At 43.4% G+C, this 115,343-nt stretch carries 118 protein-coding genes, 1 tRNA gene, 2 pseudogenes and 1 riboswitch (1 of these 122 running past the window's edge); of the genes and pseudogenes, 101 read left to right on the top strand and 20 right to left on the bottom strand.

Going from position 1 to position 115,343, the window contains the following annotated elements:
- The 3 genes from DSOL_RS06415 to DSOL_RS06405 form a co-directional block, all read right to left on the bottom strand.
- On the bottom strand, positions 1-898 hold the 5' portion of the coding sequence (locus DSOL_RS06415; RefSeq protein ID WP_075364047.1) for an aminotransferase class I/II-fold pyridoxal phosphate-dependent enzyme. It extends 266 nt beyond the left edge of the window; the window shows 898 of its 1,164 coding nt (coding positions 1-898); its start codon is at positions 896-898; its stop codon lies beyond the left edge, outside the window.
- Positions 895-1,392, bottom strand: coding sequence for an Lrp/AsnC family transcriptional regulator (locus DSOL_RS06410; RefSeq protein WP_075364046.1), 498 nt, complete (start codon positions 1,390-1,392; stop codon positions 895-897). The genes DSOL_RS06415 and DSOL_RS06410 overlap by 4 nt, the downstream gene beginning before the upstream one ends.
- A 79-nt stretch (positions 1,393-1,471) precedes the next feature.
- Positions 1,472-3,391 (bottom strand): aconitate hydratase, encoded by a 1,920-nt coding sequence (locus DSOL_RS06405; protein ID WP_075364045.1) that lies wholly within the window; start codon positions 3,389-3,391, stop codon positions 1,472-1,474.
- Positions 3,392-3,580: 189 nt separating this feature from the next.
- Here DSOL_RS06405 and DSOL_RS06400 point away from each other — a divergent pair, with 189 nt between their 5' ends.
- From DSOL_RS06400 to DSOL_RS06325, 14 genes are all read left to right on the top strand, one after another.
- Entirely contained in the window at positions 3,581-3,829 is a 249-nt protein-coding gene (locus DSOL_RS06400) for an FmdB family zinc ribbon protein (protein WP_345788368.1), read from the top strand.
- A gap of 40 nt (positions 3,830-3,869) precedes the next feature.
- Positions 3,870-4,316, top strand: a complete 447-nt coding sequence (locus DSOL_RS06395; RefSeq protein ID WP_075364083.1) for a tRNA (cytidine(34)-2'-O)-methyltransferase — start codon at positions 3,870-3,872, stop codon at positions 4,314-4,316.
- 27 nt (positions 4,317-4,343) lie between these two features.
- On the top strand, positions 4,344-5,390 hold the full coding sequence (locus tag DSOL_RS06390; RefSeq protein ID WP_075364043.1) for an MraY family glycosyltransferase: 1,047 nt from the start codon (positions 4,344-4,346) through the stop codon (positions 5,388-5,390).
- A 96-nt stretch (positions 5,391-5,486) separates the two neighbouring features.
- Positions 5,487-6,437: a glycosyl hydrolase family 18 protein gene (locus tag DSOL_RS06385; RefSeq protein WP_075364042.1), complete on the top strand. Its 951-nt coding sequence runs from the start codon at positions 5,487-5,489 to the stop codon at positions 6,435-6,437.
- A 30-nt stretch (positions 6,438-6,467) separates the two neighbouring features.
- Positions 6,468-7,166, top strand: coding sequence for a metal-dependent hydrolase (locus tag DSOL_RS06380; protein ID WP_075364041.1), 699 nt, complete (start codon positions 6,468-6,470; stop codon positions 7,164-7,166).
- A 235-nt stretch (positions 7,167-7,401) separates the two neighbouring features.
- Entirely contained in the window at positions 7,402-7,581 is a 180-nt protein-coding gene (locus tag DSOL_RS06370) for an alpha/beta-type small acid-soluble spore protein (RefSeq protein WP_170871453.1), read from the top strand.
- An 83-nt stretch (positions 7,582-7,664) separates the two neighbouring features.
- Positions 7,665-8,987: a DRTGG domain-containing protein gene (locus DSOL_RS06365; protein WP_075364039.1), complete on the top strand. Its 1,323-nt coding sequence runs from the start codon at positions 7,665-7,667 to the stop codon at positions 8,985-8,987.
- 248 nt (positions 8,988-9,235) lie between these two features.
- Positions 9,236-12,754, top strand: coding sequence for a DNA polymerase III subunit alpha (locus DSOL_RS06360; protein ID WP_075364038.1), 3,519 nt, complete (start codon positions 9,236-9,238; stop codon positions 12,752-12,754).
- Positions 12,755-12,832: 78 nt separating this feature from the next.
- Positions 12,833-13,339 carry a pantetheine-phosphate adenylyltransferase gene (gene coaD / locus DSOL_RS06355; protein WP_075364037.1) on the top strand — a complete coding sequence of 169 codons (507 nt, stop codon included), beginning with the start codon at positions 12,833-12,835 and terminating at the stop codon, positions 13,337-13,339.
- Between the two features lie 77 nt (positions 13,340-13,416).
- Complete coding sequence (locus tag DSOL_RS06350) at positions 13,417-13,617, top strand: putative signal transducing protein (protein WP_075364036.1); 201 nt, start codon at positions 13,417-13,419, stop codon at positions 13,615-13,617.
- Positions 13,618-13,619: 2 nt separating this feature from the next.
- Positions 13,620-14,537, top strand: coding sequence for an acetyl-CoA carboxylase, carboxyltransferase subunit beta (gene accD, locus DSOL_RS06345; protein ID WP_075364035.1), 918 nt, complete (start codon positions 13,620-13,622; stop codon positions 14,535-14,537).
- A complete protein-coding gene (locus DSOL_RS06340) occupies positions 14,521-15,510 on the top strand; it encodes an acetyl-CoA carboxylase carboxyltransferase subunit alpha (protein ID WP_075364034.1) in 990 nt (329 codons plus the stop codon). The genes accD and DSOL_RS06340 overlap by 17 nt, the downstream gene beginning before the upstream one ends.
- 64 nt (positions 15,511-15,574) lie before the next feature.
- Positions 15,575-15,660, top strand: a tRNA-Leu gene (locus DSOL_RS06335).
- A 1,292-nt stretch (positions 15,661-16,952) separates the two neighbouring features.
- Positions 16,953-17,735, top strand: coding sequence for a hypothetical protein (locus tag DSOL_RS06325; protein ID WP_075364032.1), 783 nt, complete (start codon positions 16,953-16,955; stop codon positions 17,733-17,735).
- Positions 17,736-17,831: 96 nt separating this feature from the next.
- Here DSOL_RS06325 and DSOL_RS06320 read toward each other — a convergent pair whose 3' ends face one another.
- Entirely contained in the window at positions 17,832-18,443 is a 612-nt protein-coding gene (locus DSOL_RS06320; protein ID WP_075364031.1) for a hypothetical protein, read from the bottom strand.
- A 785-nt stretch (positions 18,444-19,228) separates the two neighbouring features.
- On the opposite strand from DSOL_RS06320, the gene DSOL_RS06315 reads away from it, so the two are divergent.
- The 9 genes from DSOL_RS06315 (at position 19,229) to DSOL_RS06275 (ending at position 29,311) form a co-directional block, all read left to right on the top strand.
- Positions 19,229-19,912: a response regulator transcription factor gene (locus tag DSOL_RS06315; protein ID WP_075364030.1), complete on the top strand. Its 684-nt coding sequence runs from the start codon at positions 19,229-19,231 to the stop codon at positions 19,910-19,912.
- The gene (locus tag DSOL_RS06310) at positions 19,909-21,390 is read left to right on the top strand and encodes a sensor histidine kinase (protein WP_075364029.1); all 1,482 of its coding nucleotides are present in this window, start codon (positions 19,909-19,911) and stop codon (positions 21,388-21,390) included. The genes DSOL_RS06315 and DSOL_RS06310 overlap by 4 nt, the downstream gene beginning before the upstream one ends.
- A 301-nt stretch (positions 21,391-21,691) precedes the next feature.
- Positions 21,692-23,884, top strand: coding sequence for an ArnT family glycosyltransferase (locus DSOL_RS06305; RefSeq protein WP_075364028.1), 2,193 nt, complete (start codon positions 21,692-21,694; stop codon positions 23,882-23,884).
- Between the two features lie 21 nt (positions 23,885-23,905).
- Complete coding sequence (locus tag DSOL_RS06300) at positions 23,906-24,910, top strand: glycosyltransferase family 2 protein (RefSeq protein WP_075364027.1); 1,005 nt, start codon at positions 23,906-23,908, stop codon at positions 24,908-24,910.
- Positions 24,911-25,285: a GtrA family protein gene (locus DSOL_RS29955; RefSeq protein ID WP_075364026.1), complete on the top strand. Its 375-nt coding sequence runs from the start codon at positions 24,911-24,913 to the stop codon at positions 25,283-25,285.
- Between the two features lie 113 nt (positions 25,286-25,398).
- Positions 25,399-26,301, top strand: a complete 903-nt coding sequence (gene galU, locus DSOL_RS06290; protein ID WP_075364025.1) for a UTP--glucose-1-phosphate uridylyltransferase GalU — start codon at positions 25,399-25,401, stop codon at positions 26,299-26,301.
- Positions 26,302-26,329: 28 nt separating this feature from the next.
- Complete coding sequence (locus DSOL_RS06285) at positions 26,330-27,940, top strand: glycosyltransferase family 39 protein (RefSeq protein WP_139314397.1); 1,611 nt, start codon at positions 26,330-26,332, stop codon at positions 27,938-27,940.
- A 53-nt stretch (positions 27,941-27,993) separates the two neighbouring features.
- Positions 27,994-28,494, top strand: coding sequence for a hypothetical protein (locus tag DSOL_RS06280; protein ID WP_075364023.1), 501 nt, complete (start codon positions 27,994-27,996; stop codon positions 28,492-28,494).
- Between the two features lie 169 nt (positions 28,495-28,663).
- Entirely contained in the window at positions 28,664-29,311 is a 648-nt protein-coding gene (locus DSOL_RS06275; protein ID WP_075364022.1) for a hypothetical protein, read from the top strand.
- Positions 29,312-29,460: 149 nt separating this feature from the next.
- On the opposite strand, the gene DSOL_RS06270 is transcribed toward DSOL_RS06275, so the two are convergent.
- On the bottom strand, positions 29,461-30,120 hold the full coding sequence (locus tag DSOL_RS06270; RefSeq protein WP_075364021.1) for a response regulator transcription factor: 660 nt from the start codon (positions 30,118-30,120) through the stop codon (positions 29,461-29,463).
- A gap of 210 nt (positions 30,121-30,330) precedes the next feature.
- On the opposite strand from DSOL_RS06270, the gene polA reads away from it, so the two are divergent.
- The 8 genes and pseudogenes from polA (at position 30,331) to DSOL_RS06225 (ending at position 38,400) form a co-directional block, all read left to right on the top strand.
- Positions 30,331-32,955, top strand: a complete 2,625-nt coding sequence (gene polA, locus DSOL_RS06265; protein ID WP_075364020.1) for a DNA polymerase I — start codon at positions 30,331-30,333, stop codon at positions 32,953-32,955.
- A 96-nt stretch (positions 32,956-33,051) separates the two neighbouring features.
- Positions 33,052-33,873: a bifunctional DNA-formamidopyrimidine glycosylase/DNA-(apurinic or apyrimidinic site) lyase gene (gene mutM / locus DSOL_RS06260; protein ID WP_075364019.1), complete on the top strand. Its 822-nt coding sequence runs from the start codon at positions 33,052-33,054 to the stop codon at positions 33,871-33,873.
- Between the two features lie 788 nt (positions 33,874-34,661).
- Positions 34,662-34,919: pseudogene (locus tag DSOL_RS06250) on the top strand (PH domain-containing protein); the annotation flags it as partial.
- Positions 34,920-35,123: 204 nt separating this feature from the next.
- Positions 35,124-36,056: a homocysteine S-methyltransferase family protein gene (locus DSOL_RS06245; protein WP_075364018.1), complete on the top strand. Its 933-nt coding sequence runs from the start codon at positions 35,124-35,126 to the stop codon at positions 36,054-36,056.
- A gap of 55 nt (positions 36,057-36,111) precedes the next feature.
- Complete coding sequence (locus tag DSOL_RS06240; protein ID WP_075364017.1) at positions 36,112-36,660, top strand: hydrolase; 549 nt, start codon at positions 36,112-36,114, stop codon at positions 36,658-36,660.
- Positions 36,661-36,703: 43 nt separating this feature from the next.
- Complete coding sequence (locus DSOL_RS06235; RefSeq protein ID WP_075364016.1) at positions 36,704-37,405, top strand: aspartate/glutamate racemase family protein; 702 nt, start codon at positions 36,704-36,706, stop codon at positions 37,403-37,405.
- 88 nt (positions 37,406-37,493) lie between these two features.
- Complete coding sequence (locus DSOL_RS06230) at positions 37,494-37,838, top strand: YkvA family protein (RefSeq protein WP_235838715.1); 345 nt, start codon at positions 37,494-37,496, stop codon at positions 37,836-37,838.
- Between the two features lie 25 nt (positions 37,839-37,863).
- Entirely contained in the window at positions 37,864-38,400 is a 537-nt protein-coding gene (locus tag DSOL_RS06225; protein WP_075364014.1) for a GNAT family N-acetyltransferase, read from the top strand.
- 105 nt (positions 38,401-38,505) lie between these two features.
- Here the strand turns inward: DSOL_RS06225 and DSOL_RS06220 are convergent, their stop codons facing one another.
- Positions 38,506-39,015, bottom strand: a complete 510-nt coding sequence (locus tag DSOL_RS06220) for a flavin reductase (RefSeq protein WP_075364013.1) — start codon at positions 39,013-39,015, stop codon at positions 38,506-38,508.
- A 177-nt stretch (positions 39,016-39,192) separates the two neighbouring features.
- Between DSOL_RS06220 and DSOL_RS06215 the strand changes: the two genes are divergently transcribed.
- The 16 genes from DSOL_RS06215 to DSOL_RS06140 all read left to right on the top strand — a co-directional run bounded on the left by DSOL_RS06215 (position 39,193) and on the right by DSOL_RS06140 (position 51,182).
- Complete coding sequence (locus tag DSOL_RS06215) at positions 39,193-39,645, top strand: DinB family protein (protein ID WP_075364012.1); 453 nt, start codon at positions 39,193-39,195, stop codon at positions 39,643-39,645.
- A gap of 13 nt (positions 39,646-39,658) precedes the next feature.
- Positions 39,659-40,210, top strand: coding sequence for an RNA 2',3'-cyclic phosphodiesterase (thpR, locus tag DSOL_RS06210; RefSeq protein WP_075364011.1), 552 nt, complete (start codon positions 39,659-39,661; stop codon positions 40,208-40,210).
- A 164-nt stretch (positions 40,211-40,374) separates the two neighbouring features.
- Positions 40,375-40,575: a helix-turn-helix transcriptional regulator gene (locus tag DSOL_RS06205; protein WP_075364010.1), complete on the top strand. Its 201-nt coding sequence runs from the start codon at positions 40,375-40,377 to the stop codon at positions 40,573-40,575.
- On the top strand, positions 40,575-40,982 hold the full coding sequence (locus DSOL_RS06200) for a hypothetical protein (RefSeq protein WP_075364009.1): 408 nt from the start codon (positions 40,575-40,577) through the stop codon (positions 40,980-40,982). The genes DSOL_RS06205 and DSOL_RS06200 overlap by 1 nt, the downstream gene beginning before the upstream one ends.
- 230 nt (positions 40,983-41,212) lie before the next feature.
- A complete protein-coding gene (locus tag DSOL_RS06195) occupies positions 41,213-43,057 on the top strand; it encodes an ABC-F family ATP-binding cassette domain-containing protein (RefSeq protein ID WP_075364008.1) in 1,845 nt (614 codons plus the stop codon).
- A 63-nt stretch (positions 43,058-43,120) separates the two neighbouring features.
- On the top strand, positions 43,121-43,780 hold the full coding sequence (gene ytaF / locus DSOL_RS06190) for a sporulation membrane protein YtaF (protein WP_075364007.1): 660 nt from the start codon (positions 43,121-43,123) through the stop codon (positions 43,778-43,780).
- A 10-nt stretch (positions 43,781-43,790) separates the two neighbouring features.
- Complete coding sequence (gene coaE, locus DSOL_RS06185) at positions 43,791-44,420, top strand: dephospho-CoA kinase (RefSeq protein WP_075364006.1); 630 nt, start codon at positions 43,791-43,793, stop codon at positions 44,418-44,420.
- 32 nt (positions 44,421-44,452) lie between these two features.
- On the top strand, positions 44,453-45,034 hold the full coding sequence (locus tag DSOL_RS06180; RefSeq protein ID WP_075364005.1) for a lytic transglycosylase domain-containing protein: 582 nt from the start codon (positions 44,453-44,455) through the stop codon (positions 45,032-45,034).
- Positions 45,035-45,136: 102 nt separating this feature from the next.
- Positions 45,137-45,415 (top strand): metal-sensitive transcriptional regulator, encoded by a 279-nt coding sequence (locus tag DSOL_RS06175; protein WP_075364004.1) that lies wholly within the window; start codon positions 45,137-45,139, stop codon positions 45,413-45,415.
- A gap of 130 nt (positions 45,416-45,545) precedes the next feature.
- A complete protein-coding gene (locus DSOL_RS06170; protein ID WP_075364003.1) occupies positions 45,546-46,238 on the top strand; it encodes a response regulator transcription factor in 693 nt (230 codons plus the stop codon).
- Positions 46,231-48,114, top strand: coding sequence for a sensor histidine kinase (locus tag DSOL_RS06165; RefSeq protein ID WP_075364002.1), 1,884 nt, complete (start codon positions 46,231-46,233; stop codon positions 48,112-48,114). The genes DSOL_RS06170 and DSOL_RS06165 overlap by 8 nt, the downstream gene beginning before the upstream one ends.
- A gap of 58 nt (positions 48,115-48,172) precedes the next feature.
- Entirely contained in the window at positions 48,173-48,655 is a 483-nt protein-coding gene (locus tag DSOL_RS06160; protein ID WP_075364001.1) for a DUF134 domain-containing protein, read from the top strand.
- Positions 48,656-48,683: 28 nt separating this feature from the next.
- Positions 48,684-49,058 (top strand): NifB/NifX family molybdenum-iron cluster-binding protein, encoded by a 375-nt coding sequence (locus tag DSOL_RS06155; protein WP_075364000.1) that lies wholly within the window; start codon positions 48,684-48,686, stop codon positions 49,056-49,058.
- Between the two features lie 120 nt (positions 49,059-49,178).
- The gene (locus DSOL_RS06150; protein WP_075363999.1) at positions 49,179-50,033 is read left to right on the top strand and encodes an Mrp/NBP35 family ATP-binding protein; all 855 of its coding nucleotides are present in this window, start codon (positions 49,179-49,181) and stop codon (positions 50,031-50,033) included.
- Between the two features lie 242 nt (positions 50,034-50,275).
- The gene (locus DSOL_RS06145; protein ID WP_075363998.1) at positions 50,276-50,710 is read left to right on the top strand and encodes an iron-sulfur cluster assembly scaffold protein; all 435 of its coding nucleotides are present in this window, start codon (positions 50,276-50,278) and stop codon (positions 50,708-50,710) included.
- 55 nt (positions 50,711-50,765) lie between these two features.
- A complete protein-coding gene (locus DSOL_RS06140) occupies positions 50,766-51,182 on the top strand; it encodes a MerR family transcriptional regulator (protein ID WP_075363997.1) in 417 nt (138 codons plus the stop codon).
- A gap of 95 nt (positions 51,183-51,277) precedes the next feature.
- On the opposite strand, the gene DSOL_RS06135 is transcribed toward DSOL_RS06140, so the two are convergent.
- Positions 51,278-51,493, bottom strand: a complete 216-nt coding sequence (locus tag DSOL_RS06135; protein ID WP_075363996.1) for a hypothetical protein — start codon at positions 51,491-51,493, stop codon at positions 51,278-51,280.
- A 177-nt stretch (positions 51,494-51,670) separates the two neighbouring features.
- Here DSOL_RS06135 and DSOL_RS06130 point away from each other — a divergent pair, with 177 nt between their 5' ends.
- The 28 genes and pseudogenes from DSOL_RS06130 (at position 51,671) to DSOL_RS06000 (ending at position 73,755) form a co-directional block, all read left to right on the top strand.
- Entirely contained in the window at positions 51,671-51,952 is a 282-nt protein-coding gene (locus tag DSOL_RS06130; protein ID WP_075364081.1) for a metal-sensing transcriptional repressor, read from the top strand.
- A 491-nt stretch (positions 51,953-52,443) separates the two neighbouring features.
- The gene (locus DSOL_RS06120) at positions 52,444-52,677 is read left to right on the top strand and encodes a hypothetical protein (protein WP_075363994.1); all 234 of its coding nucleotides are present in this window, start codon (positions 52,444-52,446) and stop codon (positions 52,675-52,677) included.
- Positions 52,678-52,703: 26 nt separating this feature from the next.
- Complete coding sequence (locus tag DSOL_RS06115) at positions 52,704-53,411, top strand: 4Fe-4S dicluster domain-containing protein (RefSeq protein WP_075363993.1); 708 nt, start codon at positions 52,704-52,706, stop codon at positions 53,409-53,411.
- Positions 53,404-54,333, top strand: coding sequence for a CoB--CoM heterodisulfide reductase iron-sulfur subunit B family protein (locus tag DSOL_RS06110; protein WP_170871452.1), 930 nt, complete (start codon positions 53,404-53,406; stop codon positions 54,331-54,333). Before DSOL_RS06115 ends, DSOL_RS06110 begins: the two co-directional genes overlap by 8 nt.
- Positions 54,334-54,349: 16 nt before the next feature.
- Positions 54,350-55,363, top strand: coding sequence for a CoB--CoM heterodisulfide reductase iron-sulfur subunit A family protein (locus DSOL_RS06105; protein WP_075363991.1), 1,014 nt, complete (start codon positions 54,350-54,352; stop codon positions 55,361-55,363).
- A gap of 29 nt (positions 55,364-55,392) precedes the next feature.
- On the top strand, positions 55,393-55,782 hold the full coding sequence (locus DSOL_RS06100) for a 4Fe-4S dicluster domain-containing protein (protein WP_075363990.1): 390 nt from the start codon (positions 55,393-55,395) through the stop codon (positions 55,780-55,782).
- The gene (locus tag DSOL_RS06095) at positions 55,779-56,360 is read left to right on the top strand and encodes a 4Fe-4S dicluster domain-containing protein (protein ID WP_075363989.1); all 582 of its coding nucleotides are present in this window, start codon (positions 55,779-55,781) and stop codon (positions 56,358-56,360) included. The genes DSOL_RS06100 and DSOL_RS06095 overlap by 4 nt, the downstream gene beginning before the upstream one ends.
- Positions 56,360-57,226, top strand: coding sequence for a CoB--CoM heterodisulfide reductase iron-sulfur subunit B family protein (locus DSOL_RS06090; RefSeq protein WP_075363988.1), 867 nt, complete (start codon positions 56,360-56,362; stop codon positions 57,224-57,226). The genes DSOL_RS06095 and DSOL_RS06090 overlap by 1 nt, the downstream gene beginning before the upstream one ends.
- A gap of 527 nt (positions 57,227-57,753) precedes the next feature.
- Positions 57,754-58,620: a hypothetical protein gene (locus DSOL_RS06085; RefSeq protein WP_139314396.1), complete on the top strand. Its 867-nt coding sequence runs from the start codon at positions 57,754-57,756 to the stop codon at positions 58,618-58,620.
- Positions 58,621-58,622: 2 nt separating this feature from the next.
- Positions 58,623-59,153, top strand: a complete 531-nt coding sequence (locus tag DSOL_RS06080) for a YeeE/YedE thiosulfate transporter family protein (RefSeq protein ID WP_075363987.1) — start codon at positions 58,623-58,625, stop codon at positions 59,151-59,153.
- Position 59,154: 1 nt separating this feature from the next.
- The gene (locus tag DSOL_RS06075) at positions 59,155-59,733 is read left to right on the top strand and encodes a YeeE/YedE thiosulfate transporter family protein (RefSeq protein ID WP_170871451.1); all 579 of its coding nucleotides are present in this window, start codon (positions 59,155-59,157) and stop codon (positions 59,731-59,733) included.
- Between the two features lie 33 nt (positions 59,734-59,766).
- The gene (locus DSOL_RS06070; RefSeq protein WP_075363986.1) at positions 59,767-61,977 is read left to right on the top strand and encodes a molybdopterin-containing oxidoreductase family protein; all 2,211 of its coding nucleotides are present in this window, start codon (positions 59,767-59,769) and stop codon (positions 61,975-61,977) included.
- Positions 61,978-61,988: 11 nt separating this feature from the next.
- Entirely contained in the window at positions 61,989-62,564 is a 576-nt protein-coding gene (locus DSOL_RS06065; RefSeq protein WP_075363985.1) for a 4Fe-4S dicluster domain-containing protein, read from the top strand.
- A gap of 23 nt (positions 62,565-62,587) precedes the next feature.
- Entirely contained in the window at positions 62,588-63,484 is an 897-nt protein-coding gene (gene nrfD / locus DSOL_RS06060) for an NrfD/PsrC family molybdoenzyme membrane anchor subunit (RefSeq protein ID WP_075363984.1), read from the top strand.
- 36 nt (positions 63,485-63,520) lie between these two features.
- Positions 63,521-63,973 (top strand): QcrA and Rieske domain-containing protein, encoded by a 453-nt coding sequence (locus tag DSOL_RS06055; protein WP_075363983.1) that lies wholly within the window; start codon positions 63,521-63,523, stop codon positions 63,971-63,973.
- Complete coding sequence (locus DSOL_RS06050) at positions 63,970-64,587, top strand: cytochrome b N-terminal domain-containing protein (protein WP_075363982.1); 618 nt, start codon at positions 63,970-63,972, stop codon at positions 64,585-64,587. Before DSOL_RS06055 ends, DSOL_RS06050 begins: the two co-directional genes overlap by 4 nt.
- Before the next feature lie 13 nt (positions 64,588-64,600).
- Positions 64,601-64,966 carry a hypothetical protein gene (locus tag DSOL_RS06045; protein ID WP_075363981.1) on the top strand — a complete coding sequence of 122 codons (366 nt, stop codon included), beginning with the start codon at positions 64,601-64,603 and terminating at the stop codon, positions 64,964-64,966.
- A gap of 1 nt (position 64,967) precedes the next feature.
- Positions 64,968-66,464: a cytochrome c3 family protein gene (locus tag DSOL_RS06040; protein WP_075363980.1), complete on the top strand. Its 1,497-nt coding sequence runs from the start codon at positions 64,968-64,970 to the stop codon at positions 66,462-66,464.
- Positions 66,465-66,695: 231 nt separating this feature from the next.
- A pseudogene (locus tag DSOL_RS28720) lies at positions 66,696-66,989 on the top strand (thioredoxin family protein); the annotation flags it as partial.
- A 51-nt stretch (positions 66,990-67,040) separates the two neighbouring features.
- Positions 67,041-67,982 (top strand): thioredoxin-disulfide reductase, encoded by a 942-nt coding sequence (trxB, locus tag DSOL_RS06035; RefSeq protein ID WP_235838717.1) that lies wholly within the window; start codon positions 67,041-67,043, stop codon positions 67,980-67,982.
- A 67-nt stretch (positions 67,983-68,049) separates the two neighbouring features.
- A complete protein-coding gene (locus DSOL_RS27865) occupies positions 68,050-68,202 on the top strand; it encodes a hypothetical protein (RefSeq protein ID WP_170871450.1) in 153 nt (50 codons plus the stop codon).
- A 40-nt stretch (positions 68,203-68,242) separates the two neighbouring features.
- Complete coding sequence (locus DSOL_RS06030) at positions 68,243-68,875, top strand: methyltransferase domain-containing protein (protein WP_207649608.1); 633 nt, start codon at positions 68,243-68,245, stop codon at positions 68,873-68,875.
- A 303-nt stretch (positions 68,876-69,178) separates the two neighbouring features.
- Complete coding sequence (locus DSOL_RS06025; RefSeq protein ID WP_075363978.1) at positions 69,179-70,534, top strand: radical SAM/SPASM domain-containing protein; 1,356 nt, start codon at positions 69,179-69,181, stop codon at positions 70,532-70,534.
- Between the two features lie 11 nt (positions 70,535-70,545).
- Entirely contained in the window at positions 70,546-70,749 is a 204-nt protein-coding gene (locus tag DSOL_RS06020) for an FmdB family zinc ribbon protein (RefSeq protein ID WP_075363977.1), read from the top strand.
- A gap of 52 nt (positions 70,750-70,801) precedes the next feature.
- Complete coding sequence (locus DSOL_RS28715) at positions 70,802-71,002, top strand: DUF362 domain-containing protein (RefSeq protein ID WP_075363976.1); 201 nt, start codon at positions 70,802-70,804, stop codon at positions 71,000-71,002.
- Positions 70,995-71,192: a hypothetical protein gene (locus tag DSOL_RS28710; RefSeq protein ID WP_075363975.1), complete on the top strand. Its 198-nt coding sequence runs from the start codon at positions 70,995-70,997 to the stop codon at positions 71,190-71,192. The genes DSOL_RS28715 and DSOL_RS28710 overlap by 8 nt, the downstream gene beginning before the upstream one ends.
- Positions 71,193-71,295: 103 nt before the next feature.
- Positions 71,296-71,682, top strand: coding sequence for a DUF302 domain-containing protein (locus DSOL_RS06005; RefSeq protein ID WP_075363974.1), 387 nt, complete (start codon positions 71,296-71,298; stop codon positions 71,680-71,682).
- Between the two features lie 294 nt (positions 71,683-71,976).
- On the top strand, positions 71,977-73,755 hold the full coding sequence (locus DSOL_RS06000) for a CoA-disulfide reductase (protein WP_075363973.1): 1,779 nt from the start codon (positions 71,977-71,979) through the stop codon (positions 73,753-73,755).
- A gap of 139 nt (positions 73,756-73,894) precedes the next feature.
- On the opposite strand, the gene DSOL_RS05995 is transcribed toward DSOL_RS06000, so the two are convergent.
- Positions 73,895-75,466 carry an N-acyl-D-amino-acid deacylase family protein gene (locus DSOL_RS05995; RefSeq protein ID WP_075363972.1) on the bottom strand — a complete coding sequence of 524 codons (1,572 nt, stop codon included), beginning with the start codon at positions 75,464-75,466 and terminating at the stop codon, positions 73,895-73,897.
- Positions 75,467-75,692: 226 nt separating this feature from the next.
- A riboswitch (cyclic di-GMP riboswitch) is annotated at positions 75,693-75,776 on the top strand.
- A gap of 97 nt (positions 75,777-75,873) precedes the next feature.
- On the opposite strand from DSOL_RS05995, the gene DSOL_RS05990 reads away from it, so the two are divergent.
- Positions 75,874-77,643, top strand: coding sequence for a methyl-accepting chemotaxis protein (locus DSOL_RS05990; protein ID WP_075363971.1), 1,770 nt, complete (start codon positions 75,874-75,876; stop codon positions 77,641-77,643).
- A gap of 142 nt (positions 77,644-77,785) precedes the next feature.
- On the opposite strand, the gene chrA is transcribed toward DSOL_RS05990, so the two are convergent.
- From chrA to DSOL_RS05975, 3 genes are all read right to left on the bottom strand, one after another.
- Positions 77,786-79,048, bottom strand: coding sequence for a chromate efflux transporter (gene chrA, locus DSOL_RS05985; RefSeq protein ID WP_075363970.1), 1,263 nt, complete (start codon positions 79,046-79,048; stop codon positions 77,786-77,788).
- Positions 79,049-79,145: 97 nt separating this feature from the next.
- Entirely contained in the window at positions 79,146-79,970 is an 825-nt protein-coding gene (locus DSOL_RS05980; RefSeq protein ID WP_075363969.1) for an extracellular solute-binding protein, read from the bottom strand.
- Positions 79,967-80,368: a PadR family transcriptional regulator gene (locus tag DSOL_RS05975; RefSeq protein WP_075363968.1), complete on the bottom strand. Its 402-nt coding sequence runs from the start codon at positions 80,366-80,368 to the stop codon at positions 79,967-79,969. Before DSOL_RS05975 ends, DSOL_RS05980 begins: the two co-directional genes overlap by 4 nt.
- A gap of 252 nt (positions 80,369-80,620) precedes the next feature.
- Here DSOL_RS05975 and DSOL_RS05970 point away from each other — a divergent pair, with 252 nt between their 5' ends.
- Both DSOL_RS05970 and DSOL_RS05965 read left to right on the top strand, forming a co-directional pair.
- Positions 80,621-81,526, top strand: coding sequence for an NAD(P)/FAD-dependent oxidoreductase (locus tag DSOL_RS05970; protein WP_075363967.1), 906 nt, complete (start codon positions 80,621-80,623; stop codon positions 81,524-81,526).
- A gap of 413 nt (positions 81,527-81,939) precedes the next feature.
- Positions 81,940-83,361, top strand: a complete 1,422-nt coding sequence (locus DSOL_RS05965; RefSeq protein WP_075363966.1) for an MFS transporter — start codon at positions 81,940-81,942, stop codon at positions 83,359-83,361.
- Positions 83,362-83,601: 240 nt separating this feature from the next.
- Here the strand turns inward: DSOL_RS05965 and DSOL_RS28385 are convergent, their stop codons facing one another.
- Positions 83,602-83,994, bottom strand: coding sequence for a hypothetical protein (locus tag DSOL_RS28385; RefSeq protein WP_207649607.1), 393 nt, complete (start codon positions 83,992-83,994; stop codon positions 83,602-83,604).
- Between the two features lie 150 nt (positions 83,995-84,144).
- Between DSOL_RS28385 and DSOL_RS05955 the strand changes: the two genes are divergently transcribed.
- The 6 genes from DSOL_RS05955 (at position 84,145) to DSOL_RS05935 (ending at position 90,231) form a co-directional block, all read left to right on the top strand.
- Positions 84,145-85,230 carry a CotH kinase family protein gene (locus tag DSOL_RS05955; RefSeq protein WP_075363965.1) on the top strand — a complete coding sequence of 362 codons (1,086 nt, stop codon included), beginning with the start codon at positions 84,145-84,147 and terminating at the stop codon, positions 85,228-85,230.
- A 13-nt stretch (positions 85,231-85,243) separates the two neighbouring features.
- Positions 85,244-85,615 (top strand): SET domain-containing protein, encoded by a 372-nt coding sequence (locus DSOL_RS05950; RefSeq protein ID WP_083642344.1) that lies wholly within the window; start codon positions 85,244-85,246, stop codon positions 85,613-85,615.
- Positions 85,616-86,308: 693 nt separating this feature from the next.
- Complete coding sequence (locus tag DSOL_RS27860; RefSeq protein ID WP_170871449.1) at positions 86,309-86,479, top strand: hypothetical protein; 171 nt, start codon at positions 86,309-86,311, stop codon at positions 86,477-86,479.
- Between the two features lie 14 nt (positions 86,480-86,493).
- Positions 86,494-87,963: an ArsB/NhaD family transporter gene (locus DSOL_RS05945; protein WP_075363964.1), complete on the top strand. Its 1,470-nt coding sequence runs from the start codon at positions 86,494-86,496 to the stop codon at positions 87,961-87,963.
- Positions 87,964-88,648: 685 nt separating this feature from the next.
- Entirely contained in the window at positions 88,649-88,819 is a 171-nt protein-coding gene (locus tag DSOL_RS27855) for a hypothetical protein (protein WP_170871448.1), read from the top strand.
- On the top strand, positions 88,789-90,231 hold the full coding sequence (locus DSOL_RS05935) for an ArsB/NhaD family transporter (RefSeq protein WP_075363962.1): 1,443 nt from the start codon (positions 88,789-88,791) through the stop codon (positions 90,229-90,231). The genes DSOL_RS27855 and DSOL_RS05935 overlap by 31 nt, the downstream gene beginning before the upstream one ends.
- Before the next feature lie 237 nt (positions 90,232-90,468).
- On the opposite strand, the gene DSOL_RS05930 is transcribed toward DSOL_RS05935, so the two are convergent.
- The 5 genes from DSOL_RS05930 to DSOL_RS05910 all read right to left on the bottom strand — a co-directional run bounded on the left by DSOL_RS05930 (position 90,469) and on the right by DSOL_RS05910 (position 94,223).
- A complete protein-coding gene (locus DSOL_RS05930) occupies positions 90,469-90,657 on the bottom strand; it encodes a hypothetical protein (RefSeq protein WP_075363961.1) in 189 nt (62 codons plus the stop codon).
- A gap of 124 nt (positions 90,658-90,781) precedes the next feature.
- On the bottom strand, positions 90,782-91,111 hold the full coding sequence (locus DSOL_RS28705) for a hypothetical protein (protein ID WP_235838714.1): 330 nt from the start codon (positions 91,109-91,111) through the stop codon (positions 90,782-90,784).
- 244 nt (positions 91,112-91,355) lie between these two features.
- Positions 91,356-91,775, bottom strand: coding sequence for a hypothetical protein (locus tag DSOL_RS29715; protein WP_345788367.1), 420 nt, complete (start codon positions 91,773-91,775; stop codon positions 91,356-91,358).
- A 262-nt stretch (positions 91,776-92,037) separates the two neighbouring features.
- Positions 92,038-92,931: a homoserine kinase gene (thrB, locus tag DSOL_RS05915; RefSeq protein WP_075363960.1), complete on the bottom strand. Its 894-nt coding sequence runs from the start codon at positions 92,929-92,931 to the stop codon at positions 92,038-92,040.
- On the bottom strand, positions 92,928-94,223 hold the full coding sequence (locus tag DSOL_RS05910; protein ID WP_075363959.1) for a homoserine dehydrogenase: 1,296 nt from the start codon (positions 94,221-94,223) through the stop codon (positions 92,928-92,930). The genes thrB and DSOL_RS05910 overlap by 4 nt, the downstream gene beginning before the upstream one ends.
- A 365-nt stretch (positions 94,224-94,588) precedes the next feature.
- Here DSOL_RS05910 and ilvE point away from each other — a divergent pair, with 365 nt between their 5' ends.
- The 13 genes from ilvE (at position 94,589) to DSOL_RS05845 (ending at position 107,701) form a co-directional block, all read left to right on the top strand.
- A complete protein-coding gene (ilvE, locus tag DSOL_RS05905; RefSeq protein WP_075364076.1) occupies positions 94,589-95,488 on the top strand; it encodes a branched-chain-amino-acid transaminase in 900 nt (299 codons plus the stop codon).
- 18 nt (positions 95,489-95,506) lie between these two features.
- Entirely contained in the window at positions 95,507-97,195 is a 1,689-nt protein-coding gene (ilvB, locus tag DSOL_RS05900) for a biosynthetic-type acetolactate synthase large subunit (RefSeq protein WP_075363958.1), read from the top strand.
- 4 nt (positions 97,196-97,199) lie between these two features.
- Entirely contained in the window at positions 97,200-97,679 is a 480-nt protein-coding gene (gene ilvN / locus DSOL_RS05895; RefSeq protein WP_075363957.1) for an acetolactate synthase small subunit, read from the top strand.
- A 72-nt stretch (positions 97,680-97,751) separates the two neighbouring features.
- Positions 97,752-98,750 (top strand): ketol-acid reductoisomerase, encoded by a 999-nt coding sequence (gene ilvC / locus DSOL_RS05890; protein ID WP_075363956.1) that lies wholly within the window; start codon positions 97,752-97,754, stop codon positions 98,748-98,750.
- Between the two features lie 72 nt (positions 98,751-98,822).
- On the top strand, positions 98,823-100,088 hold the full coding sequence (leuC, locus tag DSOL_RS05885) for a 3-isopropylmalate dehydratase large subunit (protein ID WP_075363955.1): 1,266 nt from the start codon (positions 98,823-98,825) through the stop codon (positions 100,086-100,088).
- Position 100,089: 1 nt separating this feature from the next.
- Complete coding sequence (locus tag DSOL_RS05880; protein ID WP_075363954.1) at positions 100,090-100,578, top strand: 3-isopropylmalate dehydratase small subunit; 489 nt, start codon at positions 100,090-100,092, stop codon at positions 100,576-100,578.
- Entirely contained in the window at positions 100,571-101,632 is a 1,062-nt protein-coding gene (gene leuB, locus DSOL_RS05875) for a 3-isopropylmalate dehydrogenase (protein WP_075363953.1), read from the top strand. The genes DSOL_RS05880 and leuB overlap by 8 nt, the downstream gene beginning before the upstream one ends.
- A 415-nt stretch (positions 101,633-102,047) precedes the next feature.
- Positions 102,048-102,857, top strand: coding sequence for a pyrroline-5-carboxylate reductase (gene proC, locus DSOL_RS05870; RefSeq protein WP_075363952.1), 810 nt, complete (start codon positions 102,048-102,050; stop codon positions 102,855-102,857).
- Positions 102,854-103,975 (top strand): glutamate 5-kinase, encoded by a 1,122-nt coding sequence (proB, locus tag DSOL_RS05865; protein WP_075363951.1) that lies wholly within the window; start codon positions 102,854-102,856, stop codon positions 103,973-103,975. The genes proC and proB overlap by 4 nt, the downstream gene beginning before the upstream one ends.
- On the top strand, positions 103,972-104,514 hold the full coding sequence (locus DSOL_RS05860) for a GNAT family N-acetyltransferase (RefSeq protein ID WP_083642343.1): 543 nt from the start codon (positions 103,972-103,974) through the stop codon (positions 104,512-104,514). The genes proB and DSOL_RS05860 overlap by 4 nt, the downstream gene beginning before the upstream one ends.
- Positions 104,515-104,566: 52 nt before the next feature.
- Positions 104,567-105,814 carry a glutamate-5-semialdehyde dehydrogenase gene (locus DSOL_RS05855; RefSeq protein WP_075363949.1) on the top strand — a complete coding sequence of 416 codons (1,248 nt, stop codon included), beginning with the start codon at positions 104,567-104,569 and terminating at the stop codon, positions 105,812-105,814.
- Positions 105,815-106,031: 217 nt separating this feature from the next.
- Positions 106,032-107,429, top strand: a complete 1,398-nt coding sequence (locus tag DSOL_RS05850; RefSeq protein ID WP_075363948.1) for a citrate/2-methylcitrate synthase — start codon at positions 106,032-106,034, stop codon at positions 107,427-107,429.
- A gap of 80 nt (positions 107,430-107,509) precedes the next feature.
- The gene (locus DSOL_RS05845) at positions 107,510-107,701 is read left to right on the top strand and encodes a ketopantoate reductase family protein (protein WP_282433528.1); all 192 of its coding nucleotides are present in this window, start codon (positions 107,510-107,512) and stop codon (positions 107,699-107,701) included.
- Positions 107,702-107,811: 110 nt separating this feature from the next.
- Here the strand turns inward: DSOL_RS05845 and DSOL_RS05840 are convergent, their stop codons facing one another.
- The 3 genes from DSOL_RS05840 to DSOL_RS05830 form a co-directional block, all read right to left on the bottom strand.
- Positions 107,812-108,009, bottom strand: coding sequence for a DUF1858 domain-containing protein (locus tag DSOL_RS05840; RefSeq protein ID WP_075363947.1), 198 nt, complete (start codon positions 108,007-108,009; stop codon positions 107,812-107,814).
- Positions 108,010-108,036: 27 nt separating this feature from the next.
- Complete coding sequence (locus DSOL_RS05835; protein WP_075363946.1) at positions 108,037-108,849, bottom strand: pirin family protein; 813 nt, start codon at positions 108,847-108,849, stop codon at positions 108,037-108,039.
- 224 nt (positions 108,850-109,073) lie between these two features.
- Positions 109,074-109,790 (bottom strand): lysophospholipid acyltransferase family protein, encoded by a 717-nt coding sequence (locus DSOL_RS05830; protein ID WP_075363945.1) that lies wholly within the window; start codon positions 109,788-109,790, stop codon positions 109,074-109,076.
- A gap of 435 nt (positions 109,791-110,225) precedes the next feature.
- Between DSOL_RS05830 and DSOL_RS05825 the strand changes: the two genes are divergently transcribed.
- From DSOL_RS05825 to DSOL_RS05815, 4 genes are all read left to right on the top strand, one after another.
- Entirely contained in the window at positions 110,226-113,081 is a 2,856-nt protein-coding gene (locus tag DSOL_RS05825) for an FAD-binding and (Fe-S)-binding domain-containing protein (RefSeq protein ID WP_075363944.1), read from the top strand.
- A 73-nt stretch (positions 113,082-113,154) separates the two neighbouring features.
- Positions 113,155-113,640, top strand: a complete 486-nt coding sequence (locus DSOL_RS05820) for a ferritin-like domain-containing protein (RefSeq protein ID WP_075363943.1) — start codon at positions 113,155-113,157, stop codon at positions 113,638-113,640.
- A gap of 2 nt (positions 113,641-113,642) precedes the next feature.
- The gene (locus tag DSOL_RS27850) at positions 113,643-113,810 is read left to right on the top strand and encodes a hypothetical protein (protein WP_170871447.1); all 168 of its coding nucleotides are present in this window, start codon (positions 113,643-113,645) and stop codon (positions 113,808-113,810) included.
- 285 nt (positions 113,811-114,095) lie between these two features.
- Positions 114,096-115,058 carry a rhodanese-like domain-containing protein gene (locus tag DSOL_RS05815; RefSeq protein ID WP_075363942.1) on the top strand — a complete coding sequence of 321 codons (963 nt, stop codon included), beginning with the start codon at positions 114,096-114,098 and terminating at the stop codon, positions 115,056-115,058.
- The last annotated feature ends 285 nt before the right edge of the window (positions 115,059-115,343 follow it).

Genomic DNA, 115,343 nt, shown 5'->3' with positions numbered 1-115,343 from the left:
TGAGGCGGCGTCGGCGATCATAGGCTGTGACCATATCTGTTTTGGCTTCTGAGGCAGAACGTAGCGCTTCTAAGGCTGCGAATTGTCCTGTGATGGGGGCGCAAAGCATGGTGTATTGATGAATTTTAGTCATACCTCCGATGAGGTCTTTATGTCCGGCAACGTACCCAATTCTCCAGCCGGTCATGGCGTAGGATTTCGAGAAGCCACTGACAAAGAGAGTGCGGTCGTGCATGCCTGGCAAACTTGCGAAAGAGGTATGTGCTCCAGCATAGGTGAGATCGGAATAAATATCATCGGCAAGAACGAGTAGATCGTGCTTGGCCACAAAATCTGCAATGGGGAGAAGGTCCTCGCGTTGCATGATCGCACCGGTCGGATTATTGGGGTAGGACAGAACTAAGAGCTTGGCCTTGGGCGAATAAGCTTGGGTTAAGTCTTCTACACGTAAACGAAAGGCTTCTTTGGCATGGGTCGGAACATAGCGAACACTTGCCCCAGCCAACGTGGCGCAAGGGGCATAGGATACATAGGAGGGATCAGGGACTAAGACAACATCTCCGGGTGCAAGCACAGCGCGCATCACGAGGTCGACGGCTTCGCTTGCTCCCGAGGTGATCAGAATCTCGTCAAGCGGATTGTAGGAAAGTCCTAAAGAGGTCGCTAAATGGTGGGAAAGTTCTTCACGCAGTTCAAAGAGGCCAGCGTTACTAGTATACATGGTCTGTCCTTGTTCTAAAGAAAAAATGCCACTTTCACGTACAGTCCAAGGAGTTACAAAATCAGGTTCTCCGACCCCTAATGAAATGACATCTTTCATGGTTGCGACAAGATCAAAGAACTTGCGGATCCCTGAGGGAGGGAGGTTGGCGACATGGGAGGCGAGATAACGATTCATGGGGAAACCACGAGACGTTGAATGGTCTCTTCCTCTCCCATAAGCTCGACCCCGTCTTGCTTATAGCGGCGAAGTACAAAATGAGTGGCTGTACTCTGAACATGTTCAAGAGGAGCCAGTTTTTCGGCGACAAAAAGTGCGACTTCTTGCATAGTTTTTCCTTCGATGAGCAAGGCTAGGTCATACCCTCCAGACATGAGCAACAACGACTTTATCTCTGGAAATTTTTGCAGTCGTTTGGCAATCTTGTCAAACCCGAAACCCCGTTGAGGTAAGACTCTTACTTCAATGAGGGCAGAAACCTTTTCGTCTCCAGTTCGGGCCCAGTTGATCAGTGGGCGATAATCCACTATAACCCTTTCTTCTTCCCACTCTTTGATCCTCTTGGTGATGTATTCAGGCGTCAATCCGGTTTGAATAGAAAGTTCTTCAGGGGTTAAGCGGCAATTTTCCTCGATAAGTTTGAGTAGTTTGTGATCCTCTGTAGTAAGCATAATATACACCTCTTTTAAAGCTATAAATATCATAACATGCTTTGCTTCTATATAACAGAATAAGCTATGGAAATAAACATTAATATGCCGCTTTTGTTGAATTAAGAAGTCCACCGGCGAGAAGGATTTTGGCTTGGCGTTCGGTGAGATCATGTCTGACCAAAATTGGGTTCGCGTCGTTGTCAGTGGTAAGGGCAAAGGGACCAGGAGTTTGAATGGCCTGATGTAGGCCTGAGAGGTGTAGAATCATCCCTGACTCAAAACGGGTAAGGTCTTCTTCGTTGACAAAGGTGAGTGGAAGAATGCCAAAGTTAATCAGGTTAGCACGGTGGATACGGGCAAAACTCTGAGCTAGAACTACGCGTAGCCCCAAGTACATAGGGGCAAGGGCAGCGTGTTCACGACTTGAGCCCTGACCATAATTATGCCCTGCAACAATAACGCTTTGTTTTAAGTCTTTTGCTTTGGCAGCAAACTGAGGGTCGATCTTGTGAAAGGTATACTCAGAAATAGCCGGGATATTCGAACGAAGAGGAAGAATCTTAGACCCTGCAGGCATGATATCGTCTGTCGTCACATTATCCCCAAGCTTTAAGATAATGGGCAAGTCAAGGGTGTTGTCTAGCGCAGGGGCCAGAGGAAGTGGCTGAATGTTCGGACCGCGCTGAATTGGGGTATCAGGATCACCGGGTGGTAAAATCATGCTATCGTCGATGCGGAATTGCTGTGGATAATCCACGTTGGATGAGGTTCCCAAGGTTCTGGGGTCTGTTATATAGCCTGTCAAAGCACAAGCTGACGCAACTTCAGGGCTGGCAAGAAATACAGATGCATCTTGCGTCCCGCTACGGCCCTTAAAATTTCGGTTAAAAGTTCGAACAGAGACAGCTTTAGAAACGGGCGATTGTCCCATTCCAATACATGGGCCACATGTGGATTCAAGCAGTCGTGCGCCGCTGTCTAGAAGATTTGTCAAGGCTCCATTGTCGGCAAGCATGGTTAAAACTTGGCGGGATCCAGGTGAAATGACTAAGCTGACGCTGGGATGAACGTGTTTACCTTTAAGAATCTGACTCACTCGCATTAGGTCTTGGTACGAGGAGTTCGTACAACTTCCAATAGCAACCTGTTGCACGGGCGTGGTCGCAAGATCACTCACGGGGACTACGTTGTCTGGACTATGGGGTTGGGCGACCAGTGGGACAAGCTGGGAAAGATCGATTCTAAGTTCTTCATCATAGGAGGCATCTTTGTCGGCAGAGAGAGGAACCCAGTCCTCTGCTCTTCCTTGTGCTTCTAGAAAACGGAGGGTCTGTTCGTCGCTGGGAAATATAGAAGAAGATGCCCCTAATTCTGCTCCCATATTGGTAATGGTGGAGCGCTCTGGGACAGTAAGGGTTTTCACGCCTGGCCCGGCGTATTCGATGATTTTACCGACGCCCCCTTTGACAGTGAGAGTACGAAGAATTTCCAAAATGATATCTTTGGCTGAAACCCATTCAGAAAGCTGTCCGTTCAGCCAGACACGAAGGACTTTGGGGTTGGGAAGATAAAAAGGTCCTCCACCCATTGCCACGGCAACATCAAGCCCCCCGGCACCCATAGCAAGCATTCCCATTCCACCAGCAGTGGGGGTATGACTGTCGGATCCAAGTAACGTTTTTCCGGGCTTAGCGAAGCGTTCAAGATGGACCTGGTGACAAATTCCGTTTCCCGGTCGTGAAAAATACGCCCCAAACCGGGCGGCTGCGCTTTGCAGAAAGGCGTGGTCATCTGCATTTTCAAATCCAGTCTGTAGGGTGTTATGATCTATATAACTTACCGAACACTCGGTTTGAACTCTAGAAAGATTCATGGCTTCAAATTGTAAATAAGCCATAGTTCCTGTGGCGTCCTGGGTTAACGTTTGATCGATCCGAAGTGCGATTTCGTTTCCTTGTTCCAAGTCACCAGAGACTAGGTGTGATGCAAGTATTTTCTGAGTCAGGCTTTGCCCCATGGTACATTCCTCCTTTGAAGTTGGTATTAACTTTACCAAAAACGAGAGGGAACATCTAGTGGTTTTGGTGAAAGTATACAGAATATCTGTTAGAACAGGATAAGCACTCTGCGAGATGTGGAAAACTGACTTGCTTCGATATTATAGTTTGGGTTTAGCCCAATTTCAGGTTATAATAGTGCAATAGAAATGAAACTTCATGTCCTAGGAGGTATCATCAAATTGCCTATGTACGAATTCGGGTGTCCAAGTTGTGGCGTTCAAACAACGGAATTGTGTCAGATGGGGGAAAATGGTGATTTCCTGAAGTGTCTTGAGTGTGGGCACGAGGGCCTCATGAAGCAGATCTCTGGGTTTTCAAGTCTCGGAGTGTCAGGAGGGACCGGGGGTGGAAATTGTTCGTCGGGGTGTCGTGGAAACTGTGCGGCGTGTCATTGAAAGGGGAATTTAAGTCTTGAACAAGCACCTGAATATTGTTATGGTTGAGCCGGAAATCCCACCAAATACAGGGAATGTGGCTCGGCTTTGTGCTGTAACTGGAGCATCACTTCATTTGGTAAAGCCATTAGGGTTTAGTATTGATGACAAGCAACTTAAACGAGCGGGCTTGGACTACTGGAACCTTCTTGATATTTCTATCTATGAAAACTTCGCTGAATTTGAGGAAAAGAACCCAGTGGGTCCGCGTTATTTAGCGACCACAAAAGGTGGACGAACTCATACTGACATCAACTATGAGCAGGGAGGATATCTGCTTTTCGGTAAGGAAACAAAAGGATTAGCACCAGAAATTTTGGCACGATATCCAGACACAACTCTTCGTTTGCCAATGCGCACTGAAGCTCGTTCCTTAAATTTATCGAATTCTGTAGCAGTTGTAGTTTACGAAGCATTACGACAATGGGGTTTCCCGGGGCTTGTCTAGAAAGGTGTGGAGAGTGGTGAAACAATCATGACCTTTGCGTTAACGTTTGTCATGGCCTTGGTGATTGCAGTGCTAGCTACGCCGATTTCCATGAAACTGGCAGGCCAATGGGGGGCGATTGCCTATCCGGGTGGGCGGCATGTCCATAATCGCCCGATCCCTCGACTGGGCGGCTTGGCGATCTATGCTGCCTTCTGGATAGCAGCCTTAGTCATGCAAGAGTGGGATAAATCCATTTGGGGGCTATTTATTGGAAGCACTGTTATTTTGGCGGTGGGCATATGGGATGATATTTGTGAAATCCGCCCTTTAGTTAAGCTTTTTTGTCAAATTGCGGCGGCATCACTACTTTTCTTTTTTGATTTTTCTATGGATTTTATTTCCCTGCCATTCGTCGATCATCCCGTTATTTTTGGGGATCTCGGGTTAAGTGCCGTCGGTATTATTTTAATGATTTTTTGGGTCGTTGGATTGGTTAACACCGTTAATGTTTCCGATGGGTTGGATGGTCTTGCAGCTGGGATTTGTTTTATAGTGGCACTATTATTATTTTGGTCTGCAAACCGAATTGATCAAGTTCCAGCTGCCCACCTCACTTTAGCTTTGGCAGGTTCGCTCCTTGGATTCCTCTTTTTCAATTTCCCCCCGGCACGTGTCTTTATGGGGGATTCGGGGAGTATGTTCCTTGGGTACATTATTGGGGGAATCTCCATCATGGGGCTACTCAAAACAGCAACGATTCTGGGATTGGTTTTTCCTCTTCTTGTTTTGGGTATGCCGGTTACGGACCTAACCTTTGCCATTATTCGGCGTAAGTTACGCGGGCAGTCTATCGCCACGGCTGACCGAGGACATTTGCACCATCGTTTACTAGATGCAGGCTTGACCCAACGACAGGCTGTACTTTCAATGTACGGAATTAGTGCTTGCTTTGGCGTGGCCGCCGTGCTCGGAGCCATGGGGCAATGGATTTGGGCCTTTGCAGTACTCTTGGTCGTTTTTTCTTTGCTTATCATCATTCTTATGCGCCAAACGGCTAAGCTGGCCGTTTTTGGTCGACGTCATTCGAAATAACTTCTTTTTCTAAGAAGTTTCCTTTCAAAGGCCCGCTTTTATGCTTACACTTCTTATTCTCTCCATGCATATGATGGACGGAAAGGGGGTATAAGTATGCCATTAAAGGTGTTTGCCTTTTATAATGGTTTAAATCAAGAGGCTAAGGGCTATCCTTATCTCAAACGCTATGGAACTATCATTAGTCAATTGGCGCTTTTTCAGATTTCTATTCAGAACAATGGAGCTCTCTATGGGCGTCCGAGTCGATCGCTTATTAATGAAGCTCATGCCCTGGGTGCCAAAGTATTTTTGACAGTTAGTAATCTAACGTTGCGAGGACAGTTTTCTACTCTATTAATAGGACGTTTGGTTCGAGATCGTAATTTTTCGAACCTCGTTTGGCAAAACATAAGGAATCTCTTGGTTGAGTACCAATGTGATGGAGTCAATTTTGATTTAGAGAAAGCCGCTCCATTGGATAGACCCCTTTTTAGTCAGCTTATTCAAACGTGGTCTGCTCTATTTCAACAGGCGAAGTTTCTGGTTACAATTGATGTTCCGGCAAAGGATCGCAACGATCCGTTGGATCCGTGGAAGGGTGCCTTTGATTACAAGCTGATTGGGCAGGCTGTCGATGGGGTGATTCTTATGACGTATGAGGAACATTGGCCAGGAAGTGCCCCGGGTTCTGTTGCCTCCATACCTTGGGTTAACGATATTTTAAATTACGGTTTGGCTACTATTCCCCCTCATAAGATCTATATGGGAATCCCGCTTTACGGGTATGATTGGACAGAGCGAGGGGGAGCCAAAGTCATTGGCTATACAAGGGCCATTGAGTTGGCACGACGTCACGGTGCCCCGTTACGATGGGATGCGACTCAACATAGTATGTTTTTCCGTTATGAGGAGATGGGAGTTCGCCACACTGTGTATTTTGAAGATCCCCGTAGCTTGAGAGACAAGCTGGATCTCGCCTCTCAGAAGGATATACAGGGTGTTGCTTTATGGGAAATGAATCTTAGTTATCCTCGATTCTGGGAAATGCTTCAAACATATGTTTAAACACTTAAAAATTAAGTAGGAGGGTTAAGAATGCACATCCATTTCCACGGACATGCTTGCTTTGAAATTGAAGGGAAAGCAGGAAGAATCCTTATTGATCCTTTTTTGACAGATAACCCGAGTACAACGACTAAACCCGACGATTTCACTCAACTTGATGCGATTTTGGTGACTCATGGTCATAACGACCATTTGGGGGATGCTATTTATTTGTCAAGACGTACTGGAGCTCCTATTATTGCTGTGGCCGAGTTGGCCGCTTATTGTCGAAGTCAAGGGGCAGAGACGCACGCCATGCATATCGGAGGAAAGCACCAATTTCCTTTTGGGTGGGTTAAACTGACTCTTGCTTTGCATGGATCGGGGATCGCGAGCCCCGATGGAGGGAACATGATCTATGGCGGTCCGCCCTGTGGATTTTTGCTTCAAATTGAAGGGAAATGGCTTTATCATGCAGGGGATACAGGACTGTTCGGCGATATGGAACTTATCGGTCTTCGGCATCCCATAGAAGTTGCCATGCTTCCGATCGGTGACAATTATGTCATGGGGATTGATGAAGCTGTCCATGCTTCTCAATTACTACGGCCTAAAGTGGTCATTCCGATGCACTATAATACGTTTCCACTCATTGCTCAGGATGTAGGAGAGTTCCTGCACCTCCTCCAACGCAGGGCTCCGGAAAGTCAAGGCAAGGTTCTGAATCCCGGTGAAACGCTAGTAATTTAAAAACAAATTAGAGATTGAATATCCCGCTTGATTTCAAGCGGGATATTTTTATGTAAAAACGGTAAAACTTGTCGTAGAAAGGAGATGAGGTTGTTGACCAGAAAATTATGTTCTATCCGTTGTCTTTATGCGGTTGAAGGGCACTGTCGTTTGGAACATCTGATAGGAGACCGGGGACCGAACTGTCCACATTATGAAGAAGATTTTAATATCATGAGTAGGGGGAGGATCTAAAGTGAAACAGTCAAAACCAAAAGTAAAGAGAATAGATCCGTTAGAACCGTTAAAAATGGAGATTGCGGCCGAATTGGGTTTGCTTGAACAGATCCATAGTGACGGGTGGCATTCCTTGAGTGCCAAAGATGCCGGCAGAATCGGAGGACTTATGACCCAGAGGAGACGAAAAGATGGTTAAAAGACCTGCCTTAGGCATAGTTTGATCAAGAATTTTGTGATATAATTATTGATCGTATAGTATTATGTGGGGAGAGTTTTTAGTTGACAAAGCACCAACAAATTTTAACATTTATTGAAGATCTGGCCATTGGCAGTAAGGTTTCCGTGCGGTTTATTGCCAAAGAGTTGGATGTCAGTGAAGGGACTGCTTATCGGGCTATTAAAGAGGCAGAGGGCAAAGGATTTGTACGTTCGATTCCTAAGGTCGGAACCATTCGAATTGAAGGGGTCAAAGAGCGACAAATTGAGGATTTGACGTTGCGTGAAGTTTCTCAGATTGCCGAAGGGGTTGTTATCTGTGGTTTCGAGTATCTCGATCGCTCGCCAAACAAATTTATTATCGCGGCGATGGAAGTAGATGCCATGGAACGCTACTTGGAAGATGGAGCGTTGTGTATTGTTGGAAACCGTCGTGACGTCCAGATTGTTGCTTTGCAGCAGAATGCGTCATTGTTGATCACAGGAGGACTGGAACCAGATGAAGAGGTCGTGGACTTAGCTAGAAAAGAACAACTGGTAATTATACAATCTCCCTATGATACTTTTGCGGTCACGACGATGATTAACCGGGCTTTATATGATCGCTTAATTGAAAAGGAACTAATTTTAGTTGAAGATATTATGGTTAAAGATGTAAACTATTTAACTACGGATGCCACGGTTGGAGACTGGCGCGAGCTTTCGCATAATACGGGTCACAGCCGTTTCCCTGTCGTTGAGCCTGACATGACGCTTGTGGGAATCGTCACTGCTGTAGATGTCTCCGGAGAAGAAGCTACAACGCGGATTAAAGACGTGATGAATACAAAACCATTTTTGGTGGGACGAGATGATCCAGTGACCCATATTTCTCGAATCATGGTTTGGGAAGGATGGGAAATCGCGGTCGTGGCTGACCAGGGCAAACTGATTGGTATTGTTAGCCTGCAAGATGTCATAGAAGCTTACCAACAGGTCCAAAAGCAACCTCAATTTGGTGAAACTGTGGACAATCTGGTCTTAAGCGGATTCCGATATGTCGATGATGCTGAGCATCTGACCATCGAAGGAGAAATTACCAATTCCATGGTTAATGATTATGGTTCCGCAAGTTGTGGGGTTCTCGTAACCGTGATGAACATGGCGGGTTACATCGGGTTGCGCAAGAAGTATCGGCTCGATGCAATCACGGAAAATTTCACCTTGTATCAACTGCAACCGATTGCAGTGGGAACAGAAATCAAAGTCACGGCTAAGCTGTTATTAGTTGCTAAAAAACATTGCAATATTGAAGTAGAAGTCACGGTTAATGATGCCATAGTTGCAAAAGGCCTGATGACGGCTAGGATTGGGGATAAGAAATTAGTCAGTGAAACGACTAGTTAATCATTCAATGTGTAAATGTTTTGAAGCAGGAATAGGAAGAATGGAAGCCCTGACCGTGCAAACCGGTTTAGGGCTCTTTTTGTTTTTAGGCCCCCCGACACTCGCATTAGGCCAATAGGGTTAGACAATCCGTCAATTTAACGTTACAATTATTATATTGAGACCAAACGCCTATTCCGAACAATTTATGAAAGTCTCATGATATCTAGTTTTCTTATGGACCATGGGGAGGAAGGTGAAGCCTTATAATGATTGAAGAAACTAATAATAACCCTTATGGCTTTGTTCACCTCCATAATCACACAGAATTTAGCTTACTCGATGGAGCAGCACGGATCAAAAACTTAGTCAAGCGAGCGGTAGAGTTGAAGATGTCGTCTTTGGCCATTACTGACCATGGGGTGATGTATGGGGTCATCGACTTCTATAAGGCTTGCCGTAAAGAGGGGATTAAACCGATCATCGGGTGCGAAGTCTATGTAGCCCCTCGCAAACGGACAGACCGAACGCCGGGGAAGGATGATACCAATCATCATTTGGTGCTATTAGCCGAAAATGAGGAAGGGTATCGTAACTTGATCAGGCTGGTTTCCATGGCTCATATAGAAGGCTTTTACTATAAGCCTCGCGTAGATAAAGAAATTCTTCGCAATCACGCTAAAGGGATCATTGCGCTAAGCGCTTGTTTGGCCGGAGAGGTTGCAGACTATCTTTTACACGATCAATTAGAGATGGCAGTACAAAGTGCCCTCGACTATGTTGAGATTTTCGGCAAGGGAAATTTCTTTCTCGAAATCCAAGATCACGGTTTAGACGAACAGCGCAAAGTTATGGCAGGAATGTGGCAGGTGCATGAGCGTACAGGGATACCCATGGTGGCAACTAATGATGTGCATTATGTCAACCGAGAAGATGCTTTCGTGCAGGATGCTCTACTCTGTATCCAAACAGGTAAAACCTTAGCGGATACTGCCCGGATGCGTTTCTCTAGTCAGGAATTCTTTCTCAAGTCCGTACAGGATATGTCTCTGTTGTTCGGTGAACACCCTGAGGTCCTGAAAAACACAGGTCTCATTGCCGAACGGTGTCAATTTGATTTTCATTTTGGAGAAAATCTATTACCTGTGTTTGAGATACCCGCAGGGTACACCTTAGATGCCTATCTCGAGAAAGAATGTCGGGAGACTTTTCCGCGTTTCTACCCTCAAATGACGGAGGTAGAACGTGAACGGTTGGAGTATGAACTTGGGGTCATCTTTCAAACCGGTTTCTCAGGGTATTTTTTGATTGTGGCGGATTTTTGCCGTTTTGCTCGAGAAAACGGGGTTGCCGTAGGGCCAGGACGTGGCTCGGCAGCGGCGAGTATGGTGGCGTATTTACTGGGAATTACGTCAGTTGAACCGCTGCGTTTTGATCTTCTTTTCGAACGGTTTTTAAATCCGGAACGAATCTCCATGCCGGATATTGACATAGATTTTGACCCAGATGGCCGGGAACGTGTCATCCGCTATGTTACCGAAAAATATGGTGCGGATAAAGTCTGCCAGATTATAACCTTCGGAACCATGGGGGCTAAAGCAGCGATCCGAGATGGGGGGCGGGTTTTAGCTATGCCTTTAGCGCGAGTCGATAAAGTAGCGAAAGCCATTCCTTCAGATTTAGGGATGACTCTGGAGAAAGCTTTAAGTGTATCCCCTGATTTGGCCCGGATGGTTGAAGGGGATGAAGAGATTAAACGCCTCTACACTTTAGCGCGATCTCTTGAAGGAATGACGAGACATGCCTCTACTCATGCTGCAGGGGTCGTGATCTCTAAAGAAGCTCTCGTCAATTACCTGCCTCTCCAGAGGACGTCTGAGGACTTCGTCATGACCCAATTCCCAATGAAAGCAGTCGAAGAAATTGGGTTGCTAAAAATGGATTTTTTGGGGTTGCGAAACTTAACGATCTTGCAAGAGGCTGTGCGCCAAATTGAAGAGACGAAGGGTTCTAAACTGGATTTACAAACCTTGCCCTTAGACGATCTGCAAACGTACACTTTGTTGGCTTCGGGAAATAGCACAGGAATTTTTCAGCTGGAAAGCGGCGGAATGCGAGCGATTCTTAAGGATCTTAAGCCGACTTGTTTCGAAGATATTATTGCGGTTTTGGCTTTGTACCGACCTGGTCCGATGGAACAAATCCCAGAGTTTATTCGTCGAAAACATGGGAGCAAAATTACGTATTTGCATCCGAAATTGGAGCCGATTCTCAAATCCACCTATGGGATTATCGTTTATCAAGAGCAAGTCATGCAAATTGCTCGTGACCTTGGCGGTTATTCTCTGGGGCGCGCGGATCTGCTCCGTCGGGCAATGGGAAAAAAGAAAAAAGAGATTATGGAAGAAGAACGGAAGAACTTTATTGAAGGGTTACAAGATGAAGATGGGAAATGGATTATCCCAGGGGCACTTCGGATCGGTTTGACGCGCCGAGATGCCGAGGAAATTTTTGATTTAATGGCTAAGTTTGCGGAATATGGCTTTAATAAAGGGCATGCAACAGCCTATGCTGTGATTTCGTATCAAACGGCTTATTTGAAAGCAAACTACCCAATAGAGTTCATGGCAGCCTTGTTGAGCACGGTGATGGGCTCGTCAGATAAAATCTCGTTTTATATTCAAGATGCTAAGCAAAGTGGAATACATGTGCTCCCTCCGGATGTGCAGTATAGCCAAGTTGGGTTTTCCATTGAAGAGCGAGTGATTCGTTTCGGCTTAGGAGCTATTCGCAATGTGGGAGTCAATGTCGTCGAGAAGATTTTGGATGCACGGAAAGAGGGCCCCTTTAAATCACTCTATGATTTTTGCATGCGTGTTGACCAAAAGGTCTTAAATCGGCGTGTTCTGGAAAGCTTGGTCCGCTCCGGTGCCTTCGGTTCGTTTTGTTCACGTGCTCAGGCCATGGCTGTGTTGGATCAGGTTTTAGACACGGCGCAACGTCGGCAAAAAGATCGACTTTCAGGCCAATTCTCTCTTTTCGATTTGGATGAAGAGTTGGACGAAGGGATTATTTTACCTCAACTTCCGGATTTCCAAGAACGGGAGATCCTAGAGATGGAAAAGGAATACTTGGGACTCTACTTAAGTGGGCACCCTCTTTCCTCTGTTCTTCCTCAACTTCAACCTTTTCTTTCCTCAGATATTCTCACTTGCTTGGAAAGTGAGGAAGAAAGGAAGGTGGCTCTCGGCGGATTAGTAACTGGCTTTCGGCAGAATGTGACTAAAAAGGGCGAGATGATGGCCAGTTTTGTTTTGGAAGATTTAACAGGTGAGATTGAGGTTTTGATTTTTCCGCGGATCTATGCGCAAACACGCAATTTAGGAAATGACCAAGTCCTTGTTGTCGTGGGGAACTACATTGTCCGAGATGAGGAAAGAAAAATCTTCGCTGAGAAAATCACCAAACTTGTGGACCTAAAGCCTTCTGGACAGAACAATAAGATTGCTGGCACTACTACACCTAAAAGTGTCTCATCAATAGTAACAGGAAGGCGCCTTTTTTTGAGATTTTCTAATGAGAAAAGTGACCTTATGCCAACGGTATTAAGTATTTTAGAGCGTTTTCCGGGAAGTCAGCCGGTTTATTTCTATTTTGAGGATAATCAGAAAGTTATTGAAGGAAAACGGGAACTATGGGTCAATGACGAAGAAGAATTGAAGAAGGAACTTCAAGAAGCAATGGACCAACGTAATGTAGTCTGGAAATCTGCTAAAAATTTTGCTTAAAATGATTTTCCTTAGCAGGATTATTGATTTTTAAGGCGAAATCCATGGAAATATCCTAAATAAAAAAGGAGATACACTGTGCGTACAGCGATTTATCCTGGAACCTTCGACCCGGTGACGAATGGACATCTTGATATTTTAATCCGGGCGAAAGAGCTTTTTGATGAGGTGACCATTGCCATTGCTGCCGATAGTAACAAGACCCCCTTGTTTACACTCGGAGAGAGAATGGAACTTCTCTTGGAATCAACCAAGGAAATGCCGAATGTCCATGTTCGCGTTTTTGAAGGCTTGACGGTTGAATTTGCACGACAATGTGGAGCAGTAGCCATTCTTCGTGGGCTTCGCGCTTTATCCGATTTTGAATATGAATTCCAACTAGCCTTAATGAACAAGAAGATTGCACCAGATATTGAAACGATTTTCCTCATGACCCAGAGTGAATTCTCATTTATCAGTTCAAGTGCGATTAAATTGACGGCCAGTTTGCATGCCGTGATCTCGGATTTTGTACCACCGCATGTCGAAAAGGCATTAATCGCTAAATACTCCAATTTGCGCACTGAATTAAATGCTGAGGATTAGTAGCTAGCTCGCATAAGTTGCACAATCTGAAGGGCTGTGGTATCATAATACGGATTTAATAAGGGGGCTTTTGCAGAATGTGGACCGTCATTTATATTGCACCCAATAAGTTAATAGCAGAGAAATATAAAGCAATCCTCACAGAAGAAGGGATGCTCGTTCAACTTCGTCCGATTGGTTCAGCACATCTGGCTGAACACGCTTCAGTCGAAATCCTCGTACCAGAATCTGAAGCAGAAGAAGCGCATGAGATCATTACTGGCGCCATAGGGAGCTAAACATGTTTAAAGATATATTTCGAAAAACAAAGTATGTCACCATTCCATCTACGCCGACGCAGAAACGTAGTCCCTCGGATGTTCCTCCCCAAGAGCCGACGTATATTGGCAAGAAAGAACTTCCTGACGGTCTTTGGGTCAAGTGTCCGAAGTGCGGGGAAGTTCTCTTTAACAAAAACCTTGAGGAAAACTCACGAGTGTGCACAACGTGCGAGCATCATTTCCGAATTCCAGCTCGAGAACGACTGGAGTTATTGGTGGATGAAAACAGTTTTGAAGAATGGGACACAGAGGTATTCACCCTTGATCCTTTAGAGTTCCCCGGTTACGAAGGGAAGCTTCAGGAGGCACAGGAGAAATCTGGGATCCCGGAAGGTGTACTTACGGGTTTAGCAAAGATTGAAGGTAACTCTGTCGTGCTTGCTATTAATGAAGGAAATTTTATGATGGGCAGCATGGGCTCCGTTGTGGGGGAAAAGATTACTCGGGCCATTGAACGGGCGATTGATTTACATTTGCCTGTGATCATAATATCGACTTCAGGGGGGGCACGGATGCAGGAAGGAATTCTCTCGCTTTACCAGATGGCTAAAACTAGTGCTGCTTTGGGAAAACTGGCAGAAAACCATTTACTTTATATTTCGGTACTTACAGATCCCACGTTCGGGGGAGTGACAGCTAGCTATGCTTCACTCGGGGACATTTTAATTGCCGAACCCAATGCCTTAATAGGCTTTACAGGGCCGCGTGTGATCAAGCAAACGATGAGGCAAGAACTTCCTGCAGGCGCACAAACGGCTGAGTTCAACCTAGAACATGGCTTAATTGATCTTATTGTAGGACGTGCTCAGATGCGATCTGTCTTAGCCCGCTTGTTGCGGTACCATCAGGAAGGGGCTCAGTATGGTGCAACTGTTTGATTTTGAAAAGCCGATAGTAGAACTCGTTCAAAAAATTGCAGAACTCCAAAAATTCTCGGCGGAAAAGGAAATTGATCTTTTCCAGGAAATTGCTACCCTGGAAAAGAAAGTGCTCCTTTTGAAGCAAGAGATTTATGGAAACCTTGAACCCTGGCAGAAAGTTCAGATTGCTAGGCATCCGGAACGGCCTAATTTTTACGACTATGCATCCTTGTTGTTTGAGGATTTCATAGAACTCAAAGGGGATCGGCTCTTTGCGGATGATCGCTCAATTGTGGGTGGGATTGCACTTTTTCACGGGACAGCCGTGACAGTTGTCGCCCAAGTAAAGGGGAAGGATACGAAGGAGAATATCAAGCGTAACTTTGGCATGCCCCATCCGGAAGGCTATCATAAGGCGTTGCGTTTGATGGATCAGGCCGAAAAATTTGGTCGTCCGATCCTGACATTTATAGACACTCCTGGGGCAGCCTGTGACTTAGCCGCTGAGGAACGAGGGCAGGGTGAGGCTATTGCGCGATGCCTCCAAGCGATGTCCGGCTACCACGTTCCGGTGATCAGTACGGTCATCGGAGAGGGTGGCAGTGGGGGCGCACTCGCTCTAGGGGTAGGTAATGTGGTCTTGATGCTAGAGAATTCCTTTTACTCGGTTATTGCTCCGGAAAGCTGTGCCTCTATTCTTTGGAAAGACCCGGCCAAGGCGAAAGAAGCGGCGGCTGCTTTGCAATTTACAGCTCCAGACTTACAAAGACTTGGGGTAGTGGATGAGATGGTTCACGAACCTCTTGGCGGAGCACATAAAGACTTAAATCAGACCGCAGAGAAATTATCTCAGGTCATTTCCAAACATCTTGTGAGTCTGAGGTCGGAGAATCCAGAAGCGCTGCGGGAAAATCGCTATCAAAAGTTGAGGGCCATTGGAGTGTACCAAGAAATTTCCCAAAAGTCCTTGGGAATTTTAGAAAAGGCTTGACTAATCCGTTGAACTAGTGTTATTATATCTAAGTCGTCATTAATCAATGCGACGACAGCATATTGGGCGAGTGGCGGAATGGCAGACGCGTCGGTCTCAAAATCCGATATATGTGAGTATGTGGGGGTTCAAGTCCCCCCTCGCCCACCAGATTATTGAAACACAGTTATATCAAGGGTTTACGGAGTTGGTAAGAAATTACCAGCTCTTTTTGCTTTTTAGACCGATACATTCAAAGGTAGGTGTGACCGATACATTATAACAGGGCAACGGTTCTCGTTCCCTGAATAACAAGGAGGTACACTGAAATGACAGCAAAGGCCACTGCGACAAGGGGTAGAGGCACAAGGAAGAAAATAACTATGGATGGTGATTATACTGTGGTTGCATTTTGAAAGTCGCTTATGGCAAGGGTTTCAGAGTTTGCAAGTAAATTAGTGTATGAATATTGAAATATTCATATAGGACTACCCTTGAGACTGTAATTGAGGTTGTAATGTAATTCTTAGTAACTATGGTGGTGAACTGTGGATTCGGTGGATATAGTATGGATACCATACGGCTAGCCGTTTTGCCACAGGCCTTTTTGGGGTCGTTGGGGTTAAGTACCTAACTGAACTCAATATTTCATAATCAATACAATGTGTTAGAGCGTCGATTCCCCTGCATCTGTATTCCCTCTTGACTTCTTAATAAATGTAAAAATAAATTTGTAAAAAATTCAACTCGTCTATTACAAATTATGTATTGGTGGAATCTGGATAGGAAGTATATAATAGAAAGCAGTAAACGGATTATCCCCTACTGTAATACAAATTTGTAGCAAACAGAAAGGAGGCACATAGTTTGAAAGAGTTCAGAAATGAGACTGTGAAAAAAGAAAGGTGCACCAAAATAAGCCCACCATAAGCGGACTTTAAAATGAATATTAAATTTAAGTATTAAGTCGTATTACGCATATCGGGTATTTGGTAGCCTAATGTTTGCAGGTAGCGTATAGCCATTTCCTCAGTGATCTGAGATACATAAGTTTGTTTTGGTTTGGAGTTGATTTTGTATAATTCATAATCAAACGTCTCATTCTTATCCAGCATGTGGTAAAATGCAAGTTAGCAGCGTATGCCCAATAGCTATAGTGGCCTTGCCATATCACTACCGATCTCACCGATGATAGCAATGGCAGTAAAAACATCCTTGATGCTTGGCAATGATAAAATGATCTCTATTTGTGGCAAATATGGCTGAGCTAAGCCTAAAGCAACACGTTCAATGTCTGATATGTGTTTCTCAATGTTCTTTGTACTTGAAAATAGCGAACGGCACATCTTATTATGATAATTGCCTCCGGCTTTAACCTTATATGATATTATCCTTTTGGGGTTATTTGCACTTACAAGAAACCAGTAAACTATTCTATTAGTGAAAAGAGGTTTTCCTATATCATGGGTAAATTGAGGAAATGGAAATTATTTATCCCCATAATCTTTTTTGTAGCTTTGCTAGTAATTAGTGCTTCTGGCTGTGCAAGTAATTCGACGATAAATAGCTCTGATCAGGCAATAAAAGTCTCACCACAGTCAACTCCTATAGCTATACCATTTGATAAGATTGCTGGAAGGCTGCTTGAAACAAGTGATTTTCCCGTTTTTTTACCCGCTTATCTTCCTGCCCCATATACGGGAGAGGAGTGGTTTCTTAATCTTGAATCAAGCAATAATAAGTTTACGATAGAAATCGACCTGCGGTCTCGGGGAAATAAAACCGGAATGTATGTTGGAACACTTTCCGGTAATGTCGGGAACCCTCCAGTATCGCCGCTGGAAAAGCAGTTTATCAGTGAAAACAGAGAACTGAAAACCATCAAACTTACTAATGAAATTGAGTGCAAGGAATACATTATTGATCCTGCTGCCGGTAAGGCAATCTCATGGGAATCTGGTCAATGGGGTTACTTTGTAGCGGCTCAACCAGACAGCAAAGAAGGAAGCACCATAAGTTATGCTTCCCAGATCATCAACCTCATTGGAGGAAACGGCTTAGCTCTTTCAGAGTTTCCTGGAAGATTATATTTTTTTTATACTGGTGCAAACCACCCTACCACAGAAATCTTCTGGAAAGTGAATAATTCTGTCTGGTATCAGCTAGATTGGCGAGATGACCCAAGTAACGCCATCAAGATTCTGCGGAGCATGAAGCAGATAGGTATTAATGAGCAAACAAAATAGAAAAATAGCCGACTGACTTCGATAACATCCGAAAGGGAACGGTAAAGTAAGTAAAGAGGCCGCCACTACTATTAAAATAATAGCAGTGGCTTTAATCTAAGGTAGCCGGATGGAATAATCCAAAACGCCGTTTCCAAAATACCCTGAGTTCTTAAAGTAGTATCCGGCCGAGGCTCCGTATTGAGTTAGTTGACTGGGGCCAGGCAAGTAATACGGTGGAAAATTGTTTCCCCATACATAAATTGCTGTATTAGGGTCATAGCCGCAGTAGTGGCCGTTCCATCCAGTGGCAGCCATTGCCATCATCTGAACAGAATCTGTATACCCAAGCTCTTGTAGTTTGTAGAAAGCAGCAACTAAAAAGTCTGCACATATCTGGATGTTATTTGCATAGTTGCTACCACATATGCCGCCGCACCAGGTATAGCCACCTCCAACGAAGCTGTTCCACTGATCGAACATTGTTTTTCCAACCTGACAAATTCCCACACCATACTGATTACATGGGCTGCAGTCTTCCGATTCTGCTGTTGATGCACTATCGTTCCACAGTGTTTCCATTGAGGCAATTGTGGCAATAGTTGCTGGGTTAAAGACATTGTGGGCAGCATAATTGAACGCAGAGCCAAGACCGCGTGTGGTAAATCCTCCACTCCAATATGGGTAGTTATCTGTTGAGCCGACACAACCTGCAGGATTATAGGTCATTAATAGATCCTCATTTTCAAAGTGAGGTAACCTCCAACGTTGATAAATCCTGGCCAGCAGTCAAGTGCTGAGTCTTGCGTGGAGCAGGAAATTTGGACGACGGAAACGGTGCGGGGTAAAATTTAACGGAGCGTTTTTGGACGCTCTTTTTGCGTTCTTATTGCAGGGAATAGAGGATAATTGTGGAATTAGTACTATATGTTGAGATGCCCAAGTAACCGCTACGCCGGGGCGGGAGCACTTTGTAATTACATCAAGATATGGAAAACAGCCGATCTAGGGAGATTACTCCCAGTTATCGACTGCTTTCTTACTTTACTAAACTAAAGGATGCATTCTTGTTTGATGAGGAAACTAGCCATACAAATTTGTTACCACTCGAATGTCACACCTTACGTAGGCAACTCGTAAGTGCCAGATATGAAAGAAACTTGATGGAAATTCTAGTTTACAATTACAATGTCTCTTTTTTATTAGTTTTACCTGTGGTTTAGCTGTAGTTGCCCTCGCCCACCACAAAGAACTTACGAATAGAGTCTATCAAGGCTCTATTTTTATTTACCCTCTGTGAGTTTATGTTTGACTTTAGATTGGGAGACATGTTAATCTTAGCAAAGTCGTTATTCCATAATGTAGGAGAAATCGACTTTATCTTATAATTAGACCGATTCAGCTAACTTTCAGCGTTCTTTCAGAGTCAATTCAGCTCGCCATAGGATAATAAAGAAAGAATCCAAAAGATTTATACCTTAATTTGCGTTCTAAGTTAATTTGGAGGGTATATCGTGAATAATTTAAAAGGAATCAAGATATTATTGGTCGATGATGAACCAAATATTTTACAATTCTTAGAGATGGGTCTTCAGAATGAAGGATTTGAAGTGCAAACTGCCCAAGATGGGATGACTGGGGTGACCCTTGCAAAACAATTCCAGCCTCATATTATAATTCTTGATGTTATGATGCCTGGTATGGATGGGTTTGAAGTGTGCCGTATGCTTAAAAAAACGGAGAATGTAGCGATTATTATGCTTACGGCAAAGGATGAAGTGGAGGACAGAGTCAAAGGGTTGACTTTAGGAGCGGACGACTATGTGATGAAACCCTTTAGTTTCGAGGAATTGTTGGCACGCATCCACGCTAGAGTTCGCAATCAATTTCCCAATCTTTTAGGGGAAGTGGTAATCGGAGGATTTAGAATTGATGATCGGCGCAAGGAGATCCAATACCAGCAGCGCGTTCTAGAACTTTCGACCACGGAGTATGAGTTGCTCAAATTCATGGTGCTCAACCAAGGTCTGGTCTTAAGTAAAGCAAAAATCTTGGATAAGGTATGGGGCTATGATTTCGGCGGAGATGAAAATATCGTCGAAGTGTATATACGATCACTCCGAGAAAAATTGAACGACAAAGAACATCGCTTGATTCGAACTCTGCGCGGGGCTGGATACAGAGTTGACTTGTTATGAAACTGAGAACCCGCTTTCAACGCTTTTTTGTACCAAACTCCCTTCGGTTTCAGCTCTTAGCTCGTTCACTGTTACTCATGGCCGCCTTGCTGGTTGTTATCGGTTTCCTACAATATGTTTTTATGCAAGGGTTTGTCTACCAAAATCAAGCGAAGAGTATTCAGAGCCAGGTTCAGTCCGTCCCTCCAGACGCCTGGCAGCAGATGACCGTGACCGATAGCTCATCAAGTTCATTGTTTGAAAAAGGACCTCATCATGCTCCTTTTTTCTTTATGCCCGATGCCTCAATTGCCCTCATCGATGAGAAGGGGACGTTTACGGTCCTATCCAATTCCTCGGTGAACGTGGGAACACCACAAAAGTTACCTGAACAGGATTACCAAAATGCTCTGGGCTCTGAGCATAACTTGACCTATAAAATAGTTAACTCAACAGAAGGAGAGGAACAACTGATTGTCCTTCAGACCATTCGGACGAGAGACCATATTCCTGAAGTGGTCCAAGTAGACTTAAGTACTAAGCCATTGCAAGATATGTTGCTCCAGCAATTGCTTATGTTCCTTGGAATTTCTTTGCTCGCCTTAATCGGTGGAATGTTAGCCTTTATTCCTGTGCTGAGAAAAACTTTGGTTCCCTTGTCTAACATGGTCGACACGGTGGGACAAATTGACGTTGGAAATCTTGCCGAGCGTTTACCTGTTGAGCAAGGGCAAGTGGAAATTGATCGACTGGCAAATTCGTTTAATGGCATGCTCCAGAGACTAGAATTGTCGTTTGAGGCGGAAAAAGAGTCCAAGGAGCAAATGCGCCGCTTTGTTGCGGATGCTTCACATGAGTTACGTACTCCATTGACCGTCATTCATGGATTTATAGAAGTGCTCCTCCGGGGTGCCATGAATCAACCGGATATGTTAAACAGATCCCTGACGAGTATGTACGCAGAATCCGACCGCATGAAAAAGCTGGTAGAAGACTTACTCTTACTTGCTAAGCTGGACCGTTCACCCAAAATCCAATTAAGCGAGGGAGCATTGGACGAGATCATTAAAGATATGGCCCCGCAATTAAGGTTGTTGGCTGGAACTCGCAAAGTCAGTCTGAGACTCACCTCAAATTTAAGAAGTTGGTTTGATGCCGATAAAATAAAACAGGTTATACTGAATCTCTTTCATAATGCGGTTCAACATACCGATCCCGAGAAGGGAGATATTCAGCTTTCTTTGGCAACGGCTGGCGAGGGTGTTGAGCTAACCGTGAAGGATAACGGTTCTGGTATACCCGAAGAACATTTAGCTATGCTGTTCGATCGATTTTATCGGAGTGATTCGTCTAGGACTCGTAAATACGGAGGTGCTGGACTTGGCTTGGCGATTACAAAATCCATCGTGGAGCTTCATGGCGGTACGATAAGGGTAGAAAGTATGCCAGAGGAAGGAACCACCTTTTATGTATGGTTGCCAGTCGATGAACCGTCATAATAGTCTTGGATTAAGAAGAGTTTTGTTCGCATTATTGTGAACAGAGCTCTTCTGTTATTTCCTACAAGGTCGGGGTTGGAACGTCAGAGGTGTTGTTCCTAAGAATTTCAGCTCTATCTGCCAATTTGTTGCAGATAGAGCTGTTTTTTATTTTCCGAGCTTTTCAGCTAATTTTCAGGAAACACTCAATTAACGTTCAGGTGGCATTTAGGAGCGATTCAGAAACGAAGGTTATAGTAAAGAAGAACTAAAGAGCAAAAGTGTGCTACAGACAATTACTTAAAAAGGAGTTATCAAGGCAATGAAATTTTTAAAGGCTAAACGAATTGACTCGCTGCTGATTGGAATCGTCTTACTGGCCGCCTTCTTAAATATCTATGGCATTTGGCAAGATCAATATGCCAATGCCTATTACACGGCGGCGGTTACGAGTATGCTACAGAGTTTTCACAACTTCTTTTTCGCGTCCTTTGATCCAGGGGGGTTCGTGACTGTGGATAAGCCCCCTGTGGCGTTCTGGATTCAAACGATGTTTGCTTCAGTACTTGGCATACACGGCTGGAGTGTCATTTTGCCCCAGGCTTTGGCAGGAGTAGGGTCAGTACTGCTGATTTACGTACTTGTGAAACCGTCTTTCGGTAAAACTGCCGCCAGGTTCGCAGCGTTGGTAGCTGCTTGTACACCGATCGCAGTCGCTGTAAGTCGTACGAATAATGTGGATAGTTTATTGGTTTTCACGCTTCTAGCGGCAACGTGGATGTTATTTAGGGCCATGAAAACAAAAAAAATGGTTTGGTCCATCGCAGCTTTTGCCATGATCGGGGTGGGTTTCAATATCAAAATGCTTCAAGCGTATATGGTTTTACCTGCGTTCTACTTGTTCTATTTACTCGCTTTCAAAGTGAATTGGAAAAAGAAGCTGGGCGTGCTTGCCGTGTCTACTGCAGCCCTACTGATCGTTTCGTTATCCTGGCCAATCATCGTGGATAGCATTCCTGCGGCAAATCGGCCTTATATTGGAAGCAGCCAAACAAATTCAGTCCTGGAATTAGCCTTTGGCTATAACGGGATATCCCGTCTGACCGGACAAGGAGGGCCGGGAGGAGGCAACCGCGGGGGAGCTGATGGTTCTTCGCAAGGTTCTAGTTCAGTGCAGAACGCAACAGGTCAGAACTCTGCAGGGCAACCGCCCGCCATCGACGGAACTGATTCAAATCGTCAAATGAGAGATGGTGGCCCGGGTGGAGGAGGCCCTGGAAATGGTAGCAATGGCATGTTCAACACTGGAACGGCCGGTCCGCTAAGATTGTTTCAGTCTCAGTTATCAGGACAAATTAGCTGGTTACTGCCCTTTGCTTTATTATCTTCGATCGGCTTACTCATAGGAATTCGTCGTAAACAACCGCTAACTGATAAACAGATGGAAAGTTTGTTCTGGCTGGCTTGGTTGTTGCCGATCATGGGTTTCTTCAGTGTAGCAGGATTTTTCCATCAGTACTATTTGATTATGTTAGCTCCTCCCATTGCGGTCTTAACAGGAGCTGGGTGGGTAGAACTTTGTTACTATCACCGACAAAGTGAAGGGTGGAAACGGTGGTTGCTACCCGTGGGATTCTTAGGAACGACAGCTTTCGAAGTCTTTATTCTCTGGCCGTATAAGACCCAGATTGGTATTAGTCTGCCGGTCGTTGTGGGGGTATTGGGGGTCGTATTCTCTCTAATCCTATTGGTTTCACCTTTCTTCCAGCGAACCTCGAATCTCGGATCTGCAACTGCAACTCCAACTCCAACTGGGGATTCACTAGGGGATAGTGTTCCGCAAAAACTATCGTTTAGAACCTCTATTTCTAGGATATCTGCTATAGGTGGGATTATGACGCTTCTAGTCGCTCCGCTCTTTTGGGCAACGACTCCGATGATCTACGGGGGAAACAGTATGATGCCTGCAGCGGGGCCACAAAGTGGAGAGGGTATGCCAGGTCAGGGTCCACAAGGTCAGATCCCAAACCAAGCACAAGCTCAAAGCCAGACCCAGGACCAAACTAAAACCACGTACCAAACACAAGATCTGGCTCGTGTTCAGAGACAAGGCCAAGCTCAAGGCCAGATGCAGGAATCTATTAACACAAAATTGGTGGACTATCTGACAACCAACAATACTGGCGAGAAATACTTGTTTGCCACGACCAATGCCGGCACGGCAGAGGCATATATTATTAAAACCGGAAAAGCAGTTATGGCCATGGGTGGGTTTTCTGGCTCTGATCCGATCCTAACCGTGGATAAATTGAAACAAATGATTGCCAACAAAGAAATCAAATACGTCTTGCTTTCATCAGGCGGCCCTGGGGGAGAAAGTTCGGACGTTCAGACTTGGATTCGTCAGAATGGAACCGCCATTCCATCAAGCGAGTGGCAATCAAGTACAGATTCTAGCGGAGGCATGGGAATGGATAGAAACGGATCTTCTGCGTTATATGAAATCAAATCTTAACGGAAAGGAGGTAAACGACGTATGAACATGGACATTCGCTATTCTATAGTCATTCCCGTCTACAATGAAGAAGTTGTCCTTTGTCAAACTTACCAGCGCTTGAAGCAGGTAATGGATACAACTCGAGAATCGTATGAGCTAATTTTCGTGAATGACGGCAGTAGTGACCATACACTGGAAATGATTAAAAGCATCCGAGCTCAAGATGAGGATGTCAAACTAATTTCCTTTTCCCGTAACTTTGGGCATCAGATTGCAATTACAGCGGGAATGGATTATGCGTCTGGCGCTGCGGTTGTTGTGATTGACGCTGATCTACAGGATCCTCCTGAATTAATTCTAAAAATGATTGCTAAGTGGAAAGAAGGGTATAACGTCGTTTATGCCAAACGAACGAAGCGCAAGGGAGAAACTTGGTTTAAAAAACTGACCGCACGCTTGTTTTATCGCATTCTTAGTGCGTCAACAGATCTCAATATCCCAACAGATACAGGGGATTTTCGCTTATTGGATCGCAGAGTGTGCGAAGAACTGAAACGCTTGCCTGAGAAAAACCGTTATGTCCGTGGCCTTGTGAGCTGGGTGGGGTTTAAGCAGACTGCGGTTGAATATGAGCGGGATGAACGCTTGGCTGGAGAAAGCAAGTATCCTTTGAAAAAGATGATCAAACTAAGTTTGGATGGGATTACCTCCTTTTCCTATAAACCCATCAAACTGGCAACCTATGCTGGAGCAATCATCATTTCTTCAGGTATAACTTACTTGGTAGTACTCTTGCTTTTGAAAATATTCAGTAAATCTGCTATCGCTGGGTGGAATTTGGTTTTGGCAATGCAATTCGTGTTAAGCGGTGTTCTCCTCACAATGATGGGGGTCATCGGAGAATATATTGGTCGAATTTATGACGAAACAAGAAATCGCCCCCTGTATATAGTGAGTGAGTGTTATGGGTTGAAGAACGAAGAGCGAATTGTGAAGGACGAACGGATAGTCAAAAGAGAACGCACTGTAAAGAAGGTTGTCTAAATGGCGAAGCGCCCTCTTGAATTTTTAAAGTTTTGTTTGGTTGGAGCAGTAAATACTGGTGTAGATTTTACTGTGTTTACAGTGTTCTCCAATCTGGGTGTTGTCCTATTCGTGGCGCAATGTATTTCTTACACGTGTGGAGTATTGAACAGCTTCCTTCTGAATCGGACATGGACTTTTAGAGGACGCGCTCAATCCTCCCGATCATTCCTCCGATTTCTGGTTCTCAACCTAGGCACATTGACTATAACTTATGGCCTGTTAATCTATTTTCACAATCATTTTGTTTGGTCAATACTCGTCAGTAAATTACTTGCGACAGGTGTGAGCCTTGTTATTAATTTTATCGGCAGTCGTTTATTAGTTTTTGGTTAAGTAAAAAAGAATACGAGAAAAGCTTATGTTCCGAAAGATGCGCAATGCACTTTTCAGAAACAGCACGTAAACAGGAGTCTCTTACCCGATATTAATGAATTGGAGTGATTATCATGAAAATCAGGAAAGCCGTTATCCCGGCAGCTGGTTTAGGCACGAGATTTTTACCTGCAACAAAAGCACAGCCGAAAGAAATGTTGCCGATCGTTGATAAGCCAGCCATTCAGTATATTGTGGAAGAAGCGGTGCAGTCGGGTATCGAAAGTATACTCATTGTAACGGGTAGAAATAAAAAATCGATTGAAGATCATTTTGACAAGTCTGTCGAGCTCGAACAATCTCTTTGGGAAAAAGGAAAAACTGATCTGTTGCTCGAGATTCAAAACATCAGCGATATGGCCAATATTCATTATATGCGTCAAAGGGAGCCTTTGGGTTTGGGACATGCCATTCTATGTGCTGAACAATTTATAGGAGACGTACCTTTCGCGGTCTTGCTTGGGGACGATATTATGGTGTCCGAGCCACCAGCTCTGAAACAACTCATGAATGTCTTTGAAACCTATGAGTCAACCGTTGTGGGAGTCCAGACAGTGCAACCTGAGGAAGTCAGCAAATATGGGATCATCTCGGCTGTAGCCCTGCACAATAAGATTTTGCAAGTAAGGGATTTAATCGAAAAGCCTACGCCTGCTAAAGCACCGTCAAATATAGCAATCATGGGTCGGTATATTTTGAAACCATCGATTTTCCCCATCTTGAAAACTCAAGAAAGAGGGGCGGGAAACGAGTATCAACTTACAGATGCTTTGCGACAAGTACGTGAACAAGAGGGTCTGCTTGGTTTGGAATTGAAGGGAGAACGCTACGATATTGGGGATAAGTTTGGCTATATGAAAGCTATCCTGGAAATGGGACTTCAGCGTGAAGAACTCTACCCTCAATTGATGGATTATTTACAGAAAGTATTTAATAAGGAACTCGGCAAGAATCGAATAAAAAGAACTGCGGTATGAAATGTGATATGAAAGGAGCATCCTGCTAGTGGGTTTGAAGAAGCACTTGTTTAAAATTAGCTTACTAACAATGCTCATATTAGCTGGGGTGTTGTGCATCTCGTCCTTAGGGAGTTACAGTGGGAAAGCTCAATCGAATCAGAATACTATAGTGGACCACGGATCAGTCCCAAACGGTAATCATCCGTTGCGAAATGATAGTTCTAAAATGGATTCCCCAAACGGCTCCGTGCCAAATGGGACGCCAAGTTTAAATGCTCCTCCCAACAACAATTTTCGGAATGAAGCGATGAATAATCTAGGGAATAATCAGACGGGGAATTATACTACCCAAGTCGCCGCGTATGCTGGAATATTCTTGATCATTTTCCTTGTGGCCTATTACCTTATTACCCATAAGAAGGTGAACATCCATCCCAGTCAGGAAACATTAGTGATTTTGACCGTTCTCGGTGTGGGCTTTTTATTGCGGATTACTCTGGCGACTCTAATCAATGGGCATCCGTATGATTTAAGCACCTTCAAAAACTGGGCGACCACGGCTGCGAATAATCTCACACAGTTTTATCAAGGCCGTCACTCCAGTGACTACCCACCGTTGTATATTTACGTTTTGTATATGATCGGAAAACTAGGTAGCCTTTCCGCTGTTAGTCCCTATTTCACGTTATTTTTGAAACTTCCGTCCATTATCGCAGATATCGTCACCTCGTTCTTACTATACAAACAGGCTAAGAAATATCTTACTTTGGAAATGAGCCTGCTGCTATCCGCATTTTATGCCTTCAACCCTGCGGTGTTTATCAATTCAACAATTTGGGGTCAAGTTGATTCTTTCTTCACCCTTTTGATTGTTTCCGCGGTCGTTCTACTCACAGAAAGGAAGATAGGTCTGGCTTCTGTTTTGTTCACTTCAGCTGTGCTCATGAAGCCGCAAGGGATTATCTTTCTCCCGGTCGTTTTCTTTGAGCTGATTAGGCAAAAAAATCTAAAGAGTTGGGTCAAAATCCTAGTGCCCGGCTTTATAACAGCTATTGTCCTCGTGCTTCCCTTTTCATGGAATGCAGATTGGCTTTGGATTTTCAAACTTTTCGCCAGTACGCTTGGTGAATACCCGTATGCTTCCGTCAATGCTTTTAACTTTTTTAGTCTGCTCGGGAAAAACTATGCCAAGGATGCTGGTACCTTGTTTTTGTTTAGCTATCATACCTGGGGGATGATTTTTATTGTCTTAATCACTGCCTTATCATGGCTTCTCTATATCAGAGGGAAGAGCAGGGTTTTCGCACCGGCTGTTGCACTGGTGTTGATTGTGGGGGTCTTCACATTTTCCGCTCGGATGCATGAGCGATATTTATTCCCTGCCTTAGCACTGTCGATTATAACCTTCATCTATCTTAAGGATAAAAGGCTGTTGTTGGTGGCTGCAGGACTTAGTTCAACGATTTATATTAATACTCATTATGTCCTTTATGAAACATTAAATGGCGTAAATTCTATATCCTATGGGCCGTTTCTGATTGTTTCTTCAATACTAAATATCTTGTGTTTTGTATACCTTGTTAAGGTTTTATTCGATTTAACACGAAGTGAAGGGAGAGGATGGAGTAAGGTTACTTCTGAAACGCCGATAGACTAAGTTATGGCCGGCCAAGTATTTTATCTAATATAATTTAGGGAGGAATTCACTAAATGGTAAAATTGAATCGAGTTCAGAAATCAAAAAGTAAACCCTGGATCGCAGTGGGTATAGCATTGTCCATAATGATAATTGGAGTAGGTGGTTGTGGTACCACGACGGAGGCAACATCAAAATCAACAAATACAAATGAGACGGCCCAGGGGCAAACGAGCCAAAAACCAACTCTCAATCCAGCGATGCAAGCCGCTATGGAAATACGTCGTCTTCAAAGCAATCAAGAAATGGTTTTGACCAGTGATCAAAAAGATAAAATCAAACCGGTTATTCAGCTTCTAATTGATACGACTAGTCCCAGTCGAGATTTTCTCCAACAAAAAGCAGATGAAATCAATGCAGTGTTTACAGAACAGCAAAAAACCTATTTAAAATCTCAAACACAAAAAGGGGACCCAAACGCGAATCCAAATGGAAATCCGAGTGGAGATAAACAAAAGAATCCTTCTTTCCAACCACAAGACATATATAAACAATTATTAAGCTCTCTAACATAACGATAGACGCTACACCCTGCCTGAAGCGTTAGAAATCAGAAATAATATATTTTAGGCCTATTTTCATGAGAAAAAAGGCCTAAAATATTATAATTTCAAAGACTTTACCAAGATATACATTCGATATAATAAATATTAAGATTCATTTAGGTTTAAGGGGGAAGTTCAAATGAGTATTTCGTCTGTTAGCTCAATTAGTTCATCAAGTATTTATAACCAAATTTTAGCTGCCCAAGAGAAAGCAAAGCAAGCCCGTCAAACAATTGAAAAGCAGAGTAATTCATTGTCAACGTTGGACAGTGCGGTATTAAGCCCGGAGGCACTCCAAGCGTCAAGGAACTCACAAAAAAACCCTCTGGACGATTTGGTCTCTAATGGCACAATAACAAAAAAGCAAGAAGATATTATTGCGAGTACCCTTCAAGCGGCTATGCAATCGCAGTTCGCAATACAGTCGTCGACGGGTACATCAAATTCTACGACGACTGATCCGTTGGCCAGTTTGATATCTAACGGAACGATTACTAAAGAACAAGCAGCTTCTATCAAAGATGCTTTCCAAACAGCCAGGGAGTCACAAACAAGCACAAGTTCGAGGAAAGATCCATTGGCAGATTTAGTTTCTAATGGCACGATTACTCAGAAACAAGCTGATACTATTAAAGATGCATTAAAGGCCGCCATGGAGTCGCAAACACAGTCCACAACCAAGACGAATCCTTTGGACAGTTTAGTGAGTAACGGAACGATTAGCCAAGACCAAGAAAATACGATCATGACTACTCTGGAAACTGCCAGACAGTCTCATCAGCGCTAAGCATAGGACTCTCACTACACATAGGGTATACAACACGAACTCCGCAGTACTGTAATAGTGCTGCGGAGTAACTTTTGCCTAAGATATCACTGGAGAATCGGTGATCGTAGTCTTGGGAAATCATTGAAAACACTTTAAATATAAGTAATTCATTCTCCAAAATAGTAACCTACGCCTCGGACTGTTTTTATGTACGACGCCCCGATTTTCTTCCGTAGATAGAAAATATATAGATCAACATTAGAAAACATATTTCCTGAATAAGTTCCCCAGAGCCTTTCAAAGATACGTTCCTTGGTTACAACATGTCCATAGTTACGCATCAGAATTTCCAGTAATAGTGTTTCCTTGAGGCTTAATTTAACGTTAATTTGACCGATAACTACATTACATTTTGAGGAATCTAAGGTAAGTTCCCGTGCTTCTAGTAGACAAGCTGCGTATTCCTTGCTCGTTCTTCTTGAAAGAGCTCTTAATCGTGCTAGAAATTCCTCAGGGACAAAAGGCTGAATCAGGTAGTCATCAGCACCAGCGTCCAAACCAATTACTTTGTCTTCGGGACGATTATGCGCAGTAAGAAATATAATGGGGGTAGTAACTTCTTGAAGACGTAATTCCTTAACGATCGTTAATCCATTGAGTGTTGGAAGAAACCAATCTAAAATAATTATATCGTAGGAACCCAATAGGGCCATTTCAAGTCCAATTTCGCCATCTGCGATTTTGTCGACGAGATAACCTTCTTTTTTTAGGATTTGGCTAAGTGTTCTGAGGTGGTTTATTTCATCTCCAACTAATAGTAATTTCATTTCGTCCTCCTTGCGAAACATTTAACAAAACAATAAAAATTAAAATAATTAAGTTATAATGTGACGAATTGGGTATTAGTATACTGCGACTAGCTGAAATGAAATTGATAGATTGCTGAAAATAAGCTGAATGTTTCTAACGATCTTTAGTGTTTGTGAGAAACCAGTGGGTATGATATAGTAAAATTCGAAATGAAAGGGGTTTTCACGATGCCGCGAATGGTGATTTTAGACGGAAATAGCCTTGCAAATCGCGCTTTCTATGCACTGCCGCCGTTGACGACGGCTGACGGGCGCCCAACGAATGTCTTGCATGGTTTTCTTACGATGCTTTTTCGATTAGAACAAGAACAACATCCGGATTACTGGGTGGTGGCTTTCGATAAAACCAAGGCAACCGTACGGATTGAACAGTACGCCGGGTATAAAGCGCAGCGGAAAGAAACTCCGGAGGGATTGCGCCCGCAATTTGACTATCTCAAAGAAATACTCGCCGAGCTAGACGTGCCCATGCTGGAACTTGCGGGGTATGAAGCAGATGACCTCATTGCCGCAGTGACCAAACAGGCAGAAGCTCAGGGCATGGAGATACAGGTTTACACTGGTGATAGAGATGCCTTGCAACTGATCTCTCCAAAGACCCATATATTTTTGACGAAAAAGGGAATTAGCGACGTCGAGTGCTATGATGAGCATGTTTTGTGGGAGCGCTATCAGCTACGCCCTTACCAAATTATTGATTTAAAAGGTCTTATGGGAGACACTTCGGATAATATCCCGGGAGTTCCAGGCATCGGTGAGAAAACCGCGCTAAAATTACTCTGGGAATATGAAACCGTCGAGGGGGTTTTGGCCAACGCGGATAAAGTCTCTGGCAAAAAACTGCAAAGTAACTTAAAGGAATATGCAGACCAGGCAAGACTCAGCAAAACGTTAGCGACCATGCTGACCGAAGTTCCTCTTCCGTTTTCATTGGACAACTTTATTTACCGTCGTCCTCAAGCAAGCAAAGTCCTTCCCGTCTTAAAGAAGTATGATTTGAAAAATGTGACCCGCTTATGGCAAGAACGCTATACGAACGATGGAGAAACAACGGAAGAAAATTCTGAAATGGTAGTTCAAGCCTGGTCAGAACGCGAGCTTTCCGAAGAAGGTTGGCTTACTCAGATTGAACAGTGGCAAACAAGCCGAGAACCCCTTACTTTGGCCTGTCGTTATGAGGGAACTGGATTACAGGGTGGTCGTTGGCTTGAATGGGGAGTCGCTGTCTTAGGAGAGTCCTTTAAACTGACCCGTGAAGAGGCATCCACCCAAGTAATAAAGGCTTGGCTAGACCTCTTAGAAAATGATAAGGTGCCGAAAATCTTAGCAGATAGTAAAACCGTGTCATTGTTGCTTGGAAATGAAGGAACAATGTTAAAGGGGGTTGTGCTCGATCTTAGCTTAGCCTCTTATCTGATTCAATCCTCTCGAACGAAATTTGCCCCACTTGATTTAGTCAAAGAATATGCGCCGAAGCAAGACGTTTTCAAGAGTGTCTCGGAAGAAGCTGCGGCCTTAGCGCAAGTCGCCACCAAATTTAAGGAAGAACTTCATACTTTAGGACTGGCAGATTTGCTGCATACTGTTGAAGAGCCACTAAGTCTGGTCTTGGCTCAAGTGGAACGTCAAGGGATCGGAATTGACGTTGACCAATTGAAACACTTTGGTGAAGGAATTAGTATCACTTTAAGGCAACTAGAACAAGACATTTATGCCTTAGCGGGAAACACATTTAATATCAATTCTCCCAAACAATTGGGAACCATTTTGTTTGAAAAGCTGGGTTTGGCAACGGCTAAAAAGACCAAGACGGGTTATTCCACAGATGCGGAGACGTTGGAAGAATTGCGTTTAGCTCATCCGATTATAGAGAAGATCCTAGATTATCGGCAGCTCAATAAACTCATGTCTACTTATGTCAATGGGTTGCTTGCCCAAGAGAAGAATGGCCGAATTCATACCACCTTCCAACAAACGGTGACCACAACCGGTCGCCTGTCAAGCACAGAACCTAACTTGCAAAATATTCCCATTCGACTGGAACAGGGTCGACTGTTACGGAAGATTTTCCACCCTACGGAACCTGACTGGGTGCTCCTTTCAGCCGATTACTCCCAGATTGAACTGCGTATTTTAGCTCACTATTCTCAAGATCCACTGCTCTGTGAATCGTTCGCTCTTGGTCAGGATGTTCATACTCGGACGGCTGCGGAAGTCTTCGGTATTTCGCTGGAAGACGTTACTCAGGAGATGCGGAGGAGTGCCAAGGCAGTTAATTTTGGATTGGTTTACGGCTTAACGGAGTTTGGTTTGTCAAGGGATTTAGGAATTCCCCGTAAAGAATCTAAGTTTTACATTGAACAATATTTTAAACGTTATAGTGGGGTCAAACGTTATTTAGAAAGTGTGGTCGCTCAGGCTAAACAAGAGGGACAAGTGCGTACCTTGTTAAACCGTCTGCGTCGCATTCCTGAATTGTTTCATTCCAATAGGACACAGCGCCAGCTTGGAGAACGCATAGCCATGAATACACCTGTACAAGGGACTGCGGCTGATATTATGAAACTTGCCATGATTCATGTAGCCGAAGGATTAAAGCCTTTTCGAGCGGCAATCCTTTTGCAAGTTCATGACGAACTCTTGCTGCAAGTAGCGCCAGAGGATTTAGAGAGTGTAGCAGGCTTATTGAAAGAGAAAATGGAAAATGCCTTTCCGCTTTCAGTGCCTATGACAGTGGACTGTAAAGTCGGACCAAATTGGTATGATATGAAGGCGTATAAGCCGGAAGAATAGATTAAATGCGATATCAGTGCAGTGAAACAAAAAAACGAATAAACTGATGTTATAGTGCAATATGAAAACATATAGCCAATAGGAAAAGGAGCAATAATGCCTGAATTGCCAGAGGTCGAAACGATTCGACGAACTTTAGCTATACACGTCACGGATTTAATGATTAAAAACATAACCCTCATTTGGCCAACCGCTGTTTGCGGTTGGGAAGGTAAGGCCTTTGAAGATTTAGTCATCGGACGTCGGATTATAGGGATAGACCGACGGGGAAAATATCTCCTCATCCGGCTGGATGAGGAGATAACGTTAATTGCCCATATGCGTATGACTGGACGACTCAATTACTATGCGGATCATCAGGAACCCGAAAAACACACGCATGTGGTTTTCACTCTTGAACAAGGGGAAGTGCATTTCTCAGATGTGCGAAAATTTGGGAGGATACAAGCCTTACCTACGCCACTATCTGTGAGTGAATCCTCTTTGCGCAAACTCGGTCCTGAACCTTTGGAACACGAATTTACGCCAGCCGTCCTGAAAGACCGTTTTGGAACAAAAAAGGTCTCATTAAAGGCCGCTTTGCTCGACCAGCATGTCCTAGCAGGAATGGGTAACATCTATGTGGATGAATCCCTGTTTCAAGCGGGAATATCCCCTGAACGTCGGGTAGACACTCTGTCAGAAGAAGAAATCTCCAAACTGCATCAAGCCATTCAGACTGTTTTGCAAGCAGGCATTGATGCCCAGGGTACATCCTTTCGAGATTATAGGGATGCTAATGGGGAAAAAGGGTGGTTCGAACAAGCCCTCCAGGTGTATGGCAGAGGTGGGGAACCCTGCCAAGTCTGCGGGCAGACATTGGAACGACTACGCCTCGCCGGGCGGACTACGGTGTATTGCCCAAGGTGCCAGAAGTAACGAACAAAACAATTTGATATTTGATCAACGGACAGTAAAATTATTCTTTCGGCCCTCTTTTATAGAGGGCTGTTTTTATGCTGATTATATCTGCATTGCACATATAATCATATCAAGCGATATCGCTTTGCAATTGAAGATAAGCAATTGGATACCAACAAATTTTTAGATATATATGACGAATAATTAAGAATATGGGTTATATGGGTATAAAAGTAATATATTTCATATGTTTAGAAGGAATTTAGCTTCCCATGCCGAAGAGTGTTATTAAATAAATTCTTTAAGGCATGCATTTGCTACCCACCTTCTGGAAGGTGGGACTGACTTGAGATATATCCAAGAACTAACATAAGAATTCTAAGACACAGAAATTTATACACATGTTAGTCAGAAAGATATTGTTGAAGAGTTGAAGGAAGAATTAGTGTTAATCGCGTTACATACTGATTTATGGGAGTATTCCGATATTATTGCGATGAGAATCCTTATCAAGAATGGATTTGATGAGGGCAAAAGGATTATAAATTCTAAGAAGAGAGGTTTGTCCGAATATGTGGAAGAATTTGAGTCTCTCGAAGAATCAATTAAGCCTTAGATTTTTATGTTTAATTTGGAGCAGGGCCTCTTTCAGAGGATTTGCGACATCTGAGAGGATATGAATGTAGTAACCAGACTTCGGGAATACGCTGAACGTTATGAGAAATCGGTCATTACTAGAGCCCTTTCCAAAAGTCACTTTCGCATATCTGAAGTTGCTTACGTAATATTCTATCCCACAAATTCTTAGGGACCTTTTGGTTTTCACCGATAAACGTCTGATATTAGTGGATAAACAAGGGGTCACCGGTAAAAAAGTTGAATATCACTCTATACCATACAAAAGTATTACTCATTTCAGTGTAGAATCAGCGGGTCATTTCGATTTGGATGCCGAGCTGAAAATTTGGATTTCTGGGACGAATGAACCAATCTCGAAAGAATTCAAAAAGGATAAGAATATTTATGACGTGCAAAGAACACTAGCAAAATACGTTAATAAGTAAATTTGGTACACCCATCATAAGTAAAGGTTGGAGGAAAATCCAACCTTTACTTGTACATATGAAGAAAAAATTAATCACAAACACTAGCACTAGCAGTTAGATGGGTAGTCTAAAGTCGTTGCGGGAATGCTTAAACGTTACACGACAAATTCGGTCAATAAGGATTTTGTAAATAATAATTGCATGAAGAGAGATGTGAAATCGATGGACTTTATAAGTACCTTCAATACATCTAAAGTAATTTTTACAGAAGGCGCAGTCGTTGAACGGCTACGTCGTGAATATAGAGTTGGACTTAATCAACACATTGTTCACTCTGGTTTGGTTTATGATCAACAAGGAAGGCTTATTCTCCGTGGAATTTATAAGCAATACATTGACATAGTACGCAAATGCAATATTCCTATGATGATTTTCACTCCGACACGACGTTCAAACCCGGAACAAATAGCGCAAGCAGGTCTATTGAGGACAGATGTAAATGGCGATTGTGCCCGCCTTCTTATGGACATTCGTAGCGAATACGGAGAATATTCAAAACGTATCTTTATTGGAGGACTAATGGGTTGTAGAGGAGATGCATATAATGCGGAAGAGGCACTAACTTCTGACGAAGCGCTATTTTTTCACCAAGAACAAGCGAATGCGTTAGCCGACGCGGGAGTAGATTTTCTTTGTGGGACAACCCTTCCGGCAATGTCAGAAGCAGTTGGCCTTGCACAGGCAATGGCACGGACTGGGAAACCCTACATTCTTAGTTTCGTTATTCGAGCAAATGGAACGTTGCTTGATGGTAATTCTCTTCATGAAACAATTTCGAGAATCGACCAGGTCTCCTCGCGCCAGCCCTTGTTCTACATGACAAACTGCATCCATCCATCCGTTCTTTTAAAAGCTATTGAGAATCATGTGAACTTCACGAATATAGTAAAACAGCGTCTGAAAGGAATCCAAGCTAATACCTCATCAAAAAGCCCGGAAGAATTAGATGGCTCGACTGAGCTAGAATCAGAAGACATCGTAACGTTAGTTAATGAAATGGTTTATTTACACAATAACCATCAAGTTAAAGTATTAGGGGGTTGTTGTGGGACCGATGAACGACATATACAGGGACTTGTAAACGTTCTAACTTAATGCTCAAGGTAGGCAGATTTTTAGAAACATACTTTTTTACAGAGGAGTGTCAACATTGAACAAATACGTATTAACACGGGAAGAAGCCGTTCTATTGGTAATAGATATTCAGGAAAAATTAGTTCCTGCTATGAAATACGGGGAACAAGTTATTCGAAACACCAATACAATAATTTCCTTCGCCAAAAAATTAGGGGTTCCGACCATCGTCACAGAACAATATCCAAAAGGCCTTGGGAAGACCGTTTTAGAAGTGAGCAACAATCTCGAGGAATCGTTAACCTGCGAAAAGATTACCTTTTCGGGTTGCACCAGAGAAGTAACTTCGGCATTAAAAGGACTAGGAAGAAAAAAGATCATTATTACTGGAATGGAAACCCATGTTTGCGTTTTTCAAACGGTAAGGGATTTACTTGCTCATGGTTACCAGGTTTTTGTAGTGGGTGACGCGGTGTGTTCACGAACTAAGGAAAATTACCTAAACGGGTTATCCCTTTTGTCATCTATGGGAGCAGTAGTTACTAACACAGAAACAGTATTCTTTGATATGATGAAGGAAGCGGGTACTCCTCTGTTCAGGGAACTTTCCAAACTGATTAAATAGGCTTGCTTTGGATACTTATTTAGGGTCAAGGGAGTGTATTTTAATGAAGAAGATCGGGATGATTGGTGGTTTTGGGCCTGAGGCCACACTAGATTACTATCGTCTAATGATTGAACGTTATCGTCAGAAACAAGGAGAGGAAACTCTTCCTGAGATTATCATTTATAGCATGGATATTTATACTTTACTCACCTTGGTTGGCCAGAAGCGCTGGGATGATGTGACGGAGTGGTTACTGAAAGGAATCAACACTCTATACAAAGCCGGAGCCGAATTTGGAATAATTTCAGCGAACACACCACACATCGTTTTTGATCGGTTAAGAAGCTCATCGCCTATTCCGCTGATCAGCATTGTGGAAGAGACAAGTAAGAAGGCGAAAGAGATGGGGTTGCAAAGAGTCGGATTATTTGGAACCAGTTTTACTATGAAAGCGAGCTTTTTTCAAAAAGTATTTGCTAACAACAATATCTCCATTGTTGTGCCAAGAGAACAAGACCAAGATTATATTCAGTATAAATTAATGACAGAGATTGAATTGGGACAATTTCTCGAAGAAACTCGTAAAGGCTTGCTAGCGATTGTTAAACGTATGGTCAACGAGGATTTGATCGATGGATTGATTCTTGGCTGTACCGAATTACCTCTTATTCTCACAAAGAATGAGTTTGATATTCCGTTCCTGAATACTACGAAGATACACGTGGAAAGTGCAATTAGGTATTGTTTAATGGAAAAAAATTAGACAATGGGAGGGAATAGATCTGCTGGAGTCGAAGTCGTTAACTGCAAAGGGACGATGGAAACAACATGCCAAGAGGTTAAAGGCAGAGGTGTTTGCCCTCAACTTTGCATACAAAGATCCAAGAGTTCCGTGGTATGCTAAGCTGCTTATTGTTTTGTTGGTGGGGTACGCAATCAGTCCTATCGACCTAATCCCAGACTTTATTCCAGTTTTCGGATATCTCGATGACCTTGTGTTGATCCCACTTGGAGTTGCAGTTGCAATTAGGATGATACCTCCAAATGTCATGGAGGAGGCCAGACTGAAGGCAGAATCGTTACAGACAAAACCTGAAAATTGGCTAGCGGCTATAATTATTGTTTCCGTCTGGGTTCTAATGCTAGGGTGGTTGTTATGGCTTATTTTGCTACATAGCGGCCTTTACCGAGATTGATAGGTCTAACAGAAAGGTGCTTAATATGAAATCGTACAAATTAAAAAACGAAAATATGGTAATTATTAGAGAGGCTAGGAAAGAAGATGCTTCGGCATATGTAGATTACTTGCTTCAAATTGGTACTGAGACCGATTTTCTTACTTTTGGCGCGGGGGAAATGATTACATCACAACATGAACAAGAATTAATGATTGAGAGTAGCGCCGAAGCGGATAACCGACTTTTACTCTTGGCATTGGTAGACAATAAGATTGTTGGCGGCGTAAACTTTCGGGGCGGCGTGAGGCCTCGGGTTCATCACACGGGGGAAGTAGGAATCACTGTACTGAAGGAGTATTGGGGATTAGGAATAGCTACAGAACTCCTAATGTATTTGATCAATTGGGCTAAAGGGTCAGGGATAATTCGAAAAATAAACTTAAGGGTTCGAATGGATAATCACAGAGCAATTGACGTCTATACAAGGCAGGGCTTTTTAAAGGAAGGGGTTACAACAAGGGACTCCTTTATAGACAGCGTATTTTATGACTCAGTTTGTATGGGGCTACAGATTAATTAGGTAACCTAATTGATATTACAACGTAGGTTACAGATCAAGACCCAAACTGCAAAATGAATGTTCCTAAATAACCAAAAAAGACCTAAAAATAGGCCTTTTTCTTAATTACTCTTTAATCAGAATCTTTGCAACCTCTGCGATATATAGTGTGTGATAATCATGATCGGGATACCATTTTTCGTCGAGTTCTTGTTCAATGAAGTACTCAGGCTTTAATTTTTGTGCATATAGTTTTTGGCAGAGGACGGTCATGTTTGCTTCCTCAAAATACGGAGTATCGTCAGTGTGAAGAACTGTTAACTTGGATTTTTCAATTTTATCTTCATCTCTGCCGGATACACTACCTAGATATCCTAATTGTTTCTTATAGGTATCATCAAAAAAAGAAAGTGAAAAGGTGTTGGAGTGATCAACAAACTCCTTGGTGTAGCGTTGTGGACGGAGAACAATATAGGCAACATTTTTCCCCCACATTACACCAAAACCGCCCCAAGAGGCTGTCATCGTGTTCACCTTTCCATCTTTTTCAGAGGTAATGAGCATCCAATCTTTACCTATCAGTTTAAAAGGGCTTTGCTCAAATTGATCGGCTTTGATTTCCTTGAATTTAGTCATAACATAAATCTCCTTTTGACAAATATAATGCAGATTGCCTTTTCAAGTATTATAATTTAAAAAATAAAGAAAGCAAAGTTTACTTATTTGTATGTTTAGATAGATATTATCCAAAAAGTAGATGGAAAATGCCTGATCGGGCGAAAGATTTGAATAGTTTTAGGCAGGAGTGAGAAAATGAAGGAAATCCTTGAAAGGTTAAATTACCTAATCGTAGCCCTTCCTCTGAAAGTTAAGCAGTTTTCTGAACAGGAAGTTTCTGAACAGCCAGAAAAAAAGTGGTCGAAAAAGGAGATACTGGGGCATTTATGTGATTCCGCCACCAACAACTATCATAGATTCATCAGAATTCAGTTTGAAAAGCTGCCCTTTTTTCTCGTTTCATATGACCAAAACAATTGGGTATTGATTCATGACTATCAAACTATACCAACAGACGAGATCGTCGACTTTTGGATAACAATCAATCAACAGATCATTAGGATCATTTCAAATATTCCAGAAGGAAAACTATTGTACCTGTGTGATATTGGTGAGAATAAATATATTACGCTATCCGAGCTTATTCAAGACTACGTGAGACATATGGATCATCATCTAGGACAGATTTTCGGCGCATCTTCCATATAAAGGAGAACAATCTATGAGATTATTTATAGGGATTGAGTTACCTGATGCGATCAAACAAACTCTCCTTGAATTTCAGTCTGAACTAAGACATCATGGAGTCGATGGACTATGGAAATCAGAAGAGAACTTCCATATCACGTTAGAATTTTTGGGGGAGTTAGACCATAATGCACTCCCGATCATTACCGAAACACTCTCTAAGGGAGTCAGAAAACATTCCCGTTTCATGTTGAGCATAGGTGGCCTAGGGGCATTTCCTTCTTTTAAGCGGCCTCATACCTTGTGGACAGGGGTAGGTGGAAGCTTAAGTGAACTGGATCAACTAAGAGACGAGATACATACTGAACTCGCTAAGAATGGATTTATTTTGGAGGACAGGAAATTTAAGCCTCATATTACCTTGGCCTCGCGTCCTAAACTTTACGACATTGATTTATCCGTTTTTCATACCAAGAAACTCGGCGAGTTCATAGTCAAGGAGGTTGTTTTATTTGAGAGCAGGGCAATTGGCGGCAAAAGGACCTACATGAATCTGTATAGTACAAGCCTATACCCTCAATTTTGACCGCAATGGATGAACCTGAAGCGGAGCTTGAAAAGTAGTAAAGAGGCACAGTGTAACGTGAAATTATGCCATGGACGTAAAGTGCGCTTGACATTGAACGCCATCATATTTATATTAGTATTGTAAAGTAAACTTTACAAAAAGATATAGAAAGGGGTTTGAGCTTGAAAAATAGGATAAGGGATCTAAGGGATCAATTCGATTTAACTCAGCTGGATTTAGCTGAAAAAGTTGAGGTATCGAGGCAAACAATTATTTCATTAGAGACCGGTAAATACAATCCTTCTATTTTTCTGGCATATAAAATTTCTAGAGTATTTAACTTGCCCATTGAAGAAATCTTTATTTTTGAGGGGGAGATTTGATGGAAAGAGATGAATATTGGAATAGAGATATGATTTATTCAGTTATCTTTATTCTGGTTGGTATTGCGGCTTGGATTTTTTATGTTTTCGGGTTTGAAAAATCGATAATGTTTGGAATTGCAATCGGATTTTTGCCTACAGGAGCAGGTTCGTTTCTTATTTTTCGAAAATCCAAGAACCACTCAGGCTTGGCAAGGAACTTACGACTGGAAAAAGAAGAGCGTAATATTTTCATAAACTCTAAGGCAGGTCACACGGCATTCTGGATTTCCTACTGGTATATCGTCATTGTTTCAGTTTTTAGTAATGTCATTAACGTATCAATGCAGAGATTTTCAATCTTCACACTGCTATTGATGCCTATTGTATATTTTCTTTTTGTTGCAATATATCATAGAAAATATTAGTTGAATTCTAAGCCAATTAGCAGATATTGGGGGCCGTACGCGGGCAAAAGAAGGATTATAAAAGTGGCAGAACTTTTTTGCGGAATTTGCCAAACCAAGATGAAAGCGACGGATCGTTGTTAGGATGCACTGGGTATGATATAGTTAAATGCGAACAAATTGGGTTTAAGATTGCACAGACAGGTATTTTATAATATATATATCAGTGAATAAAGGGGCCAGCTAGAGAAATGAGTGTTTTGTTTTGCCGGGATTGCGGCGTCGATATTTCTGGTGATCCGCTGTTTCGGCGGGTTAGTTTTGCCTTAGAGAATGGAGAGAAAGCTGCTCTGGTTGGTCCGAATGGAGCAGGTAAAACTACGCTGATTCGAGCCTGTTTAGGCGACCTGCGCTTAGAAAGCGGAGAAGTTCAAATTTTGGGCTCATGCGGATACCTTCCTCAAACACCGATTGTCGAGGATGAGGGAAACGTGTTTGAGTGTGTGATTCAAGAACGAGCCGATTTATTGCAAATGCAGGAACAACTGCGTGAGTTAGAAGAGAAGATGGCTCTAACGCCAAGTGAGAAAGTCATGGAACAATATGCTGCTTTGACTGAGTTATTTGAACGTCAGGGAGGATATGCCTTAGAGGCCTTGGTCCGGAGAATTTTAGCTGGACTTGGGCTAGAAGCGGAGATGAATTCCCTGGTCACCACCTTGAGTGGGGGGCAAAAAACGCGGTTGGCCTTATGCAAGCTCTTACTTCGAGCCCCCGAACTCCTGATTTTGGATGAGCCCACGAATCATTTAGATGTTGCAGCCCTGGAGTGGCTCGAGGGGTATTTGCGAGATTATCCAGGAGCACTGCTTATTGTTTCGCACGACCGATATTTTTTGGATCGCACCGTGACTCGTATCTTTTGCCTCGAAAATGGAGCACTAAAAGGGTATGCCGGGAATTATTCAGAATACGAACTTCTGCGTGTGATAGAAAGCAAAACTATTGGCCGTGAAGCAGAACGGCTCGAGAAAAAAATTGCCAAACTTGAGGAATATGTCCGAAGAAATAAGGCGGGAGTCAATTCGAAACAGGCCCGTGGTCGGGAGAGTCAGTTACAAAAGCTAAAACCGATCCAGGTCACCAAGGTAGACCATGGACTTTCGATTTCCTTGGGTAGTGGTGGCCGAAGTGGGGACCGCGTTCTTTTGATTGAGGATCTTTCTATCACCTTCGGAGCACGCACCCTTTTTCAGAAGGGGCACTTAGATTTGAGACGGGGAGATCGGGTCGCACTGCTGGGTAAAAACGGCGTTGGGAAGACTTCGATTTTGAAAGCGATCCTTCATCAGGTTCCTTTTGCGGGAACCATTCGCTTAGGTGCAAATGTGAAGGTTGCCTACTATTCTCAAGAGCATGAGAATTTGGGTAGTTCGGGAACCGTGATGGACGAAATTCGGGAAGTCTCAAGTTTGAAGGACCCGGAAATCCGGAGTCTACTTGCCCGGTATGGATTTAGAAAAGATGATGTCTTTAAACTTGTTTCAGTGTTGAGCGGGGGAGAGAAGAGTCGTTTAGCCTTATGCAAACTTTTCCTCGAACAAGGAAACTTGTTATTGTTGGATGAACCTACCAATCACCTTGATACAGAAACCCGAGGAGTGCTTGAAGAAGCTCTTCAGGAGTATGAGGGAACTGTGCTCGTTGTTTCCCATGACCGATATTTCTTGGATAAAGTCGTTCATAAGATCGCGGAATTGACAACTCAGGGGTTATCACTGTTTGAAGGAGATTATACAAGTTTTAAAGAGTATAAACAACAGGAAGAAACGCAAGTCGCACCAATTGAAAAGTGTTCTAAGCCAAGTAGCCAAGATCAGCAGCAAGATAGCCGTAATCTAGCACGAGAGAAAAAACGAATGAAGCAATTAGAAATAGAAATTGAAGCCCTAGAAGAATCACTGCAAACGTTAGAATCAGAGCTTGCCTTAGCAGATACAAATTATGAATTAGCCATGAAACTTCATGAAGAATCCGAAAAAGTAAGAAAACACCTAGATAGTGTCTTAGAAGAATGGATTGCAGGCAGCGATTGATTTCACCAAATAGCGTGTGAACCCATATATTATCCTGAAGTCGCAAGGTGGAGGGATACATATATGGGGGTAGCTTTACTTATGGCAGTGGCTTTGAGTTTGGATGGATTTGGCGTCGGGCTGGCTTATGGGTTACGTCGAATTCGCATTCCAATGAGTTCACTTATTGTCATTGCATTGTGTACCGTGGTTGCAATGGGGATATCTATGCTTTTTGGCAGCTGGGTTACGTTATGGCTCAAGTTTATTCCGGCTCGATTATTGGGAGCTTCAATTTTGCTGGCCCTAGGGATCTTTCAACTGAGCAGGGCGATTTGGAACCGTAAACGAGAGACCTTTCCGCAAGCGGTTCCAGTAATGGCCGTAGCCCTTCAAAAGCCCGTGTTGGAGCCAATTTTTCGATTCCAATTTCGTTTTTTAGGATTAGTGATCCAAGTATTAAAGACGCCAGATATAGCCGATGTTGATGGCTCCGGGGGAATTAGTTTGCGAGAAAGTTTACTACTGGGGAGTGCACTGGCAATGGATGCTTTTGCCGGCGGAATCGGAGCTGCAATGGCAGGAATGACTCTTTCTGTTATTGCAATTGTGGCTCTCACCCAAATTATTATGTTGCGCTTAGGGCAACAGATGGCTGGAAAGATACCGGAAAACTGGACGACTAAAGCGGAATATTTACCAGGAACTGTTTTAATCATAGTTGGACTGGGCAAATTGATCTGAGGTGAGGTATGTGTTAACCATCGGACTGACAGGGGGGATCGGAAGCGGCAAATCGACGGTCGCCCAGTGGTTTAAACAGCAAGGAGTTCCAGTGATGGATGCCGACAAAACAGTTCACCACTTGTTGCAATCGGACTCGTCTACTATTTCAAAACTGGTTCGCGAATTTGGATCTGAAATTTTAGGAGAAAATGGGGAAATCAATCGAGTGGAACTAGGTAGACGAGTTTTCAAGGAGGGAGATGCACGAAAGCGCCTTGAGCGCATAGTGCATCCTCGCGTCATTGAATGCATGAACTCTGAACGAGATGTGCAGCGAAGTCTTGGAGCAAAAGTGTGTGTGTGGGATGTCCCTTTGCTCTTTGAAACGGGGTTTGACCAATTTGTTGACGTAGTTTGGGTTGTTTGGGTACCTCGTGACTTACAGATCAAACGTGTTCTTGCGCGGGACAAGCTGAGGCAGGATGAGGTGGAAGCTCGTATAGCTGCACAACAATCGTTAGATGAAAAACGTAAACAAGCGGATGTGGTGATTGATAATTCAGGGAATCAAATAGAGACGATGCGCCAACTTGAAGAAGCATGGAAAGATTTAATGAAGCATAATAAGAGAACGAACATCGAAAATTACGAAGATTAATGAGGCCACCTTAATCGAGAAGAGGAGATGTGATGAGTCAAAAGAAATCGAAAAGTTGGACGATGATCAAAAAGGTAATTCTCTTTTTTGTCCTAGTAATCGTAGGGGTCTATTGTATGCTTCAGGTTCCAGTTTTGGAGAAGATCATATATCCGTATCCACATCGGGATATTATTGAAAAATATGCCGCACAGTACGGCGTAGACCCTTTCCTTGTCGTAGCCGTAATCCGAGAGGAGAGCAAGTTTCTACCCCAATCCGAATCACATAAAGGGGCAAAAGGGTTGATGCAGTTGATGCCTAGTACGGCACAATCAATCGCTCAAAGCATTGGGGATAAGAGCTATAGTGACGGGGATTTGCTTAATCCAGAAAAAAATATTCAATATGGAACATGGTATCTCGCCAGTCTGCAAAAGGTCTTTGCCAATAATACGACGTTAGTGATTGCTGCCTATAACGGGGGGAGAGGACACGTACAAGAGTGGATTAATGCTGGCCTGATTGACCCTAAGAACACGCTACAACAAGATATTCCGTTTATGGAAACTAAGGATTATGTTGGCCGTGTCTTGAACAGCTATCAAAAATATATTAAACTTTACCGTGAGTAGGCTCATCGATTGGATGCCCAAGGTCTAGTCACAATCATGGGGATGAAAATTCCCTCTGAATTGAGGGATTGCTTTAGTTTATAACGGGAAGGATGGGTCCTTGTGAAAGAGATAGACCCGGTAGAAGTGCAACAGATATTAACCCGGCTGAAAACAATACGCGGCCATATATCAGGGGTTGAACGCATGATTGAAGAAGAAAAGAAATGTGAGGCCATCTTGTTGCAACTGGTTGCCATTCGTTCAGCAGTGCATAAAGTATCAACGATTGTCGCCCAGCGTTATGCTAATGGTTGTTTAATTGAGGCGATTGACCAAGGGGAGGATCGCCAGGAAATAATGAACAAAGCGATTGAAACTATAATGAAGATCAATCAATAAGTTAGACCTTATAGCCGGAATCCTGTTAGCTGGATAACGGCTTTTTTTATTTGTCATTTGCCATAAATATGTCACAAAAATCCATCAAATTGATGATAAACTAGTCAGAAGACGTAAGGAGGTAAACAGTTTGGATAAGTATTTGCTAATTGCAGATGATAATGATGGCATTCTCGATATATTAAGTACCTATGTTACAAAAGAAGGCTTTTCCCCGCTTATTGCGCATGATGGCGAAGAGGCATTAAAGTTGTTTAAAGACTATAGACCTATACTGTTGCTGCTCGATGTTATGATGCCTAAGAAGGACGGCTTTACGGTGTGCCGGGAAATTCGGCAGAATTCTACGGTGCCAATTATAATGATTACAGCCAAAGGGGAAGACGGGGATCGCATTATGGGATTAGATATTGGCGCGGATGACTATATTGTGAAACCGTTCAGTCCAGGGGAAGTTATGGCCCGAATCCGTGCTGTTCTTAGACGCTTAGATCCATCTGAGGAGCAACGACCGGATATCGTCTTTTACCCCGGCCTGAAAATCAGCCTCTCAGATTATGAAGTGATGATTGATGGGCAGCCTCTAGGCCTTACTAAGAAGGAAGTCGAAATATTATGGCTTTTAGCATCCAACCCTGGAAAGGTTTTCTCGCGGGATAACCTGTTAAACAGTGTATGGGGTTATGAGTACTTCGGGGATGCCCGCACCGTCGACACTCATATCAAACGGTTGCGTGCAAAAATAAACATAACAGAAACCTCTAGTTGGGATATCAAAACCATCTGGGGCGTAGGATATAAGTTTGAGGTCAAGCATGTTTAAGAACAGAATCGCTTTTAAATTGACGGCAGGATTTGTTGTCATCGTGCTCGTGTCAATGCTTACGATTGGGATTGTCTTTATGCAAATGTTTCGGCAATATGCTTTTGACAGCCGGGAAAAAACCATGCTGGCAAGTGCTCGGAGTATATCCGGAGTAATGGCAGAGTATACACAAAGTAATGTGCCTAACTCCACGACCAGTCCAAATGTTCCTAATGCCCAAATGCGAGGTTTCGGCGGGTATATGCGTTCTCTTGATACGCTAACCGAATCCAACGTATGGATTATTGATAGTAAAGGAAACCCCTCCATAATCTCAGGCATGGGTCAAGGGCAGGGCATGGGATCAGGTCAAGGTTATGGTTTGAGACAAGGGCAAGGACAAGGAATGGGGGCAGGTAAAGGACAGGTTTTGTGGAAAAACTCAGCCCCCCTCCCCAAGGAAGCAGAAAATGTTATCCAAGAGGTTCTATCAGGTAAGGAATCCATCAGCGAAAGTTTTAGTAGTGTCTACAACGAAGCCACCATAACGGTAGGTGTCCCGATCGTTGATTCTAACAATGTCGTCACGGGCGCAGTGCTTCTTCATTCTCCGGTAACAGGGGTAACGAACACGCTGACTAGAGCAACGAGCATCTTATTAGTGAGTCTCTTGGTAGCGCTCATTCTAGCAGTAGCCCTGGGGATCTTCTACTCCCTTCTCTTTACTCGTCCTCTGAAAGCTATGAACCACACTGCGCTGGAAATAACGCATGGAAATTATGCTGCAAGAACAGGTGTAAAACGTCAGGATGAGTTGGGGCAACTTGGTAATTCCCTCGACCATCTCGCCTCAGAATTGGGGTCTACCATTAATCAGCTTTTTCAGGAAAAGGGAAAACTAAACGATATAATCACAAGTATTTCAGAAGGCATTGTAGCCTTTGATATTAGACGTGAGCCGATGAGTGCCAATTCTGCTCTCTCAGAAATTTTGAATCGATCCTATCCATATCCGCCTAAAGAATTAAAAAAAGACCTGTATGATTTGGGGATAGAGACTCAGCTTACAGAAGTAATGGAAGGAAAGGAACCTGTACAAATTCTTAAAGATTGGTTCGGCAAAAAGCTTAGGTTTACGTTTTCACCTATTGTAGACAACTACGGCACCGTCACAGGAAGCGTGGCCTTGGTTCAGGACATCAGTGAAAGTGAGCGCCTTGAGCAACTCCGACGGGACTTTGTAGCTAATGTTTCACATGAATTTCGAACTCCTCTGACCGTCATTCGTGGCTCCCTCGAAGCATTGTTGGATGGCACCTTGGAAAAAAGCGAGGAGATCAAGCGCTACCACCAAAGGATGCTATCGGAAACACGCGGTTTGGAACGCTTGGTTGGCGACCTTCTAGAGCTTTCACGTCTTCAATCAGGCAAAATTACAATGAATAAAGAAAAAATCCATATTCCAAGCCTTCTTGCAGACGCAGTAAGGAGTATGCAAACCATCGCTGAGAAAAAGGGAATAAAAATTGGGTTTCAATCCGAGCAAGATATCCCTCCATTTTTAGGCGACTATGACCGAATCCGTCAATTGTTTGTCATCTTCTTGGATAATGCTATTAAATATTCCCCTAACAACACCAAAGTCTCGGTAGAAACGAGTATCCTAGAGAATCATTCGATCTCGGTTAAAATTCGGGATCAAGGGTACGGGATGGCTGCTGAAGAATTGAAACAGATCTGGGATCGCTTTTATAAAATTGATCAATCTCGAAACGGCACTGGTACAGGGCTTGGCTTGGCTATCGCCAAGCACCTCATAGAACTTCATGAGGGCGAAGTTTCAGTTCAGAGCGAACTTAATAAGGGTACAGTGGTTGAGGTGAAACTTACTTGATTTAATCCTTAAGGTTGAGTATAATTAATTGAGCATATGCTCAAAAGGAGCTGATACAATGTCAAGGCGGCGTTGTTGTGGCCGAATCGATGAGACAATAGTCTGCCAAACGTTCATTCCAGAGGGATACGCACGTTGGCCTGAAGTATTAGTCCAGCTAGAGGAACTAGAGGCCATTCGTCTTAAAGACAAAGTGGGGCTAGATCAAGTTGAGTGTGCAGCATCTATGGGAGTTTCCAGAGCTACGTTTCAGCGAATCCTTGGAGCAGCTAGGTCGAAAATTGCCACTGCCTTAACAGAAGGACGACCGATAATAATACAAGGAGGTAACTACTCGATCAAGAATAGGGTCTTTGAGTGTGTTGATTGCCGACATGTGTGGGAGGTTCAGCCGTGTAGCGAAGGCGGAAAACACGGATATGAAATTGACTGTCCGCAATGTGGGAGCACGAAGAAGATGAGATTAGACAATGGGGTTGAGCATCCCTGCACTGGCCAACACGGAAAAGGCCAGGGTGGTTGTTGTAAAGAAGATTCGTAACAAAAAAATTATTGGGAGGGTTTTAATTATGGCTAAAAAGATTGCAATTCCAACAAACGGTGAGGTTTTAGATGCTCATTTTGGACGAGCTACTGGATTCACAGTGTTTGAAATCGAAGGGAATGAAGCACGCAAGGTAGACGTATTAAGCACCATAGGTCTTCAACATCAGCACGAAGGTTTGGCAAATATGTTTAAAGGTAATGGGGTAGAAGTGCTCGTCTGCGGAGGTATCGGTGGAGGTATGATCAATGGTCTCACCGCAATCGGACTTGAAGTGGTTTCCGGGGCCTCCGGCAACGTGGTTGATGTGGCCAATCTGTATGCCAAGGGTCAGATTGTAAGTACCGGATCCGTCTGCAAACATGACCATGACCATGAACACGGGCATGAGCACCACTAAGTAGAGATTTGACAAGAGAAGGACAAACTTGACAAAGCAAGAATCAGGGGAGTAAGATGAATTCGGATTATTAACCCTAAAAGTGGGTAAATTACGATGTTTAGAAAAGGAGGCAGTACCGTGAGCGAGGCGTGTAATAGCTGTTCAGCAGCAGGTTCCTGTACCACGGATAGTTGTTCGAATGAACCCAAATTGACAGAGGCTCAAAAAGCGAGCCATATTGACAAGGTCATTGCTGTGATGAGCGGTAAAGGGGGAGTCGGTAAATCTTCTGTAACGGGCATGTTAGCCGTAAGCTTAATGCGCCAAGGATATAAAGTAGGGATTTTAGACGCTGACATTACAGGTCCTAGTATTCCTAAGATTTTCGGAGTAACGGGAAAAGCGGGAGTCAGTAATGCGGGAATCCTAGCATCCAAAAGCCGTGGCGGGGTTAAAGTAATGTCATTAAATCTTATGATTGAAACAGAAGATGATCCGGTAATACTACGTGGACCACTTATCACTCAGATTGTCAATCAGTTTTATACAGATGTCATTTGGGGTGAATTAGATTATCTGTTGATTGACTTGCCGCCTGGCACGGGAGATGTTCCAATCACGGTATTCCAATCGTTACCAATTGATGGAGTCGTTATGGTGACAAGCCCGCAGTCGCTGGCAAATATGGTGGTGCGAAAAGCAATTAAAATGGTGCGAAACTATAAACCTCCCATCTACGGTTTGATTGAAAATATGGCATATGTACAATGTCCGGATTGCACGAAACGAATTGAAGTCTTTGGTAAACCTCAAGGGCAGGAGGAAGCTGATCGCACTTCTATTCCTTATTTGGGAGAGCTTCCACTGGATCCAGCTTTAGCGGAATTATCGGATGCTGGCAAAATTGAAGATTATCAATCCCCAATCTTTGATCAAATTGCCAAGCGTTTAGCGGACGAGATTAGAAAGCAAAGTGAAAAAAACTTAGCTTAAGATACATCGAGTAAGCCCTCCGAACTAATACCACTAAACCAAGACCAGGAACTGCATTTCGGCAAATCTCCCTGGTCTTTTTCATTTTTCCTCAAGATACTATCACATCATGTCGTAGGATTAACTTTTTTGAACATTAGAAATGAATTAACTTTTGCTTTAAACATCAATAAAGTTATTGATATCTCTTGTATAATATTATATAGTTATAGTATTAAAAAAACCATAGGTGGTGGACAAAATTGTACTCACAAAAAGTTATGGAGCTTTTAAAGTGTCCTCAGAACGTTGGTACTATGCAGAATTCGGATGGTGAAGGAACTATTGAAGACCCCAATAAGGGGGATGCTTTGACGATTTATATCAGAGTACAGTTTCGAATAATCACTGAGATTAGTTTTGTGGCTATTGGTAGCACTGCAGCTGTTACAACAGGCAGCCTGATAACAGTTTTGGCAAAGGGCAAATGTATTGATGAAGCAATGACCATCTCCGAACAGGATGTGCTGCAGTATTTAGATTGTTTACCTGAGGAGGAACGGCAATGTGCCAATCTGGGAGTTAGCGCATTACGTAAAGCCATCGAAAATTATGCGGTAAAACGAGGTATTTTTTGTTGTCATATTGACACTGAGGTTTCTTCTGCATCTAAATTTAACTTTTCAGTAAAAAAATAAGAGAGTGTATTGTGCAGATAACGTCTTGAGTAAACTACTTTGGAAGTGGAAATCGATGTTTGATGAAGATAAGGGATTGTATACCATAGGCACTGTGGCGGAATTGCTACAAGAACATCCTGAGACACTGAGGGTGTGGGAACGGAATGATCTTGTACGTCCTGATCGGAAAGGGTACCAACGAAAGTATTCAAGTAATGACGTTAAAAGGCTCAAGTTTATCAAAGACCTCATGCATAAAAAAGGTTTGAACATTGCAGGGGTAAAGTACTTGACTTCTATGTATTCTTGTTGGTTTAAGCGCAATTGCACTGGGGGGGCAAAGCAAAGCAGCCCTGTTGAGGTGAACGAAGCAAAGGCTTGTTGGAAAACTGAAGGTACTTATTGCCTCATAGCAAGCGACAAGGCTGAGATGTGCAGTTTATGTGATCTATTGAGTCACTGTACTGGCTGTACGGGTTGTAAGGTATAAAATTTTTTCCGAAACTGACCGAACCTATACAACTGGGTCCTCGCATAATACGAGGACCCAGTTGTTGTAATATTACAATAATACCGTTTTCTAGCCTATTTACGGTGCTCTAACTCCACTTTAAGCTCCGCTATGGATTCTTGTAAAGCGGTTGTTTGAGACTCGTATTTTTTGACGGCGTGCCCGGGGAGATGAAGTCCGGTCTGCCTCAAGACGAAGTCTCTTTCTTCTTCCAACTCTTCAAGTTCCTCGGACAAGGTTTGTATACGTCGTGTTAAGTCTTCGTCACGTAATTTCATCAAATTTTCCATAATGTTCTCTCCCTTCATTTCGCTATGAGCTTATTATAATACAAAAATTAATTTGGGGCACCGTTGTTTCTTAATCATGAAAACATATTGACCTATCTATTGTTAAGTTGTATTCTAAAATAAATACCCCGCCCAGCGGGGGAGGTATATCCCAGGCTTATGAGAGGGAGAGAGACCTTGAAGAAAAATGTAGACCCGGAAGAAACAAAAAGGATCATTACTCGACTTAAAACAGTTCGTGGTCATATTGCAGGGGTTGAACGCATGATGGAGGAAGAAAAGAAATGTGAGGAAATATTTCTACAGCTCGTCGCTATACGTTCTGCCGTGCATAAAGTCTCTGTTATTGTCGCGCAACGTTATGCAAATACGTGTATGTCCGATGCGATTGAAGAGGGGGAGGATCTTCAAGTTGTTCTGAACAGAGCGATTGCAACATTAATGAAACTTAATCAATAAAATGGGCCTTTTTGCCGGTATCCTACTTATAAAGAGGATATCGGTTTTTTCATACCTATGTTAGCCCAATAATTTATATAATGTCGAAAAGTAATAAGAAAGTAAGAAATTTCTTAAATACTTATTGACCTAATTATAGTTTAGATGTATCCTAAGGTAACAAAACCCCACACCGGGGGGGGAGGGAGTTAAGCATGCTGGAGTGTTCACATTGTGGTACCCTAGTTTCCGAATTTCGACCTAAATTTTTTATGGTTTTAGAAAAGGCAGATCCGATGCCACCTAATGTGAAAGAGATAACTTGTCCAAAGTGCGGTGGCCTTAATTATGCCATAGATCTTAAAGCTTGTTCTCAATGTTCATATTTTCAACCCCTATATAACCCCATGGAACCGGAACAAATTTTAAATATTGGGTGCCGAGGGCAATGCCTTAGGTAGGTTTGTGAAATTATTTCCATAATTTATAGATTTTTTGAGGAGGGGTTAATAATGGCGGATAATTATTTAGAGGAATATGGAAAAGAAACTAGTGAGGATGCCGGGGAACGCACACTTAAGTATTTTGAAGATCTCTTTAGCATGGAGATGCCCTTAAGCAGAATGATGAAAATGATGCCTGGTATGGTCAAGTTCATGATGTCGAGCAAGGATACACGTGAGGATTTGTTTAAGTTCATGCCTCAAATGACGCCCATGATTAAACAGGCGATGACGGGTAAGTAAGAAGAAGCTGAATAGGGGGGAGACTCGTGCTCGAACAAGTTAAAGACTGGGACGACGATTTTTATGAGCGGTGGAAGCCCATCGCTATGGGATTTGTCAATGAAGCAGAACGATGTTTGCAATGTGGAAAATGTACAGGACAGTGTCCTGCTGCTGCGGTAACACCTGGATACAATCCTAGAAAGCTGATTCGTGACCTTGTTGACGGTAATGTCAAACGAATTTTGTCAAGTGTCGAACTTTGGCAATGTTTCTTCTGTAGTGGTTGTTACTCCACTTGCCCTATGGATATCAACTTTCCGTTCTTCATTTTCATGCTCCGTCTAGGCGCCATGAATGAAGGGTATGGTTGGGAAGATGTAAAACAGCTCGAAGCTTATGCGGAAAAAGACTACCTTAAGGATGGGATTACTGTTTCGACTCGGGAGCGGAATCCATTTGTCGTAGATGCGATTGGAGACATCGGTAAAATTCGTGAAGCAGCGGGGCTCCCTCCAAAGCGGATCGTCAGTAAACGGGGTGTGGCCGAGATTAATATGATCTCAGATCTGAGTGGAATGACCAGCTTTATGAAGAAAATTGGAGGAGTTGACCTATTGGATTGCAATGCTTGTGATGATGCGCAAACTAAACGGTGCAAGACAAAGCCAATGCCTTCTAAAGTTGGTAAAATCAAAACAAAGACACGTTTTTACAATTATGGAGAACCATCGGGAGGGAAGACCAATGCCTAGGCTTGATAAAGTAGCTCAAATTCCAAAACCAGAGAAAATCTTCGTCTTCAAAAGCTGCGTAGCTAGTAATAAATATCCTGGGATTGAAGCATGTTCATTCGATTCCCTGCGTGTGCTTGGAGTAGAACCTGTGGATTCGGATGAACAGACCTGTTGCGGTGGCTTTGTAACGTTTGCCAATGTTGCAGCTCCAACGGCTTCCATGCCCGCAGTGGCGCGTAATCTGTCTTTGGCTGAGGAAAAAGGGTTAGACACCTGTGTTGTTTGCAATGGTTGCTGGACCTTCTTAAATGAGTTTGGTCATTTTATGAATCACAATGAAGAAGTGAAGGCTAGTGTCAATATGATGTTAAACATGATGGGCAAGGAATATAAAGGGACAAGTAATGTTTATCATATCGCTGAAATGTACTACCGCTTAAAAGAAGAACTTGCAGCGAACGTAAAACGCCCGCTCACAGGGATTAAGGTGGCAACTCACTATGGATGCCATTATCTAGGGGGAGGTAAATATACTGCTATCGATGATGCACAGATGCCTTCCTATTTGGAAGAAATTATTGAAATTTTAGGGGGAGAAGTCGTCCCTTATACAGCAAACCGCGAATGCTGCGGAACGGGCTTTACGCAGATTATTAATGGCAAAGACCTTTCTATAGAGCATACCAAGAGCAAACTGGATTCGGTCAAAGAAGCTGACCCAGATATTCTTGTCGTGCAGTGTCCTTATTGTCACAGTCAGTTAGACCGCATTCAACAACAGTTGAATTTCCGTGATGAGGGAGATTTCCAAACTCCTGTTTTGCACATCGCTCAACTCGTCGGTATGGGTTTGGGACTTGATGTAGCGAAGTTAGGTTTTGCCGCCCATGTTAGTGGACGTGCACGTCTGGAGAATGTCTTGGACCGGATCGGTCGTTAAAAGAGGAGGAAGGATCTTGAGCAAAAAGACGTTAGTCATCGGCGGAGGGATTGCTGGAATTACGGCCGCACAGAAAATTGCCCAAAACGGTGGAGAAGTAATTTTAATTGAAAAAGAGGACGCACTCGGAGGCAACTTTGCAAAATTAACCTATACATTTCCGGTCCTCGGGGATGCGAAATCTTTAGTTTCTCAGGAAGTTCAAAAAGTTCAGGCCGCGCCGTCAATCGAGGTCCTGACAAACACTACGTTAACAGCCTGCCAAGGAAGTGTCGGGTCCTTCTCCGTTGAGTTAAAGACGATGAACGAAACCCGCCAAGAGACCGTCGGCGCTATTATCGTTGCAGCGGGATTTCATTATATGGAGCCAACTGCCTACACTGAGTATAGCTATGGACGGAGTCCCAAGGTGGTTACGAGTTTAGAATTTGAAAAGATGGCTGCAGAAAACCGACTACCTCAAGGAAATGTTCGGGTCGTCTTTGTGCACTGCGTTGGTTCACGCGATAAAGCCAAGGGTTATGTATACTGTTCAAAGATTTGCTGCTCATATTCCGCAAAGCATGCCATTATGTTGAAAAAAGCTAATCCCGAGTCAAAAGCTTATGTTTTCTATATCGACATCCGTGCGCTCGGCAAAGGATACGAAGAGTTCATTCGTTCGGCCATGGAAGAGTATAATGTGCGCTATATCCGCGGACGGGTGGCCAAAGTGCTGGAAAGCGAAGGGAAACTCCTCGTCCGTGCCGAGGATTCACTCATGGGAAACCCTGTTGAAGTTGAAGCTGACTTGGTTGTCTTAGCATCGGCCATGGAACCCCCTGTTGGGTCACGTGAACTGGCGAACATTTTAGGCATCGCAACCGATGAGTATGGATTCTTCCAAGATGTGGAGTCAAATGTTCGACCTTGCCACTCGTCCAAACCGGGTATTTTCCTTGCAGGAAGCTGTACGCAACCGATGGAGATTGCCAGCGCTGTGGCGATGGGTGGACTTTCAGCCAGTGAGGCTCTCGCAGTGACCCGCTAAGAACGCTGAAAAGTGAGGATGTGAACCAAATGCGTTTGCGCATTCATGAAGATGGTATTCGAACGATCGTAGAAGAGGGCATTCAAAAGTCCCTCACAGCCTGCTTGCAATGTTCAAAGTGTGGTGGAGGGTGTGCCCATCTGGATGAATTCGACTTGTCCCCACGCCAAGTGATTGAATATTTGCTGGATTGTCTGGATGAACAGGTTTTGAACAGCCGTACCATTTGGCTTTGCGGCAAAAATTGTACCGGGTGTGAGGTAATATGTCCCGTCGGTATTCCCTTAAGTGAGATTATGGCCACGCTTCGCAAAGAAGCAACGCGGCGTGGTATTGAACCTAAATATGAGCAACCGTCTTTGATATATCATAAGTATGAGCACTGTTCGAAACACCGAAGAGAGGGTGAAGAGGGTTGAAAGTAGTACTACAGGAAGAACATAGCTTTCTTAATGAGGTGGAAGCCCGAAGCGGACAAAAAGTACAAGAATGCTATCAATGCAGTAAATGCTCAGGAGGGTGCCCATTTTCCCGGGTCATGGATTATGCACCGAACTCCATTTTGGAAATGATTGTCTATAATATGAAAGATCAAGTTCTACCCAGCAAGTCGATTCAAATGTGTATTCAATGTGGAACGTGCGGTGCGCAGTGCCCTGCGGGTTTCGAACTTTACAAAGTGATGAATGCGTTGCGGGCGATGTCCAAAGAAGAAGGGTATACGTCTAACGAGAAGAAAATCCCTAAGATGAATGAGATTTTCCTCGGAGAAGTACGGAACATCGGACGCATGCATGAAGTTGGCCTGATGGTCAAGAACATGCTTTCTCAGGGAGAACTTGTCCGAGATGTGGCAGCCCTGATTCCGATTGGTCCACCTATGTTTTTGAAGGGTATTATGGGTTTCGGCGACATCCTACCTCGTAAGATTCACGGGCAGGCTGCAGTGGCTAAAATATTTGAAAATGTTCAGAAAATGCAAGGAGGGCATGCGTGATGAAAACTGGTTACTTTCCTGGATGTTCCCTCCATTCAACTGCCAAGAACTATGAATCCTCAACCCGAGAGGTATTTAAAACCTTAGATGTCCAATTGGAAGAAATTCCAGACTGGAACTGCTGTGGGTCAACCCCTGCTCATCAGGTGGATCATCTTTTGGCCTTGGCCTTACCGGCAAGAAACTTAGCGCAAGCTGAGAAGGCAGGAATGAAAGAAGTCATGGCTCCCTGTGCGGCATGTTTCAATCATTTACGTACGGCTGAGATCGAGTGTGCTGAAAGTAAAGAAACATCCCAGAAAGTTCAACAGGCCATCGAGATGAACTACAAAAATACGGTTCACGTGTTAAACATTTTGGAACTATTGGTGGATCGGATTGGGCTTGACAAAGTGGCTGCTAAAGTAAAAAAACCCTTAAAGGGTTTGAAGATTGCTCCCTATTACGGATGCATGCTGACTCGCCCGGCGAAGATTGCCCAGTTTGACCATCCGACGAATCCGGTAAGCATGGATAAACTCTTAGTAGCCTTAGGGGCTGAAGTGGTTTCTTGGGACTGTAAAACCGATTGCTGCGGTGCAGCTTATGTGTTAACAAGGCCGGAAATTGTGGTCGAGCTGAGTGGCAAGATCGTTTATCAAGCTAAAGAAACGGGAGCCGACGCCATAGCAACCGCTTGCCCCATGTGCATGTCGAATCTCGATCTGCGCCAAGGGGCCATGGCAAAAGCCACTGGGAAAAAGGCGCAGGTGCCAGTGATGTACATTACTGAACTCATTGGTATGGCTTTTGGAATTCCTAACTCTGTATTGGGTATCCGTAAGCATGTTGTTAGCACTGCGTCTATGGTCGCTAAAATCAGTTAAGCTAATAGTCTTTAGTCTAAAGATATTAGACGAGCAAGAAGCCCGAAAACTAATTATAGTTTTTGGGCTTCTTTTTCTATTTTACTTGTAACAAAACGTATGAAATCTCGAGGTTTCTCGGTGTTTTTTGGCTATTCCTTAGTGTAGGACTCTAAGGTCGGTGATAATAGTCTTTAGGATAAAAGGTAAGCTGAACGGTTGACAAATTAAAGCCATTCGAATATATTAATGATGTAATATATATACCTAACGCGGGTATAGGGGGCTCGATAGTGTAAAAGACCTTCGGGTGGCATAAGTGCGCAAGGGTGTTCGTATTGCTAACTCTCAGATAATTCTCTGCTTGGTTTTATTTGTGAATATTTTACCAATAATAATTACCTTTTAGTTTACCTTGGCATAGTTATATAAAACTTTTTAAAAAACATTACCCCATCGCATCCAAGAATGGCCTTTGGAGGTGGTAATAGGACAAAAGTTCTTATCTTAAATCAAATCAATATTAACATGTGAGGTGAGGAGCAAACGTGAAAAAGAAAAAGCTGTCCTTATTAGCCTTAATTTTTGGCATCTTCGGTATTGTGCTCATGGGTTCTTTTTGGCTGTCAACTCCAAAAGATACCCAGGCTGCCTGTGGGGCATCAACCTCCTCCTGTAAAACCTGTCATGAGGTTCAAGGAGCGGACCCTGTCTCCAAAAAGGGAGATTGGCATACCCAACACTCCTTTGGAGATTTCTGCCAGGCCTGTCATCTAGGTGTAGCTACGGAAACAGATAAGACAAAAGCTCATGTAGGGGTTGTCGCTAAGCCCTTAGCGCAACCGGATCAATCCTGTGCATCCTGTCACCCTGCAGATGTAGCGGCTCGGGTCGCAAAATACGGCGGAGCTGCAACAACTTCAACTCCTACAGGAACTACCCCTGCAGCACCGGGTGCCTCAGCGGCTGGAACGGCTCCCGCGACAGGGACTGGAACAGTCACTCCGTCTCCGGCAGCAACTCAAGTTCCGCCCAGCGCAAATCCTAACTTTGACATCCTTGATTTTAACACCAGCGGTAAGTTGCCCTGGCTAGCTTGGGCGATCGTCATCGCAGACATCTTGGCACTCTTGATTTTAGCTGTCCTGCTATGGAAGTGGAAAAAAGGGTTATGGCCCTGGGCCTTCGCGCAAGGAAAGCATAAGAATGTTCCATTTAACACTCTGCCACCGGAAGTTCAAGACGTGTTCAAACAATTACTAAAAGGGGATATGCATACCGTTTTGGCTCTCCAAAAGATTCTAGAACGTGAACACGGGAGTCAATTGTTGCAAGCCATAACAACGATGGATGAAAATGAACTTAAGTCTTTGGCTTCGTTAGGTGAGAGAAAGAATGGAAAGGGGGAAATTTAACCGTGTCCTTTAATGAAAAAATGAAGGAAAAAGTATGGTCCCCTTGGGCAGCAGGAGTTCTTTTGGGACTAACGGCCATCGCTTCCTATGTTTTGGTCGACAAAACTATCGGCTCTTCAGGTGGTATCGAGAGCATTGACAGTATCCTTTTGAAAACATTTCATTTAAATTTGGCAAATTCCATGTACTTTAAATTCCAGATGCCACCCGTCGTTAGTTTTCAAATTATACTCTTTGCTGGAATGTTGCTGGGTGCCTTTGTCTCCAGCAAGTGGTCTAAGGATTTTAAGTTTAGAATAATGCCGGATCAGCAGTGGACACAGAACTTTGGACCCAGTAAGCTAAAGCGCTGGGCGATGATTTTTCTTGGTGGGATCATCATCGAGTATTCCGCAGGGATTGCTGGCGGGTGTACGAGTGGTTTGGCTATTTCAGGAACCATGCAACTTTCGCCAGCTGGGCTGCTCTTCATTGCAGGGCTGTTCGTGTCTGGGATCATCACAACGAAGATTTTGTATGGGGGGGATTATTAATATGACAACGTATGTTGTCCCCTTAATCATTGGTTTTTTCTTCGCCTTTTCTCTACAGAAAGCTGGCTTAGGTCACTATCATCGGATCGTTAATCAATTCCGTTTCAAAGATAATACCGTCATGAAGCTCATGATGACAGGAATTTCCGTAGGACTTGTGGGTCTCTATACCCTGAAAGACCTCGGTTTTATCCAGTTGGATCAAGTATCCTCCACTTATATTGTAGGAAACCTTTTGGGCGGACTCCTGTTTGGGGTTGGTATGGCCATCGCCGGCACGTGACCGGGTACGTTGATCACAGGTTGTGGTCAGGGAAATTTAGATTATTTAATTCCGGGAGTTTTGGGTTTTCTCGTCGGGGGGGTCATTTTTGGAGCCACTTACCAATCCGTTTTCTTAAAAATATCCACCATTGGTTCCTATGGACAAAAAACTCTGGAAGAACTTCTCTATGTCAATCATTGGCTATTCATCTCGCTCTTTGTCCTGTGTACTATCGTGTTTTATGTGGGTTCAAAAATTATGGAGAAATCTAAAGACGCTTCAAAGACACAGGTCAACGACTTAAACTTGAATTAATTATTCTATCTCCCAAGGAAAGGAGGCCTCCATGTGTCCGAAGTGTATACTTGGGATCAATTGTTCAGCCGCCGTCAGTTTATTAAAGGAACTGCCGCAGGTGCTGCACTGGGCGCTACCTCTGGCTTTGGGCTCCTAGCGCAAGGAACCAGCGTAAGCGCGAGTCAAAGTTCAGTGCAGACATCAGCTACAGGTGCAAAGACTGTTACCACCATTTGTGAGCAGTGTGTCTGGCGGTGCGGAGTTATGGCTAAGGTCGAAAATGGCGTCGTGAAGAAGTTGGAGGGGAATCCAGATCACCCCAATAATTTAGGAAAACTATGCCCTCGTGGAAATGCGGGCATTGAAACGATGTATAGCCCGGATCGCATTAAATTTCCAATGATTCGAGCAGGGGCACGGGGAAGCGGTTTGTGGCGGAGGGCTTCATGGGATGAAGCTTTGAGCTATACTGCAGATCAAATGAAGAAAATCAAAGATAAATACGGCGCCAAGGCTATGATGTTCAACTCGACGGACAATTTGTCTCAACCGTTTTTTGAGATTCTGCTTAAAGCCTATGGAACTCCTAATTACGGCACGCAGCGAAGTTTATGTTTTAATGCCATGACTACCGGATTTCTGTATACCTACGGTGTACCGCAACCGGGGACAGATTATAAGCATTGCAAGTATATGATTTTCACGGGCAGAAATCTGGCGGAGGGAATTTCCAATAACGAAACTCAGGAAATGATCGAAATGGTGGCCAGAGGGGTTAAGGTCGTTGTGCTTGATCCACGTTTCAGCAAGACGGCGGCGAAAGCAACGGAATGGTTGCCGACGCGTCCCGGCACAGATTCAGCCTTCTTCCTTGCGATGATCAACGTGATCATAAAAGAAAAATTGTACAATGCAACGTTTGTCAAAACGTATACTCAGGGTTTCGAAGATCTGACCACTGAAGTGAAGGACTATACGCCTGAATGGGCGGAGCAGAAATGCGAGATCCCAGCGACGACCATTCGCAGGATCGCGCGGGAGTTTGCGGCTGCTGCTCCAGCGGTAATTGCCCATCCCAACTGGAGGACTTCGAACTTTGTAAATTCATTTCAAACGGAACGGGCCATCGCAGTGCTTAATGCTCTGATGGGTAATTGGGCACAGCCGGGCGGACTGATTCCCGATCAGGAAATCAACACTGCCAAGCTGGGGGTTCTGTCCCATCCTCCCTTCCCACCGACTCAGGGAATGCGCCTTGATGGAGTGCCCTGGCAGTATCCTATGGTCCCCTTATCTTATGGCGTGATCCAGACGATGCGGGATAATATTTTGACCGGTAAACCCTATGAGGCTAAAGGGTGGTTGATCTCCAGGCAAAATCCGGTGCTCTCGATTCCGGAACGACAAAAAACCATTAACGCTTTAATGAAGTTAGATTTTGTAGCGGTGATCGATATTCAAGCGAGTGATACGGCGTATTATGCGGATGTGATTTTGCCTGAATCCAGCTATCTCGAACGCTATGACGGTTTGATACCGATTGGCAATAAGATCTTTATCCGCCAGCCCGTGATCGAGCCTCTCTACGAAACGAAAAGTAGCTTAATGATTTATAAGGAACTCGCGGATAAGTTAGGGTTAGGAGAATTTCTACCTTATAAGGATGAAAAGGATCTCTTGACCCTGCAACTTAAGCCGTTTCCAGTCAGTTTGGAGGAATTACAGCGAGCAGGGCACTATGTCGTGCAAACTCTGAAAGAAGACCATTCCAAAGACTTTGAATTCCAAACGAGTAGCGGAAAAATCGAGATTTCGTCCAGCATAATGGCCCAGATGGGCAAGAAAGCGGTGCCAACTTGGAATGAACCCCCACGGCCAGCAGCGGACCACTTTTACCTCTTGACAGGGAAAACCGCTCAGCATTCTCAAATGTTCACTCAGAATAACCGCTGGCTCTTGGAAGTCTTTTCGGAAAATCGTGCTTGGTTGCATACTTCGGTGGCCGACAAGATCGGGGTTAAGACGGATGATCGAGTGGTGTTGGAAAGTGAGGTCGGCAAGGTGAGTATTAAAGCCTATGTAACAGAGGGTATACGACCAGATTGTATCTTTATGGTTGGAGGGTTTGGACACATAAGCAAAGGGCTTAAATCAGCTTATAAGCTGGGAGCAAGTGATTCCGCTCTACACAAGACCGTCACAGACCCGATCTCGGGAGGTTCGGCCTTAAGTGAAACCTTTGTAACAGTGAGTAAGGCGTAGGAGGAGAAAATATGGCTGTTCGCATGGGATTTGTCATCATTACCTCGCGCTGTATCGACTGCGATGCCTGTATGGTGGCTTGTCGCGCGGAAAATGACGTGCCCATTGGGCATACGAGAAATTGGGTAAAAAGTAGTGGAGTTCTGGGACAGTTTCCTAAGGTGAGGGAAATTTTCCAACCTGGAAACTGCATGCATTGTGACCACCCACCGTGTGTCTCCGTTTGCCCGACGGGGGCTTCCCAAAAACGCCCAGATGGGATTGTCATCGTAGAAAACAGTAAATGTATTGGATGTAAATACTGTATTACGGCTTGTCCGTATGATGCTCGCTTTGCTAATCCTGAAACGGGAAAGGCCGACAAGTGTACTCTCTGCTTACAACGTCTAGAGCAAGGACTTCAGCCAGCGTGTGTGCAAACTTGCTTAGGAAAATCTCGGCAGGCAGGCGACCTCAATGATCCGAATAGTATCGTTTCTAAGTTGATCGCCAAATATCCGACCCGTCAGTTGCTAAAACATGTGGGAACGGGCCCTAATATTTATTATATTGATGACGTGGTACCAGAAATACCCGAGGGCAAATAACGGGCTTAGGAGGGAGTCTTCACGTGGAAATAACTTGGGGCTTAATGATTGTTATTTACCTCTTCACAGCAGGAGTGAGTGCAGGAGCCATGGTCACGTCCAATCTGGCCTTGCTCTACGGCGGCCAAGACTTTGAGCGCGTTGGCCGCTGGGGTGCCTTTATCTCACCCTTCCCCATTTCCTTGGGCTTAGGCGTGCTTTTGCTAGATCTAGGAAGTCCTTTTAATTTTTATCAATTATTTTTAACCTTGCAAGTAAGGTCCCCGATGTCCTATGGAAGTTGGGCAATTCTGTTCTTTACAATTTTAAGTGTCATCTATCTATATCTTTGGCTTCCGGAAAAATTTCAAATTATTGGGCAGACGAAGACTTTAGAAAAATGGAAAAAGGGCTTAGCTAAAGGGATGCCTTTCTTAGCAGTAGGTGTGGCATCGTACACCGGCCTTCTGCTTAATGCCGCCGTACGTCCCTTATGGACGGCCCCCTTACTACCCGTGCTGTTCTTAGTGTCTGCTTTGTCGACAGGGGTAGCGTCCGTGATTTTCCTATCGGCGCTAAGTCCATGGCAACGTGCGAGTCATAAAGAATTGCATGATTTGACCAAGGCAGACGCTTTACTCATTATTCTGGAATGTTTTATACTATTAATAATGATCGTAATGGGCAGACTAAGCTCGGTAAGCGTCTCGGATGCCTTCGGAAGTCTGTTATACGGAGAGTTCGCTGTGATTTTCTGGCTTCTGATTGTCGGACTCGGGTTGCTTGTCCCCTTTTCGCTGGAGTACCTAGAATTGAAAGACAAAATTCCTGTCCGTTGGACGTTACCTGTGACCATTAGCAGCAGTTTTCTAGTTCTTTTTGGTGGATTTTTTGTGCGTTATATTATCACCTACGCTGGGCAATGGAGTAGCTGGTTTTAGTGGTGGAGGTTTTGTGGTAGGAGGCTGGGGAACGAAATGGCTAGGCAATCAGAATGGACAAGACGCGCGGTGTTGCGCTTAGCGTGGGTTGGAATTGTCGCTGCCGGTGCACTGACAATCAAGCCTCTAGCTCAGTATCTCACCAATAATGAGGATCGACTGCGATCTCCTTTAGTGTTCTATGACAAGCCGCTCGACGAAAACATTGACTGGCAAAACACCTCCACTTCTCGGGTTTGGGTAAAGCGGGACACATTGGGCATTATGGCCATGGTTGCGACTTGCACTCATCTCGGCTGCGAAGTGAATTATCATCCGGAAAAGAAAGAATGGTTTTGCCCTTGTCACGGTAGCATTTATGACTCAGAGGGCAGGCCCCTATCCGGACCTGCCCCTAAAGCGTTGACAAGAGTGGCTGTAGAACGCAAAGCGGATGGATCTCTCATCATCAATACTTCGAAACAAGTTGGATTGGATGCACGTCTATGAAAAACTTTGTGAACCATATTAGACCCCGTTTTGTTCCAGACGGGGTTCTATCCGTACTCTATACTTTTTGCCTAGGAGGGTTGTCTTTCCTAGCATTTATCGTCTTGGGGGTCACGGGACTTCTGCTGATGTTTCACTATCAACCGGGAGAGAGCACTAGCTTTAGCAGTATTGTTACGATAGCTTCTGTGATTCCTTACGGTGGGGTCATTCGGAATTTACACTACTGGGCAGGACAGATCATGGTCGTCACCGTAAATCTACATATGCTACGGGTCGTTTGGACCCATTCCTACAAGTCGCCTAGGCAACTGAATTGGCTGGTCGGCGTGGGTCTGCTGGTTCTTATCTTGGTTTTGGATTTTACCGGTTACTTACTAATCGGTTCACAAGAAAGTGGTGCGGCCGCAACCGTTGCTGTCAATATTTTGGGGTTAATCCCTGGTTTAGGTACTGCCCTGGGGCAGATTTCGCTCGGCGAACCTTCGGCATTAAGCGGAAGTACCCTAGTAGTGTATGTATGGCATTGTGTCGGGCTACCTATGGTTGCTTTGATACTACAGTTCTATCATTTCTGGCGGATTCGTCGTGATGGGGGAGTACGTCCGCTCTAAGGGGGAGACCAAAATGGCCCGTTCACCAATAAGACACCTCAAGGAAAAAGAGGGCATCGCTACCTTGTTTTTTCTCGTAGTTTGTACTGCTCTGGCCTTAGAATTTACGCCTAGTGTCGGAACGAGCAATTTAGCTCCCGCCGTTACACATGCCGTTGCTCCTTGGATTTTTGGACCTTTCCAAGTTCTTTTATTGTACCTTCCTCCCTGGTTAGGCGCTCTAATTGTCCCGATTCTAATAATAAGCGGGTTTTCAGGGTTACCTTGGCTCGTGGATTATATCGGTATTAAGTGGGGGCAGATGATCTTCAGCACTCTCTTCGGGTTTGTCCTACTCCTTCTTCTGTGGTTTATGGTCAAAGAATTGTGGTGGATTTAATATGAAAAAAACATTCTTGCTAGCAAGTCTTTTATTAATACTGATCGTGATTCTGGCGCTGAAACAGGAGAACACTCCAAGCTGGACTCGTTATCAAAGAGACTATTTTACGGAGCAAATTTCGAAATTGCAAGTTCAGCTCGGTACTATAAACGATTCAACTAAGAAAAACCAGCTTCAACAAGAACTTGCAAGTTATCAAACGCGTAAGCCTGAGATCATCAACCTTGTTCTTCCTAATGGGAAGGTCGAGCGCTGCAAAACATGCCACATCGGAATTGAAGAAATATCGAACTCCCATCCCAGCAATACGTTTGGGTGTGCGGTATGCCATGGAGGAAATCCTCTCTCGCTAGACAAAACGACGGCCCATGCCCAAATGTATGGGGGGGGGCATCCGGGTTCACTCGATGTCGCCTCTTTAAGCTGTGGAGGGACAGGGGCGAATGGAGTAGCTTGTCACACAGGTAACCATGAACAGGCCAAAAATGAAGTCGATCTAGTGAAGACCTCGATCATGTCCACGAAGGCGGGAGAACTCAGTGTTGTGCGCATGATGTTCGGATTCGATAAAACCAAGGATGTACCGGGACTCACCAAGGGACAGGTGGGATTTCTTTATCCTAATCCGCTGCAGGGACGACCTAATGAAAAAGACTTCCAACAGAACTGCCTCAGTCAATGTCATCAAAGTGGAGGGGATATTCCAACTCCTATTGCGACAAAGAATCCTCACCCAGAGGTCACTCAAGGTAAGGTGCAGGCCGAATCAAAGGCTATACAAGGGAATGGCTGTGAGGTATGTCATGTCTTGACTAATCCTACACATACTTACATCGGTGCGGATACGACCATGAAGTCCAGTAATATTGGGCGAGGAAAGGTCCATAGTCTAACGACCCAAATTCCTTATACCCAGTGTAATCAGTGTCACAACCAAGGCAACCATGACCCTTTAAAAATGAGCTTTGCTATTCGCTCAGATATGACTAAGGTTGTAAACGACTGGAAAGCCGGAGATACGAATTGGTTGGATCGTCTCAAAGATTACTATTTACCAGGCGAAATTTTCGCTCAGTGTGAAGTGAGTCTGGATTGCATCGATTGTCATACACGACAGGATGTGATGGGAGATAACAAACTTTATACCTCTCAATATGATGCGGTCCATCTGCAATGCCAAGATTGTCATGGGACGAAGGAAAAACTCCCCCAAACCAAGATAATCAAGGATACTAATGACCTAGCATTTGAAGAGCAAATAACGAATTCAAAGTTTCCAGAGCTAAAAATTGGAAATGAAATTCTTATGACGGCAAAAGGAGAGGAATTGCCCTTCACACGCCATCAAGGAAATGATTGGGTACAGAGTAGCCGTGTAACAGGCAAGACCTTCAAAATCCCCTTAGTCTATGGAAGCAAGTGCCAGCAATCCCTCATGGAACAGGGAGCGGATTCGTGCCATAAATGTCATAACCGAAGTGCCTCACACCCTTGAGCCCAGAAACAATAAACGTTTTTGGGCTTCTTTTTACCCCTTAGAAATACGACTCCAACGTAGGGCACTGGTGTAGAATAAATAATTGAAAATGAGAAAAGATATTGTGAAGAAGGGTTGACAAATGAAAGAGAGACGAATATATTAGAGTAGTAAAATACCCCTGCAGGGTATAAGGGGTATGAGGAAGATGGATGCCTTCTAAGAGGTTTATAAAAAGGAGCGAGATCAATGGATGACCATATTCTTCATTTATCAGTAGAAGAGTTTGAAGATGAGTTAAAAAACTTTAAGGGTTTAATTGCCCTCGACTTTTTTTCCGAGGATTGTCCTCCTTGTGCTCAACTGGCACCGATCTATGAACGTATGGCTGAAAAGTTTCCCGATGTTAAATTCGTAAAAATGTTGCGTCAGGCGAATCGTCCATTGGCTGAAAAATTTGGGGTCAAAGGAAGTCCGACCGTTTTGTTTTTTCGCAAGGGAGAGGAAGTAGGACAGCGTTTGAGCGGGTATATCTCCATAACCCAAGCGCGCCAGGCTTTTGAGAGTTTACTGGGCATAAAACCTGAAGAGATTGTGAAAGAAAAGGTAGGCGCTGATGTCTTGATTTTGGGGGGAGGGCCTGCTGGCTTAACCGCGGCTACCTATGCATCCCGCGCCAAATTAAAGGTAATCGTCGTAGAAGAAGGTCTCGCTGGAGGGCAAGCGGCAACCACGTATCACATAGCCAATTATCCAGGGACACCAGGGGTTCTCAGTGGTAAAGAATTGATGAACAACATGATTGACCAAGCCAAGGGTTTTGGAACAGAAATCCATGACCTCAAAGAAGTCGTGAGCCTTGATCTTCAAAGGGAGGTGAAGCGGATTATAACGGAAGACGTCGAATACGAGGCGCCAGTGGTAATTTTGGCAACAGGCGCAGAATCTCGACGTCTGCCTGCTGAAGGGGAAGCGGATTTCCGTGGTAACGGTATCCACTACTGTGCGACCTGTGATGGCGCAATGTATCAGGATGCTGAGGAGGTTATCGTTGTTGGTGGAGGAAACTCGGCAGTAGAAGAAGCTGTGTACCTGACGAAGTTTGCGAAGCACGTCACCATAATTCATCAATTTGATCACTACCAAGCATCTAAAACTGCTCAAGAAGAAGCGTTTGCCAATCAAAAACTGAGCGTAATTTGGGATTCTGAAGTTCGCTCCATTGTGGGAGAAAAGCATTTGACCGGAGTGGTCATTGAAAATGTTAAGACCCATGAAATGAGCACGGTCGAGGCTAATGGAGTCTTTGTTTATATCGGTATGCAACCCCGCACAACCATTTTTGCTGAGCAAATCAAGCTTAATCAATGGGGGTATGTTGAGGCGGACGATGAAATGCGAACAAATCTGGCAGGCGTCTTTGTAGCAGGGGATGTTCGCAGTAAAACGGTTCGTCAAGTGGCCACGGCTGTCGGAGATGGAGCGGTTGCTGCTGTTAATGCAGAGCGTTACTTGGCAAGTCAGAAACAGCGCTAAGACATGTTTGGAGATTTTTGGGGAACACTATTTTAAGGTCAATCTATACTATAGGAGGGTTTAAAAAATGGTAAATATTAACTTGACACCAGAGGAAGTCCAGGTAATTTTGAATTCTATTGATAACTGCCTCAAGACGTGTAAGGAGGGGGGAGCCAGTACAGGGTGCCCCGATTGTACTAAATTACAAGGTGTGAAGGATAAGCTTCAGGCTGTCTAACTGACGATGGTCATTCTATATAAAATTGAGGGTGAGACTCGTGGCCGTGTTCGAAATCATGAAAAGGTATACAGGAGAAAACGAAAACTCCAACTTGAGTTGTGGCGGAAATCTCGCTTTTTTGAATTTAAAACAGGGCGAAAAAGTGCTGGATCTTGGATGCGGTCGTGGGGAGGAAACCCTACAAGCTGCAGAGCTCGTCGGAGAAAACGGATTTACTTGGGGACTTGACATTACTCCAAAAATGATCGAAAGAGCTCAAGAACGTCTCACACAAGGATCACTCAAGAATGTAAAATTCTTAATATCGTCGATGGAGAAAATTCCGTTAGAGGATGCCAGCTTGGATGCAGTGATCAGCAACTGTGCTATTAATCATGTGGAAGATAAGGTGGCCGTTTATCGTGAAATCCATCGAATCCTGAAACCTGGTGGTCGGTTCGTTGTTTCTGACATCATGACGGATACCCCACTTCCGTTAGAGATTAGGCAAGATCCTGAAGCAGTTGCAGCCTGCTTTGGAGGGGCCATTACGGTGGACGAATATGAAAAAGCGCTAGTTGCTGCTGGATTTAACACGCTGGAGATTTTCAAAGAACGACACTACGTCAAGAATGGGTACGAAATGATCAGTCGTACATTTCAAGGGCAAAAACGCCACTACGCTTGTTAATGAGAGGGGGTGAACTCATTGCGTCCAATCAGCAAACTATCGTCAACCTGCTGCTCGAGCCTGGCCTTATCCGTCGCTCAATGCTGCTCAAAGTCATCTAAAATCGTCGCTGGATGCCACGACTGATTTCAATAGGCGGCAGCGTTGAGCTGTCGTCTCGTCTTTATTCAATTTTTTGACTCTAGCGCGTTAGGGCTGCACCAAGAATATGAAAATGACGCTGTTAAGATCTCTTAAGAGAATCGTTTTGCAGCAAAAGCATAGAAGAGTTCCCAGACGAACGTGTAAGAAAAGAGTGGAAACATGTATTTTAGCCGTTATAACCTGATCTTGCCAATGAAAGAAAATCCGGAATTCCCTTATGCCATCATGAATTCATTGTCGGGCGGGTTTGACCTTGTAAAAACTCAGGAATTTGATAAACTCCAAGGTATAAAACGAGGAGACGCTTTAGACGACAACGAGTTCATTCAATATTTAACTGAGCGAGGTTATCTCTATCCAGATGAGCAGGCTGAAAAGAATCGTCTGAACGCCCGATGGCCTGAATTTGCAGAAGCCCTGCAGGAGACAGCTCCTCAAGTTCTCTTGGTCCCGACGTATGGGTGTAACTTAGCTTGCACTTATTGTTACCAAAGTGGGATTAAACAAAAATCACAACTGATGAAACGAGAAGTTGCAGACGCTTTTTTTGATCATCTAAAGGTCCAATTTCCTGATCAAAAACCATTTATCACCTTATTTGGCGGGGAAGCATTAAATGGTTCACCACGTCAGAAAGAAATTATTGACTACATTGTTAAAAAAGCCGCACAAGGCGGGTATGCGATTACAGCAGTCACTAATGGTTACGATCTATTGTCGTATTTAGATATTCTCCAGCAGGCCACCGTCAAGGAAATTCAAATCACCTTAGATGGTCCGCAAGAGGTTCACGACCAACGTCGCCATACGATCGGGGGGCAAGGGACGTATACCAAAATTATGCTCGGTGTCGAGGAGGCTGTACGACGAGGGATTCCGATTAATTTACGAGCTGTGATGGATAAATCCAACTTTGAAGAGCTTGTTACCCTAGCTGAAGACTTAGACAACAGGGGTTGGCTGGATCTTCCTCCTCAACGATTCAAAACCCAAGTGGGTCGCAATTACGAACTGTTTGAGTGTTCTGCTACACCGATGCATTTACTCAGCCATGCCGAACATTGGGCGATGTTTGTGGAGCTAGCCGAGAAACATCCTGTACTCAAGAAGTTCCATAAGCCGGAGTTCAAGGGAATAAATCACTTGGTCCAAACTGGTGAACTCTATTTGCCATCTTATGACACTTGTCCAGCTTGTAAAACAGAATGGGTGTTTGACTTATACGGCGATATTTATGGTTGTACCGCAACAACAGGACAGGAGCAGTTCAAACTAGGCACTTACTTTCCAAAATTTCAACTTAAGGAAGATGTGAAAGAATGGCAGGAACGAAGTGTGCTTACGATTCCAGAATGCCAGGACTGTGAAGTTAGCTTGATCTGTGGCGGAGGATGCGGTGCTGTGGCCAAAGATAGGCATGGAAAAGTGCTGGCTCCGGATTGTCATCCAATTAAAGAGTTGTTAACGATTGGGTTAAACTACTATGGGGATGATATACTGAAGATGGGTTATTAGGGGGGAGTTCAATGCCAAGTTATGACTTAGTTTGTCAGACATGTACCCACAAGTTTTCAATCTTTTGTACTATGAGCCAAAAAGACCATCAAGTTTGTCCAGAATGTGGGAGTACCCAAATTAAGCAGCGGTTTACGACGGTTAATGTACTGGGAAAAAGCTCTGGCGGAGGATCTGCCGCGGGTTCAAATCCAGTTCCTCAGCGCTTTGGCTGAGCGGGTTGCTAAGCGAGAAACCGGGTGTTTCTTTTAATGAGGGGGAGTAGAAATGTCAGCGTTCATCTTGGAAAAGCTGTGTCGGGGGTGCAAACGCTGTGTCAATACCTGTCCCGTACAAGCGATCACGATGTTTTCCCATCTAGCAATTGTAGATTCAGCGATCTGTATTGAATGCGAAGCCTGCATGGAAGCTTGTATGCATGGTGCAATTACCTTTGCAGCGCTAGAGGAGAAGAAAACGAATGGTTGATATAAATCAGGCCCAAGAAAAACGTCTTGATCAACAGGAATTACTGCTCCAGCTTGACGCTGTAGAAAAAAAGTTAGCAGATTTAGAAGCACGCTGGCCTTTTCATTCTGTGCAACCTAAGATGGTGGCGGAACGAGAGGACTTGGAAGAGGAACGAGACCGCTTATTAGGCATAATCAATCCAGCGTGATAGTTGAATACTCTGATACCACGTCAAATTTTTCTTTTAAATGTAAGAGTTTCCGTAAAGACGGATCAGGAATATGAAGAAGACGAATAAGGAGGGTAATTACATGGATATAAAATATGAAGTAAAGACCAGTAAAACCTTTTCAACTGCCGTTGAAGATTTGAAAAAAAGCTTAACTGAAAATAAATTTGGTGTATTATGGGAGCTCAATTTTAAAGAAAAGTTGGAGGAAAAGGGATTAGATTTTCATCAGAATTTTAAGGTGTTGGAGGTATGTAATCCAAAACAAGCTAAAGAGGTATTAGATCGTCATATTGAAGTTGGCTACTTTTTACCGTGTAAAATGGTTGTGTATGAAAAAGAAAACAGTGTTTTTATGGGGATGATGCGTCCTACTTCTATGATTGGCATGTTGGAGCAAGAAGAACTACTAAGCATTGCACAACAGGTAGAAACAGTGTTGAAGAAAGCTTTAGATGAGGCGATTTAGCAAGATAGTTGTTGGATGAAATCAATGAAAAGGCAAAGGCACTCTGTCCGTATAGATAGGATGCCTTTATGCTATTATTTGTTTTGTGAAAATAATTATTTGAAGAGTTCTTAACGGCGAAATATTGGGTTGGTGTGAGCACAGCTTTTTAGTATAAGATAAGATGCATTTTTTGCAGTCTTATAAATGTCCTTTTTTTCACAAACATTATTAATTTCAACTGCAAACGAACTTTCCCGAGATGGCTTGGACCAAATATTACGGTTCAAATACGAAACTAGAGGAGGACAAGTTGTGAGTAAGAAGGTTTTAGTTGTAGGCGGTGTGGCTGGCGGTGCATCTGCAGCTGCAAGATTGAGAAGACTCGATGAAAGTGCTGAGATTATTATGTTTGAAAGGGACGAGTACATTTCCTTTGCCAATTGTGGGTTACCCTATTACATCGGGGAAACCATTAAGGAAAGGGAAAAGCTTTTAGTCCAAACCCCTGAAAGTATGAAGAATAGATTTAATATCGACGTCAGAGTGAACAGCGAAGTAATCAGTCTGGATACTCGTAAAAAGTTAGTGACGGTAAGAAGTAAAGACAGAGGCATGTATTTAGAAACGTATGACTACGTCGTTTTATCTCCAGGCGCAAGAGCGATCAAACCCTATATCGAAGGGATCAATAGTAAGAGAATATTGACCTTACGAAACATACCCGATACGGATAGTATTAAAGACTATGTCGATAACCAAGGGGTTAATAGTGCAGTCGTCATCGGGGGTGGCTTTGTCGGCGTAGAGATGGCTGAGAATTTAAAGCATCGAGGGGTAGACGTTACCTTAGTCGAAGCCGCACCCCATGTCCTGGCTCCCTTCGACACGGATATTGTGGCAGCCGTGGAAAAGGAGATTAGCGATAATGAGGTCCAGCTCATCTTAAATGATGGGGTTAAGTCCTTTAAGGATCTGGAAAACGGAGTTGAAATCACCCTCAATAGCGAGAAAAAATTGAAGGCTGATCTCGTGATCTTAGCAATTGGAGTGATTCCGGATACTGGGTTCCTTAAAGAGAGTGGAATTAAGTTGGGAGCGAAAGGGCATATTTTAGTCAACGAAAATATGGCCACTAATGCAGAAAATGTATATGCAGTCGGAGACGCGATTGAAGTCGTGGATTTTGTTAACAAACAAAATACAGCAGTTCCCCTAGCTGGTCCTGCCAATAAGCAAGGTCGAATTGCAGCGGACAATATTGCAGGTTTAAACACAACGTATAAAGGGACCCAGGGAACTTCAATTATCAAGGTGTTTGGCTTGACGGCGGCCAGTACAGGTAATAATGAGCGGACTTTGAAACGTCTAAACATCCCTTATAAAACGATCACTGTTCATCCGGCTGCCCATGCCTCCTACTATCCTGGAGCCTTGATGATGACCTTGAAGCTGATTTTCAGTGAAGAGGGCAAAATATTAGGAGCACAGGGGGTAGGCAGCGATGGGGTGGATAAGAGAATCGATGTTATCGCGACGGTTCTTCGCCTGGGTGGAACGGTCACGGATTTAACCGAGTTAGAGCTTTGCTATGCGCCGCCGTATTCTTCCGCTAAGGATCCAGTGAATATGGCAGGGTATGTCGCGGAAAATCTCTTAGCAGGCCGAGTGGATGTCATATCGACCGAGCAGCTCGTGTCTTATGATCGAGAAAACACGATCTTATTGGATGTGCGTACAGACATCGAATTCAATGCGGGTCACATCGAGGGGGCTCTCCATATTCCAGTGGACGGTCTCAGAGGACGACTTGGAGAACTTGATAAGGATAAAGAGATCTTGGAATATTGTCAGATTGGACTGAGAGGGTATGTCGCGTCTAGGATCTTAACCCAAAATGGATTCAGAGTAAAAAATCTTGACGGAGGTTTCAAATCCTGTCTCCTTTCGCCCGTCAAACCAGGGATAGCAAATCCTGTGGAGACATCAGGAGAGCAGCAGCTGATTGATCCGGAGACCCAAGTTATTAAAGGTTCAGAGAAAAAAGAGGTTAGTGATTATAAGAAAAGCCATCGTGATTGCGGGATGTGCTAAATATTAAAAGAGGATTATTCACCCCATTATAGGTGAATAATCCTCTTTTATATTTCAAAATATCTTGGATAACCAGGTTGGGAACAATCTCAAAGGAGTAAGCAATCTCGGCCCGCTCACCCTTTTTGTGAGCAAAATATTATAATTTGCGACCATTTCTCGATAATAATTGCCCTGCATTTATTTCTTTTAACGTTCCATCATCTAAGGCTACTTTGCCATTAACAATCGTATACTTAACCCCTCTTGCCATTGTTAATGGGTTTTTATAATCGATTTCCTCGTCGGAGGGGTAATAATAATTATCCATATCGATGATTGTTATATCGGCTGCTTTTCTTTTGGCGAGCATACCTCTATCACTCAATCGGAACTGCTGGGCGGGTAGGGAAGTTATCCTTCTAATAATTTCTTCTAATCTCATACCTTTTTGCCTGCATAAGTCGGAGAATATTGGAAATGCGCCTTTTCTAAATAATTCATACCAGGCAGAAGGGTCGTCTATTTCCCCAAATACCCTATCTGAACCAACCATGACTAGGGGATTCTTGACTATATTATCCTCATAAGGGGCTCCTGGAAAATCTCGTCTGATGAGTCCACCCTGACAGAAGGCCAGGTTAGGACTGTCATTTTCCAATAGATTGAGGATTAGTTCATCGACATCTATCCTTCGCTCGTAAGCAATTTCTTTTAAGGTCCGATTTTCCATGTGAGGATCATCCGTATTGATAACCAAAAGTTGGTCTTTGAATCGAATCTTTTTTAATAGTTTTCGTCTTCCCTCAGGAGTCTTGATGCTCTCTTGTGATACTATAAACTGAAATAATCTGTCCTTTCTCCTGTAGTGCCCGCTGCTTTTGGGGATAGTATCGACTGCAATTTCCACTCCCCTTTCCCGAGCAGCGAGTATTTCATCAAATGCTTCAGGACAATTCGGCGTCAGATGGGACACCTGTACTCTTATGCCTGCCGCTTCACCGATTCTTATGGCTTCCTTAACAGCTTCCAAGATTCCAATATAGTTTCTGATATGGGATGCATATATTCCATCATATTTTTGTGCTACCTTAGATAGTGTAATGATTTCATCGGTATCGGCATATTTGCTTGGACCATAGGTCAAGCCGGTTGATATCCCTAAGGCCCCATGTTCCATGCCCTCTTTAATTAGATAGCCTATTTTTTTTTCTTCTTCAACGGTTGGTTTTCTATTTTTCGTGTCTCCCATGACACTCCATCTTAAAGTGCCATGCCCTAAGAGAAATCCCATATTTAAGTTGGTACCTTTGTTTTTGATAACGTCGATATAGCCTGAGAAAGATGACCAGGCAGGCACGACTCGTTTATTTCGTTCTTTTGTCTCAACGGAAATAAGCCCTTTTTTAGCCATATATTCATAGATGTTATCTGAAGAATAGGGCGTTATGGAATGTCCACAGTTCCCATTAACCGTTGTGGTAACCCCTTGTCGCAGAAATTCCTCAAACTTACCACTCGTTAAAACTGTAAGTTCTTCATGTACATGGGGGTCAATAAAGCCTGGACATACCGTTAATCCGAAGGCATCAATAACTCTCTCCGCTTCGCATTCGATTTTGGTAGCTATTGCAATAATCTTCCCTTCGCTTACAGCCAGATCGCCATAGAAACCCGGGTTTCCAGTGCCATCGATGATGAAACCATTTTTTATTAAAAGATCACAATTCATGAATTTCTCCACCTTGTAAAGATCTCCTTACTACATTAACACATTCTTGATTAACTCAGGAATGTCCTTCTCGCAGCGATGAAAGCGTATGAAAAAAATATTTTAAGGTTGCCTCTGACATGTTAAGTCTTGACTAAGACTCAAAGAAAGATTAAAATAAATAAATTGGCTTCTACCATTAATAATTAAAATACAATTTATTACATATTTGTATCTTGCATAGGGCTATTGAGAAAGGCAAACTCGGTGAAAGCCGGGGACGCAAAGCTACGGGTCTTCCACTTAGGGTGATGATAGCCGAGCTACCAATTAAGGACTCTGTCGCCATGTCATTTACGTGGCGATTTTGTTTTTAGTTTTAATTATATTGACTTTAAATCTATAGTATTTTGAAAAGGAGATGGAATATGACTAAAATAAAATATCGAATTATTCTTTTGTTATTGACTACGGCTTTCATTATGGGTTCAATTCTTGGTGGGTATAATATTTATAATGTAATCGTGACCGAACAAACTAACATAACTCAATATCGTAATACTTTATACGAACAATTTGATCGGACAATTAAATTAGAGGTACAAACCGCTTATAGTTTAGTTCAAGATACTTATAATAGGCAGCAAAAAGGAGAATTATCTCCAGAAGAAGCAAAAATTAAAGCTGCTGATTTAGTTAGAAATTTACGGTATGATACGGATAATTACTTCTGGATAGATACGACCGCTGGAATAAATGTTGTTCTTTTAGGGAGAGAGGCTTCTGAAGGTAAGTCGCGCTATGACAGCAAGGACAGTAAAGGTAAACTTTTTATTCAGGAAATGATTACTAAGGGAACTCAAGCAGGTGGTGGGTATACAGACTATTCATTTGCTAAGCCGAATCAAACCGAAGCGTTACCCAAAAGAGGTTATACAGTGTTGTTTCAACCTTATAATTGGGTGATCGGGACAGGAAATTGGGTTGATGATATAGATAAACTTGTTTTAGCGAAACAACTGGATTATCAACAAAAGACTCGGAGAAGTGTAATCTATACTATCCTATCCATCCTAGTAGCTTTTGGAGTTTCTCTTGTGTTGGGCATTATTTTGAGCAATAAAATATCAAAACAGATTGTAGCTGTGGCAGAAAATGCAGAAGAAATAGCTAAGGGTAATCTGAAAATCAGAGAATTCGAGAATAATTCAAAAGATGAAATAGGTCAACTTGATAGAGCTTTCAAAACTATGACGGATAACCTAATACACCTTATTCAACAAGTGTCATTATCCTCGACGCAAGTTGCGGCATCATCTCAACAATTGAGCTCTGGAGCAGAACAATCCGCTCAAGCTTCTCAACAGGTAGCCATGGCTATAATGGAAGTCGCAGTAGGTGCAGAAAAACAACTTAATGCAGTGAATGAAACGTCTGCGATTGTGCAGCAAATGTCAGCGGGGATCCAACATATGTTGGAAAACGCCAAAGTAGCAGTCCAATCCTCTGAAAATACGGCTTCTTCAGCAGCTGAGGGAAGTCAGATGATCAATAAAACCATTCAGCAAATGATTAATATTGAAAAAACAGTGACGGGATCGGCAGAAGTGGTTTTGAATTTGGGGGAGCGTTCTAAAGAAATTGGACAGATCGTAGATACCATATCGGGTATTGCTGCACAAACAAATCTTCTCGCTTTAAATGCTGCGATTGAGGCTGCGCGAGCAGGTGAACAAGGAAGAGGATTCGCTGTTGTAGCGGATGAGGTCCGTAAATTAGCAGAACAATCACAGGAAGCTTCACAACAAATTGCTTTATTGATTAGTGAAATTCAACAAGACACACATAAGGCAGTATTATCAATGAATGAGGGAACGCATCAAGTTAAACTGGGGACAGAGGTCGCTGAGATTGCTGGCCAGGCATTTGATGAAATTGCATCATTAGTTAATCACGTTTCGTCTCAGGTTGGGGAAATCTCTGATGAGATTGAACAAATGGCGCTGGGTAGCGAAAGAATAGTTTCTTCAGTGACTGATATCTTTGAGACTAGTCGAGATATTACAGGACAGACACAAACTGTATCTGCTGCAACGGAGGAACAATCAGCATCTGTTGAAGAAATCGCGTCTTCAAGTCAGGTTTTAGCAAAAATGGCCGATGAATTGCAAGACTCCTTAAAGAAATTTACTATATAAGTGTTTGTTACTAAAAAGCACCCTAAAAACGACTCTGTTAGATTGTCGACAGGAGAACGGAAATTGCTTCTTAATGCAATTTCCGTTCTCATTTCTGCAACTGAGATACTTAAGAATACTGGATGCAACTTACGGACTGAATCTAGAAAATAACCAACGAGATCAACGCTCCACCGATTATGATCCAGAGCGTATCGATCTTGGTAAAACGCTGTACCCCAAATGCTGCTATAGCCATTCCATAGGTCGGCAAATCGACTAACGAGCTACCCGTCAATTTAATAACAACTGCCCAGAGTGTCCCGATGAATGCGGCTACAACTCCAGTGATAACCATTTTGAATTTATCTACTTTGCGTGCACGATTGTAGAGGTCTGAGATAATATTCACAAAGGCAAAGGCCGGTAAATACATATTGGCCATAGCCAGTGCTGCTCCAAATAGGCCTGCTACTTTATAGCCTATAAAGGCAGAGATAACAGTGACTGGACCGGGGGTTAGTAAGCTCAAGGCTAGGGCTACCCCAAATTCCTTATCTGTAACAAAGTGATATTGATTAACCATGGTATCTTGGATAAATGGCAGCATTGCGTAGCCACTCCCGAAGGTTAGCCCGCCGATGCCGAATAATGTGGTTCCCAGTTGACGATAGGTTGGATTGCTAGAATTGATCACAAAATTGAGGATCAGGAGGACTGCCAGCATCATTAACATAGCCACGTACTTTTTCTTGCTGAACTCAAACTTAATGGCAGAAACTGCCCTGGGGGAGGACTTTTTGGCGAGCCAAAACTTTTTATCCATTATGGCTTTCCATCCAGTAACTTTATAAGTTAGGAAGGTTGAGACGAGGCTTACTACTCCCGCGACTAAAAGAAGAGACATAATATTGACCTTCATAAAATACACCATCACAAATCCGACAACAGCCAGGATTGTCAGCTGAGGGGAGTTTACTCCTTTTTTCCAGAGATCAAGGATGGTGTTTAAGACCAGGCCTACGACTAAAGCGCCTACTCCTTTAAACAACGAGGATACTAAAGGTACGTCGTTATAGTTTAGATAGAGGTGGGCGAGAACGACCATTAATAGAAAACAGGGAATCACAAAAAAGATACTAGCCACTAAGGCACCCGGAAATCCTCTCAGGAAATATCCAATGTAAGTGTTTAGGTTGACGGTAGGTGCACCGGGTAAGAGTTGTGAAAGAGCTAAGCCGTTCAAATATTCCTCATCGGTCAGCCAGTTTTTCTTATCCACTAAGGCCTTTTTTGCTTCCCCAAGCGCTGCTAAACTATAAGATACAAACCCGATGTGCAAAAACGTTTTAGCAATTTCCAAGAGACTCACCAACCTGGGTTGTTCCAACGACTGGTTAAGCTTACGTTCCGTCTTGTTTTCCATGATTTAGCCCCCTAACTCACTTCTTAGTCTAGGGTTTTTCCTGGCTCAACGGTTGTCGGTCAAACTTGGAGATTTCATAGGGATTTTTTCGAGTTGATTAGCAGGGAATTAGACCACATTCTTCTAGAATCAAAGAGCCTTCTGAACCAGTCAAAAGATCGACGAACGATTGAGCTAGTTCGGGATAGGGGCAATTCTTGGATAAACCAATCGCAAATTCTATAGGTTTACCATGAATGATGACGGTATTTCCGGGGAGTTTGCTTTCTAAGGAGACCGCAGCCTGGTCATAAAAATCGGCGAAAGCAGGGTTAGAGAGGTTAATTTTGGAAGGTAGGATGATATGGGGAAGCCCTAATTGTGTAGCCTCAGAGGAATAGAGAAAAGCATAATCAACCTTACCTTGAAATAAAGCATTGGCAAGATCTAATGATTTAGGGTAAGTAGAGTAAGGAATACAGGCGGTTTCCATCTTAGAGTAGAGACCCGGTATGTTATAGAGCTTTTCAGCCAATTGCCAAACCATAAGGGCTCGATAGCCGCAGGGATCAAGATGATGGTCGGATCGGGCAAAGCGAACTTGGGGCTTAAGTAACAGCTCGATCCAATTGTCGGGATTAATCTCCTGACTTCCACTTGAAAAGCGATCATAGCCAATGACCATTTGATCAGCAGCAAAGGCAAAGTAGTTTTCTACTAGATCGGGCACTAAGAACTCCGCAAAGAGGGCTTGGTCAGCTAGAGCAATGATGTCATAGTGGTCCCCCGATAATAAGCGTTTGGCACCCTCCCGTGAACCAACCCCTTTTATCTCTAATTTTAGACCTGAGTTTTGCTTTAAAAAGTGTTCAAGGCAAGTTTCAACGACACGCTGTAAGGCGCCAGCATGGATAATTTTGAGAGTCTTGTTTGAGCCGTTCATGGTTTGTTCACCCCATCTTTCCTCTTGGACGAAGATTCTTCGTATTCACAATAGGCTTGCAAAAAGTTCTCTAACTTTGTCTTTTGTTGAACAATGTATTGAAACCATAATTTTAGAGACTCGTCTCCTTGAGGGGTTAATTTGTATTGTCTCCTTCCTGGGCCAGATTCACCGACTTCCCAATGAGATCTGATTAAACCATCCTTATCCATGCGCCTTAGATTTCTATAAACGGTTGCAGCATCTGCTTCAGCGCTCTTAAAATCGGCCTCATTAAGGCGTTGAATCAGTTCATATCCATGAGAAGGTCTTTGTCCTAAGAGGAGAAGTAATTCCGCTTGGATAGAACGCTCAACGGGAATGGTGAGTTCGAATTTACGGATCATATCTTCGTTCATAGTTTACACCTCAACTACTATCATTGTGCATATAGGATCTTGTTGTATATATTCTACAGCTAGCAATAATATCCGTCAACTTGTGAATAGGAAATATTGCCAACTTTCGTGCTTTTAAATTTAGTGTTAATACTAACAGTAATATAACCATGAAAGGCAGACACTGCTCTGTTTATTGATTAGTATTTTGGCGTTAATTAGGGGAACACTTATTAAGGAAATGGAATTTATACTTGAGGAGGGTTACCAATAATGTCAGAGGATTTTCAGACTCTAAAGAATCATTATGAACTTGCGATTGTTGGATGTGGACCGGCAGGAATGGCCGCGGCACTTAACGCAAAAATTCGGAAACGCGATTTCATCTTAATGGGTACAGAATTTTGTAGTCCCAAGCTCTCTAAGGCTCCACAAATTGACAATTGGCTTGGATTCCCGGAAATTGGTGGGGAAGAATTGCGTCAACGGTTCTTAGAGCATTTAAAGAAAAGTGAGATACACATCGTATCTTTCAGAGTAAACAACATTTACCCTGGGCCGCCCTTTACACTCGTGGGCAAGGATCAATCCTTAGAAGCGGATGCAATTATTATTGCCACCGGCGTATCGGTCAATAAATTATTTCCAGGGGAGACCAAATTACTAGGTAAGGGAGTAGGGTATTGTGCCACATGTGACGGACCCTTATATAAAAATAAAAACGTGGCGATCGTTTCTTATAATCAGGAAGGTGAAGATGAAGCCAATTTTATGGCGGATATCTGTGCCAAAGTTTATTACATTCCCTATTACAGCGATGTATTGCGACTTGACCCACGAATTGAAGTTAAGAAGAGCAAGGTTATTGGAATTGTAGGAACCCAAAACGTAGAACAACTTGACCTTGGGGGGGAACAATTGCGGGTCAATGGAGTATTTATCATTAGAGAAACTCTACCAGCTGAGCAGCTCGTTTCCGGCTTGGAAATGGATGACGGAGCAATCAAGGTTAATCATAAACTGGAGACAAGTCTGTCCGGTTTATTTGCAGCTGGAGATTGTACAGGGCAACCCTATCAATTAATTAAAGCTGCAGGAGAAGGTGGAACTGCTGCTCTGCAGGCTGTGAAATACTTAGATAACTTAAAATCACCGAATTCTAAAGTGCCCATTCTCTGAAGATGGTTATTATGTGGTTTTTACAACAAATTCTTATATGCTTTAGAAGCAATACCCCTAGTTACAAAGGTATCAAGAGGTATTGCTTTTCTTTATATAGTAATTTTTGAGTAGAAAATATAAGTTTATGAGTACCCCTTTACTTGCAAAATTGGTATTATAGTAGCAAGCATGAAAGAGAATTCTAGAGGCGTAGTAAAAGAACGCACAATTCCCATGATGATGCGCAAATTGATCGTAGGGTAAGATCTACATAATACTGTATAGACAGACGTGAAGATGAAAGGTATAAAGCAAGCACCTAGACATATCTTTTAGAAATGGCATTTCGAACGAGTTTCAATTCATTTCGTTAGAGATCTAAGAGTCAAGCATAGACCTTGTTTTCAACAGTTGGGGGACGGAGGAAAAAAATGAAAGAGAATTCATTAAGATCAGTATTAATCGTCGTCATGATTACCTCATTTATAACACCGTTTACAGGCAATGCCATTAATATTGCTATTCCAGCGATAGCAGGTGAATTTCATAGTACGCCAGTGATGCTAAACATGGTTGTAGCCAGTTACATTATCGCTTCAGCGGCCTTTTTACTCCCGTTCGGTCGACTGGGAGATATTGTAGGAAGAAGAAAAGTTTTTGTCATCGGCATGGTCCTATTTACCATAACATCGTTCCTTTGTGCGATAGCCTTTTCTCTGCAATCGTTGATTCTCTTTAGGGTTTTGCAGGGCGTGGCTAGTTCGATGATCTTCGGTACGTCAATGGCCATCTTAATTTCATTTGTTCCTCCCCACGAGAGGGGTAAGGCCATTGGTTTGACGGTTTCCACGACGTATCTTGGCCTTTCTCTAGGGCCTGTACTGGGCGGGTTCATGACAGCATATTTAAGCTGGAGGGTCATTTTCTACTTTAATAGTCTTATCGGCTTATTTGTAGCGGTTTTCACGTTGCTAAAGGTCCCGAGAGACTCGAGTGCAGCACAAGAAGAGACGTTTGATTTAATAGGCAGTGTGCTTTGCGTAACAGGAATTGTTTCAATTCTATATGGAGTATCCTCTATTTCTTCCGTTTTCTTGGCAAGATATATATTGCTTGCAGGCCTTGTGTTATTTATAGTGTTTATACGTTATGAAATGAGCCTTAAATTCCCGTTAATTAAAATCGAGATGTTTACTCGCAACATACCCTTTGCCTTTTCCAATTTAGCGGCTCTCATCAATTATGCTGCCACGTTTGCGTCAACGTTCATGATGTCGCTCTATTTACAGACCGTCATGGGGTTTAGCCCTGAAAAAGCAGGTATCATTCTATTGGCTCAACCTATAGTGATGGCGATCTTATCCCCTTATGCCGGGAGACTTTCGGATCGGAAGCAACCACGCATGGTTGCATCATGGGGCATGGGCATTACGACTATTGGATTATTCTTCTTTATCTTTTTAAGTGAACGCACTTCAGTTGGGCTGGTTGTCGCTAATTTAATGTTGATAGGCCTTGGGTTTGCTTTGTTTTCATCCCCGAATACCAAAGCCGTGATGAGTTCAGTCAGTAAGAGCTTTTACGGGGTCGCTTCATCAACGCTGGGTACGATGAGGCTTGTTGGGCAGGCGATAAGTATGACCATAGTCACTTTAATCACCTCACTTTTTATGAGAGCTTCAACTATCGGATCCGTCGATTATGTTACACAGTACCTCAAAAGTTCAAAGGCTGCTTTTGTGGTGTTCACCCTTATTTGTTGTGCTGGGATCTTAGCTTCACTGGCACGAGGAAGTATTGAATCTCCGGAGGACGATTCGGAAAAGTCTAAGTCTACAACGATGTCCTCATAAGAATCATCGCGCTCATTGATATAATGAGAAAGGCCTAGGTATATACACCTAGGCCAAATTAATTACCATACGTTATTAACGTTATAACTCGTTTTAGCTCTATAAACAGAGATACCCCAATATCGGAACTTTTTTAAGTGTCCGATATTGGGGGTATAGTTCAGTTAATCGCTGGCTTTTTCATGCACAAAAATTGGGAAAATCCTTAATACGCACCAGTACCCGTACATTTACCGCCTTTTACCTGTGCCTTTTACCCGTGCCTTTACCTGTGCCTTTACCTGTGCCTTTACCCGTGCCTTTACCTGTGCCTTTACCCGTGCCTTTACCTGTGCCTTTACCCGTGCCTTTACCTGTGCCTTTACCCGTGCCTTTACCTGTGCCTTTACCCGTGCCTTTACCTGTACCTTTACCAGTGCCAGTACCAGTACCAGTGCCAGTGCCAGTGCCAGTACCAGTGCCAGTGCCTGTACCCGTACCCGTACCTTTACCTGTGCCAGTACCTGTACCGGTACCACCAGTACCTTTCCTTTTTCTTTTGCCTTGTGCTACTGGGTTTCGAAATAAGAACTTATCAAGTCCCGATTTCTTTAGTTGTTCTACTAACTCGCATATTTGAGCTTGTTGCATCATTAGAACCACCTTTCAACATAGATTCCATTTAGGTATTGTATTTTATGAAAATATATTTGAGCTTGTTCCAAGTTTCTATTGATTTTTTTTATCAAGTGCATCTTCTTTCTCATATGATAATATGGAAAGAACAGGTGAGGGGATAATGTTATGCACCATGATGCTCTTCCTACATTCATTATTATTATTGAGCCTACCCACCTTAAAGAATTACAAAGTAACGTATGGAACGAGGAACCTTTTCCTTCCAAACTGGTAGTAGACAACATTCCTTACGAAGTAGGTATCACTTATCGTGGAGATCACATACGCAAATTCCGCAAAAAATCGTACAGAATCGATTTTGGCGCATACAATAGGGACTTTGAAGGGCGCGAAATTCACCTTAATGCTGAATTTCGCGATCCCTCATTAATTCGAAACAAGCTATCTTTTGATTTTTTTCAAACCATTGGGAGTATTTCACCTGATTGCAAGCATGTTTTCATAGAGCTTAATGGAAAGCCTATGGGTGTTTATTTACAGCTTGAATCAGTCGACGATTTGTTTTTACAGAAAAGACAGCTGCCGTATGGTCCTATCTTTTATGCAACGAACTACCATGCTAATTTTTCATTATTAACCCCAAGGTATAATCCGAAACCTTCCTTTCTATCCGGATATGTGCAAAAAATCGGGAATGATGACGATAACCGTGATTTAGAAATGCTCATATATAAAGTGAATACGATTCCACGTAGCGATTTTGGTGAAGAAATTGCAAGGTGCGTGGATATCGAAAAATATTTATTGTGGCTATGTGGTGTAGTTTGTACGCAGAACTATGATGGTTTCATTCACAATTATGCCATGTATCAAAATGGGGAAACGAAATTGTACCAGATGATTCCCTGGGATTACGATGCAACATGGGGCAGGGATTGGAATGGACAAATTATGGAATACAATTATGTTCCCATTGAAGGCTATAATACACTCACTGCTCGTCTTCTTGATGTAAAGGATATCCGCAATCAATACCGTCTTCTCTTAGAAGAAATTTTGGAAACCTCGTTCACAGTTGCGGCTTTAGAACCAAGAATTACAAATCTCTACAAGCAATTGCGTCCCTATTTATCGTTAGATCCTTATAAAAAGAAGTCCATCAATATGTTTGATAGCGAACCGGATTTTATCCTTCGTTTCATTTCGGATCGAAATATCTATCTGCGGAGGCATCTTAAGGATTTAATATGAAGGGGGTAGTACGTTGCGACCGATTATTATGAAAAATACGGAGAAATATGGTCGAGGAATATTTGCGAACCGTAATATTAAGAAGGGCGAATTTATTGAGGAAGCACCTGTAATAGTTATATCTAAAACAGAATGGAAGCTGATGAAGAAGAGCGTTCTTTCAAACTACGTCTTCCGTTGGGGAGAGGATAAAGCTCTCGCTTTGGGATATGGCTCATTATACAATCACTCCTACACTCCTAATGCGAGGTATCTTACGAATATTGAAAAGCAATCGATTGACTTCTATGCAAGGGAAGATATTCAGGAGAAAGAAGAAATTACCGTTAATTATAATGGCGACCCTAAGGATCAATCTCCAGTATGGTTTGAAGTCATCGAGTGAAATGCTTATATCTTGCTCTGGGATAAATTCTCAGGGCATTTGTATTCATTCGGTTCAGCACTTTAGCCTCTACTACGGTCAAACCATTGATTTTACTTTTTACAACAGTTACTTTCTGGGCAAATCATCTCACAGAGTGCCTTTTCTGCTGTTGCAACCAGCTGATCCAAGTCTATTTTGACACGGCAACCGAACGTTTTCATGTCCATTGGATGTTCATGCATGTTATTGTAAGTCTGGCAACATTCGTCAAGCATGAGTTCTATTTAGGCTTATCCTCACAGCATCTTGTCAATGCGGCAAATGCTGAAGGAAATGAGAATGGCTGCCGAGATAGAGCATATAGGAAAATTAACGTTATTTTCAATAACGCCCTTTCGGGCGTTTTTATTATGTTTAAGGTCTCTAATGTAATTTTGTAATAAGTTTGGATATCCCCCACATAACAAAGCTTCAAAAATTTCATACCATCTTCTGGCCTAAGTTCTTAGGACTCAATACCAAATAGTTACATATTACCAGATTTATGCATACTGTGTATTATCTCTAGAGGAAATGCAAATGGCATTCGGTTGTGTAGAAGGAACTGCTTGCGGTTGTGAAACAGGAACCCGTTTGGGAGAAGAAATAGTGATTAATGCTGTAATTATTTGAATAACACATCGGGTTCATTAGGAATATGGGGGTGAAATTATGTTTATTTTAGTTATCATTGCGTTAGCCGGAATCTCATTGTATTTTCTTCTGAAGCCACCTACAGATTTTCAAAACGAACAGGCGTTAAGATACAAATCTATTTCTGAACCTGAATTAGCAGTAACGAAAAAACAGAGTATGCCAAGAGGATTCGGAAAGGTCTTTTGAGAGGAGACAAAAACATGCCAGGTTTAGCCATGGTTTCCATCACGATCATCGCCTTCATGCTTACAATAATTCTGATTCTCTGGCGCCCAAACGGGCTAAATGAAGCGATACCCGCTACCGCCGGGGCTATTTTGGTCGTTCTAAGCGGAAGTGTCTCCGTGGCAGATTTGGGAAAAATCGGCGCTACGATAAGCAGTGCCGCCATAACCATTATAGCAACGATCGTGATGGCTAATGTCTTGGGAAGCTTCGGGTTCTTTTATTGGGCTGCGGAAGGATTAGCTTCGAGGGCAAAGGGTTCAGGTATCCGTCTTTTTTGGTACGTGAATTTAATTTGCTTTCTGATGACCCTCTTCTTCAACAACGACGGGAGTATATTAATCACGACACCCATTCTGCTCATCTTACTAGATCAACTTAGGCTGAAAAATCACGATAAGATTCCCTATCTAATCTCAGGTGCATTAATCGCAACAGCCTCAAGCGCTCCTATCGGAGTCAGCAATATTGTCAACCTGATTGCTTTAAAAATTGTAGGAATGACTCTATATATGCATACTGCCATGATGTTCGTACCGGCCACACTCGGATTGTTATTTCTTTTATTCCTTTTGTTTTTATGTTTCTATCGACGCCTGCCTCGTAAACTACCATTAATGAAAATACGATTCGACGAGATTTATATGGATGATGGTCCTCCACCTGGTCATCGCCCCGGTCATCGTCCTGGTCGTCCACCTGGTCATCGCCCTGGTCATCCACCTGGTCGGCTCCCTGGTCATCCCCCGGGCCATCACTCAGACCATCACCCGGCAACTCAAGTTCCTCCCATTAAGAACCGAAACAAATTCATGCGGAATATTCTTCTCTTCGTTTTTTTCGTAAGAATGAGCCTTTTTGTCGCTTCTTATTTGGGCGTTCCCATTGAGTTGGTTGCAGTATTAGGTTCCTTACTGTTGCTCGGCTGGCGGTGGGTATTTTTTAATATATCTCCTTCAGATTTATTGAAGAAAACACCTTGGCACATCTTTGTATTTGCGTTCAGCATGTATGTCATCATTTATGGATTAAACAACATCGGTTTAACGAGTTGGCTGATACGTTTATTAAAACCTTTGGTTTTAGGCGATTTGCACAACGCCAGCTTAATGATGGGGGCGCTTATATCGCTTATGTCTATCTTCTTTAACAATCATCCGGCCTTATTGATAGGAACACTCACGTTATCGAATATGCAGTTGGACCCACTCACGCTGAAAATAGCTTATTTAGCTAGTGTGATCGGAAGTGACGTAGGTTCTTTGTTATTGCCGATCGGGACTCTGGCTTCTTTGATATGGATGCATATCCTAAAGGAGCACAATGTAAAGGTAAGCTGGAAAGATTATGTTAAAATTACGATCATTGCCATACCCCCGACTGTTTTATTTACCTTAATAATTTTGCCTTATTGGGTGGAATGGATTTATAAAATAGCATTTTAAGAAGGTGGTATTACAATCTTTTGTTTAACACAAAGCCTACAACTCACATAAGATAAAAAAATTTAGCTGATTGTAAGGCAATTAGACATGGGCAATCAGAACAACTTCATATTCGAAAGTTCGTACGGTAATCCAGGACGGTCGAATATTCTTAGAAAACTCGTCAGAAAAGTGGGATGTTATCATTATTGATATCCCTGAATCAACTGGTTCGTACCGGAGATTCTGTATTGCATCAACTAAGCCTATTAGCAAAAGCGATGTTCGAATTAAGGTTTCAACCCGTTATTTGAGCAAGGAGCGATTAAACGATATGTTGCACATTCCCTATTATCTATTAGGCGACTGGGATAGTAAAAATATACAAACTGATCACAATAACCTTCTAGTGGCTGTTGTGGAAGAAACCTGGGAAGGCTAGTCTTGACTTGAGAAGTCTGCTGCAAAGGACTATTAAAATGGCGTTTAACAATACGAAAAGGGAGTAGGTCCTATTGAACTACTCCCTTTTCATGCGTGCACCAAGCTGAACGTTAGCGGGTGGACGTACAAAATGCTCAGACCTAATGATCCGAGATGCACCGAGTTGTCCCTAAATACATATTATAATGTAGAAAAATCTAAGTTGAACGAAAGCAAAACAAAAAGAAATTACTTGAAATTCTTCGGAAAAGGAGGAAAAAATATGTTCATGGGTTCTTTAATGATCATTAGCGGTTGCTTCTTATATTGGCTGTTGAAACCTCCGGTTCCCCATAATTCCGTCTTGGAAGAGGAAATTGCAGTTCCAAGGGATCCTTCCCTAAACGTTGAGGGCGTGGCTGGATGTTTGATTTCACAACCCTATTCACGTTAACTATTTTTATCCTAATGGTTTTGTTTCTCCTTTGGAAGCCTCATGGCGTTAATGAATCCATCCCCCCTTCTATTTGTGCTATATTCATTTTCCTCGCCGGAATCGTTCCTTTGAGTGATATATTCAAAATACTAGGGATTGTAAGCGGGGCTTCAATTACTATACTGTCTACTTGCGTGATGTCCATTGTCCTTGACAGTATCGGTTTTTTTCGCTTGGCTGCCATTAACCTAGTGAACCGAGCCAACGGTTCAGGCGTTTTGCTCTACTGGTATATTAATCTGCTTTGTTTCCTCATGACCCTGTTTTTCAACAATGACGGAAGCATCCTCATCGCCACCCCAATTATCATTAATATCGTCACCATTTTAAAACTTAAAGAAAATCAACAATTCCCTTATCTTTTTTCCGGGGCAATGATATCTATCGCCTCTAGTGCGCCAATTGCTGTAAGTAATCTCGCCAACCTGATCGCCCTTAAAATTGTCGGGATGGATTTGAATGCGTATGTGGCTATGATGATTGTTCCCTCGATGGTGGGTATCACCACTATTTCATTGCTCCTGTTTTATTACTTTCGTCAGGATATTCCGAAAAGAATCATGGTTCTTCCGGCTTCCAATATTGACGAAAAATACTCCGACTCCCCCTCATCCATCCCTCGTCATTCATTAGAGGACAAAGCTCATCTTCGTCATCTTCACCTAATAGAGGACAAAGCTCACCCTCGTCATCTTCACCTAATTGCGGACAACGCTATTCATTCACCTGTTATCGACATGTCTATGTTCAAGGTTTGCATCGCTATTGTCGTTCTGATTAGAGGCGGTCTGTTTTTAGGCGCGAGCTTGGGTATCCCTATCGAATGGATCGGCGTCTTCGGTGCCCTATTGCTCATTGGGTATAGATGGTACCGGAAAGGAGTAGGACCGCACGATATTGTAAAAAAAACGCCTTGGCATTTCATTTTATTCGCCTTTAGTATCTATGTTGTCGTTTTCGTCCTTTACAATAGCGGTTTAACCGGAGTGCTTGTCAAACTTCTTCGAGGACCTATATCAGCTAACCATTTGAGCGCTTGTTTGATCAGTGGCGGTTTGCTTACGGTGATGTCTAATTTATTCAATAATATTCCATCGACCATGATTGGGGCCTTCACCCTTACAGGAATGGGGCTGGATATACAAACGTTGCATATCGCCTATTTGGCAAACATTCTAGGGGCGGATATCGGCTCATTGATTACCCCGATGGGAACCCTGGCATCACTCATTTGGATGTTCCAGCTAAAGAAAAACGGGATTAGGATCAGTTGGGCAGATAGTTTGAAAGTAACCATTATGGTAATTCCCATAGGGCTAATCATTAGTTTACTAAGCCTTTATTTTTGGGTAGAGTGGCTATTCTTCTAATGCGAATGTCTAATAGAGCTAATTCAAACATCTATTGGGTGTTCACGGAAGGAGAAGGGAATTAGGAAAATAACAAGGGTAGAAGAAATCCTACCCTTGTTATATCTATGTCCTCTTTTTCTGCCTTAATTAATATCGTTTTCACCGGGTTGATCTGAGAAAAAGGCCTAGGCATATATACACCTAGGCTAACACCACGTTGAATTGGTGGAAAAGCTCATTTGCTAGTCCGTCTAATTAATTATTCCATTCGATATAATTTTTATAGTTCTTATAACTATTATTATTATCACTACGCCCATTATTATCAATATTATCAGTATTATCGGTGTTATCAGTATTTCCATTGAGTTCGCATACGAAGAATAAGACTATAATTACCGCTAACTCTATTACGATTGCAATATTAAGGAAACGTTCGGGCATATTGTTTCACCTCCTTTTTAAAGATATTCGTAAGAGAGTGGAGGTTGTCTGATATATCTTATGCAACATGTCCATTGGGTGTTCATTGAAGGAGTAGAGAGTTTACAGCCCCTTTGCTCGAATATTATTGGGATACAAACGTAATCTGTTTGATTGGGATTCGGACGACGGGGCGGATTCCATCAATTGGTTTTCCAACATTGGCAAACAGTTGAGCGTTGATCAATAATGCAACTCCATCTTGTATTCCACCAAAGCTGCCAACCCAAAAACTTGAATCCGTACCTATTCCCAAACGTGTACCAATTGAATAAGAGCTTGATAAACCTACACGTGGGGGAGCAGGATTAGAAAGTGCTTTGAATGGTGATTCAACTGGTGATCTAAATGGTGACCCAAATGGTGATTCAACTGGTGATCTAAATGGTGACCCAAATGGTGACTCAAATGACATATGGTTGATCCCCTTTTTTTTATCTACCACAAGCGTGGCGATATAAGATAAGAAATTTGAGAGTACCGTTGGTAAGTATTTATTTATATAAGCTATGTACAAGTTTTCTAAAGTGTTACAAGGTTGGCCACCTTCCCCATGACTGTTCACTATAATATAAAAAAATCATTCATCGCATTCAGAGGTGGAAACAGTGAGAAAGGCCTAGGCATATGCACCTAGGCCGACTGATTACAATGCTTTGTTATCTTCTGTTATTTCTGTTCTCGTTTCTTTCGTTGTTCTCGTTTCTTTTGTTGTTCTCGTTTCTTTCGTTGTTCTCGTTTCTTTCGTTGTTCTCGTTTCTTTCGTTGTTCTCGTTTCTTTCGTTGTTCTCGTTTCTTTCGTTGTTTTCATTTCTTTCGTTGTTGAGGGACACAAACGTAATCTGTCCGATTGGGATTCGGACTAGTGGGCGGATTCCATCAATTGGTTTTCCCATGTTGGCAAACAGTTGAGCGTTGGTCAATATTGCAACACAATCTCTAATTCCACCAAAGTTGCCAACCCAAAAACTTGAATCTGTTCCTATTCCCAAGCGTGTACCAATGGGATGAGAGTTAAATAGACCTACTATTGGGTTAACAGAACTAAACGGAACTCCAAATGATGATTGAAATAGCATATGGTTGAGCTCCTTCTTTTTCATCTACCACAAACGTGGCGATATAAGATAAGAAATTTTGGAGTACCATTAATGATTATTTATATTATAGGATATGTCCAAGTTTTCTAAAGTGTTACAAGCTAACCAACCATGTTGTTTGGCGTTAAAAGGAAAAGCCATCTCATGCAAAATCAAAGCAGGAGATGGCTTCCTCATGGTTGTAGGGAGAGGAAAATTCAATGTATACCTATTTGGACAGGAGCATCCAAGATTATGATGATTAAATCACTTGTGCTCCTTTAGAATCTATGCATAATACATACGCTTGAGCGCGAACGTCGTGGTTTTTGAAAATATCGAGCATACTCTGAGCAACGTTCTGTTCTAATTCCGGTTTAGTAAGTGCCAAAAGCGTAGGGCCAGAACCACTAAGAGCAGCTCCATAAGCCCCAGCTTCAAGGGCCGCTTCTAAGGTTTCGAGCAGGCCGTGAATGAGCATGGCGCGTTGATTTTGGTGAAGTACGTCACGCATTCCTTCTTTTAAGAGGGAATATTCTTCTCGAATAAAGGCTTCAATAAGTAATCCAACATGGGAGATATTAAAAACGGCATCCTTGCGAGAAACGCTTGGGGGTAATATTCCCCGAGCTTTGGATGTGCTCAAGAGGGTGTTGGGAATCACAACAACCGCTTTAAGATTTGGCTCTTGGGACAGAACGCGGGGAAGCATGCCACCATTTGTAGGTATTGAGAGTGTAACCCCCCCATACAAAGCAGGAGTAACATTATCAGGATGGCCTTCCAGGGCATTCGCAACTTGGAGCAATTCGTACTTCGAATACGGTGAACCTGCTAAAGTATTAGCGGCCACCAGTCCCCCGACAATAGCAGCGGAACTGCTTCCTAAGCCCCGAGAAGGAGGTATATTGTTTTCAAGCGTTAAGGCGACGGAGGGAGTAGGGTAGTGGAGAAGTTCCCAAAAACGGCACATTGTTTGCCAGACAAGGTTGCTTTCATCGACCGGAATCCCGTCGTGATAAGACCCGGTTAGAGTTATCTGAAACGGTTGCTCGGGCTCAACCGTTATTGTATTGTGTAGTTGTAGCGCCATCCCCAAACAATCAAAACCAGGTCCTAGATTGGCCGATGTCGCTGGTATCTTAACCCGAATCATGGGTTTTCGCCCTGTCCGCTTTCAAAGCGAATCACATTTTGAATCGTAAGCACCTTGCTATACGCTTTGACAGAATCTAAGGCCTCTTGAAGTGACCCCTCACGACAGGGATGGGTCACAAGGACAATCTCAGCTTGATGGTGACCACGCGGTTTTTGGATGATGGAGGCAAAGCTAATATTGGCTTCGGCGAAAAGTAAGGCCAGAGTGGCAAGCACACGAGGCTCGTCTTTGACAAGTAAGCGAATATAGAAAGCGGTATGGAAATCTGAGGCTGCCTTAAGGGGAAGCTCAAGGTAACAGGTGCAATTACTAGGAGAGGTGGAGTTTGCCTGAATGTTGTTGACGATCCGCATGACATCAGAGACAATCGCACTTCCTGTGGGGAGAGAACCAGCTCCTCGACCATAATACATTGTTTCCCCAACGGCATCTCCAATGACAAAAATGGCGTTATAAACACCGTTTACAGAAGCGAGAGGGTGGGTTAAAGGTAAGATCGCGGGATGAACGCGAACTTCGATCCCTTCCTCTTGATGTTTAGCAATCGCTAATAATTTTATAGTACAGCCTAGCTCGGCAGCATAGGCTAGATCTTCACGTGTAATTCTAGAGATCCCTTCTACAAATACGTCATTTAGGGCTACGCGTGAATTAAAGGCAATGGAGGAAAGAATGGCAAGTTTACGTGCAGCATCCAAGCCGTCGACATCGGATGAAGGGTCGGCTTCGGCATACCCTAACTGTTGGGCTTCCGCCAGGACCTCAGCATAATCCCGTCCCTGGTCAGCCATAGCCGTCAAAATATAGTTGGTTGTTCCATTAATAATCCCGATTAAAGCGGTAATCCGATTAGCGACGAGGGACTCTTTCAGGGTTGCAATGATGGGAATTCCGCCTCCAACACTGGCTTCAAAGTGGAGTTCCTTGCCCGCTTTATCCGCGGCATCTAAAAGTTCATGACCGTGAAGAGCTAATAAATCTTTATTCGCGGTTACCACATGTTTACCATGTTGGAAGGCTTCTAAAATAAACGTGCGAGCGGGTTCGATTCCGCCCATGACTTCCACAATAATATCGATTTCCGGATCTTGAAGAATCTTCTCCGGTTGATCAGTGAGGATAAAGTCTCCGCTAACTTCGCGTTCTCGGTGCAGATCGCGGTCCAGAATTCCTTTGATGTTAATTTCGCAATGTGTACGAGTTTGTATAGCTTCGGCATTTTGCTGTAGTATCTTCACTACTCCGGTACCCACTGTACCTAAGCCTAATATTCCTATTTGAATTGGCAATGGAAGACAACTCCTCTCTTAACGTACAAATGTGTTTACATAGTGGACATTATACCTCGTTTTAGCTAGCTTTGACAAGAGAGTATTTGAGAAATTTCGTATATTGGTTGCAAATAGGGTTGACAGTGGGGAATGAATTCCTGTATCATATACACATCGTTAACATTTTTGAATGTAATAGAACACAAGCGGAAGTGTACCTAGGGTTCCGAGGGAAAGATCCCTGTCTGGTCCAAGCGGTACAGAATCCAAATCGGATTTACACCGTGGGTGGAAAAAACCCAAGCGGAAAGTTCCACGTTATTAGGGGACTAAGCTTAGGGTTTTTGTTTTATTCAGATTTTATCGAGAAAGGGGTAGATCAAATGGGGCTTAAAATTTACTGCAATGGTGTATTCGTTCCAGAGGAAGAGGCAAAAGTTTCGGTTTTCGACCATGGTTTTTTATACGGAGACGGAATATTCGAAGGGATTCGTGCGTATCATGGCCGAGTGTTTAAATTAGACGAACATTTGAAACGCCTCTATGAGTCAGCGAAGTCGATTAGATTAACAATTGGTATAACCAAAGATCAGATGCAGGAGATCATATTGGAGACGCTGCGCAGAAACGGTTTAAAGGATGCTTATATTCGCTTGGTGGTTTCCCGAGGTAAGGGGGACTTGGGGCTTGATCCCAACAAATGTCCACAGGCTGCAATATATTGTATTGCGGATCAAATAAAGCTCTTTGAACAAAGCACGTATGAACATGGATTGGCAGTCAAAACAGTGGCTATCCGGAGAAATAATCCAGATACCCTGAGCCCAAGGATTAAGTCGCTTAATTATCTGAATAATATCCTGGCGAAAATAGAGGCCAATCTGTCCGGTGCTATGGAAGGAGTTCTTCTTAATCAAGAGGGGTATGTGACTGAAGGTACGGGAGACAACATCTTTATTTATCGGAATGGAGTATTGATGACCCCGCCTCGCTCAGTTGGAATTCTTGAAGGGGTTACCCGAAATTCTACACTTGAAATCGCCAGTGAAATGGGAATTAAGGTTTCGGAAGAGTTATTTACACGGCACGACTTGTATACTGCTGATGAGTGTTTTCTCACAGGTACAGCTGCTGAATTAATTCCTGTAATCGATGTTGATGGACGGGAAATTGGGGATGGAGTTCCAGGACCAATATTTAAGCAACTACTCGCTGAATTTAGGGCACTTACCCTTATCAATGGCCCGAAAATTTACAGCGTCGAGAGTGCAACGGCCAGATGAGTTAGGAGGGGTGTGGGCATGAGTGGAGAAAAAATCGGAATGACGGGGGCAACCGTTTTATTAAAAGCCTTGGAACAGGAAGGCGTTGACGTCATCTTTGGATATCCGGGCGGGGTATTACTGGCCCTGTATGATGCCTTATTGGATAGCCCCATTCGACATGTATTGGGACGTCATGAACAAGGGGTGGTGCATGCTGCTGATGGCTATGCCCGAGTCAGTGGGAAGGTTGGAGTATGCTTAGCTACGTCCGGTCCGGGAGCCACGAATCTAGTTACGGGAATTGCCAATGCCTATTTAGACTCTATTCCCATGGTCGTTTTGACGGGGCAGGTATCCACATCTTTACTGGGAACAGATGCTTTTCAAGAAGCGGATATAACAGGAATTACCATGCCCATTACTAAGCACGCTTATTTGGTTAAGGATGCCAGAGAGATTCCGCGGATTGTCAAAGAAGCATTCTATCTTGCTCGTACTGGCCGACCAGGACCGGTGCTCGTCGATCTTCCAAAGGATATTTTAGCCGCAGAAGATGTTGCGGCCATTTCTTCAGATATGAAATTAAATGGATACCATGTGTTTGACCGAGTAGATGGTGAAAAAATTAATGAAATACTCAATGCACTTTCAGTATCACAAAAGCCCGTTATCTATGCCGGAGGAGGGGTTATCACAGCCGAAGCCGGGGAAGTCTTAAAGCAGTTATCTGAAAAAGCTGGTTTGCCGGTGGTCACGACTTTGATGGGGATAGGGTGTTTGCCCTCTGATCATCCCAATCTATTAGGTATGGTTGGAATGCACGGAACCGTGACTGCGAACTATGCCGTGGATGATTGTGATTTGCTAATTGCTGTGGGGGTACGGTTCGATGATCGTGTGACAAGTGGTTTAGGGCATACCTTCGCAACCAACGCAAAAATCATTCATATTGATATTGATCCTGCAGAGATTGGCAAGGTCGTGAAAACACATATCCCCATCGTCGGGGATGCTCGCTTAGTTCTGGAAGAGGCGTTAAACGGCTTAGTGGGTTGCAGCGTCCCCAAATTCACTGACTGGTGGGAGAGATTGAACGCTTGGAAGATCACTTATCCTTATAGGTTTGACAGAGACAGACTTACACCGCAAATGGTCATAGAAAGTGTTGGCGAACTTGCCGGTGAGGATACGATTGTCGTAACCGATGTAGGACAGCACCAAATGTGGGTAGCCCAGTTTTATCCAATTATGCACACCCGCAAACTAACAACGAGTGGCGGACTAGGAACGATGGGCTTTGGCCTTCCTGCAGCAGTTGGAGCGCAAATAGCTTGTCCGGACGATCTAGTGTTTTTGTTCACTGGTGATGGTTCCTTTCAAATGACGATTCAGGAGTTAGCCACCATAGCCCATAATAAGCTTCCAATTAAAATAGTACTTTTGAACAACGGAGTGCTGGGCATGGTACGCCAATGGCAAAAGATGTTTTGCGACGAACGGTACAGCAGTATACAACTCGATGATAACCCCAATTTTCTTAAACTAGCGGAAGCATATGGAATTCGAGGAATCCAAGTCGATTCTACTGAACAGGTTCACAGTGCTATTATGGAGGCAATCAAACATCCCGGGCCAGTGTTGTTAAATTTTGTAATCTCGCCACACGAAGATGTTTTGCCGATTATTCCACCAGGTAAAGCCATTACGGAAATGCTAGGGAGGTAGAAACATGTTGCATACACTTGCTGCCCTTGTGGAGAACCATCCTGGTGTTTTAGCCCGGGTGGCTGGACTATTTGCCCGTAGGGCGTATAATATTGATAGCCTCTCGGTTTGTCAGACGGAGAATCCTGAACTTTCAAGAATGACGATCGTCGTCAATGGGGATGATCAGATCATCGAGCAAGTGAGGAATCAACTTAATAAATTAGTGGCTGTTCATACTGTCATGGATTTGACCGAGGAAAGTATTGTTGATCGAGAACTGGCATTAGTTCGTGTTAAGGTCAGTGCGGAAACACGATCAGAGGTTCTTCAGATAGTCGATGTTTTCCGAGGGCGGGTCGTGGATATGGGAAGAAGCAATATTACGGTTGAAATAACAGGGGACAGCGAGAAACTTGATGCGTTTGTCAATTCAATTAGCCCCTATGGGTTAGTCGAATTGGTACGAACAGGTAAGATTGCCATTATGCGATCTGAAGCATGACAAACCAGAGCAATGGTATACTAAACTATCAACTTATCAAGAAAAGGCTAAAATTGAGAGGAAGTTATTGAAATGGCAAAAATGTATTATGAAGAAGATGCGAACCTAGAACTTTTAAAAGGTAAAGTAATTGCGGTTATGGGATATGGGAGCCAAGGGCATGCCCAGGCCCAAAACCTTAAAGATTCCGGACTCAAAGTTTTGATTGGACTTCGTCCCGGAAGTGCTCGCTGGGGGCGTGCAGAAGCTGCTGGCTTTGAAGTCATGACAGTGGAAGAGGCTGCGAAACGTGCCGATGTCATTCAAATCTTATTACCAGATGAGAGCCAAAGTAAAGTCTATCAAGCTGAAATTAAACAATATCTTACAGCAGGAAAAGCTCTCGTGTTTTCGCACGGGTTTAATATTCACTTTGGACAAATTGTTCCTCCAAGTGATGTCGACGTTTTCATGGTGGCACCTAAAAGTCCAGGTCACTTGGTTCGTCGGACCTACACAGAAGGCGCCGGGGTACCCTCATTAATCGCGGTGCATCAAGATGCTACTGGGAAAGCAAAAGAATTAGCACTTGCCTATGCCAAGGGAATTGGTTCAACTAAAGCTGGCGTTCTGGAAACAACCTTTGGCGAAGAAACGGAAACAGATTTGTTCGGGGAACAAGCGGTCCTATGTGGAGGGACTTCAGAACTCGTCAAAGCTGGATTTGATACCCTGGTAGAAGCAGGCTATCAGCCGGAAATCGCTTACTTTGAATGTTTACACGAACTTAAGCTGATCGTCGATTTGATGTATGAAGGCGGCTTAAGCTGGATGCGTTATTCAGTTTCGGATACTGCCCAATATGGGGATATGACCATCGGTAAACGAATCATCAACCAAGAAACCCGTAAAGAAATGAAAAAGGTTCTGGAAGAAATCCAAGACGGAAGATTTGCCAAAGCATGGTTACTTGAGAATCAAGCAAATCGCCCGGCCTTTAACGCTATGACCCGGAACGAAGAAAAACACCAGATTGAAAAAGTCGGGGAACAACTAAGAGGAATGATGAGTTGGCTTAAAAAACATGAATAAAGTGTGGGTGCTCAGAGGCTGGAATTAAGATTCGCGAGAACTAAGCGAAGCTAAAGGGAGAGAATAAATGTTATGTCAATGACCATTACAGAGAAAATTCTGGCACAACATGCTGGTTTGGATGAAGTCGTTCCAGGGCAACTGATCACCGCGAAGCTAGATTTAGTCTTAGCAAATGATGTAACAGGCCCAGTCGCAATTCAAGAGTTTGCCAAATTTGGAACAGATACTGTGTTTGATTCGACCAAAGTGGCTTTGGTTCCAGACCATTTTGCTCCAAATAAAGATATATTATCGGCCGAGCAGTGTAAGGTAATGCGTGACTTTGCTCGAAAACAAAAGATCGAACATTATTTTGAAGTTGGACGGATGGGAATTGAACATTGCCTCCTACCAGAACAAGGACTGACTTTGCCAGGAGACCTGATTATTGGCGCGGACTCCCATACATGTACGTATGGAGCAGTTGGTGCGTTTGCAACAGGAGTAGGAAGCACCGATTTAGCAGCGGGTTTAGCGACTGGCGAAGCATGGTTTCGAGTTCCGGAATCCATGAAGTTCATCTTTCATGGGACAAATTTTCAAAAATGGGTCGGGGGTAAAGACCTGATCCTTTATCTGATAGGAAAACTGGGTGTTGATGGAGCACGCTACCGAGCCATGGAGTTTACAGGCGAAGGAATCTCCGCCTTATCCATGGATAATCGGTTCACGATGTGTAATATGGCAATTGAAGCGGGCGCTAAAAATGGAATCATTGCTCCCGATGAGAAGACGTTTGCTTATCTCGAAGGACGGGCACGCCGCTCCTATCCTTTGTACTATAGTGATAAAGAAGCAAATTACATGGAAGTTCAGGAGTTTAATGTAGCAGATATCCCCTTACAAGTGTCATATCCTCATTCTCCAGAAAACGCCAAATCTATACAGGAAGCTAGCGGCATTAAAATTGATCAAGTCGTGATCGGATCCTGCACAAATGGCCGACTGGAAGATCTGCGGATCGCTGCAGATGTCTTGCGTGGTAAGAAAGTACACCCCGAAATTCGCCTCTTGGTGTTCCCTGGAACCCAAACCATTCTGCGGGAGGCTATGCGTGAAGGGATCATCGAGACGTTGATTGATGCCGGAGCCGCCGTGAGCACACCGACGTGTGGACCTTGTCTGGGTGGACACATGGGTATTTTGGCCAAAGGAGAGCGGGCCATATCCACCACAAATCGTAACTTTGTGGGACGAATGGGGCATGTGGAGAGTGAAATCTACTTAGCCAACCCGGCTGTCGCAGCGGCATCCGCGATCAAGGGTCAAATTACTCATCCAGAGGAGGTAGTTTAAATTGGGGAAAGCGTGGAAGTTTGGGCATGACATCGATACGGATGTCATTTTGCCTGCACGTTATTTAAATAAATCGACGCCTGAACATCTTGCAGCACATTGCATGGAAGATGCCGGTACAAACTTTGCCCAGGACGTTAAAGCTGGGGACATCATGGTTGGTGGGAAAAACTTCGGGTGCGGTTCCTCACGTGAGCATGCTCCGATCGCTATTAAGGCCTGTGGCATCACAGTGGTCATTGCCGAATCCTTTGCTCGCATCTTTTATCGCAATGCGTTAAATATTGGACTTCCGATTATGGAATGCCCAGAAGCGGTAGCTGGAATTTCGCTAGGGGATGAGATCGTGGTTGATCTTGCCACTGGAACCATAGAGAATCGGACGAATAATACGAAATATCAGGCTCGCACTTTTCCTCCCTTTATGCAGGATCTGATTCGCGCGGGTGGACTTATTCCTTACGTGGAAGGGAGAAAAAAGAATGCCTAATGTTTTAGTGCTACCGGGAGATGGAATAGGCAAAGAAATTACTCCGGAAGCGGTTAAGGTTTTAGAAGCAGTCTTAAAAGGCCGTTCGACCAGCCTTAACTTTCAGTACGGGTTAATCGGTGGAGCGGCTATTGACGAAGCAGGCAAAGCATTGCCTGATGAAACTCTCGCTGCGGCCCAAGCAGCCGATGCTATACTATTAGGTTCGGTCGGTGGTCCCAAGTGGGACACACTACCGGCACCACAACGTCCTGAACTGGGCGGCCTTCTGGCGATTAGAAAAGCACTTAGCCTTTATGCCAATATACGCCCCGTTAAAATGCTCCCCATGTTGGTGGAATCTTCTACGCTACGAGCTGAAGTGGTGGAGAATGTCGATCTCGTCGTTTTACGTGAACTGACGGGTGGCCTCTACTTCGGTGAGAAAGGGAGAGGGACAAACCCCAAAAGTGCTTTCGACACCTTAATTTATACAGAAGAAGAAATCCAACGCATTGTAGAAATGGGTTTTCAAATGGCCGCAAAAAGGCGCGGAAAACTTTGTTCTGTGGACAAAGCGAATGTGTTGGAATCCTCTCGTTTTTGGCGTGAAATAACTGTGGAAATCGCCAAAAGATACCCCGAAGTAGAATTGACGCATATGTATGTCGACAATGCGGCTATGCAATTAGTCCGCTGGCCTGCTCAATTTGATGTGATCGTGACGGAAAATATGTTTGGAGACATTCTGACAGACTTAGCATCAATGCTCATGGGCTCTATTGGCATGATATCTTCAGCCAGCTTAAATGGGAACAAAGGGCTCTATGAGCCAGCCCATGGTTCAGCACCAGATATTGCAGGTAAAAATCTTGCTAATCCTTTAGCTACGATTCTCTCTGGAGCCTTAATGTTGCGCTATTCGTTTGGTCTAGAAGAAGAGGCGCAAAGGATTGAGAGAGCGGTGGAGCGAGTACTACAAGCGGGATATCGCACTCCGGATTTAGCTAAGTCAGGGGAAAAAGTATTAGGAACTCGAGAAATGGGAAATGCTGTCGTTGAGGCGCTGAAATAGAGGATCACGATTAGAGTATAGAACCTTGAACTTTTTGGAAGAATAGGATAAAGTATAGTAAACTTTAATAATGCGGAATGCAAATGATCGACCCAGTACAGTAATCGGTGCGTTTAGAGAGAAAAACAAACGCTGAAAGTTTTTCCACAACGATATTGGAAGCCCAGTCGTGATGCTCTGATGAAGAATCAGACGGTTTCCACCGTTAAACGGAAGGTTATTGGATTAATCCAGTAGCTTAAAGTTGGCGTAAGCAATAAAGGTGGTACCGCGGAAGGCTTCTTTCGTCCCTTAATAAGGGATGAAAGAGGCCTTTTTTTGGAATGCAAGTAGAGGGACGGTTCTTGACTTGCATTCTTGGGAGAATTGAAAGCCAAGAACCGTCCCCGACTTGTACGATGAAAGGGTGTTGTTTATGAACCAGAGTATTGGATTTATTGGTGGGGGGAATTTGGCGGAGGCCGTTATCGGTGGGCTTCGGAAAACGGATACGGATCGCCAGATTCGGGTTACGAATCGCACGAATCACGAACGGATTCAGCGCTTAGTTGACACTTATAATATTATGGCTACCCAAATGCAGGAACTTGTGGATGCTTCTAGTGTTTTGATCATTGCGGTAAAGCCGAAAGATGTTCAGGACGTCTTGAAAACTCTAAAGAATTATAGATTAGATGATAAGCTGATCATCAGTGTGGCAGCGGGTATTCCTTTGGAGGTCTTTAGTAAGCACCTTCCGGATGTTGCGGTGGTTCGGGCCATGCCGAATACTTCGACGGCGGTTTTGCACTCTATGACGGGGTTGGTGCGCGGGGAAAACGTCCTTGAAGAGCAGGCTGCGATTGCGGAACGTATTTTCTCGTCTATTGGTCAGACTCTGTGGATTCCGGAAGAAAAAATGAATGCTTTAATTGCCTTAAGTGGAAGTGGGCCGGCCTATTTCTATCTTTTCACCGAAAGTTTGATTCAGGCTGGGGTTCAATTAGGATTAAGTGAAGCGGAAGCCGAGAGGTTAGCTCGCGAAACTTTAGTGGGTGCAGGTAAGATGCTGACGGAAAGTGGAAAATCTCCGGGTAAATTGCGCGAGGAAGTGACTTCTCCTAATGGGACGACCTACGCTGCGCTAAGTGTTTTTAAGGAAGAGAAATTCCCCCAAATCGTCGTGAAGGCGGTTCAAGCCTGTGCTCAGCGTGCCGAAGACATGGAAGGAGAGTATTCGAAGTGACAGCACATGAGGTTCGGCGAGTTGTTATAAAAATAGGAAGCAGCAGTTTGAATCATCCTAAAGGAGGGTTGGATGATCAAGCCATTTCCGAAATCGTTGCTGTGATTGCAGCCTTGAAACAAAAGGGAATAGAGTGCATTTTAGTGACCTCCGGTGCGGTGGCTGCTGGGATGGGGCAACTGGGCCTTCCTGTGCGTCCCCAGGATCTGGCTGGTAAGCAAGCGGTGTCGGCTGTTGGACAGGGGGTGCTCATTGAAAGGTATGCCCGGAATTTTGAGCGACATGGTTTGGTAGGCGCCCAAATTCTTCTTTCTCGGATTGATCTAGCAGAAGCGTCTCGCTATCATAACGCTCAAAATACCCTAGACAAATTATTGCGCTTACATGTGGTGCCTATAATTAATGAGAATGACACTGTGGCGGTGGAGGAACTCTGTTTTGGAGACAATGACAGTTTATCCGCCTTAGTTGCGGGGCTAGTTCACTCTGATTTATTAATCATTCTCACGGATGTAGATGGTTTGTATACGGCTAATCCAAAAAACAATTCAGCAGCAGAGCTCATTAAAGAAGTGACAGATGTTTCGGCAGTGGAGAACATGGCTGGCGGGGCAGGGTCTTTATTAGGTACCGGAGGAATGGTCACGAAACTCAGGGCGGCAAAAATTGCGACGCGTTTTGGAATTGGGATGCTCTTATTAAATTTCTCGCGGATCAGAGAACTCCTAAACCTTAGTGAAGGGCAGGGACCCAATGGAACCTATTTTCAACCGGCTAAGCATCGTTTGGTGGGCCGGAAACGTTGGATTGCTTATGCAGGTTTATCTGAAGGAAGTATCCAGGTCGATGATGGAGCAGCAAAGGCTCTGATGGACGAAGGGAAAAGTTTGCTGGCCAAAGGAATTATAGGGACTGAGGGGACCTGGGAACGCAAAGAAATTGTGCGCATAACGAACCTGCAGGGAGAGGAAATTGCTAGGGGGGTTGTTGAACTGAGAAGTGACGAGGTTCAGCAGGTCAAAGGGTTGCATTCCGAGAAGATGCATCAAATCATTTCGGATTTTGACGGTCAAGAAGTGATTCATCGTGATAATATGACCCTTATGGTGGACGCATGATGAGAAGGTTGAATTTCGCAGAAGATAGTGAAGCCAGACAGCTCCTCGACCTTCAGCAATTATCCTACCAAGTTGAAGCAAGTTTAATAGGGTACGCAGATCTTCCGCCTTTAAAAGATACGTTAGAAACATTGCGTAGTTCGAATGAACAATTTTACGGTTATTTTGACAGAGAGACTCTCGTGGGGGCTATTTCATACGAGTCAGAAGGCATAAGTGTGAAGTGCCGTGAGTGCGACAAGGGTGGCCGCCACAGCCAAGGTTTGACCCCAGCGAGGTTTTTAGATGAAAGGGCGAGAAAGGGTCTTGATATCTGCAGGCTTGTTGTCCATCCAGAGTTCTTTCGAAGGGGAATTGGAGGGAAACTACTGCGAAAAATAGAAGGGTTAGAAGACCCAGAACTCATGACCGTATGGACAGGTTCCAAGAACACGCCAGCCCTAGAATTATATAAACGCTTTGGATTTGTGGCGTTAGAGGAGCGAGAAGTAGCACCCGGAGTCTTTGTTACTTATTTGAAGAAATTGAAGCAAGAATGAGTACGAAGTATATAAGTGGTATTTTGGAAATAAAGAAAAGGAGGACTTGAAAATGGTTCATCAGGAATTACTCGCAATTGGGCGTAAGGCCAAGCAGGCTGCACGTCAGCTGGCCTTTGCGAGCACAGAGTCTAAAAACAACGCACTACTCGCTATGTCAGAGGCTCTACTGAAAAATGAGCAGGAAATCCTACAGGCCAATAGATTCGATGTTCAAGCGGCTGAGGAAAAAGGAATCAAGAAAAGTCTAGTTAATCGTTTAAGACTGAACTTAGAAGGGATCACGCAAATAAGTAAAGCACTTCAAGAAGTGGTCGCTTTACGTGATCCCGTCGGAGAAGGGGAGGTATGGACTCGACCTAATGGACTTCGTATCCAACAGACCCGCGTTCCGCTAGGGGTTGTCGCTATGATTTATGAAGCAAGGCCAAATGTGACGGTTGATGCAGCTGCCTTGTGTCTGAAATCTGGTAATGCAGTGATCCTGCGAGGGGGCTCTGAAGCCCTTGAGAGTAACAAAATTCTAGGGAGAGTAATAGCGGAAGCCGCTGAAGAGAGCGGATTGCCGTCAGGGTGTATTCAACTTATTACGGAGACTAATCGGGAATGGGTTCAACAATTGATGCGATTAAATGACTATGTCGATGTTATTATTCCCAGAGGGGGAGCAGGGTTGATCCAAACTGTCGTGCAAAATGCCACAGTGCCGGTTATTGAGACAGGAACAGGCATGTGTCATGCTTTCGTGGACCGGGATGCAGATTACGAAAAAGCAATTCCCATTGTAATTAATGCCAAGACTCAAAACCCCGGCGTTTGTAACGCCTTGGAAACCCTTCTGGTAGATGAGGCGATTGCCGAAGACTTTCTCCGGCGGATGGGACAAGAGTTACAAAACCATCATGTCGAAATAAAAGGATGCCCAAAAACATGTGCCATCATGCCGTATGCACTTCCCGCAGCGGAAGAGGATTGGGTAGCTGAACATCTCGACCTGATTTTAAGTGTTAAGGTCGTAGCCAATCTTGGTGAAGCGCTTGACCACATATATAAATACAGCACCAAACATTCAGAAACCATCATCACTGAAAATTATACTAGGGCTCAACGATTTTTGAGAGAAATCGACGCGGCAGCGGTCTACGTAAATGCTTCCACGCGTTTTACGGACGGGGGACGGTTTGGCTTTGGGGCAGAAATCGGAATCAGCACTCAAAAGTTGCATGCCCGCGGGCCGATGGGTTTAAGGGAGCTAACCACGATTAAATATGTGATCTACGGGGATGGGCAAATCGTATAAAGCCGTTTCTTTGCTTTTTTCGTTAGCTGTCACCCTAGACCTTTGTCTAGGGTTTGTTTTTTAGGTAAAATTTTAGGTTAAGCGGAAATTTGTTTCTGGGTATGGGTAAGCTAGTGAAAGATGCAACTTGGATCAAAAGAATCAAAAAAATGCCAGTCTTATTTTTAAGTAATTCAAGAACTTATTCTTGGGAAACTATTAAAGAGGGGAATTGTATATGGGAGATTACATTTTAGAACAGTCTGAAGAGAAAACGCTGCGCGAGTTCAGTAGAATGGCCGAAAAAAGCAGTTCGATTAATCCTGAACTATACAGCAAATATCAGGTCAAACGTGGACTGCGTGATTTAGACGGCAGGGGGGTACTTGTAGGTCTAACGGAAATCGGCGAAGTCCATTCCTATATTTTAGATGAAGGGGAAATCGTACCCGTTCCAGGCCGGTTAATCTACCGAGGCTATGATATTGCGGATCTTGTTAAAGGCTTTAAAGAGGATAATCGCTATGGATTTGAAGAGACTACGTATTTGCTGCTCTTTGGGCAACTCCCGGACCAGCAGGCCCTAGAAAATTTTCAACAACTTCTTGCACAATATCAAAGGCTACCGGAGGATTTCGCCCGGGACGTGATTTTAAAGGCTCCGAGCAGAGATATCATGAATACGATAGCCAGAAGTGTCTTAGCCTTGTACTCCTTTGACGATAATCCTGATGATACAACGATTAGTAATGTCTTAAAACAATGCCTTGGCCTAATTGCGTGCTTCCCGTCTTTGGCGGTCTATGGCTATCAAGCTTACTCCCACTACCATGATAATCAAAGCCTATATATTCATAGTCCGCGAACAAAGTTAAGTACTGCAGAGAACATCCTTTCTATGTTGAGACCGGATAGTAATTACACAAAATTAGAGGCAAAGCTGCTTGATCTGGCCCTCGTGCTTCATGCCGAACATGGAGGGGGTAACAATTCATCCTTTGTGACTCACGTCGTAACGTCGACGGGAACGGATACTTACTCAGCGATGTCGGCTGCCATCGGTGCGCTTAAAGGCCCGCGCCATGGAGGGGCTAATATCAAGGTTGTCCAGATGTTTGAGGACATTAAAGACAAATTAAAGGATTGGCAGGATGATGAAGAGATAGAGCGTTATCTGACTCAGATTCTGACCAAAGAGGCCTTTGACCGATCAGGCCTAATCTATGGGATTGGCCACGCCGTCTACTCTATCTCGGACCCAAGAGCGGTTATTCTCAAAGAGTATGTTGCCCAATTGGCCCGGGAAAAGGGTTTAGAAGACGAATTTAATCTCTACGCAGCGGTTGAGAGATTGGCTCCTCAGGTGATCTCAAAGTCAAATAAAATGTATAAGGGTGTCAGTGCCAACGTCGACTTCTATTCTGGTTTTGTTTACAGAATGCTCAATATCCCAATAGAGATGTTTACACCTATTTTTGCCATCTCTCGAATTGTAGGTTGGAGTGCCCATCGCATTGAAGAAATCGTTAATTCCGGGAAAATCATCCGACCAGCCTACAAAAGTGTGGCGCCTAGACGAAATTATATAAGGATGTTCGAAAGAACAGAAGAGAAAACGTACGAGAAAAACGTATGAGGAAAACAATATATTTTCAAATATCCACAAAAATCGGCTACCATAACACATGTTGGTCCTGATTATTCTATAGCTACTTAATTCCACCAACGTCCGCACACCATGCCTCGATGCTTCAAGATATTCAGAGCGGTCGCAGGACGGAAATCGAGACCTTAAACGGCGCGGTCGTAAAACTTGCCCATGAATCGGGGGTCCCAGTTCCCGTGAACGAAGTCGTTGTGGCGATGGTTAAAGCGAAAGAGAGCTTTAGCTTTAACCATCGCCACTGAACAATTACGGATTCGGGTCTCTAAAGGAGCCGTCCACGGAAACAAAAGAATAGCAGACTCCCTAGACTAGATCATTCTAGCCTAGGGAGTCTGCTGGTTTTCGTTTCGTCTTAGTTTGTTACTGTTGCGGAATTTAGGTCTTTGAGCAAACGTGGAACATCAATACCGTGTGCTAATGCGCCTTGTTCCACGTTTTCGTAGCGAGCAGCCATACAACCGAAACAATGCATGCCGTAACTTAGAAGTACATCTGCCGTTTTCGGATATTTTTCCACAATCTCAGTGATCGACATATCTCCAGTAATCATGGGTCAATCAACTCCTCTAATTTATTATTAATTATCGAGAACACCGTCGTTAAAATCTTGGATGGCTTTCTGAATTTCTTCATTGGTATTCATGACGAAAGGGCCGTAGCGGGCAATTGGCTCACCTATAGGCTCTCCACTGAGGAATAAGAAGCCACCCTGATCTCCTTTAACATTGAGGCTATCAACGTTTTCAACCAAAATTAGGTTTCCAGCTTCGGCTTCGAGCTGCTCAGCTCCTGCTTGAACAGTGACCTTTCCGCTATGGACGTAGATAAGATTAGTTCCCTTTGTTGCAGTTTCAAAAATACCGTGCTCCAATCTTACATCCATATACGTAATCGGATAGAAGGATTGTACGGGCCCTTCTTGATGATCAAAGACTCCAGAAATTATTTTGACTTCAACACCCAGTTTTTTAACAAGCGGCATATCCTCGTTTTTAATATGCCTGTATTTTGGTTCAATCATTTTGATTTTAGCAGGAAGATTAATCCATAACTGATAGCCCCACAAATGACCATCGGTCATGGCCGGCATTTCCTCGTGCAAGATTCCACGGCCAGCAGTCATCCATTGAACCTCTCCCGCCTTTAAATCCCCTTCATTTCCCTTAGAGTCGCGATGAACAAATTGACCTTCGATCATATACGTAATCGTCTCTATCCCTCGATGCGGATGCATCGGAAAGCCGGCGATGTAATCGTCCTTGTTGTCGCTTCTGAATTCGTCTAAGAGAAAGAATGGATCGGCATGGTCTAAAGTTTGAGTCCCGATAACACGATTCAGCTTGACACCAGCCCCATCACTCACTCGTTGCCCTTTAATAAGTTTGATCATCTCACACACCTCAATCTGCTCAGTTTTTTGTAAATCGTTGTTCTAGTCATAAGGTAAGTCGGTAAAGGTATGATAAAATCAAATACCTACTTACCTTATGTAAGTATAATACTATATATTTGTTACTTCCGTCAAGTATGTTAATATAGTGAATTCATTTTAGATGTCAGCGGTCAGTGCTGACAGACGAAGTGGATCGTGGATTCAAAGAGATCTGCAAGTATCTAGTGCTTCAATCCTTGTTCAATAATTTGCCGGACTTTTTCAGGTAATTCCGTGCCTTTGTCCTTAGTGAGTCCGTCCGTTAAGATGGGGTCGGAAATTGTGATCTCCACAAGAGCTGGTTTAATTATAAATCCGTTTTGTTCCATGATCTTATAAGACCCACGGATTGTAATCGGAACGATGGGAACCCCGGCCTTCAATCCCAACTTCAAACTTCCGGGTTTAAATTCTCCGAGAAACTCACCTTTGCTCCGCGTGCCTTCAGGGAAGATGACCATAGAATAACCTTCCTTTAGATGCTCTGCGGCCTGGTTAATTACTTTGAGAGACTGCCTGATATCGGAGCGGTCCATAAAAACACATTTCATATGAGTCATCCAAGTGCGAATGAGAGGCATCTTGAGCAGTTCGATTTTGGCAATGAAGGCCTTTGGTTTGTTAATATAACCCAAGAGAATTGGAATATCAAAATTCCCCTGGTGATTACTCACAAAGAGGACTGGGCCTGATGGGATCTTCTCTTCTCCAGTGATCTCAACCGTAACTCCCGCAAACCTTACGAGAGACTGAGCCCATTTTTTGGCAACTTGTGCTGTGAGCTGATCACGTTCGGCGATTTTTCCCTCCTTGGTCAGGCGGTTAACTTTTAGAAGAGCGGGTTCGATGGCAATTAGGTATAGCCAAAAGTAGACAAACCAAAGAATTGTTCGGATCATCATGATTCTCCTCATCATTTGTTTTAAAGATATTATATCTTAGAGAGCAAGATCTTGAAACATCTTCGTAACGGCGGTACTTGAACGATTAGTTGAGTCGCTAAAGTAGTGTGAAATAGGTATTACAGTTTTGAAAAGAGTCCCAAAAGGTCTTGGGAGTAGTTTAGTATCTTTAAACAAAAGTAATTATAAAAAAATAATTTCTTCAAGAAGGATATTCGCGAATATTGGAGAATAATAATCTTAGAACCAAGTGTTTAGGGCTGAGCTGGCTCCCTGTACATACATTGTCTTTGCAAAGCTGCTCGTAGTCCCATACCTTAGATAGGAATAGGCAGGATTATAATGTCCTGCCTATCACCATCTCGTAAAAATCTTACAAACGTGGAATGAATAGTAAGTTGACCCATCTAGAATAGAGAGGGGAGATTTTGATTGAGCCAAGTTCTTTTAGAAGACGTAGCGAGATTACCGAAATCGTTTCAAGCCTTTTGGGAACGAGTAGTTCACTTTATCCCGGTCAATCGTCGCTTTTGTGACCCTTTGCACACATTGGCCTATGGGATCGATGCCAGCTTTTATCGCTTGATCCCCAAAATTATTCTAAAGGCTCGCACCCCTGAGGAGATAACGCGAATTTTAAAAGCTTCCCAAGACTTTAAAGTTCCTGTAACCTTTCGAACGGCTGGGACAAGCCTTTCAGGACAAGCTGTGACGGACTCTGTCCTTATTGTATTACAAGGGGCGTGGCGAAGTTATTCGATTCTGGATAGCGGAGAAAAGATAGCCTTAGAACCAGGAATTATTGGGGCTGAGGCAAATCGTTTTTTGACAGGATATGCTCGAAAAATAGGACCAGACCCAGCATCCATAGATCACGCCATGATCGGGGGAATAGCCGCCAATAATGCCAGTGGCATGTGCTGCGGAACCGCCGATAACAGTTATCAAACCGTTGCTGAAATGAAAATCATCTTTGGTGATGGAACGTTGCTGGATACAGGGAACCCGGCGTCTTGCTCGGATTTTGTCAACACTCATTCCGAGTGGGTCAATAAGATTCAGGAAATCAGAGATGAGATCGTGGCTGATCCAGAGTTGGCAGCTTTGATACGCCATAAATATAAAATTAAGAATACAACAGGATATAGCCTCAATGCCTTTGTGGATTTTGACGACCCTATCAACATTATTAAACACCTTATGATTGGGTCCGAGGGAACTTTGGGCTTTATGTCAGAGATTACTTATCATACAGTGATCGAGCATGCGCATAAGGCTTCAGCGTTGATTATCTATTCAAATATGGAACAGGCTTGCTTAGCAGTTCAGAAATTAGATAGGGAAACAGTTTCTGCTGCTGAATTAATGGACAGAATCTCGTTAAAGACCATGGAAGAAAAACCCGGCATGCCTGAATATCTAAAAACCCTTTCTTCAACCGCCACTGCGCTGCTTGTCGAGGTTCGGGGTGTGGATCCAGAATCGCTGGAACAAAGAATTATGCGCGTGGAAGAGCTTCTTAAAGAAATCCCAACCGTACTGCCCATGAGTTTTACCGCGGTGAAAGCAGAGTACGAGAACCTATGGAACATTCGTAAAGGGATTTTTCCGGCAGTAGGGGCGATAAGAGGCTTAGGAACAGGAGTGGTCATAGAAGATGTGGCTTTTCCTAAAGAAAATTTAGCCGAAGCGACTTTAGCACTTAGAGAAATCTTGGACAAATATACCTATGTTGATGCTATCATATACGGGCATGCCCTAGATGGGAATCTTCATTTTGTTTTTACCCAAGACTTTGGTCGTCCTGAGGATTTACCGCGTTACGAAGGGTTGATGCAGGATGTAAGTGATCTGGTAGTGAGACGCTTTGGCGGGTCCTTGAAAGCAGAGCATGGAACAGGCCGCAATATGGCGCCCTTCGTTGAACTGGAATGGGGGAAAAAAGCTTATGTTTTAATGAAACGTCTTAAGGCTACGTTCGATCCGGAAAACCTCCTTAATCCGGGAGTCATCATCAACGACAATCCTCATGTTTACTTAGAAAACTTAAAGAATATGCCTCAGGCTCACAAAATTATTGATACCTGTACGAACTGCGGTTTTTGCCAAGCTATTTGTACATCAAAAAATCTCACGTTAACTCCACGACAACGGATTGTGATTCAACGAGAAATTCAAGAGTTGCGACGAACGGGGCAAGAGCCAGAACGCTTATCCCGTCTAGAAAAAGATTTTGATTATCCAGGTAATAAAACTTGTGCCGTCGATGGATTATGCGCTACTACCTGTCCTTTGGGAATAAACACAGGAGATTATGTAAAATTCTTGCGTTCACAATCGGTAACGCCTACTAGCCGTTGGATTGCAGAGAGTTTGGCGAATCATATGACCGGCGTGACGGGGATCATGCGCTTTGGATTGGGAACGGTCGATGGAGTACATGGTATTTTAGGCACGACGGTGATGGAAGGTCTAACACAAGGGGCCAGAAAAATTACAAGAAACGCTATTCCTCTATGGAACCCATGGATGCCAAAAGGCGGGAGAGTTCCGGCTCACAAGCAAGATAATGGTTCATCTCCTTTGAAAGTCGTCTATTTCCCAAGTTGTATCAGCCGTTCGATGGGTGCAGCAAAAAATGATCGAGATCAGAGGGCCTTAAGTGACGCAGTGCTTTCTGTTTTGGCAAAGGCAGGTTATGAAGTGATTATGCCGCCAAAGATGAGTGAGCTTTGTTGTGGTATGCCCTGGGAAAGCAAGGGATTTTTCGAGACAGCAGACAGAAAGAGTTCTGAGCTTGAGAAGGTTTTGTTCGCTGCAAGTGAAGGAGGCAAGTACCCGATTTTGTGTGATACAAGCCCGTGTTTATATCGGATGAAGCGGGTGATGCACTCCATAACACTCTATGAACCCGTTGAATTTATTCACGACTTTCTACTAAATCGACTTACATTCAATCAAATACAGGAAACGATCGCAGTTCATGTAACCTGTAGCTCAACTAAAATGAACTTAAAAGATAAGTTTTACGCTGTAGCTCAAGCGTGCGCAGAAAACGTCGTTATGCCAATGGATGTGCACTGTTGTGGTTTTGCAGGGGACCGTGGATTTACAGTTCCTGAATTAAACCGTTCAGCCTTAGAAACGCTCAAGGATGCTCTACCAAAGGACTGCCAAGCAGGGTACTCAAACAGTCGAACGTGTGAAATTGGACTTTCCCTTCATAGCGGTATTAGCTATCAGTCAATTGTTTACTTGGTGGACAAGTGCACAAAAGCAAGGGTGTAGATCTTTTGATTAGGAAAGCATTTCAAAGTGTCGATGCAGGTATCTTTTAATATCTTGATTGGGAGGTAAGTATATGAATATTTTAGAATTTGCAATGAAAATGGAACTTGAAGGGGAAAAATATTACACTGAACAGGCTGAAATCAATAAAGACAATAGATTAAGCACAGTCTTTCGTATGTTGGCTAAAGATGAAACTATGCATGCCAAAATTTTACAAAATAAAGCTAATAAGCTATCCTATGATTTAAAACAAAATGAAACGCTATCGGAAGCTAAAAATGTATTTAGTGACATTGGGGCTATTAAGAGTGGAATTAAACAAATACCTAATCAACTAGATGTGTATAGACTGGCTTTAGAAAATGAAATAGAAAGTATCACTCTTTATCGAAAATACTTATCCGAAGCAATAGATGATGAATCGAAAAGGTTATTTGAATACTTGATAAAACAAGAAGAAGATCATTACGCAATAATTGATCTGTTAATTTCACTCATTAACCGCTCAGAAGAATGGGTAGAATCTGCTGAATTCGGTATAAGAGAAGAATATTAAGATTGGAAGACACCGTGTTGGAAATTGTTTATTCCCCAAACATCCCGATCCCCGGAGCAATACTCATTCCTATGGAAGATATGGGAGGGTTTACAGGTTTTTATTTAGTGGAACAGGATGAGTGGTTGACGGGACCGAATGGGGAAAAGACTGTGCTGCATAAAAATTAGTGCTTCAGTTGTTATTGGCAGACCTGTATCTCGGACATAACAATAAAGAGCCCTCTCATGGTAGAATTATTATCTAACTATGGGAGGGCATTTCTGTGGGAAAAAAAGGGAGAGCAACCTCACTATAGGGATTAATCATGGATAAGTGTGGAAAATTTGTATACATTTTATAGTAGTTCGGTGTATACTGTTTTTAATGGTTTGGAGGGGAGGGGGGTGCTAAGCCGTTCGTAGGTAGTGGTGGTTATTCACTTATAGTAGGGAATAATTGGAGGAAGAGTAAAGATGTTAAAGAGAAAAACTAATTATACTATTCTATTGATTCTTGTCCTGAGTTTATTGCTGAGTGGGTGTGGACAGCAGGCTGCTCCAACAACTTCTAGTACAGTTCTACCAACAACATCCTCAACACCCGCTGAAGATCCGGTCAAGGTTGTTAAAGGCGCAATTAATACCTTTTACTATACAGCAGCCGATTCAGGGAGCTATCTGATTGCGCCTGATAAACTAAAAGCTGAACTCGAAAAAAATCCTGCAAATTACCTAGTATTAGATGTGCGTAAAGCAACGGATTATACTAAAGGACATATTAATGGTGCGGTAAACGTTCCATTTGGCACAGACATTGGGATCAACCTTGACAAAATCCGTGCGGCAGCAAAAGGTAAGACTGTCGTAGTAATCTGCTATAGCGGTCAAAGCGCGGCTCAAGTCACCTCAACTTTAAACATAGCAGGTATTAAAACACTCACTCTTATAGGAGGAATGGGATCTCCAGATCCAGTGAAAGGTTGGCTGGGTTCAAAATATCCCGTTGTGACCGATGCCGTGAACATGCCAAGTTCACCTGCAGTCGATAGCCCAAATAAAACGATTGATAAAGTGGTCAAAGATTATTTCTTCAAACTGCCAGAAGACTCCAACTTCATAGACGGTAAAATCCTCCATGATAAATTAGCAAGTAGTCCAGATAGTTATATGTTGGTTGATATTCGAAAACCAGAGGATTTTGCTAAAGGCCATATTAAAGGTGCTATTAATTATCCCTATGGAACCGAAATTGCCAAAAACCTCGATACTATTATCGAAAAGGGCAAAGGAAAAACGGTTATTGTGAATTGCTATTCGGGTATAACGGCAGGACAAACAGTTGCGTTATTGAACACCATTGGCGTGAATGCCAAGAGCTTGCTATCAGGGTATGAGGTTGGTTGGGCCAAACTTTTCCCCACAGAAGTTCAACAATAATAACTATACCTAAACTCTGTAGAGAGGGCTTTCATCGGAAAGCCCTCTTAAAAACATATTATTAAATACCCTATAGAATAGACAATTATTAAATGTCTATTCTATAGGGTATTTTTATTTCTACCTGTTCCTGCACAAACGAGATACCGGTATACAATGTATCCGACAGTCTGATGTATTGGTTGATCTTTACAAATTCATACTATTTCGTATTAGGTTCATACTAGAGTGTAGCTTTACTTGAATTACATGATAGTCATAGTGTAAAATAGTAAACCTATGAAT

This window comes from Desulfosporosinus metallidurans, from assembly GCF_001936615.1.
Taxonomy (GTDB): domain Bacteria; phylum Bacillota; class Desulfitobacteriia; order Desulfitobacteriales; family Desulfitobacteriaceae; genus Desulfosporosinus; species Desulfosporosinus metallidurans.
This window is presented reverse-complemented; position numbering and strand designations above follow the sequence as displayed.

What these genes read in the sequence shown, in the direction of transcription:
- DSOL_RS06410 (WP_075364046.1), bottom strand. Translation starts at nt 1,392, where the DNA reads ATGCTTACTACAGAGGATCACAAACTACTCAAACTTATCGAGGAAAAT.
- DSOL_RS06405 (WP_075364045.1), bottom strand. Translation starts at nt 3,391, where the DNA reads ATGGGGCAAAGCCTGACTCAGAAAATACTTGCATCACACCTAGTCTCT.
- DSOL_RS06400 (WP_345788368.1), top strand. Translation starts at nt 3,581, where the DNA reads ATGAAACTTCATGTCCTAGGAGGTATCATCAAATTGCCTATGTACGAA.
- DSOL_RS06395 (WP_075364083.1), top strand. Translation starts at nt 3,870, where the DNA reads ATGGTTGAGCCGGAAATCCCACCAAATACAGGGAATGTGGCTCGGCTT.
- DSOL_RS06390 (WP_075364043.1), top strand. Translation starts at nt 4,344, where the DNA reads ATGACCTTTGCGTTAACGTTTGTCATGGCCTTGGTGATTGCAGTGCTA.
- DSOL_RS06385 (WP_075364042.1), top strand. Translation starts at nt 5,487, where the DNA reads ATGCCATTAAAGGTGTTTGCCTTTTATAATGGTTTAAATCAAGAGGCT.
- DSOL_RS06380 (WP_075364041.1), top strand. Translation starts at nt 6,468, where the DNA reads ATGCACATCCATTTCCACGGACATGCTTGCTTTGAAATTGAAGGGAAA.
- DSOL_RS06360 (WP_075364038.1), top strand. Translation starts at nt 9,236, where the DNA reads ATGATTGAAGAAACTAATAATAACCCTTATGGCTTTGTTCACCTCCAT.
- DSOL_RS06350 (WP_075364036.1), top strand. Translation starts at nt 13,417, where the DNA reads ATGTGGACCGTCATTTATATTGCACCCAATAAGTTAATAGCAGAGAAA.
- accD (WP_075364035.1), top strand. Translation starts at nt 13,620, where the DNA reads ATGTTTAAAGATATATTTCGAAAAACAAAGTATGTCACCATTCCATCT.
- DSOL_RS06340 (WP_075364034.1), top strand. Translation starts at nt 14,521, where the DNA reads ATGGTGCAACTGTTTGATTTTGAAAAGCCGATAGTAGAACTCGTTCAA.
- DSOL_RS06325 (WP_075364032.1), top strand. Translation starts at nt 16,953, where the DNA reads ATGGGTAAATTGAGGAAATGGAAATTATTTATCCCCATAATCTTTTTT.
- DSOL_RS06320 (WP_075364031.1), bottom strand. Translation starts at nt 18,443, where the DNA reads ATGACCTATAATCCTGCAGGTTGTGTCGGCTCAACAGATAACTACCCA.
- DSOL_RS06310 (WP_075364029.1), top strand. Translation starts at nt 19,909, where the DNA reads ATGAAACTGAGAACCCGCTTTCAACGCTTTTTTGTACCAAACTCCCTT.
- DSOL_RS06305 (WP_075364028.1), top strand. Translation starts at nt 21,692, where the DNA reads ATGAAATTTTTAAAGGCTAAACGAATTGACTCGCTGCTGATTGGAATC.
- DSOL_RS06300 (WP_075364027.1), top strand. Translation starts at nt 23,906, where the DNA reads ATGAACATGGACATTCGCTATTCTATAGTCATTCCCGTCTACAATGAA.
- DSOL_RS29955 (WP_075364026.1), top strand. Translation starts at nt 24,911, where the DNA reads ATGGCGAAGCGCCCTCTTGAATTTTTAAAGTTTTGTTTGGTTGGAGCA.
- galU (WP_075364025.1), top strand. Translation starts at nt 25,399, where the DNA reads ATGAAAATCAGGAAAGCCGTTATCCCGGCAGCTGGTTTAGGCACGAGA.
- DSOL_RS06280 (WP_075364023.1), top strand. Translation starts at nt 27,994, where the DNA reads ATGGTAAAATTGAATCGAGTTCAGAAATCAAAAAGTAAACCCTGGATC.
- DSOL_RS06275 (WP_075364022.1), top strand. Translation starts at nt 28,664, where the DNA reads ATGAGTATTTCGTCTGTTAGCTCAATTAGTTCATCAAGTATTTATAAC.
- DSOL_RS06270 (WP_075364021.1), bottom strand. Translation starts at nt 30,120, where the DNA reads ATGAAATTACTATTAGTTGGAGATGAAATAAACCACCTCAGAACACTT.
- polA (WP_075364020.1), top strand. Translation starts at nt 30,331, where the DNA reads ATGCCGCGAATGGTGATTTTAGACGGAAATAGCCTTGCAAATCGCGCT.
- mutM (WP_075364019.1), top strand. Translation starts at nt 33,052, where the DNA reads ATGCCTGAATTGCCAGAGGTCGAAACGATTCGACGAACTTTAGCTATA.
- DSOL_RS06245 (WP_075364018.1), top strand. Translation starts at nt 35,124, where the DNA reads ATGGACTTTATAAGTACCTTCAATACATCTAAAGTAATTTTTACAGAA.
- DSOL_RS06235 (WP_075364016.1), top strand. Translation starts at nt 36,704, where the DNA reads ATGAAGAAGATCGGGATGATTGGTGGTTTTGGGCCTGAGGCCACACTA.
- DSOL_RS06225 (WP_075364014.1), top strand. Translation starts at nt 37,864, where the DNA reads ATGAAATCGTACAAATTAAAAAACGAAAATATGGTAATTATTAGAGAG.
- DSOL_RS06220 (WP_075364013.1), bottom strand. Translation starts at nt 39,015, where the DNA reads ATGACTAAATTCAAGGAAATCAAAGCCGATCAATTTGAGCAAAGCCCT.
- DSOL_RS06215 (WP_075364012.1), top strand. Translation starts at nt 39,193, where the DNA reads ATGAAGGAAATCCTTGAAAGGTTAAATTACCTAATCGTAGCCCTTCCT.
- thpR (WP_075364011.1), top strand. Translation starts at nt 39,659, where the DNA reads ATGAGATTATTTATAGGGATTGAGTTACCTGATGCGATCAAACAAACT.
- DSOL_RS06200 (WP_075364009.1), top strand. Translation starts at nt 40,575, where the DNA reads ATGGAAAGAGATGAATATTGGAATAGAGATATGATTTATTCAGTTATC.
- DSOL_RS06195 (WP_075364008.1), top strand. Translation starts at nt 41,213, where the DNA reads ATGAGTGTTTTGTTTTGCCGGGATTGCGGCGTCGATATTTCTGGTGAT.
- ytaF (WP_075364007.1), top strand. Translation starts at nt 43,121, where the DNA reads ATGGGGGTAGCTTTACTTATGGCAGTGGCTTTGAGTTTGGATGGATTT.
- DSOL_RS06180 (WP_075364005.1), top strand. Translation starts at nt 44,453, where the DNA reads ATGAGTCAAAAGAAATCGAAAAGTTGGACGATGATCAAAAAGGTAATT.
- DSOL_RS06165 (WP_075364002.1), top strand. Translation starts at nt 46,231, where the DNA reads ATGTTTAAGAACAGAATCGCTTTTAAATTGACGGCAGGATTTGTTGTC.
- DSOL_RS06160 (WP_075364001.1), top strand. Translation starts at nt 48,173, where the DNA reads ATGTCAAGGCGGCGTTGTTGTGGCCGAATCGATGAGACAATAGTCTGC.
- DSOL_RS06155 (WP_075364000.1), top strand. Translation starts at nt 48,684, where the DNA reads ATGGCTAAAAAGATTGCAATTCCAACAAACGGTGAGGTTTTAGATGCT.
- DSOL_RS06140 (WP_075363997.1), top strand. Translation starts at nt 50,766, where the DNA reads ATGTTTGATGAAGATAAGGGATTGTATACCATAGGCACTGTGGCGGAA.
- DSOL_RS06135 (WP_075363996.1), bottom strand. Translation starts at nt 51,493, where the DNA reads ATGGAAAATTTGATGAAATTACGTGACGAAGACTTAACACGACGTATA.
- DSOL_RS06120 (WP_075363994.1), top strand. Translation starts at nt 52,444, where the DNA reads ATGGCGGATAATTATTTAGAGGAATATGGAAAAGAAACTAGTGAGGAT.
- DSOL_RS06110 (WP_170871452.1), top strand. Translation starts at nt 53,404, where the DNA reads ATGCCTAGGCTTGATAAAGTAGCTCAAATTCCAAAACCAGAGAAAATC.
- DSOL_RS06100 (WP_075363990.1), top strand. Translation starts at nt 55,393, where the DNA reads ATGCGTTTGCGCATTCATGAAGATGGTATTCGAACGATCGTAGAAGAG.
- DSOL_RS06090 (WP_075363988.1), top strand. Translation starts at nt 56,360, where the DNA reads ATGAAAACTGGTTACTTTCCTGGATGTTCCCTCCATTCAACTGCCAAG.
- DSOL_RS06065 (WP_075363985.1), top strand. Translation starts at nt 61,989, where the DNA reads ATGGCTGTTCGCATGGGATTTGTCATCATTACCTCGCGCTGTATCGAC.
- DSOL_RS06055 (WP_075363983.1), top strand. Translation starts at nt 63,521, where the DNA reads ATGGCTAGGCAATCAGAATGGACAAGACGCGCGGTGTTGCGCTTAGCG.
- DSOL_RS06050 (WP_075363982.1), top strand. Translation starts at nt 63,970, where the DNA reads ATGAAAAACTTTGTGAACCATATTAGACCCCGTTTTGTTCCAGACGGG.
- DSOL_RS06045 (WP_075363981.1), top strand. Translation starts at nt 64,601, where the DNA reads ATGGCCCGTTCACCAATAAGACACCTCAAGGAAAAAGAGGGCATCGCT.
- DSOL_RS06040 (WP_075363980.1), top strand. Translation starts at nt 64,968, where the DNA reads ATGAAAAAAACATTCTTGCTAGCAAGTCTTTTATTAATACTGATCGTG.
- DSOL_RS27865 (WP_170871450.1), top strand. Translation starts at nt 68,050, where the DNA reads ATGGTAAATATTAACTTGACACCAGAGGAAGTCCAGGTAATTTTGAAT.
- DSOL_RS06025 (WP_075363978.1), top strand. Translation starts at nt 69,179, where the DNA reads ATGTATTTTAGCCGTTATAACCTGATCTTGCCAATGAAAGAAAATCCG.
- DSOL_RS06020 (WP_075363977.1), top strand. Translation starts at nt 70,546, where the DNA reads ATGCCAAGTTATGACTTAGTTTGTCAGACATGTACCCACAAGTTTTCA.
- DSOL_RS28715 (WP_075363976.1), top strand. Translation starts at nt 70,802, where the DNA reads ATGTCAGCGTTCATCTTGGAAAAGCTGTGTCGGGGGTGCAAACGCTGT.
- DSOL_RS28710 (WP_075363975.1), top strand. Translation starts at nt 70,995, where the DNA reads ATGGTTGATATAAATCAGGCCCAAGAAAAACGTCTTGATCAACAGGAA.
- DSOL_RS06005 (WP_075363974.1), top strand. Translation starts at nt 71,296, where the DNA reads ATGGATATAAAATATGAAGTAAAGACCAGTAAAACCTTTTCAACTGCC.
- DSOL_RS05995 (WP_075363972.1), bottom strand. Translation starts at nt 75,466, where the DNA reads ATGAATTGTGATCTTTTAATAAAAAATGGTTTCATCATCGATGGCACT.
- DSOL_RS05990 (WP_075363971.1), top strand. Translation starts at nt 75,874, where the DNA reads ATGACTAAAATAAAATATCGAATTATTCTTTTGTTATTGACTACGGCT.
- chrA (WP_075363970.1), bottom strand. Translation starts at nt 79,048, where the DNA reads ATGGAAAACAAGACGGAACGTAAGCTTAACCAGTCGTTGGAACAACCC.
- DSOL_RS05980 (WP_075363969.1), bottom strand. Translation starts at nt 79,970, where the DNA reads ATGAACGGCTCAAACAAGACTCTCAAAATTATCCATGCTGGCGCCTTA.
- DSOL_RS05975 (WP_075363968.1), bottom strand. Translation starts at nt 80,368, where the DNA reads ATGAACGAAGATATGATCCGTAAATTCGAACTCACCATTCCCGTTGAG.
- DSOL_RS05970 (WP_075363967.1), top strand. Translation starts at nt 80,621, where the DNA reads ATGTCAGAGGATTTTCAGACTCTAAAGAATCATTATGAACTTGCGATT.
- DSOL_RS05965 (WP_075363966.1), top strand. Translation starts at nt 81,940, where the DNA reads ATGAAAGAGAATTCATTAAGATCAGTATTAATCGTCGTCATGATTACC.
- DSOL_RS28385 (WP_207649607.1), bottom strand. Translation starts at nt 83,994, where the DNA reads ATGATGCAACAAGCTCAAATATGCGAGTTAGTAGAACAACTAAAGAAA.
- DSOL_RS05955 (WP_075363965.1), top strand. Translation starts at nt 84,145, where the DNA reads ATGCACCATGATGCTCTTCCTACATTCATTATTATTATTGAGCCTACC.
- DSOL_RS27860 (WP_170871449.1), top strand. Translation starts at nt 86,309, where the DNA reads ATGTTTATTTTAGTTATCATTGCGTTAGCCGGAATCTCATTGTATTTT.
- DSOL_RS05945 (WP_075363964.1), top strand. Translation starts at nt 86,494, where the DNA reads ATGCCAGGTTTAGCCATGGTTTCCATCACGATCATCGCCTTCATGCTT.
- DSOL_RS27855 (WP_170871448.1), top strand. Translation starts at nt 88,649, where the DNA reads ATGTTCATGGGTTCTTTAATGATCATTAGCGGTTGCTTCTTATATTGG.
- DSOL_RS05935 (WP_075363962.1), top strand. Translation starts at nt 88,789, where the DNA reads ATGTTTGATTTCACAACCCTATTCACGTTAACTATTTTTATCCTAATG.
- DSOL_RS05930 (WP_075363961.1), bottom strand. Translation starts at nt 90,657, where the DNA reads ATGCCCGAACGTTTCCTTAATATTGCAATCGTAATAGAGTTAGCGGTA.
- DSOL_RS28705 (WP_235838714.1), bottom strand. Translation starts at nt 91,111, where the DNA reads ATGTCATTTGAGTCACCATTTGGGTCACCATTTAGATCACCAGTTGAA.
- DSOL_RS29715 (WP_345788367.1), bottom strand. Translation starts at nt 91,775, where the DNA reads ATGCTATTTCAATCATCATTTGGAGTTCCGTTTAGTTCTGTTAACCCA.
- thrB (WP_075363960.1), bottom strand. Translation starts at nt 92,931, where the DNA reads ATGATTCGGGTTAAGATACCAGCGACATCGGCCAATCTAGGACCTGGT.
- ilvE (WP_075364076.1), top strand. Translation starts at nt 94,589, where the DNA reads ATGGGGCTTAAAATTTACTGCAATGGTGTATTCGTTCCAGAGGAAGAG.
- ilvB (WP_075363958.1), top strand. Translation starts at nt 95,507, where the DNA reads ATGAGTGGAGAAAAAATCGGAATGACGGGGGCAACCGTTTTATTAAAA.
- ilvN (WP_075363957.1), top strand. Translation starts at nt 97,200, where the DNA reads ATGTTGCATACACTTGCTGCCCTTGTGGAGAACCATCCTGGTGTTTTA.
- ilvC (WP_075363956.1), top strand. Translation starts at nt 97,752, where the DNA reads ATGGCAAAAATGTATTATGAAGAAGATGCGAACCTAGAACTTTTAAAA.
- leuC (WP_075363955.1), top strand. Translation starts at nt 98,823, where the DNA reads ATGTCAATGACCATTACAGAGAAAATTCTGGCACAACATGCTGGTTTG.
- leuB (WP_075363953.1), top strand. Translation starts at nt 100,571, where the DNA reads ATGCCTAATGTTTTAGTGCTACCGGGAGATGGAATAGGCAAAGAAATT.
- proC (WP_075363952.1), top strand. Translation starts at nt 102,048, where the DNA reads ATGAACCAGAGTATTGGATTTATTGGTGGGGGGAATTTGGCGGAGGCC.
- DSOL_RS05860 (WP_083642343.1), top strand. Translation starts at nt 103,972, where the DNA reads ATGATGAGAAGGTTGAATTTCGCAGAAGATAGTGAAGCCAGACAGCTC.
- DSOL_RS05855 (WP_075363949.1), top strand. Translation starts at nt 104,567, where the DNA reads ATGGTTCATCAGGAATTACTCGCAATTGGGCGTAAGGCCAAGCAGGCT.
- DSOL_RS05850 (WP_075363948.1), top strand. Translation starts at nt 106,032, where the DNA reads ATGGGAGATTACATTTTAGAACAGTCTGAAGAGAAAACGCTGCGCGAG.
- DSOL_RS05840 (WP_075363947.1), bottom strand. Translation starts at nt 108,009, where the DNA reads ATGATTACTGGAGATATGTCGATCACTGAGATTGTGGAAAAATATCCG.
- DSOL_RS05835 (WP_075363946.1), bottom strand. Translation starts at nt 108,849, where the DNA reads ATGATCAAACTTATTAAAGGGCAACGAGTGAGTGATGGGGCTGGTGTC.
- DSOL_RS05830 (WP_075363945.1), bottom strand. Translation starts at nt 109,790, where the DNA reads ATGATCCGAACAATTCTTTGGTTTGTCTACTTTTGGCTATACCTAATT.
- DSOL_RS05820 (WP_075363943.1), top strand. Translation starts at nt 113,155, where the DNA reads ATGAATATTTTAGAATTTGCAATGAAAATGGAACTTGAAGGGGAAAAA.
- DSOL_RS05815 (WP_075363942.1), top strand. Translation starts at nt 114,096, where the DNA reads ATGTTAAAGAGAAAAACTAATTATACTATTCTATTGATTCTTGTCCTG.